The sequence below is a fragment of the Pedobacter sp. GQ55 genome, from assembly GCF_059758925.1.
The window spans coordinates 1-115,343 of record NZ_JCAXEI010000011.1; the positions used below are offsets into that span (position 1 = coordinate 1).

Below are 115,343 nucleotides of genomic sequence, written 5' to 3' on the forward strand. Positions count from 1 at the left end.
GCTCGCTGTTTCTCTTCCTCCGAAGCGGGATGCAAAAGTAGGAAAATTCAACCACCACCCAAACATTTATACACTTTTTATTGCAAAATATCCCTAACTCACTAAACCACAACCAGAAAAATTAACAAGACCTATTTAAAATACTTTAATCCGTACCTAAACATTATATAAACCGGAATACTTAAGGCTATCCATGAAACGATATGCCATACTCCTACTCCCATTATTGCCGATAACAAACCTATGATTGTTATCACTCCCAGTAAGATAGGGATACTCCATACTTTGAAAAACACGTTACTATTATTCTTCATTCTCTTGAACGGTTGATAAAGTGAGCGATTCGGCTTCTCCCATAAGCCTTTTAAGTTGGGCCGACTTCGCCTTGCGCCTGGCAAGCCAAAGGTAGATTCCGGAAATCAATACAATAATAGTAGCGATATCAAAGATCGCCCAAAGTATCTTCATAGGCATGCCTCCGTAATCGCCAAAATGAAATGGCTGGGAGATAAAGATTGTTTTCAGGTACCATGGCAGATCTCTTATGTCTGTCAGCTCCCCTGTTTTAGCATCTATTAGCGCCGGTTTAATAATTCTCGAAGTTAGCGGAGTGGTTCCAATCAAGTACACTGCGTAATGATACTTACTGGAGTAAAGTGTTCCCGGGTAGGCAACAAAAGAAACATCCATTCCAGGAGCTGCTGCTTTAGCTGTTTTAACAGCAGCATCCAGAGAACTTAAAGTTCCCGCTACCTTGGGCTTATCCTTATATCCCGCAACCATTTCGGCAAGTTGACTGGTTTTCCATTTGTCCAGGGCTGGGTCTACCAGCGTGTTAATCACACCTGTAAGCCCAACAACCGACGCCCAGGCAAGCGTTACAATTCCAAGCAGGTTATGCAAATCCAACCATCTTAATCTTGATGATTTTTCTGTTCTGATCATTCCGAAATCAAAGCGTTTCATAATTGGACCATATAATACTATACCCGAAACAATAGCAATAATAAAAAGCAAACCCATCAGACCAAGGAAAAGTTTACCGGGTATGCCTGCCAGCATTTCTACATGCAGGTAGTACATTACCAACATAAAATCCATTTCATTAGGTGGCGTGTCCATTACCTTACCACTATACTCATTCATCCTAAGGTAATGATCTCCTTCAATTGGCGCCTCACTTGAATCGGCCACAACAACAAACATTTCACCAGGATGCTCTTTTACATCCCATGACACATACTTTATTGCCTTTACAGGTACGTGTTTTAGGGCCTCATCCAGTACAACATCTTTCGACAATTCTGGAGTTCCGGGAGCAATAGCAGGCATTTCTACTTCTTTGCCTAGCAGGTGATCAATTTCCTCGTAAAATATAAGAGGCAAACCAGTCAGGCATAGCATGAGCAAAAAAACCGTACAAATAAGACTGGTCCATTTATGAACTTCAAACCATTTTTTTATTGTCTTAGCTTTCATAAGTTAAAATTTATAAGCAAAACTTGCGGCAAAGTTCCTTGTTTTCTGCGGGTTAACAGACCAGTAACCAATATAATAGTCTTCATTGGTCAGGTTGTTCATATTAAAGGTAAATCTGTATTTGTCTGAGTTGTAAAACAAACTTGCATTTAATAAGGTATAGCTTGGCAATTCAAAAACTCCTGTTACGCTATTATCTATTACCTTATATACACCAGCATAGTTCCCGCCTAATCCGAAACCAAAATCTTTCAATTTGCCAGATCCGATTTTATAGGTCGCCCATAAATTGGCCAGATCCTGAGGGCCCTGACCACCTGGTGCTCTTCCTACTTCGTTGTAAAAATCATTTGGTATTCCTGTATTACCTTTAAGCACTTTAATTCTACTGTGGCTAACTCCTGCAATGATATTAAAACCAGGAAAAGGGTTTGCACTTAAATCCAAATCAAAACCCTTGCTTCCGGTCTTTCCACCTTGCACGGAAGAAGTTGGTGTATCATAAACCCTGTTTGCAACTCTGATATCATAGACAGAGAAAGTGGCAAACAACTTATCAGAAAACAGGTTGGCTTTTACCCCAACTTCCCATTGATTAGCTTGTTCTGGCTTAAATGATTTAACGCCCTGACTTACATTATTTTCATCAAATACTTCACGTGGGTTTACATTAAAAAATGCATTCATGTAATTTGCGAAAATAGATACCTTGTCAAGAACCGGCTGATAAACCACCCCGAATTTAGGGGACAGCGCCAACTGGTCGTAATCATCTTCAGGATCTTTAAGATCTCCTTTAGAATCAAAATAATCCATTCTTAAGCTGGCCATCACACTTAGTGAAGGAGTAAAATTAAGCACATTTGACACATAAGCACTGGAGATGCTGTTCTTTTTATTGGTACGGCTACCTATTTGTTCTGCTAATGCATTATCAACCAATGACTTGCTCAAATATATAGGTTCATCAATTGGCTCTAAATCAGGACCTACTTTTATTTCACTCTCTTGAGGTGATATTTTTCTAATTGCTACCCACCCAGATCCATTGTCAATCACATTGCGGCTATAATAGTCCAATCCTATTAAAATACGGTTTCTAACACTACCTATTTTAAAATCGCCATTAAAATTCTGCTGAATATCGGTAGTATTGGTAGTTTGTTGTTCATTGTGGAAATACTGATCAAAGTAGTTGTCTCTAACTCCATCATCCCATATATAAGTATAGTAGCCATCGGATTTTACGTTACCCCTTGAAATAACAGTTTGTGAAGTCCATTGATCAGAAATCTTATAAAGCATCTGACCTTGCAGGTTATATCTTGGATTTTTTATGGTCAGGTCATTGTTCGTGAAAGACAAGCTCCTATTCAAGTTCAGTTCTTTAATATTTTTGAAAATTAGCGGAGCATCCCTGTTGGTATTAAAAAATACTGGTGCTACAGCCCTTTCTTCCTGCAAAATTTCTGTCAATACCTGAAAGGAAAGCTTATCATTTACCTCATAAGCCAAACTAGGAGCTACGTAGAAAGACTTTTTAAATCCAGCATCCTGGAAACTGTTTTCTGTATGATAAGCCGTATTAATACGCATTGCAATCTTTTCAGTTTTGCTTAAGGGCATGTTTACGTCTGCTGTTACCCTGTTCAATCCAAAGCTACCTAGGTTGTAGGCCACCTCACCGCCAAACTCATAATAAGGTTTTTTAGTAATGGTATTGATAATCCCTCCATAGCCATAGAAGCTTGCTCCAAACAATGTGCCTGAAGGTCCTTTCATCACCTGTATCTCTTCAACACTAGCCGGATCTAGATTTCCGCTGGTCAGGCCCGGTAATCCGTTGATCAGACTTGGCTGTGCTTCAAAACCACGGAGCGCAAAATAAGAAGCCCCATCGCCGCCTCTCCCTGTAGATTCCCACGTTCTTGAAATTCCCGGAATGTTCCTCATCGCATCGTCATAGTTGCTAATGGCCTGCTGTTTTAATATTTCAGAAGAAACAGAGCTATATACCTGTGGATTCTCCAGGTTTTTTAAAGGCATCTTGGCAACCGCAGCAGTTACTTTGTTTGTATTTCTGGAAGAAATAATTACCTCCTGTAATTGATCGGAATTTTCACTCAGTACAAAATCAACATATACCGTTTCTCCTGACTTTACTTCTAGAGCCTGTTCTTGTTTTGCCAGACCAATAAATGTTGCAGTCAGAATATATTTGCCTGTTTTAATATTCTTTAGCTGATACGCTCCTTTTTTATCCGTTAAGGCTGTCTTTCCTGTTCCTTTAATGTTTATGGTTACAAGTTCCGCTGGTTTCCCATCGGAGGTCTTTACTGAACCATCAATATTTCCCGTCTGCGCAAATGACAGACTTACAGAAAATAAGAGTAAAATAATACAATTGGTAAAAATTCTAATCATGTTAAAGTTTGTTTGATCGCACAAACCTACTATTTAAAATAATTCTAAACAATATTATTTAAAACTATTCTAAACAATAACCTTAAGCACTACTGTTCACGTATTTAAAGTGTACAGCGATAAGTTTAAGTGATCTTTAAATGAGATGCTATGTGGAGTCATCCAAGTATAGCGGACCGATGCCGTATTAGCTTCTGACTAAATCCTTATTGAAAAAATAGAGACAAAAAAAAGACGACATCTGGAGCAACGTCGCCTTTAATTAAGAAATAAATTTCTTGTACCCTGGAAGGGATTCGAACCCCTGACCCACGGTTTAGAAAACCGTTGCTCTATCCAACTGAGCTACCAAGGCCTTTCCCCTTAAGGAGCGCCAAAGATATAAAAACATGCGAATAAGCGCAAATCTATTTTGATAATTTTCTAAAAAAACCGGATTAAAAAAATATAAGCAAGATTACCAGTCACTTAACAAATAGCCTAAATAGAGGTATTTTACTTTCCATTACTCTACCTCAACCATCACTAGTTCAAAATAAGTTAGCAATCCAGAAACTTCAAATTTTGTAAGCTTTAAAATAAGGCATAGATGTTGTATATCCAAAGTAATACAAACAAGAAAAAGTGCGTTTCATCTAACAACCAAGTCAAAAACCTTCATCTCAAACAAATCCTGTAGCAATACTATTTATTTGCAAGCAGAAAACGGGGAAGTTTTGCTACGATTAGAGGATTGCAAAATAAACCTATACAAATAACCAAATAGTAACAAACTTTAAATCTACTACTACCGACCTATGGATAATGAGGCTCATAATTTGCAATCGCTGGTTGAAGCACTTGATGATGTAATTCTGGAATTAACCGAACAAGCAGTAATTAAGCGGGTTTGGACAAAAGATAAATCTAAATTGTTCATGCCACCCGAATTCTTTATCAACAAGAGTATCCCGGAAGTTTTTGGTGAGTTTGGAGATATCTTTATTGACTGCATAATCAGACTACTTAGTACTGGAGAAAGACAACAATGCATCTATCCTGATTTTGATCCAGCTAAGCCACTATGGTATTGTGCTAAGTTTCAAAAAATTGATTCAATTAATACTGATGTCAGGATAATATGCATCATAGAGGATATTACAGCTAAAAAAGAGATGACTGATCAGCTTGAGAAGAATAGCCTAGAGCTCAAACGAATCAACAACTTGCTAGAAATAGGCCATCAAATTTCAAAAATGGGTGGATGGGAATATGACACGATAAGTAAAGAAGTCTTTTTAACGAATCAGATCTATGAAATTAATGAATCAGATCAGCATATTGTAATCAACAGTATCAATGTCCCACAATCATTTGACAAAGAGAATAAAACAAAATTATTAAGGGCACTGAAAAATTCGCTTAACCAAAATATTGCCTTCGATATAGAACTAGAGCTCATAACAGCTAAAAGGAATAAAAAATGGGTAAGGATCTCAGGTGTCCCAATAATGGAGAACAACAATGTTCGATTATTCAGGGGAATATTGAAGGATATTACGGACATTAAAAACAACCAACTGGAGCTTATTGAGGCCAAAAATCTTGCCGAACAAATTGCCAGAAAAAGGACAGAAACACTTTCCATTATGAGCCATGAGATTCGGACTCCTTTAAATGCAATTATTGGCATAAGCAATCTTCTGGATCAGGCCACATCTTCAGACAAGGATATAAAAGAATATGTTGATCATTTAAGGTACTCTTCTAATCATTTGCTGGGTCTTATAAACGATATATTAGATCTGGAAAAGATTGAAAGTAAAAAGATGCAATTAAATGAAGCTCCGACAAACCTCACTTCACTTATTAACAATGTTTACAAGCAATTTCTACCATTTGCTAAAAGTAAAAGCCTTGCACTAAACTTCCATCATGATTACAAAACACCTGAATCCTTGATGATTGATGGCCTTAGGCTAACAAGGATCTTAAATAACCTATTGGCTAATGCCATTAAATTTACCGAAAAAGGAGAGGTTAGCATCACCCTAAAAACGCTGGTAGATCAAGACGATCATGCGTCTATCCTCTTTAAAATCACCGATACCGGCATTGGAATTCCTGAACATCTGCATAATCTGGTTTTCGACAAGTTTCATCAGGTCCATCAAGATTCCCACAGGCAACAAGAAGGAAGCGGATTAGGACTTAACATTACCAAAGGTTTGGTCCGGCTTTTCAATAGCGAAATTCGGTTAATAAGTAAACCTGCCGTAGGATCAATATTCGAGTTTCAAATTGACTTCAAAAAGGCCTTACCCATACAAACGAAAAACAAATCAAACGCATTCGAATTTGATTCTCTTACCCTCCCCGATTTTAAATTACTGATTGTTGACGATAATGCTACTAATTTACTCGTCGCCACCCGCCAACTAAGTCGTTTTGGGATCAATGCTGATAAAGCTGACAATGGTTATACTGCTATAGAAGTTCTAAAAAAAGAAAAGTTTGATGTTGTTCTTGTAGATTTGCACATGCCAGGCATGGATGGTTATCAGCTATCTAAATACATACAAGAAACCTATCCGGAAATCAAAATAATCATTTTTACTGCTGACGTGCTTGAAGAGGTGAGACTTAGACTTAAAGAAATGGGCATTCTCTATATTCTCTCTAAACCATTTAAACCAAAGGAAATGTTTGAACTCTTTTTAGAAGTTCTTGAGGTAAAATAATTCATAACTTTATGCCCCATGAGAGTACTTCTATTAGGGTTTGCACTGTTTTTATTCAGTGGCCCATCGTTTTCACAAATAAACACCAAAGCCACTGAAGCTGTTGTTACTTATGGGTTCCGAAATAACGGAAAAGAATCAAAAGCTGAACAAAAAATGTTCATTAAAGGCAACCAGATACATCTGGTACCTCAGGGTCATCAAACCGAACAACAGTATCTGCAAATTGCTCAAAAAGCCAGTTATCAGATACAAAACAACAATGCTATAGCATACACACTTAAAAAGCCTTTTTCTGAATATGTAAAAGCAGAATTACTTCCGGGAATAGACACTATATTAGGCATTCCCTGTAAAAAGGCTAAAGTCTTTGTTCGTTCCAACACCATTGAAGTATGGTATACAAACGACCTTAAAATTAAAGGAACGCCAAGTATTTCAATTGCTCCCGGATTAGGTTTGGTTCTTAAAACCATTCGTAATGGCAATTCCGAAACCTTTGCAAAAAATATCGACTACCGTACAGTAACATCCGAAGAGCTTGCCTGGCCAAAGAGCTGGGGTACCATATTAGATGAACCAGCATATCAGCGACAAGTAATCGAAAGCCGCTATACTACGCTCACCATTTTCAATAACGAGCAGATTAGTTTTGGCAATAAAACAGAAAATCCTGCCGGAGAACAATCTAATGTTACTTACCATTTTTCTGGTGGAACAGTTATTCTTAAGAAAGTAAAGTTACCGGCAACAAAAGCTGGTCAACAATTATTTATTGAATTAGCACAACATTCTAACGGAGATGCATATGACCGTACAGGCTCTGTATTTATGATCCCTACCGACAAATCCATTTCTTATCTTAATGCTTTGCAAAGTGGCATTCAGGCACTTCCTGTTTATTCAGCCAGAAACGGAAAGAAATATCAGGGAGTTACAGCTACCGACAACTATTTACCCCCTCTTGAGTTAATGCGTTTTTTCACCTCTTTTGGCGTAAATCATTTTAATGCCCAGGCAAAAATTAAAGGATATAACTGGGCCGATTCAGTTGTCTACAAACAAGATATAACCTCGTTATTATCGCGTTTACAAGGAGAGGTATGGGTAGGCCTATTTATAGGAAACTATGATAAAGGCGGACATAAGGCTAGTCTTTACTTCAAATACTATCCGGGTTATGAAGGCGAAAGCCAAAAAGAGGAAAAGAAATGGTTAATGCCTGCCTTTAACACAACCAATTTAATGGAAATGTCAGGACAAGAATACGGCACAATGTTCGATCAGGATTCTCTTACTGTAACTGTGGATATCCCGCAGGGTGTAAAAAACCTAAAAATGAGATACCTTACAACCGGTCACGGTGGCTGGGGTAGCGGAGATGAATTTGTACCAAAGCAAAACGAAATCTTTGTAGATGGCAAAAGAGTATATCACTTTATTCCATGGCGAGAAGATTGTGCAACATACAGATATTTAAACCCTGCTTCCGGCAACTTTGGGAATGGTTTGTCCTCTTCGGATCTTAGCCGTTCCAACTGGTGTCCGGGAACAATTACCTTACCTGTTGAAATCCCATTGCCGGATCTAAAACCTGGCAAGCACACATTTCAGGTAGCAATACCGCTAGGTAAACCAGAAGGCGGAAGTTTTAGCGCCTGGAATGTATCAGGAACATTAATTGGCGATATAGAATAAAATATTATAAAACTTAAAAAGTACAGCTGTAGCAATAAAAGCTCCAGAATACAAAATCAGATACTATTGGTGGTACTTGAATGCAATTATCAAAACGGTATTAATTGAGCGTGTTGTAGCCAAGACTTTAATGTAAAAGCAAAAAGGCCGAGTAATCATTTTTGAAATGAAATATTCAGCCTTTTTGGAACCTAAATATCTATCACACTATTAATGTTGTGCAACAGCCACAGATAGATGCTTTTTTATTAAAACTAAACCGTTATACTATTCTGCTTCTCTTTTAACATAAGTTTTGTTACCGTTTTTGTTGATGTAATATTTACCCCCACGTGGGCCAGTATAAATTACTTCAGCATTAGGGCCTTTCAACGTTCTATCTACAGTTGGCTTATAATCTTTATTAGCAGCACTGGCAACAGAGGTAGTTGTTTGTTTTTTTACCGTTGTTACTTCTTTTTTAGCTTCCTTCACAGGGGCCTCTGCTTTTTCTTTGGCAGCTGTAGCAGAAAAACGCTTATCTGGTGTACCATCTTTTTTAAGTTTTACATCACTAGCCGGAGCTGCTGCAGTTTTTGCAAAACGTTTATCAGGCGTACCATCTTTTTTTAACCTCGCACCTGCAGTGGTTGCTTCTGCTTTAGCTTTAGTTTTTGCTGTTGTAGTTTCTTTTTTAACCTTTTCTGTTACATCTTTTTTTGTATCGGCTGTTGCTTTGGTTTTAGCGGTTGCTTCTTTTTTAGCATCAGCTTTAGCTTTGGCAGCTTCTTTCTTCGCAGTTGCGGTTGCCTCTTTTTTAGCGTCAGCTTTAGCCTTTGCTGCTTCTTTCTTTGCGGTTGCAGTTGCTTCTTTTTTAGCATCAGCTTTAGCCTTTGCAGCTTCCTTCTTCGCTTCAGCAGCAGTTTCTTTAGCTTTCGAAGTTTCTTTTTTTGCTTTTGCTGCTTTCTTAGCAGTAGCAGTTGAAGCAGTTTGTGCCATACTTAAGCTCACACAGAAACTTAGCATAGCAATTAGTGAAAGTAGTTTTTTCATAACTTTTTAAATAGCTGATTGAATGTCTGTTATTCTGCTATTAGATTAGCCTAATAACTTTATACAATTTACACATATCATACCAAGATTATCAAGAAATCCAAATAAATAATTTCATTAAAAGAAATGAAGCTACCAAAATAGATAATCACTATGCAATGGTAGCGGTAAGTTTAGTTCCACTAACAGCTGTGCTATAAATTTTCAACGTTCTGGTATTTCCGGTCGTACCTTGTGGTCCCTGAAGTACAGAGCCATTGGTAGCGTATTCAGAAAAGTGCAGTTGACATTGTATTTTATTATCTGCCTGTTTCCATACCAAGCTACCTCCTTGATGTGGACAGATAGATTCTGTAGCTATAAATGCTGCTGCAGTATTTCCATCAGCTATTCTAAAAAACAATACACCATTTGCTTTCGCCTGGTCGCCCACAGCCTTTAACTGAGTTGAAAGATCTACGGTGGCAGTATTATTGCCTGGTCCCGGATCGGGTTTGTCGTCTGGTCCATCATTTCCACTTTTTCCACAGCTCGAAAGGCATGTTCCTGCGCAAACCATAGCAAGGCCAAGCCCTAATGATTTGATAAATTCGTCACGTTCCATAGTTTTTGATTTTAGTTTAGTAAATTTTTGATTTCTTGTCCGGATCCTGATTCTTTGACTTAAACAGGGTAAAGTTTCTTGATATAGTAAAGCCAAAACGTACGCCGCCTTTACTCCACGACTTCTTAGTATTTGGAATGAAATTATTTTCAACTATATACTCCGAGTTCATAAAATTTAAAGAGAAAATGTGCCCCCCTGTTTCTATTTCCAAACCAACACCAAATGGATTGTAATAAGTTTCGGTTAAATCTTTAGGTCTCGATAATCCATTTACAACGGTGTAATCGGCAATAAAGGAAAGTCGCTTAGTTATTTTCATTCTTCCGGCAAAACCAAGGGAAAACAGATTTTTTGAATCACCGCTATCCTCAATATTGTTTCGCACTAAAAACCCCGGCATCACCTCTAGTGAGAGGCGCGATGAGAACTTACGTGATATAATAGATTGAAAGAAATAAGAGAACCTATCACTATACTGTCCAAACTCGCCATCATTAAATGGTTCCCTGGCAATCCAGCCAAGCTGGGCAAAGAGGGTCATATTAATTGGCATCGAACTGTTACTGTTCTGCTTTAACAGTTTGTACTTACCGGAAAAATTGAATAGTTCGTCTTGCTTACTTCTTCCTACCGCAACAGTAAAATCGTCGGTAATCCCATAATCCAATCCAATAAACAAATCTGTTGCAACATCCAGACCGTATAAAGTATGCGCACTTCCAAAACGTCCGCCTATATCACCAAAATGGTGACGGATCCTCAGATCCAGATCATGCTTCTTTTGAGTTTCACTTGAGTGAGATAAAACTACATGTGTCGACTTAAAGGCGGCGTCTACTGTTGTAGCAACACCCCCACTGTCCAGGGCTTTTAATAATGAGTCCGCTTCCTGAGCTTGAGCATGCAGTGTAAAAAGCGAAAAGGAAATCAGTAAATATTTAATCTTATTCATGGGTTTGGTTATTTTAATGGATCGAATTTACCTTCAGCTTTTATCGTAATGAACTCCGCAATCTTGGTAAACACCAGCTTTGGTATTTTAATATCATGATCTACACAGGCAACTTTAAACTCTGTGCTGATTTGTACCACTCCATTACTTACGGTTACTTTTCCTGGAATTGTGCGCTTCTTATCTACTCCATGTACAGAAAGGATACCTGTAACTGTTACAGTATAATTACCATCTTTAGTAAAATCAACCGCCTGATCAATCACACCTTTAAATTTTGCATAAGGGTATTTGTCGCTCTCTATGTAATTTTCGTTGAAATGCTCCTGCATAAGCTTTCTGTCAAACTCAAGCGTCTTAACGACCAATTGCACAACTATTTCTCTGGTTTTGGCAACAAGAACAGCATTACCTTTATCGCTTACGGCTCTGATGTCCTCTAGTGGTGTAGATGAGAATAGGCCTATTCTAATATTTTTGCTAACGAAGTTCTGCGCCCCGGCGCTTAAATGCAGCATCAGGAGTGCCAACAACAATCGGGTTATTTTTCTTATCCTATTCATATTTAATTGAGCTACTGCGTTATTTAAGTTTTAATGAACTTATATCTCCTAGTACGGAGTAAGAAACAACAAGGTTGCCTGGGCAGTAAATATTTTCACATCTGTCGTCCTCCCGAGGAGCCGAGGGATCTCTGGGTTATGCTATTATTTTGCCTCCCAGCTACTTCGTGGCCAAGAGATTCTCTCCTGGCGTTGAAATGACGAGCGCATAAAACAAAAAAAGGCCTGCAATCTCTTGCAGGCCTTTCGTATAATTCAAATAATACTATTTAGTATTTTTCTTCTCGGTAACCTCAGTACGGATCTCTTGAGCAAGTCCTTTTAGATCCTGCATTGCTTTACGAACTCTAGTACCGGCTGCGCCATTACCTGAATTATAAAATTTGTCTGCATCTGCTTCGATTCCAGAAATAAGTTGTTTAAGTTTTGAAAATTTTTCCATGTTTTTCTTAAGTTAAGATTTTAAAAATATTTGATATAACGCTCTAAAGGTAATAATTATTGGTTTTGCACCAAATCAATGTTTCATAATCTCCAATCATTTTTTCCACATCCTACCTTCATTGTTAATAAAATCTTCATATTCCACATTTATTGCTGTTTAATATGCCAATAATTAGTTATAATTCGGGTTTTGGGTCATCTGTGGATTCGCCAGTAATTCTTTCTGAGGTATTGGCCATAGGTAATCTCTATTCTCTTTTGCTGATCTCACCTCTACATTTACCGGTTGATTGGTATTCGGATCTATCGCTCCCGTAACAGGGCCATTCATCACCTGCTCAAAAATACCCCATCTTCTAATATCGTAATAGCGAACACCTTCAAAAGCAAGCTCTACCCTACGTTCTCTTCTAACCAGCTCACGCAATTTTTCTTTGGTATTATATTCAGCCACATTTACATTAGGCATGCCTGCTCTGTTTCTGATCTCGTTCAGGTATTTTATCACGTCGGGGTTGCTGAAATCATCAAGCTCAATTAGTGATTCCACGTAATTCAGCAATACCTCAGCATAACGCATAATCATAAAATCCAATGTTCTGGCACCTGTTTTATCCTTTGGATCCAGATACTTGTTGATCCAATATCCGGTCGAAGTTGAATTTTGTTCACCCAACTTATCAAGTCCGGAATTCTCAAAAGGCTTTAAAACTACACCCGTATAAGTTGCCCCTGGCAATATAATCGATGCAGCCATTCTAGGATCTCTGTTATTATGATAATTAGGCTCCTTCACGTAAATAGCTGCAGAGTCAGGCCCCAACTCTTCTAACGTTTTCCCTTGTTTTGTTTCATAGGCATTTACAATAGAGGCTGTTGGAGAAACAACAGTTTTACCTCCCGTACCCTGAGGGGCAAACGTCAACCATTGATTACCTCCCGAAGTTACCTCTCTAAAAAAGATCCTTTCAGAATTGATCTCCCCCACATATAAAAACAGATCTGCGTAGCTGTTCTGTAAATTTGCACTCTTCCGCAAACTATAAGCATCCATATCGATGATCCTTTTTGCTGAACTTTTAGCTAAACCATAATCTTTATAATATAATGCCAGTTTAGAAATCAATCCCAGACAAGATCCGGCCGATATCCTTTTTAGGTCTGCATTTACGGTAAACTTCGGAGGCAGGTTATTTGCACACTCGTTAAGCTCGGCCATAATAAAATCGTATACTTCTTTTTCGGTATTACGTGGTAAATAGCTGTTTTCAGGAGCTACAGACTGCTTCATAATCGCTATTGGGCCAAAGAACATAAACAGTTCCATATGATAGTACGCTCTTAAGGCTCTTGCTTCATAAATATATTGCTTCTTTAGCTCTGGGTCAGGCAAATACGCCTTATCCACATTCTCAAGAAATCTGTTTGATCTTCTTATGTCGCGATAATCATCATCCCAAATGCCGGTTCCAACCGCCCAATTCGAGCCTTGCAAGCCTTTAACATAAGATTCGTAGTCTCCTCGTAAACTTTGTCGGGCAACAGCATTATCACTCATTGCATCAAGGAACATTAGCTGTCGGCCCGAAGAGCCATCAGGCATTCCTGCATAAATAGAGTTCAGTGCCGAGGTCACATTCGCCTCCGTGTTCCACCATATTTCATCATAAACATCCGTTGGATGATCATGTGTTAAAAATTTCTCACAACCTGAAAATGTAAATAAGATTGCGATAAGGACTAAATAATAGATTTTTTTCATCTGAATTAAAATTTAACATTTAAACCAACTGTATACATTTCCACAATTCCATAGGTCCATTGATAACCTCGACTTTCTGGATCTGTAATCTTAACAGAAGTAAAAGTGGCAGGATTTTGTGCATTTACATATAACCTTATACCGTTAACACCTAACTTCCTTGCAAAGGAATTCTGAACATTATATCCTAACTGTATATACTTAACCCTTAAAAAAGCTCCATTTTGAAACCAGAAATCTGACGACAGTTTATTATTTGCCGGAGCTGTTGATAAGCGTGGAAAACGGGCATTTGTATGTTCCGGGGTCCAGTAATTCTTTGAATAATAAGTTGTTGGTATACCGCCGTCCGCACTAAGATCTAAAGGCTGGGCAAACATTCCATATAAAACAGCATTATTATTACCTACGCCCTGAATTAGGGTTTCAATATCAAAGTTCTTATAGGCAACTCTTAAATTAGCAAAATAGTTAAGTCTGGGTACCGGATCTCCTATAACGTCCTGATCTGCTGCCCCAATAACATTATCACCATTTAAATCAAGATATTTAATATCTCCCGGCTTGGCGTTTGGCAGCGTAGGAACTAATGGGTTCCCGCTGCCATCAAAATCGCTGGCCTGTAACAATCCGTTTGTTTTGTACCCATAAATACTGTTAATGCTGCTACCAACCTCAGTAATTACTGTTGGAGAGATAATTGACCCTCCCTGAAGTTTAATTATTTTATTGCGGTTATAGGAAACCCCGGGGTTAAACGAGATACTTAAATCCTGGGCTAGTCTTTCGTTATAATTTAGTGAAATCTCCCAACCTTTATTAGATAGTTCACCGGCATTTACAGGAACGTCTGCCTCAAAACCACCTACAAGTGGCAGGGTCGGAAAAAGAATAATATTCTTAGTCTGTTTATCATAATAATCAAAAGTAATTCCCAGTTTATTATTTTTCAGCAAACTAAGATCCACCCCCAAATCCAGCATATTTACCGATTCCCAGGTGATATTCGGATTACCATAAGTAGATTCAACACCACTGCTTCCGTTAATTAAAGTCTGATATTTATATAACCCTATATTATCATTACCAAGTTTACCATACGATGCCCTTAATTTCAGGTTATTAATGATCTTGGAATCTTTTAGAAAGTCCTCATTATGAAGGTTCCATCCAACTGCTACCGAAGGGAATACTCCAAATTTATTATTAGGTCCGAAACGAGACGAACCATCTGTACGTACTGTTCCTTCCAGCAAATATTTGTCTTTAAAGGAATAGTTCAATTTAGCGTAGGCTGATACCATTGAAAATATGTCCCATGATCCGCTGTTGGTCTCTTCCTGCGAGTAACCCGCCAAGGCAAAAACCCGGTGATCATTAATATTCAAAGTATAATCTGTAGTTACACCAGCATAATAATATGTGGTTCTGGCCATTCCAGTTGCTCTCTGCAATGCCCATGTTCTTAACAAGTTGCCAGTAAAGAAATCGAAATGATCAAAGTTATCCCTTGTATCATGGGTAATGTCACTATTTAACCTGAAACTGAATTGCCCCCTTACATTAAAATCCTTAAATGCTTCCCACTTAGGTTGCAAATTGATGCTGGTTTGTCCGAATTCCGAGGCCCTTACACCCCCAACTTCAGCATAAGCCAAAGGATTTACAATATCTACATGCTGACCATAAAAAACACGTCCGTCTTTAATTGGAAACTTAGGGATAACTGTTGGTGGCACACGATACATATCCTCTAAAAGTCTGTTACCGGTATTCCCTGTAGCACTGGGTCTGTTCGGTTGATTGGTATCTCTCCTTATCGCAAGTAAATCCATGTTTACCTGGAATTTGTCGCTCAAAGAGATCGTAGTGTTTGCCCTGATATTAAACCTTTTCATATCACTAATTGGAATAATACCCTTCTGATAAGTGTAATTACCCGTCAAAGCAAACCTTGCCACGCTACTTCCACCGCTAAGCGACAAGGAATTGCTTGATATCGGAGCAGCATCATCAACAAGCAAATCCAACCAGTTTGTGTTGGCAAATGCCAGATTGGGATTTGCGACAGGATCCATCCCATTCCTTGTATTGTCAATTTGTTCTTGTGTAAAAGGCAGTTTATTGGCCGGATTGGCATTATAGCTCGCTTCATTATACATTCTCATGTAGGTTGGCGCATCAACAGTTTGTGGTAAAGAGGACGCGCGCTGAATACCATAATATCCATCAAAGGCCACAGCCACTTTACCTGCCACGCCTCTTTTTGTAGTTACAACAATAACACCATTTGCACCTCTGGAACCATAACTCGCGGCCGCAGCAGCATCCTTCAAAACTGTCACACTCTCAACAGTTACCGGATCAATGTGGTTCATATCCATCGGTATACCATCTACCAGCACCAATGGATCAGAATTTCCAAGCGTGCTAATACCACGTATTTTTATTGCTGCAGCATCTCCCCCGGGCAAACCAGAGCCTTGTGTAACATTTATCCCCGTTATCCCACCCTGCAAAGATTGGGACAGCGTGGTAATCGGCTTTCCTTCAATATTTGACTTTACATTTAAAGATGCAAGGGAACTGGCAATGTGTTTCTTTTGTTGCTCGTTTAAACCCACAACAACCACTTCATTCAAAGCCGAAACGTTCTCTTTCAGGGAAACATTTAAACTCCTGTCTGTCTTCGAAACAGTGTACTCATAGCTAAGAAATCCCAGCATGGAAAAAACAAGAATATCATTCTTATTTGCCTTGATGTTAAAATATCCATCGGCATCAGTTAATGTTCCGTTCGTAGAACCTTTTACTCTAATGCTTACGCCCGGCAATACTCCCGGTGGCTCGTGGGTATCATACACACGGCCACGCAAAGTGAGTAAAGTATCTTGTTTAGAGTTAGCTGCGCCCTGTAAATTGCCCGATATAATGGCAATCTGTCTACCAGATATTTTGTATACCAAACCGCTGCCTTTTAGTGCTTTGTCCAAAATCTCGGGAACAGTTTTATTGTTAAGCTTTAGATTTAGCTCTTCGTATTTATTTAGTTTAATAAAATCATCTTTATAAATAATCAGATAATCACTTTGCGCTTGAATTTGTTGAAATAACTCCGGAAGGTTTCCTTTAATTATATCAATATTCATCCGAACTTGAGAATAGGTATTAGCATAAGTGGTCATCATTCCCATCCATAATAAAACCATTGTTACTTTCATAGTTCGTATTATTTTGTTTTTGAGCCGTACTAAATGTGCATGAGATTCACATACATGAATATTTTTCATATTTTTGTTAATGAGTTAAATAATAGCTTAATAGGTTATTGTTTAGAGGAGGTGTTAGCGCACCTCCTTTTTTGGGTCCTGTATGGTTAGTTTTTCTTCAGCCGGATCCTCCTTTCTGTACTATCATAAACAAAGGATGTCCCGTCAAACAGTATGTCGTTCAACACATCGCCGGCATTCCGCTGAAACATCAGTTTACCACTAAAAGTCTCACTAAGGTCCAGCCCTTCTGTGTTTATTTCTATGTTATAATATTTGGCAATTCTTTGAATAATTACCTTCAACGATTCACTGTTAACGTCTATGTAACCTTCTTTCCACGACTGGATATCATCTGTTTTCACCTGCGAGATCAATAATTTATTCGCTGCCAGATCATAACTGATCTGCTCACCAGGCACCAATTTTCGCTCTGCCTTGCTTAACCAGCTACCTGTAGAAAAAACAATGCTTCCACGCACCAGAACGGCGTAATTATTATTGCTATTCAAATTTGAGCTTACGTAAAATTCTGTACCCAGCACTTTGATATTCATATTCTTAGCCCTTACATAAAAAGGCCATTCCTTATTGTGGGCTACGTCAAAATAGGCTTCACCTTCCAGGTAAACCTCTCTGCTGTCTTTTGCGAAAGAAGTCGGATAAATTAACTTTGAGCCTGAATTTAGCCACACTTTGGTTCCATCAGGTAAATGAATTACCGAACGTTGATCATTCCCCACGACAAGCGTATTAAAATCATTTGTAGTAATGATATTCTCTTCATCGTTCGAACTTGCAGGTGCGCTATTAATTGGCTTACCTAGGGTATCCCGTTTAGAAATATTTTTCTTGCTTATATTTTGAGCAGCAAAAGTCAACAACTTATTTGTACTCGTATGGCGCTGATAATTCCAAAGTCCGGCACCAAGTATCAATAGCAATACTGCTGCTATTTGAATGAACAATTTCCAGTTGTAGCTTTTTGATTTAGATGTATTACTATTCTGAATCCTCGCCCATAGCTCAGCAGCTTCTAACGAAGATATTTTCTCGTTCCCTGCAGATTTAATAGCTGATTTAATATCCCTGGCAAGGTCTTTTTCACTGTCCGAAATCCTGCCTTCTCCCCCTTTCGGAATTTTACCCGATAGAAAATCCTCTGCCTTATAATTGTTATCTGAATCCATTTGTAGCGTCTAATAGTAACCCAGAGACGCGGAAATGAATTTTATAGACTAAGAAATTGAAATATTTATTTATGCAATTATTTTGTAGACATGTTTCACCACCATTTTCTTGCGCAATTGCTTAATTCCGCGATATACCAGCGTTCTGCAGGTTTCTACAGATATGTTCATAACACTGGCAATTTCCTCGTATTCAAGTTCAGAATTGAACCTTAGGTATAACGCTTCTTTTTGTCTGCTAGGGAGCAGTTCAAGTTGTTTATTAAGTTTTGTAATAAGTTCCGTTTGAACCTCATCATTGGTAACCTGATCATCCAGGCTTGCAAAAATGGTGAAAAGAACCTCAATATTATGATTCTCCTGAGTGGTGAGCTTTTTCAACTCTTTACATATCTTTCTTTTAAGAGAAGTAAAAAGATAAGATTTAACATTTACATCAGCAGATAAATTACTGCGGTATTTATAAAGATCAACAAAAAGATCATGGATGCTGTCTTTAACCAGGTCAACATCGTCAGAGAACCTTAATCCAAAGGCATACAGTACGTCAACAAACTGGGTATAAATCGAATGTAAGGCATCATCGTCTCCATTGACAAATGATGCCCATAAACTGCTGTCTGTATCGTTAACAATCACATTCATTCTTCTACAAAACTATCCTGGTCAGGTAACGATAACAGCACTATGGCGTTAAGATTACATTAACTTTTTAACAAAACCATTTGCCCCGTTCTCACCGATTCATCACAGGCAAATGCAATCCTTAAGCTATTAACTGCATCTTCCGTTGCATCAGTAAGGTCCAGATCTTCCTGAATAGCTTTCAGAAAAAAGCGTTGCTCACGATTACATAGTTCCTGATGATCCGGTTCATCTTTAAGATCAACCCACTCATCGGCCCTGGCAAACTCATCACCTTTATCCAGATCCGCATGATGTACTTTTATTGATTCTGTTTTAGTATGCGAATCAATTGAATCCGATTTTCCTGATTTCGATGCCTCTTTAGCAACTATAGATACCGCGCCCTTGGGGCCAAAGACATCTTTAATAAAAAAGGCAGTTTCACTAACCATCGGGCCCCAGCCTGCTTCGTACCAACCAACTGAACCATCTTCAAAACGAATTTGAAGTTGTCCGTAGTTATAATTCCACTCAGGTATTTCATCGGTAAGTCGGGCACCAATAGCGCTCACCTGAACAGGCCTTGACCTGGTCATCTGGCACATCACATCAATATAATGCACCGCACAATCCACTATAGGACTTAAACTTTTCATTAGGTTACGGTGTACTGTCCATTTCGGACCATGGCTTTGCTGGTTCAGGTTCATCCGCATAACCAGCGGTTTACCCATTTGCTGCGAAAGCTCAATAAACTTCTCCCATGAAGGGTGATAACGCAATATATAACCAACAACCAGCTTTTTACCGGCCTTTCTGGCTGCCTCGGCAACACGCTCCGCACCTTCTACAGAATCCGCCAAAGGCTTCTCTATGAACACATGGCAGCCGCTCTCCAGGGCTTTAACAGCGAAAGCCTCATGAGTATCCGGATAAGTAGAAATACAAACTGCATCAGGCTTTGTAGCCTCAAGTGCCTCATAAAAATCGCTAAACAAAGGATAACCTCCGCCCAGCTTTTCATTTACAACAACCTTACTGTTACCTGTTGATACAATTCCACATATCTCAAAGCCGTCTAAGGTATGGTAAGCCATAGCATGAGATTTACCCATGTTACCGCAGCCAACAACCAGAACGCGCAAATTTACACTCCCAAATTCCATCCTGCACGATAATTACGTTTAACAAATTGGTTCACCTCATCAAAGTTCGTAACCTTAAGATTCGCCTTATCCCAGATCAGTTTAATGTCTCTGCCTGGATAACTGATACCACCATCGGCATTTCTTCTTTGAACATCAGTTCCTCTAATGGCTAGGTTTGCTATTAATAGCGTTTCTGTAAGTGGTCCTGCAATTTCAAAAGGAGAACTTAATTCTATCTTTCCATAACCTGCAATCGCAGCTTCGGCCCATTGTGTATAATGGCCATCTTCACCACCTGGTACTCTAGGGGTTTTCTGTTTAGTATGATCATGTTCATTTTTTGATAAAGGCAACAATCTCGGATTAGATCCATAAACATCACAGATCATTTTCCCTTTGGTACCTTCAAACAATACACCATTATCGCCAAATGCCTCATTAGGCCCTAACTCTACCGGACGCACTGGCTTAATACCACCGTCCATCCAGTGAAGCTGTAAATCACCTTTTGTTCTTTTTGTCCCCTTAAAGGTCATGATCACGTGACTTGACGGCGGACAACTTTCAGGAAAATATCCCCTCTTAAATTCATCCACATACACACTACCCACACTGCATTGAACATCAAGAGGTGTATCAAGACCTAAAATACTAAAAGGAGGTTCTACAAGGTGACAACCCATATCGCCAATTGCACCGGTACCATAATCCCACCAGCCTCTCCAGTTAAACGGAACCATCTTCTCTATATAAGGCTTATAAGGGGCACTGCCCAACCATAAATCCCAATCCAATTCCTTAGGCACAACACCGTTTGTTGCAGGCCATGCAATGCCTTGAGGCCAAACGGGGCGGTCAGTCCAGCAATACACCGTATGTACCTTACCTATTAGACCAGCCTCGCACCAATCTTTCAATTGTCTTACACCATCACCAGAAGCACCCTGATTACCCATCTGCGTAACTACCTGATAGCGTTTTGCAGCTTCAGTTAATACACGGGCCTCATAAATATCATGTGTCAAAGGTTTCTGAACATACACATGTTTACCAAGCTGCATGGCGGCAAGGGCTATCATAGCATGATTATGATCTGGTGTAGAAACTACAACACCATCAATGTTTTTCGATTCCTTATCAAGCATCTGGCGGTAGTCTTTATAATACTTCGCCTTCGGAAACCGCTTAACAGAACCAGCGGCCCTTCTATCATCAACATCACATAAAAATGCAATATCAGATTTACCGCCTTTAAAAATATTCGCTATATCACTTTCACCTTTTCCGCCAACACCAACGCCGGCTACTTGTAAACGGTCGCTCGGCGCTAAAAATCCTTTTCCTCCCAATACATGTCGGGGCACGATCATAAAACCAGCGGCTGCAAGCGCGCTGGTTTTAATAAAGTTTCTTCTAGAATTATCTGTTGATGAGTTTAACTTATCTTCAGTCATGTTTTTTTATTGTTATATATTTTTTTCTACTCGTCTTCCTGAATTTATTTCAGGTTATTTAAAACTGTCGTCGAGATGACGATGTGAGCTATTTCATGCTGTTATTGCCTTTTTTTTTGTTTTCTCCATTGCTTGGCTCTCAGGATAACGATCCATTAAAGCTAAAAATAGAAATCCTACTATTTCTTGGACGCAGCTTTTCTGCCTGCAGGGGTTTTAGCCGACCCTTTTTTACTTAAATCTTTGATCCTTATGTTTCTGAATTCTACAGGAGAACCATGTCCAAGGAAACCAATGTGGCCGCTGTCGCGTAATAAACCCGGATGTTTCTTACCGTCTGCAGCACCATTTTTTCTAGCCTCAGTAATGTCACCATCAAGAATTACAGTACCATTAAGGATCACTTTAATTTTAGGGCCTTTTACCACAACTTCTTCATAATTCCATTCGCCAAGTGGTTTAAGGAAACCTCTTTTTGCTGGTAAAGTACCATATACAGAACCATGGTACTGATACACGTGCAGGTCTTTATATATAGGCGCTTCGTTATCAAGAATTTGCAATTCCATACCTTCATAAGCAGCGTCACCCTCTAAAGGTGCTCTAATACCCAATCCGTTATTAGCGCCCGGGGTTAATTTAAATTCAAAACGGTAAATAAAGTCGCTAAATTCTTCTTTAGTAAATAAGTTACCACCCGAACCTTTTCCTGGTTTAGGACGAATGGCAATATTTCCATCCTCAATAGTATAATCAACTGTGTTACCAGTCCAACTGTGCATATTTGTACCATCAAACAACACTTTATAACCCTCTTTTTTCTCTTGTGTACTTAACTCAAATGGTTTTGCACGAGGGATTTCTCTAATGTAAAGGTCACGGTAAGCAACAGGCGAACCATGGGCTTGTAATTCGATTTGTTCTTCAGCAAAAATCGGAAGGTTTTTATCCCAGTAGTTTTCAAGGATTACATTATCCGTTACCAATACACCGTTTAAGTAAACAGTAACGCGGTCGCCTTTCATCAAAATACGGAAGGTATTCCACTCATCAAGTTTATTATCAGCGACCTTAAGCGGTTTGCTTTCGTTTACCTGATTGTTGTACAAACCGCCAGAACCAACCTGAGCGCCTACTTTTGTACGGGCATTATCCCAGATTTGAACCTGAGGTGTACCACGTAAATAAATACCGGCATCACCCTCTCCTTTTTTATCGTCGATGATCTTCCAGTCAACAAGCATTTCAAAATCACCGTACTTTTTAACTGTAGCAAGGTTATTTCCATGACTCATGAACTGAAGCTCACCATTAACAGGTTTCCAGCTATCAAGCGCTTCGGCATCCGCTTTTTCCTGCTCAGCAGCTAGCGTTTTAGCATCCATTTTAGAACGCTTAATCGGATCTGCCACTAAACCTTTCCAACCGGTAAGGTCAGTTCCATTGTACATAGACACAAAACCCTCTCCTACTTTCATTTCAGAAATGTATTTACGCATTCCTTCTTTCTGGTAGCCACTATCCCCACCTGTTATTACCTCAATGGTTTTGTTTAACAAACCTTTAACTAGGTCACCATTATATGTACCGGCAAGTGTAATGTTCATTACCGCATTTGCAGCAGCTTGCTGTAAAGCAGTATCATCTAAATATTTACCGGCAAAAACAATTGCATTGAAACATTTAGCTTGCTCAACATCTTTTAATATTAGTTGTTTTTGCTGGTTTGTTTGTGCGACAGCCATCGCATTGCGAAGTAATAACAACTTCTGCTCCGCAGGATAAACACCGTCTCTAACCGAACGCAGGTACCCGTTGATAGCAGTATTCAGGAAATCAGCATTTTTAGTCTCACGTGCAATCTTAATTAATTCAGGAGCGGCACTGGCATCAACCCATGCAGACAATGCATCTAAAGCGGCTTTTTGAGTTTGCTCATTACCCGATGCAAAACCATCAGTAACCGCTTTTAACGATTTCTCGCCACCTAAGCTTGCCAGAACTTTGTAGAAAAGTAATTTCTTGTTTTCAGGTGCCGAAGCCATTTGTTGTAATACGGCATCAACCTGTTGTGAGTTGTCGCCGCCACCACTTACTGCAGCAATAATAGCTTCCTGTACAGCAATTTCCTGTGCTCCAGAGCTTTCATTCAATAAAGTAAACAATTGCGGCAAGTTATCTTTCACAACAACGTGACTTAAAGCAGCGTATGCCGCTTGCTGTACTTCAGGTTTTTTACTTTTTAACTGGTCATAAACAGTATTTAGCTGACCGTTTGCAGCACGCGACGCAAGCAAATTGATTAATGCAACCTGTACATTTGGTTTCGCAGATGGAATAGCAGCAGCAATCTTTTCGGTAATTCCTGTTCCTTTCATTCGGTGAATAGCGTTAGAAACAGCAGTAACATTAGCAGTATCACCTTTGCTTGCTAACTTAAGCAAATCGTCAAGAACCTGATCCTGGCCAATATTAACAGCCGCATTTATTGCAGCTAACTTTACAGTCTCATTCTTGCTCTTAAGCAACTTAATTACCGCAGGTAAAGCTTCTTTAGCACCACTTTGGCCAAGCATACTTAAAATACCAGCTTTTGCATCATCATCAACCTTACCTAGTTTCTTAACCCAAAGAGGTGTCGAGGCCGAGGTTACATATGGTACAGCAAATTTCAGAGCAGCGGCACGATATTCAGCATTTTTATCGCCGGCAGCGTCTAAAAGAAGCTCCTGATTATTGTCCTTATTTGCTTCAACCAAGACTTTTAAAGCACCAGTACGCACACCTACCAATTCGTCTGTGCTTGCTTTGCCAGCTATATCTTTAGCAATTTTTTCAGCAAGTTCTTTATTGCCATTTTTCAGCAATTGTTCTGCATAGATCAGGTAAACTGCCGCGGTATTCGTGTTTTCATATTTAAATCCACTTTTATCAGCAGCTGCAGCAAATACAGCTTCAGACGAAGGATCTGCAATATAAGCAAGTGCATACAATGCTACTTTAGCAACATTTGCATCACCATCGGCAGCCAAAGCATTTATAGGTTGAGCAGCTTCTTTAAGACGGCTGTCGCCTAACGATTCTATAATCGAAAGTTTGGCAGCACCGTTCGCTTTTGCCAAGCCAGCCAATAAAGCTGCTTTTGAAACCGGAGTATTGATTTTAACTAACGCTCTTGCCGCAGGATCTGCCAGTTGCTCATCAGTTAAATACCCTTGTACACAAGAAACCGCATCGTCCTTACCAACCAGATCAAACTGACTGATGATAAATGATTTGTTTTGTTTATCAGTTAATTTCTCTAAGGCTTTGCAATAAGCACCAACCGCCATTTTTCTCCAGTCTTCTTTTCCATTCTGAGTGATGTAAGCAGAAAACCCGCCAACAGTATACTCAATTAATGAATTATTGCCTTTACCCGGGGCGCTAAGGCCGCTTATTAAAGTTACATAGCCTTCTTCTCCAAGATTTGCGATGTCGTTTACATTATTTTTAAATAGTTCAGCATCTGCCGCAGGCATCTGAGCAAGTAAATCGGCAATGCGTGTGGTTACGGTTCGTTCGTCTTTTTTTGCCTGTCCGTTTGCCGCATCTTGCAGCATTACAACCGCCAACAGGATAAAGAATATCTTTTTTATCATTATGATATGTGTAAAATGTTAATCTGAATTGTTTAAATGAACTGCTTAATTAAATAGTGAAAGGTGCACGCATTACAGGATTAATCAATCTGTTAGCGCCTTCATCATCTATAAATTCTTGTTTTACCGGATCAAACTTTAACGAACGACCCAATCTTAAAGCAATTAATCCGATGTTAACGATATTACATGACCGGTGCCCATTTTCTTCATTTAAAGCGAATTTCTGTCTGGTTTTAACAGATTCAACAAAGTCAGTCATTTGTGGTGTCGGATCAGGGAAAGCAGCCAGTTTACGCTCTAAATCCGGGATATCCGATTTAAAGCCCGGGTATAATTTACCTTTAGGTCCTTCAATGTAAGGCACGTTAGTATCCTTTCCTTCGCCATCTAAAATGATTTGGCAACCATCGGCGTAAGTATAAGTTATCCTTCTCCATATTCCAACGGCATCAGTGTGTTGTTGCGGAGCATCAATTTCAACAGAAACCGGACTGGTATCGTCTTTACCTAAAAAGTACTGAATCGGGTCAATATAATGTTGTCCCATATCACTTAAGCCACCACCATCATAATCCCAGTACCCACGGAAGGTTTGATGAACTCTATGTGCATTATATGGTTTATAAGGCGCAGGGCCAAGCCATCTGTCGTAATCCAATTCAGGAGGTACCGGCTGAGGCTCAAGATGATCCTTACCTACCCAGTAAAACTTCCAATCGTAACCTGTATGTTTACCTACAGTAACCTTTAAAGGCCAACCCAATAACCCACTGTCAACCAATTTCTTAATCGGTTTAACAGTTGTACCCATTCCATAAAAAGTATCTTTAAAACGGAACCAGGTATTTAAACGGAACATTCTACCATGTTTTTGAACAGCTTCCATTACACGTTTACCTTCTCCAATAGTATGAGTCATTGGTTTTTCACACCAAACATCTTTACCTGCATTTGCAGCATCAACTGCCATAATACCATGCCAGTGAGGTGGTGTAGCAATGTGTACAATATCAACTTCAGGAAGTTTAATCAGTTCGCGATAATCGCTAAATGTTTTAACGCCTTTATCCAACATAGATGTTGCCAGATCAAGGTGCCTTTTATCAACATCACAAACAGCAACTACCTGAGTGCCATCATATGTAAAATGACCGCGTCCCATTGAGCCAACGCCTATTACAGCCTTGGTAAGCTTATCACTTGGTGCAATAAATCCTGTTCCTCCAAGTACATATCTTGGTACAATAGTAAATGCGGCAAGTCCTACAGCCGATTTCTTAATAAAATCTCTTCTCGAATTTTGGTTTTCTGGTTCTTTAGGTTGTTTAGGCTTCATATTTTCATTTATGTGTGAATTATATATTCAATTGTATTGTTTTATATATCAGAGCTACACTAAATAACATATCACTGCGTAGTTAGAAATAACTCGCAGTAAGTTCATCGGGCTCATATTTGGTACAGAGTCAAATACCGGTTAAATATTGACTGTTGGATTCATTTTTTTTTGTGGTTCTTAAGGGTTCATATGTACGGTTGTATGGGTATTCAATTTTTAATACCTCCGAGGGCACTGCTAAATCGAATACTTGCATTGTTAATATTAGCGAGAAATTGTCAAAAACACAAAACATTATTAATTTATTTACGTATTAAAAATACTTTTATAATTTTTTAACATAAGTTATCTATATTTAACGAAATAGAGTAATTAAAGCCATGGATCTTCGTCTATTAAATAACATAACAAAACCAACACGCGATAAGCAGCTGATCTATAAATATCAGCTCGTGAAACATCTTTTTAATTTAGGGCCAAGTTCAGTTTCCACATTATGTGATACCATGAATATGAGTACACCGAGTATTTTAAAACTCATTACTAATTTAATGGACGAAGAGTGGATAGAAAAGAAAGGTTATGGAATATCTATGGGTGGCAGAAAGCCCGATTTGTACGGTTTAAGGGATAAAAAAATCCTGATCCTCTGTATTGATATAGAATTGTTCCATACCAAAATTGCCGTTATGGATAACAACTATAACTATATAGTTGATGCCAAAACCATCGCTTTGCCCATCTCAAAAAGCAGCAGATCCGATTTTTTTAGTATTTTAAGTACTCATGTAGCGGATATTCTAAAAGCTCAAAACATTGCCAACGATCAGTTAATTGGTTGCAGTGTTGGCATGCCTGGTTTAATTGATTCCGAAAAAGGCAAAAGTTATAGTTATTTTCTTAGTGATCAGGAAAACACGTCTTTGACCGCCGCATTTGAAACCACACTAAAATTACCTGTTATTATACAGAATGACGTAAATGGGTCATCAATGGCAGAATTTGCGCATGGAATGGCAAAAGGCAAACAAAATGCTTTGATACTGTTAATGGATTGGGGTGTTGGGTTAGGAATTATAATGGATGGGAAATTAAGAAAAGGTGCCAGTGGTTTTTCGGGAGAGTTAGGGCATATCCCTTTTGTAGAGAATGGCGCATTGTGCTATTGTGGCAAACACGGTTGTCTGGAAACCATTGCTTCGGGCAATGCTTTATCTGAAATGGCAAAAGAGGGTATCTTATCAGGCAAAAACTCAATGCTCAACAAGCTCTCTAATGAAGAACTGCAAAGGATTGAGCCTGATGTAATTATAGAAGCAGCAAATAAAGGCGATCAATATGCCATCCAACTGCTATCTAATATTGGCACTTATATGGGAAAAGGTATCGCAGTGCTCATTCAGCTGTTTAATCCGGAACTGATTATTTTAAGCGGGAAAATTGCCGAAGCAAAACAATACATCACCTTGCCGATGCAACAGGCAATTAATACATATTGCATGACGCAAATCAGAGAGAGAACAACAATTGTATCATCTGAACTTGGCGAAAACTCAAGGCTTTTGGGTTATGCTACAACAGGTATTGATCATTTTTTGGAGGCCTGCATTAAGAAAGCCGGAAAGTCAAAGTCCCGGCTTTCTGTTTAGAGATGAGGTTTTTTCTAAAGCGGTTGTGATTAGGGGGCTCTCCATCACTGGGACATTCTCCAATTACAACCACTCTACTTTTAATACCCCTTATTCTGAATCAACTTAGGGTTCAAAGAAATTTCCCCATCCGGAATTGGCAGCAACTGATTTCTAATCAGATCATACCCATTAGCAAATTTGGTATCTATCAACTCCCCATTTGCTCCTTTTACCTGCTGAGGATAAATCTTAGGGCCAATTTCCCATCTCCTTACATCGTCCCAATACAAACCTTCCAATGCAAGCTCAATCCGGCGTTCTTTATGTAATTTCTCTCTCGCTTCCTCCAAACCTAATCCAGTCGACAAAGCAGGCAGCTTAACATCTGTTCTTCCGTTTCTGATCTTGTTAATCAGTGCAATAGCTTCAGGAATATTCTTGTTCTGGCCCTCGATCAAAGCTTCCGCTTTGGACAATAACACATCAGCATACCTTAAAACAATGAAATTCAAAGGCGATTCAGACGCAATTACCTCCATGTTTTCTATCGTATACTTCCTTATTCCGAAGCCAACCTTTTGCCCTGTATGGTTCTTTATTTCAACCGGATACAGCTGCCCCTGGAAATAAGCCCCAGGTCTTAAAATCGTAAAATCCAATCTCGGATCCCTATTCTTGTACGGTTCTGCAGCATTAACCGGCGAACCATTCAATGTTTCATAAGCATCAACCAGATTTTGAACCGGCGCTACTGAATTCGATCCAATAATACCATACTTCAAATTTTGAGGCTGCCAGTACCTGTCAAATATACTCCCCTGCGAAAAGGGGCCGCTCATAAACTGAACATCAAACAACACTTCCTGGTTATTTTCATTTGCCACCTGAAACAAGCCATAATAGCTCGGAAACAGATTATAAATGCCCAAAGCAGTTATTTTATCAGCATACTCTACTACTTTATCCCATTTTTTCTGATACAAATAAGCGCGCATCTTCATTCCATATACAGCCCCTTTAGTAGCCCTGCCTTTTATCGGCGCTTCAACATCCAATCTTTCAATAGCAGCGTCATAATCAGCATGCACCTGAGCCCACGATGTTTCCAGATCTGCGCGCTCAAGATTTCTTGATTCCTCAACAGAAATCGTTTTGGTAAAAATCGGTACACCACCATAAGTGTTTACCAGCAACGAGTAAAATACACCCCTTAAAAAATAAGCCTCGCCTTTCATTACCTCTTTGGTAGCATCAGGCATCGGAACTTTATCTACATTATCTAAAAAATAATTTGCTCTGTTAATTCCTTTATAGCAATCTCTCCAGCGCTCAACTACAATTCCCGCATCACCGGGCTGTATGGTCCCATTTCCCACCTGCATCTCCATTCCTTCCCAATGTGCCCATTGATAAGCATTTGGAGAAGCAGCATCCAGGCCGCCACCATAGCCATAAACATGCCTACTCTGCAAAGTATTGTATACTCCATAAAGTGCCAGGTAAGTATCCCCCTCACTTTTCCAAAAATTATCCTCTGTAATTCTATCTTCTGGTGTAACATCCAAAAAGTCTTTAGTGCAAGAAGAGAAGAACACAAGAATAACCGACAATAAACTAATTATACGTTTCATAATTTCTCTTATTAAAATTGTAAATTGACACCTAACGTACTGATAAACGGTATTGGGTAAAGGCCGCCCCCATCTTCAAACGTATTTCTCTCCGGGTCAAACCCTTCATAATCACCCGAAACAAATGCGGGCAAATTCTGGAAATTAGCATATACACTTATCCCACCCATTTTTAAACTGTTAATCAGTTTTTTTGGCAATTGATAGCTCAGCTGTATATTTTTAATTTTAAAATAAGAAAGATTTGATACCCAGAACGATGACTCATACCTGTTCCATGTATCATTTACTTTAATATGAGGCAATGTATTGCTCCTGTTTTCAGGCGTCCATGCATCCCTCCAACGCTCGGTAATTACACCGCCCGATATCCCCAAAGGCTCGGCCCATCTGCTTTTCGTAAAAGCATTAACACCGGCAGCCCCTGTAGTTACCACATCTAAATTCCAGCTTTTATAACTAAAACCAAGGTTTAAACCAAAGGTGAATTTAGGAATTGTATTGCCTAACGATTGCTTATCCTGATAATCCAAACGACCATCGCCATTTACGTCCTCATATTTTAAATCTCCAGCAGTAGGTGTATAGGCATTTTTCGACATATGTTGCTTTGCCTCTTCATTTGTCTGATATACACCCTGGAATTTAAAGCCATAAAGCGATTGAAATGAATAGCCCTCACGGATAAGGTACAATTGATCAGGAGATTTCCCGCCTCTAAATTTAGTTACTTCATTGGTTACATAGGTCAGGTTTCCGCCAACCCTGTAATTAAACGCATCATCTCCGTTTCTGGATTGGTATGAAATCGATGTTTCAAAACCCTTATTCATCATCCGGCCAACATTTTCTACCGGTGCACTAACTCCACCTAAAATCTGAGGAATGGGCAACCTCACTAAAATATCTGATGTTTTTTTGGTGAAATAATCCATTTCTACATTTAGTTTCCCGCTAAACATCGTAAAATCCACCCCTAAGTTTGAACTCTCAGTGGTTTCCCACGAAATACTGCGGTCTACCAGGGCAGTAATAGCAGCGCCCGGCACAAGCGCACCGCCAAGGTTATAACTAGAACCATAATTCTGAGTAAGGGATAACAGATATGGATAATCTCCCGCAATTTCATTAATGTTCTGATTACCCAAACGACCCCACGAAGCCCTTATTTTTAAATTCTGTATCGCTTTAAAATTCCTTAAAAAATTCTCTTCGCTTAATCTCCAACCGGCAGAAAAAGCAGGGAAAAAGCCCCACCTGTTACCAGCACTGAACCTCGATGATGCATCAGCTCTTAAATTGGCCTCAAACAAATACTTCTCATTAAAATTATAGTTGATCCTGCCGAAATAAGACTGCATGCGCCATTCGGTTGTGTTCCCATTGGCAATTGGGTTGAAAGTTCCTGCATCTACCTCAGACAAGCCTTCTTTAGGAGGCCCAGATCTCTGGCTCAACATTTTCTTCAGCTGATTCTCTTCTACCTGCATACCCACAACAGCAGTTACGTTATGCACCTCATTAAATGTTTTATTAAAATCAAGCGTATTAAAAAAGGCCCAGTAAAATTGTTCATCATTCGCTCTTGAGTTATTGATGGTGGAAGGATAATCCAGAACACTTGTTTTAATACCACTATCAGTATAGGCATAGTTTAACTGATTAAATCTGTCTTTCCTGTTGTTATTAAACTGACCGGAATAAAGCGACTTAAACGTAAGTTCAGGAGTAAACTTAATGGCCGCATTTAAACTCCCTTTTATAAAGTTGTTTGCATATTGTGTGCGCCCGTTATACATATCAGGCAACGGGTTCCTGGTATCAACTATTGGCTGGCCCTTATTCGGCCCACTTAAATAAAGCGCCTGTGTTGCACCAAATTTACCGTCGCGGGTATATGGAGCAGTAAACGGATAGCCCCCATTCTGCATCAGATACATCACCCGGCTAATTTCATCGTAAGGTCTTTCTGTTATTTTTCTGGTTGCCTGTACCGTCCCTCCTATCTCCATCCACTTATTCACCTTGCTGTTCATGTTCAGGTTTAACCCAAATCGTTTAGAATCGGTTTCTTTGATGATACCATCCTGATCCATGTAATTAAACGACAAGTAATAATTCTGACGCTCAGAACCACCTTTTACAGAAACATTATGCTCCTGAATTGGGGCAGTAGTAAAAACTTCATCAAAGAAATTGGTGTTGGGATATAGAAAAGGATCACTCCCATTCTCAAAAGCGCTAATCACTTCCTGTGGGAAAAGCGGATCGCCACCATTATTGGCAACAGCCTTATTCCAGATTCCCATAAACTCCGCGCTATTGTCTATAATATCAAAACGACGGCCCAGTTTCTGAACCCCATAATATCCATTGTAAGATAATTGCGAAGGTGAATCATAACTGCCTTTTTTGGTAGTTACCAGCACTACCCCATTTGCTGCCCTTGACCCATAAATGGCAGATGATGCAGCATCTTTAAGCACCGTCATAGAGGCAATATCACTGGGGTTCAGCTCATTTAAGCTTCCTTCCACTCCATCAATTAAAATTAAAGGGTTTGTGTTATTTAACGTTCCAAATCCACGAACCCTTAACGTTGCGCCGTCACTGCCCGGAGATCCCGAATTCTGACTTACCCATACGCCGGTTACCTTGCCCGACAATGCCTGCGAGGCATTTGTAATAGGCCGGTTATCCATTTCCTTAGTAAAGTCAACAGAAGAAACAGCCCCCGTCAAATTCACTTTCTTTTGGGTACCATATCCTACCACCACCACTTCCTGCAGTGCAGATGTATCTTCTAGAAGCATAACATCAATGGTTTTACTTGTGGATACGGGGATTTCCTGAGTGATATATCCAACAAAACTAAACACCAGAATCCCATTATCTTCAGGGACGGAGATGCTGTATTTTCCGTCGTTTCCAGTAACAGCTCCGGCAGTTCCACCTTTTACTTTTACACTTACTCCCGGCAAAGGCAAGCCTTTTGAATCTTTTACAATTCCAGATATCACCACCTGTTTAAGGCTTTCCTGCACAATAGCAGCAGTCTTTTTAGCGGGTCTTTTTTTTACAACAACCGTATTTTTGGCAATCACATAGGTAAGCGGCTGGTCTTTAAAAACAGCATCAAGTGTTTCCTTAAGGGTTGCATTGGTTAATTTCACATTTACCGGATTTACATCTTTCAGCATGTCCGAATTAAAGGCGAAATCGTAATTAGATTGTTTACTTATCTTTTTCAATACTACTTCCAGTGAGGCATTTTCTTCAGCAAGGGTGATTCTTTGGGCATATGCTGAAGCGGTGATCTGGGCAGTTAATAATATCAGTAATAAACATAATATTTTCATTAACCTTCTAAATAACGTAGAAGGCGGTTTATAGGTTAGATCAATTTTCATGAATGTTTTGGTTTAAGGTTAATAGGGTATAATTTAGATCGTACTTATTTGCTGATTACCACCTCCCTTCCTTTAATGTTATACGTCATAGATTCTGTTAATTGAAATAGTTCAAGCACTTCAGAAATGGTGCTTTTGCGAGATATTTTTGCACTAAAATTTAATCCGGACATATCGCCTTTATAGACCACAGTTACGTCGTACCAGCGCGAAAGCTTTAGCATAATGAGCTGAATGTTCTGTTTATTGAAAACAAAATCACCATTTTTCCAGGCTATGGCTTCATCCAGATCCGCAGGCAGATTCTCTAGATTCTCTTTCTTTTTATTCCATTTAGCCAACCTACCTGGCACCAAGCGTGTTCTATCGGTCCCTTTGATCACATCAAGTGAACCCTCAAATAAGGTTGTGGAAATGTCTTTATCTTCTTTGTAAGCAGAAACATTGAAGTGGGTACCCAGAACCTCTACTTTCATGTTGTCGACAAAGACCCTGAAAGGTCTCTTCTTATCCTTTGCCACTTCAAAATAGACCTCACCACTAATGTCAACGCGCCTTTCTTTACCTGCGAAAAGCACGGGATAGGTAATGGATGATTCGGCATTTAACAATGCGTTAGTTCCGTCGGGCAGCGTTACCTGATACTGACCGCTGCGAGGTGTGGTAATCACATTTTTGCCTACTTCATTATTCCCACTTGCACTGCCATTTGTCTGGCTGTAAACAACTTTACCATCTTCTGTTTTTGTTATTTTTAGACCAGATTCCTCTGCCAATACCCCATTTCCGGCTTTGTCTAAAACAATGACGCTTCCGTTAGCAAGTTTTAAAGTTGCTTTGTTCCCACCCGGGGCAACGTCATCCATCGGCTTATTTGCTATTTCGTTGCTTTCCTTAAGAGGTTTATTATTATAGGAAAGAAAGTAGTAAGCACCGCCACACACGAGTGCACACAGTAAAATCACTGCAGCAATCCGTAAAATGTAGGAAATAGTATACTTTGGGTTTTGTAAAGACTTATCCGCGATATCCGTTTGCAAGCGCGTCCATACGCTTGCCAGATCATGCTCGGCCAGTTGCTCATCTAAATCAAAACCACTGGCATTGATATTTTCATACCAACGCTCTACCAGCAGTTTTTCTTCATCTGTGCAAATACCTTCCTTATATTTTTTTATCAATGCTTTAGCATCGAATTCTGAGCCAGCCATAGTTTTTAGTGCTTCTTACAACTATAGTCGGCCGAGTAAGGTCCAGGGGGGTAATAAAAATTGAAATATTTTTAGGTTATACCAATTTGCTTCGCAGCTACTGCCAAACCAATAGCCAATCCTCCAAGATTAATAATGTAAAACCCTTATTTTTCCAAAGGTTCCTCCAGGCAATTTTGAAACTAAGCTTATCCATCTTATGCAATACACCAAGGCAATGCCAAATTCAAACAAGCTCATTTAAAGAACAGTAAAGCAAGTTACAGATTCCAGAATGTACGGCAGCAAACAGCAGGTGTTCAATACTGAACGTGACTAACCGACAAATTATTTATTAAACAAAAACAGCAACAACGGCAAATACGTACTTAGCCTCACCCTTAATATGCGCAACGCATTTTTAACATGGCTCCTTACACTTTGCTCAGATATCTTTAACCTTTCGGCAATTTCCGCGTGAGTCAAATTTTCTTTTCTGCTCAGCTCAAACACCTCGCGCATCCTTGTCGGCAAATTGGCAATCTCTTTGTCAATTATCGATATCAGGATTCTTTCTCTTACCCTGTGATCTGTTTGCGATGGATAAGTCTCAATAAACGACTGAAAATGACTAATGTACTGTTCAGCTGTAGAGCTTCTGTCAATGGTATCTATAATCTTGTACCTAACCGCCTTAAATAAGTACGAGGATAGCTCCCCTTTTATATCCAAAGTGGTCTTTTTCTCCCACAAACTCAGAAAAATCTCGTGAATAATGTCTTTTACCTGCTCTCTATCCTTAAGTTTTCGATAAGCATGCACATACAGCAATCCTTTATATTTATTGTACAAGGTTTCAAAGGCCTGCTGATTCCCGAATTTCATTTCTAGTAAAAGGCTAGCATCATTGTTATGCTCTACAATCATTTTAACAGTAAAGTTTAATGTTTAGATAGCGGTTACACCATAGAAGTATATCCAGAGAGGTATTCGACAAATAAAATTCTAAAGTAATTAATATATTCACAACTATATTTAATATTTATCAAAAACTAAAACAAAATCGGCAATTAATAACTTAAGATAAATGACAAACTAGTAAATTATGGCATTTATAGATTACTACAAAACCCTGGGACTCGACAAAAGTGCTACGCAGGATGATATTAAAAAAGCCTATAGAAAATTGGCCAGAAAATATCACCCCGATCTAAACCCTAATGATAAAAATGCCAATAGGTTGTTTCAGCAAATAAATGAGGCTAATGAAGCACTGAACGATCCAGAAAAGCGTAAGAAATACGATGAATATGGGGAACATTGGAAAAATGCGGATCAGTTTGAACAGGCAAAACAATCGCAACAGCAAAACCAGAATGCATACTCAGGTGCCGGTTACCAGGGTGGTGGTTTTAGCGGTGCTGATTTTGGGGGTGAAGGATTTAGCGGTGGCGGAGATTTCTCTGATTTCTTTGAATCCTTATTTGGCAATGCAAGGGCGCAATCAAAACGCGGAAGCCGCAAATTCAAAGGGCAGGATTACCAGGCAGAGATTAGTATATCGCTTCGCGATGCCTACAATACACACAAGCAAACGCTGGCTGTAAACGGCAAAAACCTAAGGATAACCATTCCGGCGGGAATAGCGAATGGCCAAGTAATCAAATTAGCAGGTCAGGGTACGCCGGGTGCAAATGGCGGTCCTAACGGCGATTTGTACATCACCTTTAATATTGGCGATGATCCACATTTTAAAAGACTTAGCAACGATTTGTATACGAGCACAGAAATAGACCTTTATACTGCCGTTCTGGGAGGCGATGTAACGGTTACCACATTTGATAGTAAAGTAAAGCTTAAAGTGGCCCCTGGAACTCAAAACGGCACTAAAGTAAGACTAAAAGGCAAAGGTTTTCCGGCATACAAAAAAGAAGAAGAGTTTGGAAACCTCTTTGTAACGTATGCGGTTAAGGTACCAACGGAGCTTACAGAGAAACAGAAAGAACTTTTTAATAAACTAAAAAACCTGGGGTAAGGCATTTAAATTAAGTAATCATGGAAACAGAATTAATAACCATAACAGAGTATTGCTTTAAGTATGATATTGAACCAGAGTTTATTATATCCCTTGAAGACTCAGGAATTATTTCATTAACGATGGTTGAATCAGAAAAATACATACATATCAGGCAATTTGGTGAACTGGATAAGTACATCCATCTGCATTACGATTTGCAAATCAATATTGAAGGTATAGATGCGATCAGACATTTGTTAGAAAAAGTAGATGTTCTGCAACAGGAAATTCAGGAGCTTAAAAACCAGTTGCATATACACCAGTAAGGAGATTTGTCATTCGGCTGGTAGAACACCTAATTCTCAAACACCACCGTCTTATTCTTATAAACAAATACCCTATCACTCAACACCAACCTCATGGCCTTTGCCAGAACCGCAGTTTCAATCTCTTTTCCAGACCTTACCATATCCTTAGCGGTAAACGAATGATTTACCGGAATAATCTGCTGGGCAATTATTGGTCCTTCATCCAAATCATTTGTTACAAAATGTGCTGTAGCACCAATCAGCTTCACTCCTCTTTCAAAAGCTTGTTTATACGGATTTGCCCCAGCAAAAGCAGGCAAAAAAGAATGGTGTATGTTAATTATCCTATCGACAAAACTAGCCACAAAGCGTGGCGATAGAATTCGCATAAACTTAGCCAGAATCACATAATCGGGACTATACGCATTTATCTGATCAATCATTTCCTGCTCCGGATCATTCACTCCATTAGCATAAGAAATCAAAGAAAAAGGAACATCAAAGCGCTCACAAATCTTTTGCAGTATGTCATGATTTCCAATAACCCCAACAACAGTGGCACCCAATGTACCAAAGTTATTGCGTACCAAAATATCGGCCAGGCAATGATATTCTTTAGTAACCATCACCACAATTCTTTTTTCGGCAACAGGATTAACATGAATAAGCGCGCCGGCAGGTAAAATCTTGCGCATGGTTTCTGTAAGTAAGGCCTCATCAGAATACCCATCAACCTCCAAACGCATAAAAAACATACTTTCGGCCTTATCAACGTGTTCCCTCATGGAAACAATATTCAGTTTTGCTGCAGATAATATCTGCGAAATATCGGCAACCAGCCCTATCTGATCTTTACACTGTATTATTATTATCATCGATTGTTAAAATAGGAAAGCAAGATAATAATATTTCTTACAAGCGAGAACCTACTCTGCCGATCTAAAGTCTTTTGAATCTGCAAGGTATTTCAATATAGAATCAGGATCCTTATCCTTTACCCCGCTAACGGTAAACTTCTGCAAATGCCCCAGTTCCAATAAAAAACCGCAGCCAGCTTCAATAAACGAATCCTTCAATTGCTCATTCTTTTCGATATGATAAGAATTAAAGGTCGAAAGTTTACCTTGCTAGAGGTACATTTTATCCACTTTTTTGCATTTCTGCCAGCTTTTCCAGCTTAATCCCTTCAAGAGTCCCGTTGTTGGTCAAAAATAAAACATATAACAATGAGTTATAAATGGTAATTTTTAATGTAAACCATTGTTAAATAGCACTTAAACTTCACAATGCGTTAACATTGCAATGATATTTTTGTTAAAAGCAAAAGTACTATGAACTCTGTATTCAATTTTTTTAGTCCTAAAGACAAAACATTTCAACCCATGTTTGAGCAGGCAGGCAACAATCTTGTGCAAATTGCCAAAACGCTTGTTCTTGCAGTAAACACTCCTGATCAGGAAGACAGAAAAGTACACATCAAGGAAATTGCAAGACTGGAACAGGTAGGTGACGATGTTACGCATCACATCCTTTTGGGGTTAAGTAAAATATTTATCACCCCGTTTGACCGGGAAGATATACATGCTCTGGCGAGTTCTTTGGATGATATTGCCGATTATATTTATGCAGCAGCCATGAACATGGACTTATACAACCTAAAAAACATAAGCAAGCCAATGATAGAACTGGCCGAACTGCTTTTAGAGATGTGCAAGGATTTAAATATCGCCATAGCTGAACTTAGGAGCTTTAAAAACACCAGACTAATTGCAGAGATATGTATTAAGATTAATAAAGGCGAAAGCACTGCAGATCATATTTGCAATACCGCAGTAGGCAGTTTATTTGACAACCAAGCCGATGCTATTGAGTTGATTAAACAGAAAGAGGTACTGCAAAGTATGGAAATCGCTTCTGATAAATGTGATGACCTTGCGAATGTTTTGGAAACTATTCTTATAAAGAATGCTTAGTTAAAATGCATAATTAATATGTTCGTTCTGAACGTAATCTTGAACATCGTGAGATCCCAGGATTGGCATAACCAAGGGATCTCACGATGTTCAAGGTGACGAACGCTTTAAACGAACGCTATATATTTTATTTACTAAACTTGTAAATAGAAGTTGTTTTATACTGTTGCCCCGGATTTAAAACCGTAGTTGGAAACGCTGGCTGATTTGGAGAATCAGGGAAATGCTGAGTTTCCAAAGCAAGTGCAGTTCTGAAATCATCCTTTGCACCACCTTTAAATACATTTTTACCTTGCATAAAGTTACCGCTGTAAAACTGCAATCCTGGCTCCTGAGTATAGATATCCATGATCACACCAGATTTATCGCCTTTTACAGTAGCAGCATGAGTCATGCCTAATCCTTTAGTACCATTTAATACATAGTTATGATCATAACCTTTACCAGCTTTTAACTGGTCGTTAGCTTCTTCAATGCGTTTACCAATAGTTGTAGCAGTTGTAAAATCAAACGGCGTACCTTTTACAGTTACATTTTTACCCAGAGGGATTAAAGTAGTATCAACCGGAGTATAAAGATCAGCAAAGATTTGAAGGTCGTGGTTTAAAATCTCTCCACTGCCCTCTCCGTTCAAGTTAAAGAAAGCATGGTTGGTAAGGTTAACCACAGTTTTCTTATCCGTAGCAGCCTCATAATCCATTTTCAATTCGTTATCATCGTTAAGGCTGTAAGTAACTTTTACTTTCAGGTTTCCAGGGTAACCTTCCTCCATGTCTTTAGACAAGTAAGTAAGTACTAAAGTTTGCGAATCGGGCATTGCGGCATCCCAAACTACCGCCTGGAATCCTTTTTTACCGCCATGTAAAGTATTTTGTCCGTTGTTAAGCGCCAAAGTATATTGCTTACCGTCTAAGCTAAATTTACCTTTAGCAATCCTGTTGCCATAGCGGCCGATTGTAGCACCAAAATAAGGCTCAGTAGAATTCACAAATCCATCAACACTATCAAATCCTACTACAACATCAACCAGCTTACCATCTTTATCTGGCACTAGCAAACTCACCAGTCTGCCACCATAATTGGTAAAGGCCGCCTGTACATTGTTTTTGTTTTTAAGCACGTACAGATTGGTTTTTTTACCATCTATTTCTTTTTGGAATTTTGTACTATCCAACTGAACGGTTGCAGCGGTACTATCGGCCTGCGCTACAGTCGAATCAGCTTTTTTTGGTTCATTACATGCTGTAATTGCAAGTAAAAAAATTGCAGCTAAGCCTGGTTTTAATGTTTGCTTCATTTATTATTTGGTTTTAGTTAAAATATGTTGTGTTAATTTCAATAAGCCTAAATTAATGTATTATTTCAAAAGCGCCCTCATAAGTGGAGTATTTTTCAATTAATTCTACCTTTATAGGCGCATCATTAATAATTTTTTGCTATTGGAAGGGTAAAGCTGACGTCATCTCGAAGGAGAGATTTCCTTTTGCCGGAAAAACTAGTATCAGGCCTTAGATATCCTTCGGTCCAGGTAGTCTAATAACAGGCCCCACACAGGTGTATCACTTGTGTACCCACCTAAACAAACCTGATTTTACTATGGTGTTATTCGGGTGTTTGGCCAGTTCATAATAAACTGTGCCCAAAGCTTATTGAAATCAGCAGTATCTACGGATGTTAAAATCATCCAATTAATCACCAAAAAGTTTAATGATTTGGGTTCGAATTCAGGTTCGGAAAGAACGCTGACTGCGCCCTATAAAATAGTAGTTTTCAGGTGCACTCTAAAACTACTCTTGTTCGGCCAGAACCGAACGAACCAGGGTAGTAGTTGGGTAAAATGACCAGGACTATCCAACTTTTCTATTAGCGATCCTTTCACTTATCCTCTTGTCGCATTTGAAATTTACAAGCTTCTAGAGCAAGATTCTTAAGCGCAAAATGCTTCAAATATTTTGAAGATTTCGCAAAATTTTAATTCATCAGGTTAGATATCTTCAGAGGGATGAAACGATATACTCACATATAAAACACGTTAAATTTATGCCCGTCCGGATCGGCGAACACAAGTCCATAATAGCCCTTTCCAAATTCCTTGGCTTTTGAAACGATGGTTCCGCCCGCATTTGGGATTTCTTTCTCCCATTGGTCCACCTCATCTTTGCTTTCTGCAGAAAGGGTAAATATCACTTCGTTAGCCACGTGTGCGTCGGAAATTTCAATCTCCACATTTGCTTTCAGCTTGTCTGTTAAAAAGAAGTGCATTATAAAATTATTTCCCCCGGCAAAAAAGCTGGTCAGGTCTTCAGACCTGCCGTTGGGTTTAAACCCCAGTGAGGTATAGAATTTTGTTGTTCGGTCCAAATCACTTACCGTTAAATTTGACCATATCATTTTTGGATTCATATCTATGTTTTTTTTAGTTAGAAACTCTTTCACTAAGTTATAGTGTCATGGCGAATCACTTGGGGTGTAGAAGTGACATTTAAACAGGTAGTTTGCGACAATAATGCTTAAAGAGTACCTATTTAATAGTATGCCTAATAAATCTCCTCAGTACTTAGCCAGCGATAGACCAGCACCCTGCCTCCAGTGATAATAGCTAGCGCCGGGGCAGCAACGCTTTGGGCAGTAGTAATGTCGTTGCCTGTCCGCACTTTCACTATATTACTCCCGATCCATTTTAGCAGTACTATCCTTACCTGTATCATTAAGGGCACACTCCGTAAGTTTAAAAATAAGAATAGTTAAAACCAAGGTAGCTCCATGATAATTAGCCCATCAATTGTGAAACTTAAATCAACATAAACAATTGGTTTACAGCATACATAGCTAAATCCATTCTATTTCCTCATAAGTTAAAAAAAGTTAAACTTGGTTGTAAAGTTTAGCAGCAAATTCTTAATTCTGTAAATTACATCTATGATAAGAACTAAGCACTCTTTTTTTGCCACCATACTGTTATTCAGCTCATTAACACAGGCACAAAACAAATTTAACGGCAACTTTGAAGTACTAGACACCAAAGGAAATCCACAGGGTTGGAATTTAAAATCGAAAAACCAAAGCCCATACATCGTAAAGCTAGACAGTGCAATTAAGCTACAGGGAGAATATGCAGTTTCCATTACCGACAATGCAGGAGCAGATTTCGGCGCAATTACTTTTAAAATAAATAAAAAGTTTCAGGGGAAACATCTGACACTAGTTGGTAACCTAAAAACCAAAAACGTAACTGGCGGTTTTGCAGGAATCTGGATGCGCACAGATGATATCAATGGAAAGCGCATCGCCTCTGAAAATTCAGAGAATTCGGCTTTTACCGGCACAAACGACTGGAAAGAGTTCATGATTCAGCTACCTTATGATGGCAGCGAAACGGCAACGATTAATGTCGGTGCGGTGCTGGTTGGCAAAGGAACAGTCTGGGTTGATAGCTTGCGGCTGTATCTTGACGAAAAGCCAATAGACGAAGCCCTGGAGTTACAGACAGATGTATACCAAGCTCTAAAAGACACGCTACTAAATAAAAGCTCAGGAATAGATACCATTGCTTTAACCCCCTCCACTCAAAAAAGCTTAGCCTTACTGGGCGAATTATGGGGCTTTCTAAAATACCATCATCCGGCAATAGCCAATGGAGATTATAACTGGGATGCGGAGCTATTTCGTGTATTGCCCGAGATTCTTAACTGTAGAACCGACATCCAGGTATCGCAAGTGATGGAAAAATGGGTTGATAAATTAGGCGAAGTTCCGCCTTGCGCAGATTGCAAAACACAACCTAGCCTTGCTAACATTGCCGTTAGACCTGATTACGGAAGCCTATTCAGGAATAAAACCTTTAGCAAAACGCTTTCGGCCAAACTGGACTACATTTTAAAGAATACAAACAATACCTCAAATTACTATATCGGTGAAATTGATCTCATGAATGCATCTCACAGTTCTTTTCCACATGAAAACAAATATGCCGACAAAATGTATCCCGATGTAGGTTTACGCTTACTGGCACTTTACCGTTACTGGAATGTCATTCAATATTTTTGTCCAAACAGAGCGTTGATTAGTGAAAACTGGAACACCGTCTTACCTGCTTTTATTCCTCGGGTAATTAAGGCCAATAATGAACAGACCTATATAAAGGCAATAGTTAAACTAATTGCAAGCATCCACGATTCGCATGCATTTATTGAAAGTGAGGTTCGTGAACAAGATCTGGGAAGGTATAGATTGCCATTTGATGCGGAGTTTGTAGGAGATCGGTTGGTAGTTACAGGCTCGCTAAAAGAAGGAGCTGACATAAACAAAAATTTAAACAGAGGCGACATCATAGTTGCTATTAACGGAGAGAAAGTAGAGTCGCTAATAAATAAATACCTGCCCATTACTCCTGCCTCAAACCACACCACGGCATTGAGGGATATGAGTAGCGTTTACCTAAGAAGAGGTATTGACAGCACTTTTAAACTACAAATTATTAGAGGCAATGCACCCATGACTGTGGTTCAGCAAGGCTTAGAAATAAGCAAAGTGACTGATGCTTATCTGCAATCTAATAAACCCGCGTACCAATTGATCAACACCAATATTGGTTATATCTATTGTGGTGGCTACAAGAACACCATGCTAGACAGCATAAAGACAAAATTCAAGAATACAAAAGGGATAATTGTTGACATGCGTGGCTATCCAATTGATGTAATGACCACTACCTTGGCCGCCTATTTCAAATCTGAATCCAGTGCTTTTGCAAAGTTAACAGAACGGTCCATCAACTATCCGGGTATGTTTACGTTTCAATCTCCTAATAATACCGGAACAACGGCCACGGATTATTATAAGAGAAAAGTGGTAGTACTTGTTAATGAAAATACCCAGAGCCAGGCAGAATTTATTACAATGGCCCTGCAAAGTGCTCCAAACACGATTGTTATAGGCAGCTCTTCTGCTGGTGCTAATGGCAACGTTACTCCTATTTCTTTGCCCGGTGCCATTACAACCTGGTATTCTGGTTTAGGTGTATATTATCCCGACGGCACAAATGCCCAGCGTGTTGGAGTGAAAATTGACAAGGTAGTAAAACCAACTATTAATGGCATACAAACCGGTAAAGACGAGGTTTTGGAAGAGGCAAAAAAACTGATTTTGATGAATAAGTAATCCTTTGCGATTTAGCCCGCCTCATTAACTTAAAATGCTAATGCAACTCCACTATTCAAACCTTCATCATATTTTTCCTTATTGAATTTATAAAGTATTACGCTTACCCTTGATCCTGTAGATGATGACCATGTTAAGGGCAGCTTATTGGGTATGTTTGATGCGAAAGGTGTTCGGGTAAAAGAAACTAACTAAATGACTTGATTTTTAAGATTCTGTTAAGGGAGTAATTTAAAATTACTCCCTATGAATTACTTATCCATTCTTTTCTTATACACTCCTGGATTCATTCCCGTGATTTTTTTAAATGTCCGTGAAAAATGGGAAAGGCTTTCAAATCCGGTCATCTCAGCTACTTCGGTATATTTGGATGTGCTTGTCATGATTAAATACTGCGCCCGCTCGATACGCTTTTCAGTAATATAAGCAAGGGGACGCGAGCCTGTATATTGCTGAAAAAGCCTGGAGAAATACTCTGGATTTTGATGCACCCTCTCAGCAAGTGATTTAACCGAAAGCGGCAAATGTAAACTGACCACAATATGACTTATAGTATCCAGAATCTTTATCGGAATGTGTTGCCTTTCTTTTTGGGCAATGATTTCTGGTTGTGCAAATCGGGAAATCAACTGGAGCAATATACCCTGAGTTTCTAAAAATTGAGCAGCAGTTTGCTGGTTGTTGAGTTGCTGATATTCCTTATAATAAACATCCTTTTCATATATCCTGGGGTTATCCGACCGGTTGATCCCGCGTCCGGGATTGATATGGACGAGCCGCTCAAAGTTGACAAGGTCAATATCCCTAGCCGGAACCTTAAATATAGACCTGTTGTCAGCAAAAAGCGATATCCCATCAGAGGAGTCCTCAAAGAATTGCACGAAATACTGATCCAGAAAATTATGGCAGGTCAAATTGCATAAGGTAAAACTGGGAATGATGTATAGGTATCCTGCTTCCAGCCTCAGTTTTTTTTCGAAATGAGAAATTCCTCCCTCTCCTCCAGTTATATAATATATCCGATGATAAGGACTGATCACGTTTGTGTAATTCCAGCGTGAGTCAAGCTTAACATGATCGATGTTTAGCAAGGAGAAATTGTGAGTCAGTATGCGTTTGATCATATTAGCTAATGTAATAAAATTTAACAAGTCTGTTATGGTAAAAATTTAGTCTGATTTTGTCTACTATAATCAAGTATAAGCCTTGTATTTTTGGTTTACCTCTGATTTACAAATGGAGGTAACCAATATAAACGTTAATCAGCTAACATCACACTATGAAACGGAGAACACTGATCAAGGGAGGTATTGCGGGACTGGCATCATTATATGCTTCCCGTTTGTACGGATATTCTTATCTAAATGGCGCATCATCAACTGGCAGGATTGGCCCATTCCAGCCCAATTGGGATTCACTGGCACAATACCAGGTTCCTGATTGGTATAGGGATGCCAAGTTTGGAATATGGGCACACTGGGGTCCTCAGTGTCAGCCAGAACGAGGTGACTGGTATGCACGGGGAATGTATCAGGAAGGCACCGATCAGTATAAATACCATTGTGAAAAATATGGACATCCTTCTAAGTTTGGATTCAAGGATGTGATAAATGAGTGGAAGGCCGAAAAATGGGATCCGGATGCACTTTTGGCCTTGTATAAAAAAGCGGGAGCGAAATATTTTATGGCGCTTGCAAACCATCACGACAATTTTGATCTGTTCGACAGTAAGCATCAGCGCTGGAATGCTACCAAACTGGGTCCAAAAAAGGACCTAATGGCTGGCTGGGCAAAGGCAGCTAAAAAACAAGGTTTACCGCTGGGTGTAAGTGTGCATGCGGCTCACGCCTGGAGTTGGTACGAAACTGCGCAAAGAGCAGATAAGTCAGGCCCTATGGCAGGAATACCTTACGACGGGAAACTTGCTGCTGCCGATGGAACGGACAAATGGTGGCAAGGTTATGATCCACAGGAATTGTATGCGCAAAACCATCCTCTTAGCGAAAACAGCCAAAACGACGGAGCCATTCATGGGCAGTGGAACTGGGGTAATGGGGTATCCCAGCCAAGCAAGGCTTATTGTGAGAACTTTTACAACCGTACAATAGACCTGATAGACAAATATGAACCGGAACTGGTTTATTTCGATGACACGGTACTCCCATTGTGGCCGGTAAATGATGCCGGACTGCGCATTGCAGCACATTTATACAATAAGAGTATCAAAAAGCATGGAAAGTTAAAAGCTGTAATTAATGGCAAGATACTGGACGAGCAACAGCGCAAGTGTATGGTGTGGGACATTGAACGAGGTCAAAGTAATACCATAGAGCCGCTTCCGTGGCAAACCGACACCTGTATTGGCGCCTGGCACTATGACCGCAGGATTTATGATAACAATCATTATAAATCATCTAAGACAGTTATTCATACCTTGATAGATGTGGTTAGCAAGAATGGGAATCTTCTACTCAACGTTCCGCTAAGGGGTGACGGCTCTATAGATGAAAAAGAACGCATTGTTGTTGAAGAGATTGCCGCCTGGATGCAGATTAATAGCGAGAGCATTTACGGCACCCGGCCATGGAAGGTATTTGGCGAAGGACCGGCAATGGAATCTGCAGCCCCGCTAAGTGCGCAGGGCTTTAATGAAGGCAAAGGCAAACCCTTCGGGGCTTCGGACATCAGGTTTGTAACCAAAGGAAATATCCTTTATGCAACTTTACTAGGATGGCCTGCAGATCAGAAGGCAATTATCAAAACTTTATCCCAAGACATTGGAAAAGTAGAAAGAGTGAGTTTGATGGGGCAACACAAAACACTTTCCTTTCAGCAGACAACCGAAGGATTAAAAATAGACCTCCCGCAACAAGCACCGGGAAGCAGTGCATTTGTGCTTAAAATAGAAGGAAATATTGTTTAAATTATATGCTATAAACGCAACATAACCCTGAATTCATCAATCATGCGCCACTCTAAAGTTTTTTGGAGTGGCGCTGCTTAATTTAGGCACCTGTTTATTTAAACATATTTATGTCTTTTTATTGATTTAATTTGTTTACAAAATATACCTTTTAGTATATTTACGCCATAATTATAAATGAAATGCTTACAAAGGCAGAAAAAACAAAACAATTCATACTCGAAACAGCAGCCCCTCTGTATAATGAGAAAGGCATTTCGGGAGTGAGTATAGATGATGTACTTGCGGCCACCAAGCTTACAAAGGGATGCCTTTACGGTCATTTTGAGAACAAAGAAGATCTTTCTGAGCAAGTTATTGACTTGTCACTTAAGATGATTTCAGACAAAGTGAGAACCGAAGTATCAAAAGGTAAGACGGTAAAGGGCAAAGTATTTGCGTTTATGGATTTCTATAAAAACCCTATCCAGACTTACATTTCTGGAGGATGCCCTATATTTAATACCGCTGTCGAGACTGATGACAATTATCCTGGTATAAAGCAAAAAGTAGCCAAGGTGTTTAGAACCGGTCAGGAAGAAATTACGGCCTTACTTCAGGAGGGAATCAATAATGGCGAATTTTCAAATAATCTTGATCCTGCTGTCTTTGCTTTTAAAATGGTAGCTGCAATTGAAGGTGGCTGTGTAATGTGCAGGGTTATGGACACAACTAAACCCATGCATGGACTGATCAAAAGCCTGAAGGCTGAGTTAGAGCAATACGCTTTGTAATTTTTTTTACATCAAAATAGACTAAAAAGTATATTAAAAAATAGACCAAAAAGTATAATTCAATATTATTAAACATGAAAACAACAGGAAATACCGTATTTATTAGTGGCGGAAGCGCTGGTATAGGATTAGCTATTGCTAAAAAATTAAGTGTAGCAGGCAATAAAATAATCATCAATGGACGCAATGAAGAACGTTTACAAAATGCGTTAAAACAATTAGACAATGCCGTTGCCATACAAGGCGATTTATCATTAGAGGCGGATAGAATCCGTATCTCGACGGAACTAAAGGAGAATTACCCGGAGGTGAACATCATTATTAATAACGCAGGTGCTGCCTTTAGCTATCTTCTGAATGAAACTTTAAATGCGCACGAAAAGGCCGTTATAGAAATGAATACAAATTACTTTAGTATAATTCACTTTACAGAACTGTTACTACCACACCTGGTGCGAAAAACAGCAGCCGCTGTTGTAAACGTCTCATCAATTGCAGTTTTTAGAAGCCACAAATTTCTACCGACATATGGTGCTACCAAAGCTGCACTGCACAGTTACACTACAGCTTTGAGAGACACGTATGAAGAACAGAAAAATGTTCAGATATATGAAGTATACCCTCCCCTGGTAAACACAGAATTTTCGGCGGAAATTGGTGGCGCAAACGGCATTCCTCCTGAAGAAGTTGCTGACGAACTGTTTCTGGCACTAGAAAAAGATCAACTTGATGTTCCCGTGGGCGATTCGAAACATTTTTTTAAACAAGCTTGATCATCTATCTGAATTATCATGAATATACAAGGTAAAACGATATTAATTACTGGAGGTGGTTCTGGCATCGGATTAGCATCGGCCAGACAGTTTTTAGCCGAAGGAGCTAATGTAATTATCACGGGCAGAAACGAAGCTAAATTAGATGCAGCAAAAAGTATGCTCCCATCATTAACAGCTATAAAAAGCGATATTGAGAGCGACGAGGACGTTTTATCACTTTTTAATAAGGTTGCTTCTTTGGGTGGGATAGATATTTTATACAACAACGCTGGCGTTGGAAGCCCGGCTCTTAATCTTGGGGTTGCAAATGATCAAATTCTGAAGAATGCAATTTATGAAATGAATGTGAATTACTTTGGAGTGATCAGACTAAATAATCTTTTTATTGATATGCTGAAATCAAGAAAGGAAGGTGCTATCATCAACACAACATCGATTTTGAGTTTGGTTCCGGCATTAGAAGAGCCGACCTATTCTGCCACTAAGGTGGCTTTAAGCTTTTACACTCAATTACTTAGAAAGAACCTGGAGATACTAAACAGCAACGTAAAAGTATTTGAGCTGCTACCCCCCGTTGTGGCAACAGACATGACAGCTAAAAGGAATGACAAGAAAATCTCTTCGGAGCAGTTGGTAAAAGAACTTATTTCCGCAATCAAAAAGGATCAGTTTACCATCCGTGTGGGGGATACAAAATTATTATCTGTTGTAAGTAGATTTTTCCCTAAACTAGCTTTCAATTTAGTAAACCCTAAAAAGATATATCCAGGTCTTGTGCAGTAAATAAAACGCTAAAACATATAATATGAAAGCATTCGTAATTAATAAATACAGTAAGAATGTGGGTTTACAGCTTATTGATGTACCTGCACCCGTAGTACAAGACAACGATGTTCTGGTGGAAATTCACGCAGCAGGATTAAATCTTTTAGACGCCAAAATAAAGGCGGGAGAGTTTAAACTAATTTTACCGTATAAACTTCCGTTAATTTTGGGGCATGATGTTGCAGGTATAGTTACCGATGTTGGGAAAAAAGTAAAAAAATTCAAAGTCGGAGATGAAGTATACGCCAGGCCCTCCGACTACCGTATCGGTACTTTTGCAGAATTCATTGCTATAGATGAAAAAGATGTAGCGCTTAAGCCCAGGAACCTTTCTATGGAAGAAGCGGCATCCATCCCTCTGGTGGCTCTTACGGCGTGGCAGGCTCTTGTTGAAGGTACACAAGTTACAGCGGGGCAAAAAGTGTTTATCCAGGCTGGTTCTGGAGGGGTCGGCACCGTTGCAATTCAGCTTGCAAAGCATTTGGGAGCCACAGTTGCGACTACTGCAAGCGGCAAAAGTTTCGATTTGCTTAAAGAACTAGGCGCCGATGTGATTATTGATTACAAGACTGAAGATTTTGAAAACCGTTTGAGCAATTACGATGTGGTATTGAACAGCCAGGATAAACAGACACTTGAAAAATCATTACGAATACTAAAATCCGGCGGAAAACTTATTTCTATTTCCGGGCCGCCAACTCCTGATTTTGCCAGAAAAATAGATGCGCCTTGGTTTATAAAAATAGTTGTATCGTTAACAAGTGCAGGTGTACGCAAAAAGGCCAGGAAAAATGATGTTGACTATTCCTTTTTATTTATGAGAGCTCAGGGCGAACAATTAAGTAAAATCACAGCGCTTATTGAATCTGGAATAATCAGACCTGTTGTGGACAAAATCTTTACTTTCGAAAAAACAAATGAGGCATTGTCCTATGTAGAAAGCGGACGTGCCAAAGGAAAAGTAGTTATCAAAATAAAACTTGCGCATTAAAACAGTCATCATGCTGAGATGATCTCAGCATGATGACTGTTTTAGATAAACTTATTGTGTCTTTTCAATTGATTATTAAAACAGTTTTTCTTGTGGTGGTTTAACGCCTGCCAGTCGAAGGTATACAGTTGTTTGCCCTCTGTGGTGCGCCTGATGTTCAAAAACTTTAGCCAGAGCCAATCTTTTAGTCATATCGAATTTTCCAAACAATTTGATGGATTCATCGAGTTGTGCGTCGGTCATCTTTTTTATGTTATCGATCACAAAATCATAACTGTTCAACACCAAATTGGTTACATTAGCTTTGGATTTATCACCAGTTTTTTCCAAATCGCCCTGCCCAACCGGACTTTTAGCACCTGTAACAGCCGAAACGAAACCATAGTTGGCATCTCCCAGGTGTAATAGCTGCTCGGCAAAAGATCGCATTTCTGGAGTAGGCTTTAAAGTATAACCGCTTTCTGGCATTGCATCCAGATATTCCTTAGTATAAGCTTTTGATCTTTCCCATTCCTTTACCAGATCGGTTACTGTTACTTGTGCCTTTGCCATTTGGCTGCTGATGATTAAACATAGTACCACGGCTAAACTTTTAAGTTTCATGTTTTTTGGATTTTAATTGAGTATTTAGACTTTTGCTTCTTATAAATTTACTGTTTTTCAAATAATTAAGCTAGATTAAGTTGCAAACCTTGACCTGTTGTGATGAGGCTGTATACTTTCTGATCAGGCACCACTTCTACTATCTTTTGTTTTGAGTAATAAAATTCTTTATAGCGGGAAGCGAATTCATCGTTAATTTCTTCTGTATTTGGTCTACCAATGGAGGTAGTGAAATCGGATACTTTCATAGTTATTTAACTAATCTTTAATAAGTAATCAAATTTACAGGCAATTACGCTGCTTGACATAGGCCAAAATAGACATTCTAACGGGTCGATTTGGACGTGTAAACTTAATCAATCAATGCTTGCTTTTCAGGATCATTTAAATACGCAAACATTAAGTCAATTTGTACCGCCAGTACCCTGTCTTCTGAAAGCTCGGGTAAATCACCTTGTTTGAAAAAGCCTACATCTAAAATATCAAATGCCTGGTTATATTCTCCGCTTGTAATTTCACACTGAATAAAGATCTTGTATACATAATCTAACTGCGGGGGATGCGGGTGGCAGCGTTTATCCAATACAGCTAATAATTTTATTGGTTTAACATTAAAACCAGTTTCTTCTAAAGCTTCTTTTACTGCGGCTTCTGTTGGAGATTGTCCAATGTCTGCCCATCCGCCTGGCAAAGACCATTTGCCATCTGCTTTCTCTTTGACCAACAAAATTTCATTTTTGTCGTTAAAAATAACTGCCCGTATATCGACCTTAGGGGTGATGTATTCCTTTGCTGTACTAAAATAGCCAGCTAACTGATCTGATGACAACCCGGTTGACATGTTCATCATTTCCAAACTGATCTGCTCCAACTCCCGATACCGCTCGGTATCATATTCATTGTTAGCATAAGTTAAACCCAAATGGGCGATAGACCTTAGGCGCTTAGCATAAGCTAAAATCGTTGATGACATAATATTAAAGGAGTTTTATCCCGGCTTTCCGGTAAGGTTGTAACAATAAATCTTCGGGGTCCAGATTGGTGACCATCAGGTCGATAGCCTCAGTCTTGCATATTTCGATGGTCGATACTGCATTCAGCTTTTCTGTGGTAGGCACAACGATCAACTGGTCGCCCATTTCACTAATCCGTGTTTTAACGTCCGCTTCTTCCAATACGGGATCCGTTACGCCGTGATCGATATGCAGACTGTGTACGCCGAGTACGCTGAGATCTGCATGAAGGGTATTGTACTTTTTAAGCACATCTAAGCCCGTAGAAACTTTCGACTTCTTGGAAGCCTTCCCTCCGGCAAAAATGAGTTCAATGTTGGGAAAATCAAAGGTTAAGTTGGCGATGGGATAGCTATGTGTAATAAGTGTTAATTTGATGTTCCGTGGTAAATAGCTTGCGATTAGAAAAGGTGTTGTACCCCCATCGAAAACGACAACTTGCCCATCTTTAAACAGACGTACTGCTTTTTGGGCTACAATCCGCTTTTCGCCATTTGCATACAGTTCTCTTTCCTGATAAGTAACGGGTAATATGGCTCTTGGCTGTGCTCCACCTTTTACCCTGGTTATTAAGCCGGCGTCGGCCATCTCGCGAATATCACGCCTTATGGTATCTTCTGAAGTTTGCAGTTTTGCTGCCAATTCCTGATAGCTCACCTGATCATTCAGGCGCAACTGATCTAAGATATGTTGTTGACGTTTTGATTTTGTCATTGCAAATTATTTGCACCTAAAATACAAATAAATACAATATATTTGCACAATATTTACAAAAAACAGCATATAACTGCATAATTAATACTAACTCAAAAACAATGACAAATTTCAAAGCAATTATTTTTGATCTGGACGGAACCATTGCAGATACGTTACCACTATGTATTGCTGCCTTTAAAAAGAGCATAGAACCGTTGTTAGGTAAGCAAATAAGCGATGAAGAAATTGTGGCAACCTTTGGCCCGTCTGAAGAAGGCACCATAAGAAAACTGATTCCACTCCATGAGGATGCAGGTGTCAAATCTTACCTGACGAATTATGAAGAACTGCACTACACCTGCCCGGCCCCTTTTCCGGGGATTAAAGAGTTGCTCGAAAGCTTACAAAATAAAGGCGTACAACTGGCCATGGTTACTGGAAAGGGTAAGCACAGTACGAAAATTTCGTTTGAACAATTTGGCCTGGCACAATACTTTGATGTATTGGAAACCGGTTCGCCAGATGGCCCTAATAAAGTGAACGGCATCAGATCTGTGTTAAAGCATTTTCAAGCTGAGGCTAAAGAATGCCTCTATGTTGGTGATGCACCGAGCGACGTGTTTTATTGCAAGGAAATTGGCATCCCCATTGCAGCAGCAGCTTGGGCAAGTACTGCTGATATTACTGCACTGCGGACACTAAACCCCGAATGGTTATTCAAATCAGTGAAGGAATTTCAAAGCTGGGTTTTAGATTAGACTCCTCGTCGTACTAAGGGTCTAGCCTTGGAAAGGCATTCCATTTATGACCGTCCGTATCTGATTAACTGCTTTTACCCTCAACCATATTTCACGGTTGCCAATTTTCACTAAAATTGATTCAGTGGTTTGAACCGGAGCTAATCAAGCATCCGGTATTTCAGGTTCTACCAATTTAATCAGTTTTTCAATCGATTCCTGCCAACCCAGATAACACATTTCGGCGGGTATTACAGTAGGAATCCCTTCTTGCAATACTTTTAGCTCTGTACCTACTGATGTTTTTTGAAACCAAACAGAAGTGGTCATTACTCCTGGCAGATTTGGATCGTCAAATTTATCTGTATATTTCAAAAACGCACTTGGTTTGACCTCTATATATTCCCCACCAAATGAATGGCCATTACCAGTTGTGAAATTTTGAAACGACATTCTAAATGTGCCCCCAACCTTAACATCCATACTGTGTACGGTACAAAGGAAACCATAAGGTGGTAACCATGAAGCGATAGCCAAGGCTTCGGTGAAGGCACGATATACCTTTTCAGGTGATGCCTTAATAACTCTGTGCAATGAAACTTTGTTGTCTGACATAAGAGTAGTTTTTAGTATTGATTTATGTTTATGTTAATTTGCTTTAACAAATATGCAAGTAAAAACAGCTATTGATCAGGGGTATATACGACAATTTCACGACCAATTTGCGACATATTAAGCATTATCACCTTAAGTTCAACATTCTCATTTTGACTACAAAAATCCTCAATTAGCCTACAAGCGGGCAATTCTATCTATTGACCTTTGATGTATCATTTATTTAAAATATAAAATCATGATACATCAAAAAGATAATGCAAATACAAACAAGGTTTGGTTCATCACGGGTGCTTCCAGGGGTTTTGGACGCGTTTGGGCTGATGCAGCACTAAAACGTGGCGACAAGGTTGCAGCTACTGCACGCAGTTTGGAAAGTATAACAGACCTGAAGGAAAAGTATGGTGAAAATGTACTGACTTTAGAACTCGACGTAACAAATTCCGAGCAAGTAAAAACGGCGGTGGAGCAAGCCCATGATCATTTCAGCCGACTAGACATTGTGTTGAACAATGCCGGCTATTCATTGGTCGGGACTATTGAAGAAGCCAGCGCAGACGACATTCGCGCGCTTTATGAAACCAATGTTCTTGGCCCGGTTGCTGTTATACAAGCCGCTTTACCATTACTTCGGGAACAAGGATTTGGTCACATACTGGGAACATCAAGTAACCTGGGGCATGTAACCCTACCGGTTATTGGCTACTATAGTTCATCAAAATGGGCGTTTGAAGCCATACATGAAAGCCTTGCCGAAGAAGTTAAAGCCTTTGGCATCAAAGTAACGATTATAGAGCCAGGCGCTTATGCTACTGAGTTTGGTAGTAAGGATTCATTGAAATTTGCACAAGGAATGGAAATTTACACAGAATTTAAGGCAACTTTTTTTGAAAGCCTAAGCACTATGAAAAGAGGCGATCCGAATGCGACACCAGAGGCACTGTTTAAAATTGTAGATGCAGAAAACCCTCCACTACGGCTCTTCCTCGGCAGCCAGTGCCTACCATTGGTGCGTAATACGTACAATGAGCGTTTAGCTGTCTGGGAAGATTGGGAAGAAGTATCTAACTCCGCACAGGGATCCTCAAAATAATGCAATCTAAAATAAGATAACTTGTTAAAACAGGAATGATAATCGATATTTAACCAACCATTGGTTATCATTTCAATTGGCGATGAAAAAGAAAGAAAACATTCCGCAGAAAATTGCTTCCTTAATAGATGCCCATCATGCTTTTGGGTTACCTAAGCCGAAACATCCTTTAGTGAGTTTGCTCAATGGCCCGCATTCACAGATGGAAGTAGTTAGACCTCTTCAAAACCATGTAATCGGTTTCTATAAAATATCATACAAACCTAGGCTTGGCGGAAGGCTAAAGTATGGACAGGGTTATTATGATTTTGATGAGGGAGGTTTATTGTTTGTTTCGCCTGGCCAGGTTATTGGCAGCGAAGATGATGACGACACTATATGTTCTGCATATACTTTACTGATCCATCCGGATTTCTTTTTAGGTTATCCACTGTCTAAAAACGTAAAGCAATATGGCTTTTTTTCTTATTCAACAAACGAAACCTTGCATCTTTCAGAAGAGGAAAAAGCAACGGTCATAGAGATTTTCAAAATGATTGAAAATGAACTGAACAGCCGGATCGACGATTTTAGTCAGGATGTGGTGATTTCTCAGATTGAGTTATTGCTAAACTATGCCAATCGTTTTTATAAGCGCCAATTCATTACCAGAAAAGCAGTAAACAGTAACTTGCTACAACAATTGGAAAGGATATTAGACATTTATTTCGCGGATGAAAGATCTTTAAGCGAGGGTATTCCGACTGTTCAATTTCTTGCAGAAACACTAAATCTGTCGCCCAGTTATTTAAGCGACATGCTGCGGTCCCTTACCGGACAAAACGCACAACAGCACATCCATCAAAAACTCATAGAGAAGGCGAAGGAAAAACTATCTACCACCAGTTTATCAGTAAGTGAAGTTGCTTATGCGCTAGGTTTTGAGCATCCACAATCGTTCAGTAAGTTATTTAAAACAAAAACCAACCTCTCGCCATTAGAATTTAGAAAGTCATTTACATTATGAACATTCAGCTAACATCAAAAAATGCACTGGTTGGTGCAAGTACTCAGGGTATTGGACGTGCTATAGCAGTGGAACTGGCAAAATGTGGCACCAATGTAACCTTAATTGCCCGTAATGAGGCCAAACTAAAAGAAGTCACTTCCCTTTTGCCCCTGGTACACGAACAACAGGTGCATCAATATGTTGTCGCTGACTTTTCAGATTTTGAAAAATATCAAATAATCATTTCTGATTTTTTCAAGAGCCATACGGTCGACATTTTGGTGAACAACACCAACGGTCCGAAAGCGGGAACGGCATTAAACAGGGACACAAACTCCTATCAGCAGGCCTTCGACCTTATATTCAAAACAGTTTGTGAAACAACATCGCTGGCGTTACCGCACATGATTAAACAAAAACATGGACGTATTATAAATGTATCATCCATTTCTGTAATAGAACCCATCGATAATCTGGTGCTTTCAAATGCTATTCGATCTGCAACTGCAGCCTGGGCCAAAACACTATCGAATGAAGTGGCGCAATACAATATTACTGTCAACAACATTCTAACAGGCTATTTCGATACCGAAAGGATAAGTGATCTTATTGATAAGCAGGCAGCCTTAAGCGGGCGAACGGTTTCTGAAATCAGGAAAGAAAGAAAAAATGAAGTTCCAATGAAAAGGTTAGGTAAACCCGACGAATATGGATATTTAGTGGCTTTTTTGGCATCAGAATATGCTTCATATCTCACAGGAGCAAACATCCCTCTGGATGGTGGCCTTGCTAAGTCATACTAATAACCTTAATAAAAATAACTTTGAGAATTAATAACAGATAAAATGGATAATACAAGAGTATATAAAATGTCTTTTGCGAGCGTTTATCCGCATTACATTCAAAAAGCGGAGAAAAAAGGACGCACAAAAGAGGAATTAGATGAGATCATATTTTGGCTGACAGGATATGACAAACAATCATTGCAACAACTCATGGACAACAAAACCAATTTTGAAACCTTTTTTGCTCAGGCACCACAAATAAATCCAAATGTTTCAAAAATTACGGGTGTAATTTGCGGTTATCGTGTGGAAGAAATCGAAGACCAGCTCATGCAAAAGGTACGTTATTTGGATAAATTGGTTGATGAATTGGCAAAAGGAAAGGCTATGGAGAAGATTTTAAGGAAGTAAATCAATTCAGATTTCGATATTCATTTGGCGTATACCCTACTTGCTGCTTAAATGAACGGCTAAAATGCTGTGGGTATTTGAAGCCCAACTCATAAGCAATCTGACTTACCGACTTAGAGACATCAAAAATCATCTCTTTTGCAAGATCCATTGTTTTCAATTGAATGTATTCCTGCGCAGATTTGCCAGTTTCCTTCTTTATTAGGTCACCGAAATAATTAGCCGAAAGATTTAGTCTCTCGGCACAATAGCTAACAGTTGGTAAACCGATCTCTTTCGGTTTATCCGAACTGAAATAATCATTCAGCAATTCCTCAAATTTTTGAAGGACTCCTTTATTGACATTCTCTCGTGTAATGAACTGACGATCGTAAAAACGAATACAATAATTAAGTAGCAACTCAATATTACTCAAGATCAGGGTTTTGCTGTGTTTGTCTATACCTCGCTCCAGCTCATACCTGATTTTAGCGTAACAGTCGTAAATGAGTTTCCGCTCACTCTCAGATAAGTGAAGGGCTTCGTGTACTTCATAAGAAAAGAAATTATAATCAGCTATTTGACGACCTAGTGGAGTACCTCTTAGCAGATCAGGATGGAAGACTAAAGCCTGTCCCTTTGGTTGGTATAGTTCACCATTGTTTTCTATCCCGATCACCTGTCCTGGCCCAACAAATACCAGCGTTCCTTCCTCGTAATCATAATAGTTGCAACCGTAATGCAAATCACCACATTTGATCTCTTTCAAAAACACAGCATAAAAACCGTAATTCGACTTTCTGCTCAATCTTTTATCAGCCTTCGAAAGGTCAACAATGTTTACCAACGGATGAAAGGTCTCATTGTTATTTAACGCGCTGTATTGCCCAACCGAATTGATCATTAATACATTTTCCATTTCATTTACCTTTATCTTCTTCAAAGATACTATATCCGGAATAGTTTGTATTGCCGGCATAACCTAATCAGTAATAATGGTATACATTCCAGTAATAGATATAACAACTGGCTACGAAATAGACCTGACCTTGGTATTAATCAAGTAAATAAAAAACAGCATTAACATGAAATATAGAAAATTAGGCACTAGTGGATTAGAAGTTTCCGCGATGGGTTTAGGCTGTATGGGCATGAGTTTTGGATACGGTCCTGCACGTGATAAAAAAGAAATAATTGCCTTATTATATGCTGCAGTTGAAAAAGGACTTACCTTTTTTGATACTGCAGAAGCTTATGGACCATTTATCAACGAAGAATTATTGAGAGAAGCTTTAGCGCCATTTCGTAATCAAGTGGTAATTGCCACTAAGTTTGGGTTCCCGAAAGGTGATACCAATCTGGGTCTAGACAGCCGTCCGGAAAATATCAGATCAGTTGCTGAAGCCTCGCTAAAAAGGTTGAAAGTTGATACTATCGATTTATTTTATCAACATCGGGTTGCTCTACAGATGAAAATGTCGTACAAACAAGCCTGGGATTTGGTGCAGCATATAAATGGACATTTCGATGAACCTCTGATGGTTCTATCCAGAGATGGAACAGGTGATGGAAAGGCTATTGTTACAGAAAAAGGACTTCATATGATTGATGAATTCAAAAAAATTGCAAGAAAATTCTATAAAAACTTAACAGCGAATTGACATCCCTATATAAACAAACGCATATTCATCCTATATTTATCGTTATACTTTTAAAAACACAACGATAAACAGAACTTTCAAACGTATATCAATAAATATGAGTGATTTTTACAAACTTTTAGCTTGCGTTATTGGATCATTCCTTTTGCTGCTCATCATTTTTGCACACAATCCCTCTCCTTATCAGTTCACTTATCCTATTAATTTCGGTAATCGCATTACTATTCCTTCAGATAATCTAACTACCATAGAAGGTGTGTTCTTAGGACGTAAACTATTTTATGAAACAAGACTTTCCGGAAGCAGGCAAAAATTACTTTGTAAATTTAGTATTCAATAACCTTTAATATGAAATCCTATAAAATAATATTCCTTACTTCCCTATTTATTGCCTCGCTGGGGTCAAACAAGTTATTTGCTCAAACTGATGCAAAGCAGGCCTCGGCAGTCATCGAAGGTGAGGTCAAAACCAAACTGGTATTAACTCCCGCTGATGTGGATAAACTACCTAAAACCACTATTGTCCAGAAAGACCAGACAGAAAAAGAACATACCTATACGGGTGTTGAACTTGGCTTGGTACTTAAAAATGCCGGGGTAACTTTAGCCGAGGAATTAAAAGGTGAAAACCTGACCAAATATCTACTAATAGAAGCCAGCGATGGTTACCAGGTACTTTTTTCATTACCTGAAGTTGATCCTGCATTCTTTTCGCGTAAAATTATTCTGGCCAACAGAAAGGACGGTGCCTTATTATCAGCCGATGAGGGCCCGTTCCATATCATCATTGAGGGCGAAAAAAGGAAACCGAGAAACGCGAGACAGGTTGTTTCAATAAAGGTTAAATTCGCTAATTAATGAAAAAGCGATTCCTATTTCTGCTGTTAGTGTTGTCGTTGGCAACTCATGCACAACCGCTAAGGGTGGCTGTTGCTGCTAACGCACAATTTGTAATAAAAGCCCTGCAGGCGGATTTTAAAAGGAGAACAGGGATTGAAATAGAGATTATTACAGGTTCTTCTGGAAAGCTAACTGCTCAAATAAAGAACGGAGCGCCTTACGATGTTTTTCTTTCTGCTGATATGGATTTTCCAAATGCACTTTATCAGGAAGGTTTCGGGATTAAGCCGCCAGAAGTATATGCATTGGGCAGTTTAATTGTATGCAGCACTTCTGATCTTGAATTGAAAAACTGGCGGAGCTTACTAATTACCACCAAAATAAACAAGATAGCCGTTGCCAATCCGGTACTAGCACCTTACGGAAAAGCGGCAGAACAGGCTTTGCGTCATTATGGATTATGGAACAAAATCAGTTCTAAAATGGTATTGGGCGAAAGTATCTCGCAGGTGAACACCTACATTTCTACAGGAGTGGCTAGTTTAGGTTTTACAACGGAAGCATTGATATACGAAAGTCCCGATGCTGCAAAACTCAAATGGGTGAAGGTTGATCATAAAGTTTATGATGAAATAAAACAAGGAATGCTCATTCTGACTTACGCTAAAAAGCGCAATTACGATAAAGCCTTGAAGTTTTTCAATTATCTTCAATCGCATGCAGCTAAACAGCTTTTTAAGAAGAATGGGTATAGAATTCCGTAAGTTTAAAAAGAATGGATTTAACACCTATATTTCTTAGCCTGAAACTTGCCTGTGTGACAACGTTAATCCTTTTTGTGATTGGCTTGCCCATAGCCTATTGGCTATCTGGCCGTAGTTCCATCCCTAAGCTAATCATTGAGGCAATAATTACCATGCCATTGGTATTGCCACCTTCGGTGCTGGGATTTTATTTGTTATTGGCTTTTAGCCCTAAAAATGCTTTAGGAAAATGGCTTCAGGAACACTTTGATATACACCTGGTATTTTCATTTGAGGGCTTAATCCTGGCTTCAGTTATTTACAGCCTGCCCTTTATGGTAAGTCCGGTAAAATCGGCTTTTATTCATCTACCAACCTCCATAAAAGAGGCATCCTATACGATGGGTAAGTCAAAATTTGAAACCCTATGGTATATATTATTACCCAATATCAAATCTTCTTTATTAACCGCCGCCGTACTTACTTTTGCACATACCTTAGGAGAATTTGGTGTTGTTTTGATGATTGGTGGAAATATACCAGGTGTAACCAAGGTTGCCTCAATTGCCATTTATGATTCGGTAGAAAGTATGGATTATGCCAATGCCAATTATTACTCATTGATTTTGTTTTCAATCACCTTTGTGATAGTTCTGGCTGTCTTCATTTTTAATAGAAAATCTGCAAAAAGCCCCCTTGAATGATCGAAATTAATATAAAAAAACGAGTCAGGACTTACAATGGCACTAATCTTATTGAGATAAAGGCTTCGTTTCATCTTCAGCATATTACCCAGATTATTGGTCCTTCGGGTTCGGGTAAAACAACGCTCTTAAAAATTATTGCCGGCTTGATTAAACCGGAAGAAGGCAAGATAACGGTGAACGAGAATGTGTGGTTTGATACCAAAGCCAACACTAATTTGGAGCCTCAGAAACGTGATGTAGGCTTTGTATTTCAGGATTATGCCTTGTTTCCAAATATGACCGTTATAGAACACCTTCATTATGGTTCAAACGATCCTCAATATATTGATCGGTTAATAGCTATAGGTAGGCTTGATGCTTTTAGAACACATAAGCCCAAACATCTTTCAGGGGGGCAGCAGCAGCGTCTGGCTATTTTAAGAGCTTTATCTACAAAACCAAGTCTACTACTAATGGATGAGCCTTTTTCAGGGTTAGATAATGTACTTAAAAAGGATGTAATTATCGATCTGAAGACATTATTTGATGAACTAACAATTACCTGTCTGGTTGTAACCCACCATCCGCTGGAAACGGAGGGTTTTGCCGAATATTCCTTTGAGCTTGTTTAACCAATAACTTGCACTATGCACTTTTTTTGGAGTTTGCGGGACCAAAATATAGTTTCCAAGCCGAGAAAAAGCCTGTATCCTAAGATAACAGGCTTTTCATTTTAATTGTCTGGGTATAACTTTTCCTTACTTTTCGCCACCCCAGCATGGCACCTGTAATGGAAAGTAAGCCAGGTAATAAACCTATGATCACGTATAATATTTTGATGGCGATACCACCAAAATTCGCCACGTGAAGAGGAAAAAAGTGGCTTCTACCCTTTCCCAAAAACCGTATTCAGCTAATAGTTCAATAGAAATCACTTTTCATGTTGCAGGATCGATAGCAATCGAATTTCCATTATAGAAGAATGCGGATTGGCCTTTTACTGTACTCCTTGCCTCGAAATTCTTTCCGGGCTGGGTGGGTAAGTAAACTTTTTTAAGGACTAAGCCGGGCATATTTTTCTTTGCATTACCAAGCATTTTATCTTGTTTTGTGAAAACAAGGTATTTATCGGAGTTGGAACAGTTTGTTTTTTCCAGTATGCGAAATCTAATAAAAAGAGAATGCCAGTTTGGTTATTGATTTTGATCTGTTCACCGGATTTGATAGCTTCTCATAAATAGTGGCGATTTTAAAAACACCACCATTCAGGCCAGTCTTACTTATCGTTTTTAAGCATCTACCCAAAAAATCACAATTAAGTCCCTTTTGCGTTTAGCTACGGGATTTTTTGCAAAGAGGATCTCTATTTTGATTCCAGTTCATCCTCTTGCAGTTCGCTTATTCTATCTTTGATCACCTCTGCATGTTCCATTCCCCATTGATCTATTTTGGAAAGAATGGGCAATAAGGTTTCTCCCAGAATAGTAAGCTTGTATTCAGTCCTTTTAGGATAAACATCTTCCGCGCATTTTTCAACCATACCGTAAAAAAGCAGTTCTGCCAATTGCATCTCGATAACACGTGTGGATGCTTCAGTGATATATCTGGCAATTTCACTGGGTCGCGAAATGCCTCTGCTGATTGCATCCAGGATGCAACACTTCCATTTCCCTCCCAATACTCTCATCGCTAAATAGATACCACAATCTGGATCTTCTTGTATTTTTCTTGTATACATACTTTTATTATTGCTGGTTAAAATTACTGAATCCATCCCGAACCTCACAGTAACCCTATACCGAATCTTTTATCGGTTATTGCTCACCAAATATCTTTCGGGGAACTTTGTGTTATCGTTTATTGTAATTAATAAAATCAAATAAAGAATCGGAAATGCAAAAAGAACTGAATGTAAAGGGCCAATTTAAACTTAACTGGACAGACATACTACCGTTATTAATATGGATAACTGTTTTTCTTATGACCTGGTTATTCATGCATGGAGCAGATCATTACCTGCAAATGACGCCAGAAGCATTAGGCAGATACTTCCCGCAACGATGGTTCCTCATAGCTCATATAACAGCTGGTGGTGGAGCATTGATTTCTGGCATTATTCAATTCTGGCCTAAACTACGCACCTATAGCTGGAAAATACACCGTGCAATTGGTTATTTGTATCTGCTGTCGATCCTGGTAAGCAGTATCAGTGCCCTAGTGCTTGCTTCAACAACAGCACATGCCGTGAATTGGGCTTACGCATTTACACTGCAGATCTGGGCCAGTGTTTGGATCAGTACGACTTTTATTGCATTCTATACTGCTATGAAGAAACAATTCAAGCTTCACAAAGAATGGATGATCAGAAGTTACCTTGTTACTGTAGCCTTCCTGATCTCAGGTTTTATCTACAAGATTCCATTCGTACAGCAATTAGGCAGTTTTGAAGAAGTCACTGTCCCGCTATTCTGGATGGGTTGGGCAGTGCCGCTTTATACTTATGAGGTAATCCGCAGCACTTATTCCAGTAAGAAACTTAAACATTGAACTGTCGTAACTGACGTGTCTGAAAGCGTCCTCGTTAGAAATATATTTTTGGTTATAGTTTCCTTATTTATATTGGTTGTTTTAATGATACATTTAATTTAAAGACTTATATTGAATATCCAAATCACTTGACAAAATAAACATAAGCCTTTAATTCACTGTCTACGGCCAAGATGACTTAAATATATTCACATGAAAAGTAAAAATTCTGTTTTTATTCTCTGTTTATTTTTAGTTGTTGTCTGTGTTAACTGCACTCAAAAACCAAGCAGTTCATCAAAAACAAGCACCTCAGATGTTAATAAAGGAGTAATAGTATTTATAAAATCCAATAAATCTGACTCCGGACAGATTCAGGTTCTTAACCGATATGACAATACAGAGCTTTTAGAGTTTGGGGAAAATGATACTATACGAATTAATTCAACTGAACCGATCAATGTTACCCACCTAATCAAAACGAATGCCATCTGCTTTAGATTTTATCCAAATGACACAATTCAGGTAACTAGAGAGAAAAATTCAAATATTCCTTTATATCTATCCGGTGATTCTTTAAGAGACATGGAACTTTTGTATTTAGCTCATCATAGTTATGTTTCCATCCGGACACCAAAGGATAATATTAAAAGGATAAATGCAGCACTACAGGAAATTAATAATACTACAATCAATGAGATTAACTATTTAAAAAACCATGCCAATGAAGTTGGTATGACAAAATCATTTATAAATGAAGAATTAGAAAATATTAAATACCGAAAAACGGCTAAACAGATTGGTCTTTTATTATTGAAACCGGATGTAAGTCAATTAGATTTGGCGTCTTATAAGGCAGTGCTTAATGATAGTTTTTTTACCTATATGCTTTCTTTTCATCAATTGTGTCACTACTATTTGCAGGCAGTAAATCGTTCTTTCAAAAATGACCCTAATGCCAGCTTCAACTGGATCAATAGTAACATTAATGGCAAAGCAAAAGATATATTGTTATTTCAACTGATAAAATCACCCGATGTAATTCAAGATCGTACTATTGTTAATCAACTAATAATCCGGTATGATACAATAGCTAAGGATAGTGGATACAAAAATTATCTTTCAAAAAACAATGTGCTTTCGGATGTTAAATTTATGGATAAGAATAAGGATCTTTTAATAGATAATACAAACCAAACCAAGACTATCAAATCTTTATTTGCCGGATTGAGAAACAAAGTAATTTTCATAGACTTATGGGCAAGTTGGTGCATTCCATGTAGAGCTGAAATGCCTTTTTCCAAAAAGCTTAAAAATGAGTTGATAAATCATAAAGATATTGCTTTCTTATACATTTCCCTTGACAAGGATAAAGCAATGTGGGAATTTGCAGAAAAGGATCTGGAACTTAACCCGAAAGAAAGCTATCTGTCTGTAAATAACTTTAATGCCGAGTTCATAAAAAACTTAAATGTTAAAACTATCCCCAGATATATTATTATTGACAAAAGTGGAGGTATCAGAGACCCTGATGCCCCCAGACCAAGAGATAAAAAGCTAAAAAACACTTTACTGCAACTGCTAGATTAAATTGTTGACTAGCGCTCCGAGCACCTAATTACAAACCTAAGCCAAAGTCATTTTCTTGTTATTCCTGCTCCACTCGCTCCAGCTCCCAACATACAACTTCGGGATTTCTAAACCGGCATAATCTATTGCTAAAAGCGTATGACAAGCTGTTACGCCAGAACCACAATGCACAATTACATTTTCAGTTTTATAATCAGTTAAAGCTTTTGAATATTTTTCTTTTAGTATTTCAGGGGCTAAAAAAGCTCCGTTAGCATCCAGATTCTCAGTAAAAGGAATATTTATTGCGCCAGGAATATGGCCGGCAATTAAATCAATTGGTTCGGTTAGTCCTGCATAACGATTAGCATCGCGAACATCAATAACTACATAACTATCACTGTTGCCAGCAACTTCCACCTCATCTATTTCTGCTAATGGCAACTGCCATTCGGTGATCTGATAGGGCTCTGCTGCTTTTGGAGTTGGAATCTCAGAACTAACAGCAAATCCCGCTTTAATAGCAGCATCATAACCGCCATTTAAAACCTGAACCTTTTGATGCCCTATTGATTTTAGCATCCACCAGAATCTGGCAGCAGCATTAGAGCCATGCTTATCGTCGTAAACAATTACATGGCTATCCTTTGTAACTCCATACTTTGTTAAAACTTCAGAAAAATGCTCAAACGTAGGTAAAGGGTGCCTGCCCCCAACCGCGAAATCCTTAATATCGGCCAGATCTGTATTTAAATCAAGATAAAAGGCACCATCTAAGTGCTGTTCATCATACCTGGCTTTCGATCCGGCACTAACATCAAATAAAATAAAATCGCTTTTACCTGGTAAAAGCAATTCCTGTGGTTGTATTATAGAAGATAATTTCATGGTATTTAAAAACCATGAATATATGAAAACTATCCCAACATTATCCGCGGAAAAGTAATGGTAAAGGTTGAGCCCTGCTTAACTGTGGATGCCACCTTAATATCAATACTATGATATACTGCAATACTTTTAACTATTGAAAGGCCGAGCCCATAACCCACATTTTCAGATAAATTGGCTTTTCTGAACCGATCGAAAATAAAGTCGATATCTTCACTGGCAATGCCAATACCCGTATCTTTAATAAAAATCTGATAGTCGCCCTGCTTGTTAAAAGCATCAGTAACTGTTACGCTCCCACCTTCAACATTGTATTTAATTGCATTATTTATCAGGTTATAGAACAACTGAAAAAGCAGATCATGATTCACATTTTTTAGGATAACCTTATCTTTAATATTTATGGCAAAAGTAAGGTCTTTATCTTCTAACCTGTGACTAATCTCTTCTTTTATGTCTTCCAGTAAATCAGCCAGTTTTACCGATGCCAATTTTACAAACTGATCGTTCTCAATTCTTGAAATGAACAGCAGTGAGGAAGAGATTTTCTTTAACCGATCCAGCGTTTTCATCATTCCCACAATACGCATTGCCACATCTTCGGTGATCTGGTCATCAGCAAGCAGATTTTCCATCTTGTTTTGGAGGATGCTTATCGGTGTCATCAGCTCATGCGAAGCGTTGGCTGTAAACTCTCGCTCCTTTTCAAAGTCGATATTGATCTGATCCATCAAACTGATGAGCGACTCATCTAAATATTTAAAGTCCTGCGTGGTGGTTTTTACAGGTTCACTTTGATCTTTAAAAGGAAATTTTCGGTTTAGCAGTTTACTTTCTATGATTTTGCCAAGCGGTCTTATCAAGACCCGGGTAAAAATAAGGTCTATTACAATAGTTAGAGCAATTAACCCCATCAAAACATATAAGGCTATGCGCTGCAGTGGCTTATTATATTGATTGATGCTACCTACTGTTTTTCCGATCTCCAGCAGGTAGTTTTTGTCTTTAATTTTAAAGGTATGACTAAGCACGCGGTAGTTCAATGTATCCTGTTCTACAATACGTTCTACTGTTTTTATAGTATCAATAAGTAGCCCAGGAGCAGCAGGTTCAAGGGCAATATATTCTTCTTTAAGCATAGTATAACTACCAAAACTATCATCGCCCTGCAGGTAATAATCAATGCCGTTTTTGTGTACATTATCTATAGCCTTCTTCTGCTGATCTCTTAAGGAATAATTGGTATATTCTGATGCAATACTTGCTACCAAAAAGGGCATAGAAAGTATAAACAACAGCACTACTGCAAGTTTAGATCCGGTAATGAAGTAAATGAGCTTGGCAGATAGTTTCACGTTTATTTCTTTATTCTATAGCCCACACCACGTACTGTCTCGAGCCACTCGGTAGGCGCCCGTAAATTTAATTTTTTTCTGATGTTTTTTATGTGTGCATCAATGTAATTCGAATCATAGTCATCGTCAGCAAAAGTGCCCCAAATGTGCTCACTTAACTGCATTCTTGTTAAAACACGGTTTTTATGCAGAAACAGATAGCTTAACAAATCGTATTCCTTACGCGACAGTTCAATTTGTTCTTCTTTGTATTGAACAAGGCGCTTTTGAAGATCAATGCTAAATTCCCCAAGTGGGACCGCTTCTTCCTTTACATTAAACTTACGGCGGGCAATTGCCTGCATTCTTGACTGAAGTTCTAGCAACGAAAAAGGTTTGGCAAGGTAATCATCAGCCCCAAGATCTAATCCTGTTATCCTGTCCTCCAGATTGCCTCGGGCAGTTAAAATAATATATGCAGCTTCTGGATTGTACTTTTTTGCTTTTGGTAGCAGTGATAGTCCATCGCCATCTGGCAAACCAAGATCAAGCAGAATAAAGTCGTAGCTGTTTATTTCAATTTTTTCTAATCCTTGTGCTACGGTATGTGCCAGGTCGCACAAATAAAATGCCTTTTTTAAAAAGGTTTCCATTTCGTAGGCAAGTGTTTTTTCATCTTCAACTATGAGTACTTTCATTTATGCAATTAAAATTGATAATAAAAACCAAGGCCAATAAACGATTGCTGCCTTTTAGCTTCGGTAATGGCATTTGCACCTAAAACAGAAAACTGATAGCTAATCTCAGCCATGTAACTAGCTCTGCTATAACTTAATGGTATTTTAAAATTGTATGACAAAAGCTCGAAATTTGTTGCCGGCAAAGTAGTGGTTATTGTACTATTGCCATTTCCGTTGCCATTTCCCTTTCCGTTGCCATTATTCTTATTCTTCTGTTCGGTATAGGTTTTTAGAAAGTGCTGTGTACCCGCCACTATTTCTATGGAAGGCTCTATGGATAGCAGATCCTCCTTAAACAGTGTGCCTAATTCTATAAGCTTTGAATTTGTTAAACCTGCAAACACGTCACTTTCCTGTCCAAAAGCATAATCAACAGACAAAGAACTCTTAAACCATGGCCAATGATAGTCGGCTGATACATTCAGATTATTCTCATTAGATGCTTGCAGTAGCGGGGAACCCTTTGGGTAGAATGATCTGCTATAACTTATTCCGAAAGCAAATCTTTCGTTAAAATCATGGTCATAACCAACCCCTAAATCTGTTTCGGAAATACCTGATCCAACATTTAAAAGTTTATATGCACCTACGGAAAAGTATAGTCCAACAGGCAATCTTACCGTTGCATTGGCCAATACATAAGGCAGCTTTTCGGCTGTTGTTTGTCCGTAATAACTGACATTATTGCTATATAAAGCGGCTAAAGTTACTGTAGTTTTCTTTGTTTCGGTAGAGTCTATGTCTTTTTGAGCCTTAACTTTTATACTTAGCAAGCAAATCATTACACTAAGGGATAGTAATCTCATACCAGCTAGTGTTTTTTAATTTTGGGGCGATTTACTTTGATGGGTTTAACATCTGGCCTCCCCTTGGGCTTAACAACCTCAGGTTTTGGTTGTCTTCTTGATTTTGGCACTTCCTTAACCTCTTGCTTTTGTCTGTCTTCTTTGGAACGATCGGCTTGTTCAGATTTACCTTTCTTTTTCTGATAAAAAGATTTCAGAGATGAGGTTCCCAAAGTATTTGAGACTGCAGGCGAAACAAGTAAACAGATGGCTATTGTTACAGTTAATAAGTGTCTGACCATTGTTTGTAAATATATTGAAATGCTCATCATGTAAATATAAAGAAAGTTTACCTCTTTCGAGGCAAACTTTCAACCCCTCCTAAAACATATTCATGTTCATCTGCGCCACTCAATATCTATAACAAAGGTTGTTTGCTAACATGAAATTCAGATGAAATTTGAAAAGAAAAAAATTATTTTTTTAATTTCATGTTGTTTTCATGTTCAGAATTGAGCTTTGAGTTATTAATTGAAGAATTTAAAACTCTACTACTATGAAAAACAAAACAATTTACGCAACCCTGATGGTATTGGTTATTGCAATAGCATCATTTATAGGTTGTAAAAAAGACAGCCAGGCTTCGGGTACTACTAAGGTAGAGATCAGGATGACTGATGCTCCGGGAGATTTTGACGCCATCAATTTAAATGTAAAGCAGGTAATTCTGCTTTCGGATGGTAAACCTTACACCTTTGAGGTTGATCATGGAATATTCAACATCCTTGATTTCCGTATCGGAACCAGTAACCCAGATATTTTAATTGCCTCTGGTGATATGCCATCAGGTGAGATCACTGAGATCAGACTTGTACTTTATGATAATAACACCATCGTTGTTGATGGTCAGGTACAGGATTTAAAAACACCTAGTGCACAAAGCTCTGGATGGAAAGTAAAACTTACAGAAAACCCTGAATTGGTACCAGGGGTTACGTATTCTCTGCTTCTTGATTTTGATGCTGCTAAATCTATTGTTGCAACGGGAAATGGAAAATATATACTTAAACCTGTTGTTAGAGGTGTTACCGTTGCAACATCTGGTTTAATTTCTGGTGTAGTGTTACCATTAACAAGTCACCCGGAAGTTTTGGTTATTGCCGGAACTGATACCGTTGGAACTGTAACAGATGCTACAGGTATGTTTACTGTTGGAGGGTTAGCCACAGGAAACTACACTGTAAAAATATTACCTGTTGAGGGTTTTGCAGAAACTACTATTCCTAATGTTGCTGTAACGGCCGGTCAGAATACCAGTATAGGTACCGTTACTTTACAGTAAACATAATTACCATTTTTTAACACACACTTTAAACATATGGTTATGAAAAAGTTAATATTTTTAACATTACTTGGGGCGATTGGGTTTTTGCCTAACAAGTCAAAGGCTCAGGTTAGCCTTAGCGTAAACATTGGTTCTCAGCCTGCCTGGGGGCCATCAGGCTATGATCATGCTGATTATTATTATATGCCTGATATTGAGAGTTACTATTATGTTCCTACCAGACAGTTTATTTACCTAAGCAATGGGAACTGGACTTTCTCTGCGGGCTTACCTCCAAGATATAGAGACTATGATTTATATCATGGATATAAGGTAGTTATTAATTCACCTGAGCCATATCGTCATTATAGAGACCATAGGGTAAGATATTCGAGATACAGATCATACCGTTCTCAACCAGTTCGTTACAGCCGTCAGGTACGCTATGTAGATAGAGGTTATGACAGACACGATTCTTACAAGTATAAAAAATACAAAGGGAATGACAAAGGCTGGAAAGGTGATCGTGGAAGAGGACATGGAAACGGACATGGCAATGGTCATGGACACGGAAAACATTAGAGTTCCATTTTTTAGTTAAAAGGCTTTGAACCGGATGGTTCAGAGCCTTTTTTGTTTCAACATGCTAATTCGGTTGATTATTGTGCTAAGCACAGAGAGTAAAAAACCCTCAATTATTGCTCAATTGCATGTGTACTATTAACAATAAGCACCAGCAATATTAAAAAATGAGCAGCAACAAAAACATACTAAACGCATTCTATCTTATTCTGATAAGCTCTTGTCTGTTTATCTACCCGATTATTATTTCTTTTAAAAATGACCATGCTTTTTGGAAGTCGAAATTTCTTACCATAAACAAGGATGGCAGCATTGCTTATATCCCCGATGAAAAAGGAAATACCATCCCCGATTTCAGTAATGTGGGTTATCATCATGGATTAGCAGAAATACCCAATATAAGAGTAATTAAAACGCTTAATCCTGCACTAGGCGATGCAGGCAAAGCAATTCAGCAGGCTATTGATGAAGTTGCTGCTTTAGCGCCTGATAAAGATGGCTACAGAGGGGCTATCCTACTTAAGAAAGGAAGCTATCCAATTGCCGGAAGCATTTCTATTCAAACAAGTGGTATTATTTTACGCGGAGAGGGAGATGCTACAAAGCTCATTGCGACCGGAAAAGGGCAAAGATCTTTAATTAAAGTAAGTGGAAAGGGAAAAGTTGCTGAAGTAAAAAACAGCAGGGTAAAAATTGTTGATGGCTATGTACCTACAGGTGCAAAGTCCTTCGATATAGCATCATCAGAAGGCTTAAAAAAGGGCGATCGTATCATAGTTTTCAGACCGGGAACCGAAGCATGGATTCATGACTTAAAGATGGATCAGATTATTGCCAGAGATGGCACCAAACAATGGACAGCACAAGAATACAACCTTAGTTATGAGCGACAAATAACAGCCATTGATGGAGATAAGATTTCTATAGACAACCCGATTGTGATGTCTATGGATAAAAAATACGGCGGTGGTGAGGTATTCAAATATCAATACGCTGGTAGATTAGCTGAAAATGGTGTAGAAAACATACGTTTTGAATCGGAATATGTTGGTGATACTGATGAAGACCATGCCTGGGTTGCAGTTGAATTTGATCATATTGAAAATGGATGGGTAAGGAATGTGAGTTCATATTATTTTGGCAACTCTTGCGTAAGTCTGAGAGCCGGCGCAAAAAATATAACTGTAACCAATTCTAAGTGCTTTGATGCAAAATCTATCATTACAGGTGGCAGAAGGTATTCCTTTAATAATGAAGGTCAGCAAAACCTTTTCCAGAATCTGGAGACTACTGAAGGACGCCATGATTATGTTACCGGAGCTCGTGTTAACGGACCGAATGTTTTTTACAACTGCAAATCCAGAAAAACACATGCTGATATTGGACCGCACCACAGGTGGGCTTCAGGAACATTATACGACAACATAGATACCGATGGAGAAATTAATGTGCAGGATCGTGGCAATTGGGGCAGCGGACATGGCTGGTCAGGTGTAACTCAGGTATTATGGAACTGCAAGGCATCGGGCGCGGCGGTACAAAACCCATGGGTTTCAGGAAAGAATTATGCAATAGGTTTACGAGGTAAAAAGCTAAAAGGTCGCTTGGATGGTAAAGAAAGTGGAGAATGGGAAGGCTCAAATCAGTCGGGTTTAGAGCCTTCTTCTTTGTTTAAAGCACAGTTAAAAGCAAGAAGCATGAAATAAAACCGATGGGTTAATGCCTTGTACCATACTAGTACACCTGTTTTCCTAAAAAACACCTTCTTAGAGGAGACCCAGTAACTTTTGCCTTTTTTAGCGAAGCGGGCAAAAGTTACTGGGTCTGAAAAGAACGGTTATTTTTGCCTTTATTCGATTTTAAATACCTTGGTCATTCCTTTTTTCCAAGATGGGCCAATAGCTTCTGTTTTCCAGAAAGGTTCATGCGCTAATTCATCAGGTTTTAAGTACAATCCATTTTGATCCTTTTTTAGCTTAGTGTTTTTAACAGTAAAGCCTCTTGGAAGCTCGCCAAAAACACCAGTACCAACAATCAGATTGTCTTTAAACTCAATTTCTACCTTATCATCGTTCCATTTTAGCGGTTCATGATCTGCTACAATTACATTTTTTGAGAAGATGGTGTTTAGTGGTGGCAAATACCTTCCTGGATTATAACCAGCGCTTATCGAAAATGGTTCAGTAGCGTTAATGATCAGGTTGTTGATGATACTTGCGTTTTTAACCTGCCAGTGGCTTTTAAGCTCCGGATTCGGTAATCCGGCCATAATAGAAATAGCTGCGCTAACACTTTTACCGGTAATGCCTTGCAGGTAATTATCGTGTACATTGTGTCCTTCAGCAATTATCCTTATTCCGCCTGTGCCTGGTTTATTGTTGCCTATAAAGTAGTTCCCATATACTTCTGAGTTATTGCCATGGCGCAAAGTAAGAGTTGCTTTGCACTCATAAAACAGGTTGTTGCGGATAATATTTTTGCACGATTTAATAGATACAGCTTCCAATTCTCCGTCACAATGTTCAAATATGTTGTTTTCAATGGTAGTTTTTGAATCATGAAGCGACCAGGTGCTGTTACCTATCCTTAAAGTCTCCCCGCCATTGCCTCCCAATTCCGGTCTTTCCCCAAAATAGTTATGGTCTATTCTGTGGTAATTAGGCTTGTCTGACAGCCATATCGTAAGGGTAACACCCTGATGGCTTTTACCTTTGATAAAGCAATGATCTACCCTGTTGTTAAAACCATTCATAGATATCCATCGATAATCGGCTGTTTTATCGGGGTTGTTATACTCAACAATAGCAGTCTTTGTTAGCCTGCACCAGGTTGATTTGGTTGAGAATAGTACTACATCACCTTTGTCAATATATCCATTGGCAAAGGAAAGACCATCGACAACCAGCCATGTACCATCAATTTTAAGTGTAGAACTTCCACTTAGTGTAATGCCGCCTGGTATTGCGGTGATAAGTGTAATAGGCTTGTTTTTTGTGCCCGTTCCTTTAAATACCAGTTGCTGATCTTTCCATTCCCCGGCTTGCATAATTACCTTATCGCCTGGTTTTAAATTCAACGCTGCCAGATCTTTGGCCGATTGTATTTTGTATTCTTTTGCGATTAAAGAGGAGTTCATCCCCAAAAAAAGAATCAGTCCTAAAATTATGATTTTCTTCATTGCAATTAATCTAGTGCTCCTGTTTTCATTGCCTCTTTAGGTTTCGCCTGCATCTGGTTTCCAATCGGGCCTTCAAACTCTATCTTTATTATGCTTGCAATTGCATCTGGTGCTGTTGAAGGTAATGTTATGGTTAAAACACCATTTTCGGTGGCGGTTTTTAGCTTATTTTTTGCAGCCAATAATGTAGCTGAAAGCACTTTATTTTTAAGATTAGGAATAACCAATTTACCATCTGATGGCCAGTTAAATACAGAGAAATAAAGTGTGGTACCTTTGGCTGTTTCTTTTCTGGTGCAACGTCCCCATTCTACCGGCGGTATCGGACTGGCTTTAGTTGAATAAATCGCTTCACTATTTACTTTCATCCAATCGCCAATGGCTTTTAATCTTTCTATACTTTCCTCAGGAAACGTCCCATCTGGTTTAGGCCCTATATTTAGCAGGTAATTACCCCCTTTAGATGCAATATCAGCAAGGTTTCTGATCAAAGTTTCTGTCGACTTCCATTTGTTATCCGAAGTTCTAAAACCCCAGGTCCCGTTCATGGTCATACAGGTTTCCCAGTCCATTCCATCCAACTCTGCCTGGTTGGGTATTTTTTGCTCAGGGGTTTTAGTATCTCCTGGAAAATTAGGACGTTTTAAACGGTCGTTGGTAATAATCTGAGGTTGTGTTTTTAAGGCATTCTGCAATTTCAATGCTGCTTCATCTGTCATGTTTGTTGGTGTATCCCACCAAAGCACCGCTACATCACCATAGTTGGTCATCAGTTCTTTAACCTGAGGTACCGATACCTCATCAATATACTGAGTAAAGGATTTGGTTTCCTGTGCAGGATCCCAATGTCCATGATGGGCTTCAGTATAGGCATCAACCTTTGCTGAGTCCGGATTTAGCCAGCCTTCCGTCATTACTTTTCTTGCTGCAGATCCTCCTGGGTTATTCCAGTCCTGAGCCTGCGAGTAATAAAAACCAAGCTTCATTCCTTGCCTTTTACACGCTTCAGCTAGAGGTTTTAAGAGATCTTTACCATATGGCGTAGCATCAGTTATGTCCCACTTGCTGGCTTTTGAGTTAAACAATGCAAATCCATCATGATGTTTAGCGGTAATGATGATATATTTCATACCTGCATCTTTGGCCATCTTTACCCAGGCATCCGGATCGTATTTTACCGGATTAAAGCTTTTGGCCATTTCCTGATATTCAGCTACCGGGATTTTAGAGCGATTCATGATCCATTCGGCCCCACCCCTGCGCTGCTCATGACCTTTATAAACCCCTGCAAACTGCGCATAAACACCCCAGTGAATGAACATTCCAAACTTAGCCTCTCGCCACCATTTCATGCGTTCATCTTTAGACAATTGTTTTTGACCGTAGCCGGCCTGAACCAGAAAGAGAAGCGCTAATGATATTGAAAATAGTATTTTACGCATGTTGTGTTTCTTGATAAATGTAATTGAGTGATACCTAAATTAGACAGTAATAACTGGTTAATGCTCTTTGTTTTTGGCTTATCACTCAGCCTAATTGGCCTAGTTATTTAATGCCTTATATCTTAAAAGTGCTTCCAGATAATAATAATCTGCATAGGAAATCGGCACATCAACTTCACTGTTTGATGGCTTTGAACCTGTGCTATGCAATAAAATAAAACCCTTATTCTTTCCTTTCGGTGAAATATACTTTGTGCTTAAACTCTGCAGCATCAGGTCGGCCTTACTTTTATACAGGTCCTTGTTGCTGCTGTATTCGGTTAATTGATAAAGACCAGACGCAATTACTGCTGCAGCAGATGCATCTCGAGGCTCATTAGGAATACCAGGCGCATCAAAATCCCAATAAGGCACCAGGTCTTTTGGCATGTTTTTGTGATTAAGAATAAAGGCTGCAACATGCTCGGCCTGATTTAAATATGCGGGATCTTTGGTATAGCGATAACACATAGTATAACCATAAAGCGCCCATGCCTGCCCCCTTGCCCAAGCTGATTCATGACTAAAACCCTGATGTGTATTCTTTTTTAAAACTGCCCCGGTATTTGGGTCATAATCGATTACGTGATAAGAACTATAATCTGCACGGAAATGATTTTTCATAGTAGTATTGGCATGGCTTACCGCAATTTTATAGAACGATGAATCGCCTGTAAGCTTAGTTGCTTCAAAAAGCAATTCCAAATTCATCATATTGTCTATTATTACCGGATTTACCCACTTATCAGTACTGTGATCCCATGATCGGATTACTCCTGTTTTAGGGTTAAATCTTTTGCTCAATGTTTGGGCAGATTCGATGATCACTTCTTTATAGTGTGGGTCTTTGGTAAGCCTGTAACCCGTTCCAATACTGCAGTATACTTTAAAACCCATATCATGAGTTACGCCATTTAGCTTTTCCTTTTCTATGTCTGCAGAGAATTTCTTTGCCTGTATTAGCCAGTTTTCTTTACCGGTGTATTCGTATAAAAACCACAACTCTCCCGGAAAAAAGCCACTTGTCCAGTCTTTGGAGGCTACCAGTTTTAAATTACCGTGGTCTAAAGTTCTTGGCGAAACCAATTCTGATTTACCGGAAGCCGCCTTTGCCTGATCCACCTCTTTAAGCATCAGCGCTGTTTGTTGTGATACCTGCTCAAATGCCTTTTTTACATTGATCTTTTGCGCAAAGGATGATAATTGAAAAACAGATAATATAAGTGCTGTAGAAAGATATTTATTCATATTTGGTTAATGCTTTATAGGTTTTATGGAATAGGAATTAGCTGCACTTCTAACAGTTTCATTAGTTCAGCTCCTTTAATTTGTGTTGGTTTAATGGTAAGCAGTTGTATACCTGCAGGTGTCGAAATAACGCCTGTCTCCTGGGTAGTTACCATTCCATCTGCCGGAGGAACTACTGATGCGTTAATTTTAGCGCTTCCCAATTGGATTTCATAAGCAGCTCCCGAAATTGAGCCTGCAATATATTTGACCACTACTTTATATTTTGCTGCTTGAAGTGATTTTAATGTCCACGATAAGTATTGATCCTTTAGTTTCCATCCATCTACATAGTATCGGTCTGTTTTTCCATCGCCAAAAGTAAATTTCTTACCATGCAGCCGGGCATCAAAAGCAAGCAGTCTGTTGGTAGTGTTATTAGCTAAGCGCCTTACCGTATCGGCAAGTATATTGCCCTTTACTTCCAGTACAATAACAGCATCAGTAACACCTGGTGTTTTTTGAGGTAAAGTAACTGTGGCATCCTCGGGTGTTAAGCGTTTGGTTGTCAATTTCTTTTTTGAATTATCTGCTAAAAGATAAGCACTCGTTACAGTGCTCTTTAAGCCACCAACAAGCAGGTTACCATCTGCCGGCCAGTTAAAAACATGCAGATAAAGCAGGTTGGCCTTTTGGGTTATCACACCCCATGCCGGGATAGGCAAGACCGAACGTTTTGTACCTATAATACTGGCTGAATTGGTTTTCATCCAGGCTCCTATTTCATCCAGTATTCTGGTGTCCTTTTCATCAAAACTACCATCGCCTTTTGGACCGATATTCATTAAAAGGTTACCACCCCTTGAAGCGCTGTTTGCCAGAAGTTGTATAAAGAATTTGGGTGATTTATGACTGTTATCGTGTTTTGAATAACCATACGACTCATTAGTTGTAGGAATTGCTTCTGAGTCGCCCTCTACCGTGCGCAATTCAGCCGGCCTGTCGCCAGTGTTTAGGTAATCACCAAAGCTGCCGTAGTTACTTCTGGCAAGTCTGCCGTTGACAACGATATTTGGGTCTGTTTCACGGATAGCTTCCAATATCCTCAGGTTTTCTGAAAGCGGTAGCTTATGTGGGGTATCAAACCAAAGTATATCAGGGTGATACTTGTTAATTAACTCTTTTATTTGAGGAATGGCCTTTTGATTTACATATTTCACAGCTTTAGGAAGCCATTCCGGGTGACCATCGAACCAGTTTGCACCCCCCAATAGTTTATCCCCTCCGGGATTTTGGTATTCCCAATCGTTTCCAGGTGCATCGGGATGTTCCCAGTCAAAAGCATGAGAATAGTAAAATCCAAACTTCATGTTGTGCTTTTTCGCTGCTGCTGCCAGTTCTGCCATAGGATCTCTCTTAAAAGGGGATTGCTGCACGATGTTGAAATTGGATACTTTACTATCGTACATTGCAAATCCATCATGATGTTTAGCGGTAATGATAAAATACCCCATACCAGCATTCTTTGCTTTCAAAATCCATTCTTCTGCATTGAATTTTAAAGGGTTAAATTCATGAGCCAGATCAAGATATGCAGCCCTTGTAATCTTTTCCTTCCGCATTAAATGTTCCGAATACCCGTTTACCTTTTTACCTTTCCACTCTCCGGCAGGGTTTGAGTAAAGCCCCCAATGGATGAACATTCCAAAGCGGGCCTCGCGCCACCATGCGATACGTTGATCGTGCGTTTTCATAGATTTGCGCCACCATCCTGCCATTGCCGCATCTATGGCTTTCTGATCTCTTTGCAGCGCCTGATTAAACATATTTACATCTTCATCTCCCGAAACCTGACTCTGTGCGGTGCTGCACAGTAGCAGAAATAAGAGAAATAAAGAAATGTTTTTATAGTTTAGTTTAGCCATATCAAAGGGTTTCTTACGGGTAGGTTTCTGATTACTTCTTCTACTTTTGGGTCATGCTCCAGCTTTAACCAGGTGTTTAACCATTCTGTTTTATGAAATGCCTGCGCCCCAAATATCAAAGCTGGTTGTGCAACGGGCCAGTTTCCCCAATACATTACATCAGGTTTTAAAGTCCACTTACTTTTATCAGCCAGATAAGGATAAAGATAACTAATCCCCTGCTCAATAGATTTGCCATCGGCCGTCTCATACTCCCATAAATTATCAGTTTTAGTAGAAAGTATCTGGCAAAGCGTAGTCATGGCATCTAAATTAAAAATGGAATAACCATAAGGTTTTGTTCTCGACAGCTCTCTTGGAAAGCTTCCATCTACTCCCATTTGATCTGGCAACAACACCGTTTTATACCTTTCTCTGCAAAAGTTAAGCAATTTTTCATCTCCGGTTAGTTTAGCAAAGGATGCGATCTGCATGGTAAAGCAGGTTCCATGATTGTTCTGGGCATTCATTTCTGCTTTGCCATAAGGATGGCTCATTAACCAGCCAAGGTATTCTGTAAACCATTTTCTGGCTCCAGACAAAACCTTTGGATCTAATGCCTGTTGCATCACAATAATTCCCTGTGCCACCTCTAATAGCTGTATGGTATCTATAATTCCTATTCCTCTGCCCGTAAACCTGCCTTTAATTGCCTGTGCATATTGCAGGTTTGCATTCATTAAAGTAGCAGAATTTATAAACCAGGCTTCTAAATGAACCATTGCCTGCTTTACATATTTCTCATCTCCTGATATTTTATAAGCAGATGCAAGTGCTCCAATGATTTTACTAAACCTGATCATCGCCAACCTATGGGCAACAAAATTATCCGGATTGGTCATCCCATCTTTCTGAATATAAGGCGCATTTGCATCTTTAGGATCAGGCCACCAGTAGTCGCCCTCCGAATAGAAGTCGTGCTTACCGCCCGCACTTCTTGAAGAAGTTTCGGCTGTAACAGTAACTGGTTCCTGCTGCATAGCCCAGTTTGCCTGCTCCATCACCTGCTTTTTTAACGCATTAACAGGCGCCTTTTTTATGGAAGAGCAGGATTGCTGTGCCATCATTACTACGATGGCCAGAAAAAAAGTAAATATGTATCTTCTAATCATCACTGTTAATTGGTCATTGCTTTAAATGTAACCTTATCGATTGTATTTGGCTTTCCATTTTCAGCTTTAGATATACTTGTTTTCAGTTTACCTCCTGCTGTTTTAGAGATGTTAATCTCTCTAAAGCTATAGGCTCCTTTTTCATAGTTAAAGGTCTCGCCGTCATCATCATAAAGCTGATATTTTGCAGGCTTGCTACCATAATACCTGATTTCTAGATTTACTTTTTCATTAGGCTTAGGTGCATGCAGTAAGGCAGGCCCCATTGGGATAATACCACCATCTTTTACGTAAACAGGTATTTTATCCAGTCCTGGTGTCACAGTGATCACCTCTCCATCACCCGCATATTTACCGGTATAGAAATCGAACCATTTGCCTTTAGGAAGTATTACTGTGCGCGTTTGCTTTCCGGTAAACATAGGAGCAACTAACAGATATTCGCCCGCCATGTACTGATCTTTAACTTCTTTATTCACTGCTTCTACATAAGGATTATCTTCAAGATTGGTGCTTTTTACTTCTTTTTTAACATCAGATTGATAGCCTTCCTCCAGGTTCATTGCCCTAAAGGGAGGGATACCCTGAAAGTGGTATTTCGCAAATTCGCTGTACCAGTAAGGCATCATTTGCATACGCAAAATTGCCATGTCTTTCACTTGCTGTTCTACTTCCGGGTACGACCAGGGTTTTGTACCGCTAGACCACGCATTGATCATCGCCATTGGCGAGAAAACTACCGACTGCATACGGCGCAACCATTCCTCTCCGGTTTTAGATGCCCTCGCTTCAGGAGTCCACAACACCCCTGCAAAACTGCTGTTTATTAAGGCGGTAATAAAATCTTCATGGTTATAGTAGTCGTTGTAAATTACGTAAGGTAATGAACTACCTCCACCGTTAGAAGCCCTTACCAATCCGTAAGTACGCTGGTTACGCTCATGATATAAGGCAGCGCTGTAACGCTGAACAAGCAGGCCATAAGTTTGGCGCAATTGCTCTGCACTTTTACCCGATGGGAATATCGTCACATCGGGCCATAAATAATGGTCATAGCCATCTACCTCATCAAATTTATATCCGCTTATGCCAATATCTACCTGGCTCTTTTTAAGCTGTCCGAAGAAAATATCGCGTGCCTCGGGCATGGTTAGATCAGGAACTGCACCTACCCAAACCGTATGATCGGCAGTGTAGGGCTTAATTTTCTTATAAATCGATGCTTCCGGCGATACATAAGGGTTAGTCCACAGGTTGAGTCTGATGCCCTTGCCAAGCATCTCTTTTACAAAAGCAGCAGGTTCTGGATAGCGCTTGGTATCCCACTCAAATGTGCATGGATAAGCTCTGCTTTGCCATCCAGGCTCCAGTCCGATAAAATCTAACGGGAAACCTTTATCATGAAATGCTTTAGCTTCGTCTTCTACATCCTTAGAAGTAAACAAGGTTTTAACACGCTGTGTAAAGCCTAAACCCCAACGCGGAGGCAACACTCCACCTCCATTAAGCAGGTTATACCTGCGAACGGCATCTAATGGTTTTGGGCCTGCAAAAACATAAAACTCTACACCTTCTGCAGGAACAAGTATCTCTACACCATCAGAATAAGGGCGGGCCGACCAGCTTTTATCGGTATTACGGTCTTTGGCTTCCGGCACATTGGCTCCATCTCTTTTAACAGAGGACCCTGCAAATATTTTTAAATAACGTGCTGAATTTACAAAAACGCCATATCCATTAGATGAAACGTAAAATGGCGTTGGTGCATGGGTGCGCCCGTTGTCTTTACCTCCATAATGATCTACATGGAGTTCAAGGATTTTTCCGCGCTGGTGTACCGTTTGGAAGTTTAACCCAAAGCCATACAGCTGCTCTTTTTTATCTAATGGAAAACGCAGATAGGTTTTACCATCTGATAGTTTTCCGGTGATTTCACTTTTTTCAAATGGGAATGGCGCATCACCCATATTTTTTAGTCCATCGGCGGATGGTGTAGCACCAGAAGCGGTTAACAGATTATAAGCTTCTGGTTTCCCAACACTACCTTTCCATACACCTGGAGCCACTATTTCCCATTTAATATCCTGTGCGGCTAAATCAGTAGTTAAAAGTAAGAGCAACAGATATATTGGGTATTTAAACACTTTGTTCATGAAGGCAATTTTATAGGGTAGTTATTTTATAGGTTTTTCCTTTTTCTGTTTTAAAATCTACTACATAGCCTTGCTGTACCGGAACGGATTGCAAAGCAGATTTAGCATTGTTTTTATATTGCGGTTTGTACGGTAATTGTGTAAGTAGATTTGGGTTTGATCCGTTTACAGGCCTTGCATCTGCCTCCACCACCTTTACTTTTTGCAGGGTTCTTAGCCTGCAGTTACCACCAATTTCCGATTTTATAAATGCCTGTGCAAGCCTTCCGTTCTTCCAGTCCAGGTTTACCACAAAATTGCCCCTGGCTTTAATTCCTTTTATGCTCCCCTCTTTCCAGGCATCTGGTAAGGCTGGCAATAAGCTTAACACCCCATCCTGACTTTGCAAAAGCATTTCGGTCATGCCTGCCGTTGCACCAAAGTTTCCATCAATCTGAAATGGAGGATGTGCATCGAATAGATTTGGATAAGTTCCACCTCCGCTCATCTGTTCCTTTTCTTTTGTAGGGTCGATATAGGCAAAAGCATCTTCCAGTATCTTATAAGCATGATTACCATCTTGTAGCCTGGCCCACCAGTTTATTTTCCAGGCCATAGACCATCCTGTACTTACATCACCTCTGTATATCATAGACTGTTTTGCGGCGCTCGCCAGTTCAGGTGTTTCAAATACAGAGATCTGATTTCCGGGGTATAGACTGAATAAATGGGAGATGTGACGGTGGGTATCTTTTGGATCATCCCAATCCTGAAACCATTCCTGTAACTGACCATATTGACCAATATGAAATGGATATAGCTTCTCGCGTGCAGCGATCAGCTCTGTTCTAAAATCTGCATCTTCATTTAAGGCTTCCGAGGAGGCAATAATATCGGTAAAAAGTTGTCGCAGAATAGACATATCCATGGTTGAGGCCATAGAGAGCTGATATTCTTTACCTTTAATTTTAACTGTATTTTCTGGAGAGGTAGATGGGTTTGTGATTAAATAATTGCTGCTAGGGTCTTTAATGAGCCATTGCAGCATAAACTCGGCAGCTCCTTTCATTAATGGATAAGCCGTGTTTTTTAAGAAAAATTTATCGCCGGTAAACTGGTAATGCTCATATAAATGAGTGCTAAACCAGGCTCCACTCATTGGCCATGCAGACCATCTTGGCATCCCCTTAGGGTCTGAATCGTAACCGCCTGGCGGGGAGCTCTTAGCCCAAAGATCAGAGTTGTGGTGTACCACCCAGCCCTTGTTTATATTATAATTTACCTTGGCTGTTTTAGCGCCATTTACCGCCAGCTCCTTCATAAAATTAAACAACGGTTCATGGCATTCAGAAAGGTTTGTGTTTTCTGCGAGCCAGTAATTCATCTCCGTATTGATGTTTGTGGTATAATTACTGCCCCATGGTGGTTGTACCATATCATTCCAGATTCCCTGTAAATTGGAAGGTCGTGAACCTGGTCTGGATGCTGCTATCATTAAATACCTGCCAAACTGATAATACAGTGTTTGCAATCCCTGATCGTTTTTGTTCTTTGCATATTGCAGCAAACGCTCATCTGTGGGTTGCTGTTCTGCCGCAGGGTTGGCTTTTAGCTGAAACCCAACTCTCTTAAACAGCTGCTGATAATCTGCGACATGCTTAGCTTTTAAATCATGATATGCTTTTGCGTAAACCTTGTCCAAATTTGCTTTAGCTTCAACGGAAGGATTCTTACCGTTTAAACCAGGAGATTTATCAAAGCCGTTAAAACTGGTGGCCTCTGATAAGTATATCGTTACCGCATTTGCATTGGCTACCTCTACCTGCTGGTTATTGATTTTTACAGTACCTCCTTCATTTTTTACTTTAATACGAATCTCAAAGTTCATTCCCTCTCCCGATCGCTCATCGTATTCTATTTGTTTCGGATCATAATCTCTGTTTGCTACATATTTTGGTGCCTTACCTGTAAGAATAAGCGCGTTCTGATCTGAGCCACTAACATTAAACCGCAGCTTACTTGCCAATCCGGCTTTAAAATTTAAAGCACCCGGCTTGTTGGAGGTTATCCTAACCAGCAATGCTTTATCCGGATAGCTGGTAAAAACTTCTCTTTTGTAAGTTACCCCCTCTATGGTATAGTTCACAACAGAAATGGCGGTATTGATATCCAGTTCTCTTTGGTATGATGTGGTTACACTATCCCTGCGGTTATCCAGAATATAAAGCTCACCTAATGGCAGGTACCTTGCAGAATATGGGCCCTGCATCTTTTTCCAAAGTGCGGCAGCCTGATTGTAATCGCCTTCAAAAATTGCTTTACGAACCTGAGGCAAAACCTGCGGACCGTTAGCATTGTTACCATCATCTGGAAAACCAGACCAAAGTGTATTGTCGTTTAACTGAATCCGCTCACGGTTTACACGACCGTAAACCATTGCGCCGGTTTTACCATTGCCCAAAGGCAATGCCTCTTCCCAGGCCTTTGCCGGTTTATTGTACCACAGTTTAAGGTTATTTGTTTGTGCCTCTGCACCAATACCTATTAGGATAGCGCCTGATAATAAAGCCTGCTTTAATTTCATCGTACTCATTTAAAGTTCTATAAATGCAGAAGGTATTCCAGTGGCCTTAACACTGGCTATGCTTTTTCCGCCATTTAGTTTTACACTAATAATTGCATGCCCATTACTTAGCTGCACTTTTCTTGATCCGCTGGAAGTTCCCTGATCGTCTACCAGACTTCCATCTCCCGTTAAGCCAAATGCGATGTAATTTGCTGCATCCAGACACAATATACCTTTATCATCAGTCAATTTTACCTGAATTGTTGCAACTCCTTCTTTTTCTGAAACTTTTTCTAATACCATTTTAGCCGGTTTAGTCCATTTTGCAGTTTGGTATTGCTGACTGATTTCATCTGTTATAGTCTTACCATCTTTAGTAGCCACTACTTTAAAGTTATTGGTTCCCTCGTTTAATTTCACCATCCACCTTAAACCCAGCGCAGGGAAACTTTTAATGTTTCGTTTTTTCTTGCCCGCGCTCTTACCATTCACAAAAAGCTCGGCTTCATCGCAATTAGAATATACTTTAACCATTTTTTCCTCTCCTGCATCTCCCCATCTTACCGGCCATGAATGTCCATAGATATGTACCATCGGCGTTTTTGTCCAATACGCCTGAAAAACATAGTAAGATTCCTTTTTGGTAAAGTCTCTCTCTACAACCCCTTTTTGATTTACATAAGGAACCGGATTATCCGGACGAATTGGTGTCGAAAAATCTTTAAATGGCCAGTACGCCGTACCAGTTAACCAAGGCATAGATTCCTGCTCTTTTAAATGCCAGTCTATCAGGTTCACAATATAGCTTTCACTCCAATCGCCATCCTTAGATACCCTTGCACTTCCTCCATATAATGAAGCATCGCCTTCTCTTTCATCTGCCCCTACGCCTGTTTTAACTAAACTTAACGCTTTGTCCGGACTCTCAGAATGACGGCCGGCATGACTATCGCCACCCCATTCAACATGCAGAAACCGATCCACACTTTCAAATTCCTTTTTAGAGGCTTCCTTATACTCAGTATAAATACCACGGTACCAGCCTGCCCATATAGAAGGCGAATAAACATCTACAATATCTTTACAGAAATCGCATCGCCTGATGGCCGTTTTCCTTGATGGATCCAGCTTATGCGAAAGGTCGTTTAACTCTTTCATAAAAGCTCTGATCTTGTCTTTATCAAATTCAGTAAAATCGCCTGGCCAGTCATTTTCATTGCCAAGCCCCCAGATAATTACTGAGGCATGATTGTAATGCTGCTCAATCATATTGGTCAACATTCTGCGTGCCTGATCTTTATAAGTATCGCCACCCAAACCACCGCGGCACCATGGAATTTCCTCCCATACCAATATTCCTAAGCTGTCGCATAGATTAAGTACCATTCTTGATTGCTGATAATGCCCCAGGCGGATAAAGTTTACACCCATATCTTTCATCATCACCATTTCCTGCTTTATCATGTCCGCGGTCATTGCCTGTGCTACTCCAGCGTGATCCTCGTGCCTGTGTGTTCCTCTTAACAGCAATCTTTTGCCGTTGAGCATAAAGGGCCCTTTTTTTACGAACTCGAAATTTCTGAAGCCGATCTTTTCCTGATGAACACTTGTTTGGTTCTTAGTGCTCACTGTAGTTTCAACGGTGTAAAGATTGGGTTGATCGGTAGACCAGAGCTTTGGGTTTTTAACCACGGTATCCCAAAGCTTCTTATCGCCTGTAAAAGCCTTGATCTCATTTTTCCAGCTAGATATTACATTACCCTGCGGATCTTTAAGATCAATCTTTACAGAAATCGTATCAATCCCGTCCGGATTTAACAACCTGGCCGCTACAGCTAACTTACCTGAGCTACCTTTTGCATCAACACTTGCATTGGCAAATACTTTATCTATAGATACCTGTGGGGTATAAACCAAATTTACATAGCGATACAAACCACCATATACATTAAAATCGGATAGACTGGAAGGGATCATTTCCAGATCCCTTGAATTGTCGCAGCGTATTTCTACAGGAATTCTGCCTTTAAATTCCTTTTGAAAGACTTCATTTTTTTTGAATGCCTCCACCTGGTCAGTTATATCAATAGTGAATTCATCGTAACCACCAACATGTTCACCTATCTTTTTGTTGTAAATGTAAATCTGTGTTTTTTGTCCGGCCCCCTCAAAGTGAAGCAGGGTTCTCCCGTTTTGGTACGGGTTCACAATGGTTAACTGCGTACGATACCAGCCTGGCCCCTGATAGTAATTCACATCAGGATCTACCGCATCAGTAGCATTAAAGCAATGTGGCAGTGTAACCTTTTGCCAAAATGGAACACTTTCCGGATTGCCTTCCTTAACAGGCCTTACTGCCTCCCAAACGCCTCCCAAATCGCCTTTTAAATATTCCCAGTTTCCGGTTAAACGTTGTTTTTGTTGTGCAAATAAGTATTGGTTGCAAATCAGCAATCCTAAAAAAAGTATCAGTCTGTATTTTTTCACTTTTATCAATATAATTTATAGGTATAATCGGTTTCTAAGGACTATTCAGGAATACTTGTGGTTAATACTCCCCCAATTACATGTACGGAACCATTTGTAGCTTGTATACTACTGGTTCTAACATTTAACACCTCATTCAATACAATTGGATAATCTGAGGTATTGGATGGCGATGAATTAAGTACTTTAATCGTCATAACTGAATTAGGGTTGGGCACAAAAACGCTGGTTGAAGTAATACCAGTTGGTAACTGATTCCAGTAACCTTTAGGTGTCAGTGTATTACCTTCTATTGTTTGGAGTGCCGGAATGGTAAAATGATCATGCTGCCCCTCAACTATAAGGTACAAAAGGTAATTTTTAACAAACTCTTTTGGATAATCGTCCCATTTTGTGGCAACCTTACCATTTATTTTATAAGTACCCCAAAAGTTTGCACCAGTAACAGCTCCGTTATTTAGTAGTATAAATGTTCGGTTAGGTTTTTTGTATTCGTTTGTATCTATTTCAGAATACTCAATAGCTTCCATCATCCTTTCAAATATCCTTGCCTCGCTATTAGTCCCTCTGGATCTGTCCTTAAGGTACTGCCATGTGCTTTTATAAATCTTTGGGTCTACAGTATGGGGAACCCTATCGTAATTTTCCTGCAAGTCCAGACCCGCAAGAGAACATCCGGAAATTAAAGCAGCAATAGTGGCTACCGTTAATATATTTCTAAATAAATTCTTCATTTTCCTGATCATTAATTGTAAGTTGGATTTTGAACTAATTCTCTGTTATCTTCCAGAACAAAGCGGTTTATCGGCCACAACAGTTTTTCTTTTAGCGGCCCGAAACCACCGGTAGCAGGTACTCCGCCTTGCAGCCTGGTTAGTCTTCGGTTAATTACAGGATCCATTATTTTGTTCACATGGTTTGTACGAACCAGGTCAAACCATCTTTTACCTTCTCCAAAAAGTTCATATCTCCTTTCCTGAAGGATGGTATCTTCCATCGCAGTTTCATTTGCAACCGAAGGATCATCAGCAGCTAGCGCGGCCAGACCTGCACGCACCCTAATAAAATTCAGGTATTTTAGGGCTCCGACACGGTCGCCGGTTTTATTTAGCGCTTCAGCATAAGAAAGATAAACATCACCTAAACGGTACATCACCAGGTAAACATTGTACTCTTTGGCAGGCTTACCACCTCCTGGGAAACCAGAGCCAGGAACATCATAGTATTTAAGCAACCTGTCGAAATGGGCCAGCGTTTTCAAAGTATCAAGTGTTTTGGTTACCCTGGTATCAGCTTTATTCAACTTCCAATCGTTATGAATTACAGAATCCAGTCGGATGGTAGTGTTAGACTCTCCAATTGACACCGGAATACAGGCACAACCGTTGTTTAAATTATCCCAGTAAATGCTCCAGATCGCCTCTTTAGAACCTGTAGGATCAAGAAACAATTTCGGCTTCCAATCTGCCTGGCTCTCAAGATCAGTGATCTCGTTACCACCATATACCTTGCCCGAAGGTGCTTTAGCCGCAAAAACCCTCTTGATCCAAATTTTTGCATTCTCATAATCCTGAGGCTGGTTATTTGCACCCGCGTTCCACATGTAAGCATCTGCTGCAATTGCAGCTATACCTGCTTCTCCAATTAACCATACATTAGGCGTTTGAAGTTTCTGTGTTAACGAATATGCCTTTTCCAGATCAGCGAGAATGATTTCTTTCATGATCTTATCTTTAGATTCCCTTGGCCTTTCATCTTCATCACGGAAATCGTCATACGGTTCAGTCCATATTGGCGCATCGCCCCAAAGTCTGATGATGTAGAAATAGCACATTGCTCTCATTGCATAACATTCTGCTAAATTCTTATCCCTTATCGCCGGGGTAATCTGATTATCCAAAGAAGCCGCTTGAGGGATGTATTTAATTGCGGTATTTGCTCTTCCAATAGTTCTGTACAACTCGGCCCACGAAGATTGTGCATTTCCCGAGGTAAGGTTGTTTAATGAAAGCTCCTGCATGGTGATGTTGTTATAACCAGGGTGCAAATCAAAGTTATCTGAGCGGGCCTCTCCCCAATAATGGTACTTACCACTAAAATTTGCCCCTGTACCTGTCATTACCTGCTGAAAAGATCCGTAAACACCAGCCATAGCAGCATTTACATCTTTTAACGACTTAAAATAATTCTTAGTAAGTACTTGCGTTAACGGCTGTTCGGTAAGGAATTTTTTGCAACTACCTAAGAAAAGAACAGCACTAAAAACTGCGATTATATATAATATTTTCTTCATGATTTCTGATTTTAAAATGTAAGGTTAACGCCCAAACCAAATTCTCTTATTTTAGGGTAGCGACCAGAATCATTACCCGGTTGTAATTGATTTGAGGTGCTGAACTCCGGATCAAACAGACTGTAATTGGTCCAGGTTAAGAGGTTCTGTCCAAAAACATAAACTGTTGCCGATTTCATTTTAGCCTTTGCTGCTATTTTAGGATCAAGCGTAAAAGCCAATCTGGCACTGCTTAACCTGATAAACGCACCATCTTCCAGATAAAGGCTGTTTTGTTCATAACGCATGTTTCCTCTTGTATCCTTGCGTGATGCCATTGGATATTTAGTTACATCGCCTTGTCTATACCATGAGGTTAATGCAGCATCCGATGTAGGTGGAGAATAAGTAGAGTTAAATCTGTTCTGATCAGCAGCAACTCTGTTATAGATTTTATTGCCAAACTGACCATTAAATAAAAAGCTCAATGAAAATCTTTTGTATCTAAAGGTATTGCTTAGTCCAAAATAATAAGTCGGCAAGCCATTTCCGGCAATGATCTTATCATTATCATCAATATTTCCATCATTATTAGCATCAAGCCATTCAGTATCACCACCCTGCAGTTTTACATTGTTATAGTATTTGCTTTTAACGGTCCCGGTGTATGGTTGCCCATCTAATGTATATCCCCCAAAACTAGTTACTGTATTTCCATCTTCACTAACCACTACGTTTATAGGAGTAAGCCTCTTACCCTCTGGCGTATAGGCATTTGATACATCGTATTGGTAAACGCCAAGGTTTTTAAAAATAAAGAAGTCACCAATTTTACCACCTTCCTGTATCAGCCATTTATTGCCCGATAAAAATGCTGTGCCATCGGCCAATTTCTTTACTCTTGCTTTTGGAAAAGTGATGTTTGCATTTACATCCCAGCCAAATTTCTCTGTTTTAATTGGCGTACCCACAACAGTAAACTCTAACCCGGTATTTTCAATGGTACCTAAATTTACGGCTACCTGAGTTTTTCCTGTCTCTTTGGCCAACTCGCTTTGGTAAAGCAAATCTTTAGTGGTTTTATTATAATACTCTGCTGTAAAAGTCAATCTTCCCTTGATCATGGTAAGGTCTATCCCGTAATTGGCAGATGTAGCCGTTTCCCATTGGATAAGTGAGTTCCCTAAAACCACATTCTCTGCTGCGCCGCTTAATCCATTATAATAGTTGTCACCAAAGTTTATAGTAGTATACGATTGGTAATCGCCAATAGCGTCATTTCCTGCTGAGCCATAGCTATATCTTAACTTTGCATCATCAAGAAAGCTTTTGCTCCAATCCATAAATTTCTCATCAGAGAATCGCCATGCGGCCGACATAGATATGAAATTCCCCCACTTGTTGTTTACTCCAAATCTCGAAGATCCATCTCTGCGGACAGTTCCCTGAACAATATATCGTCCTTTGTAGCTGTATGAACCCCTTGCCAGCAAGGATACGTTTGAATTTGCAGTAGCAAATGTTCCGGTATTTGTTGGGTCAATTATCCCCACATTCGAGGTAAAGATATCGTCGCTTAACAACTCCTCTACCCTGATTCTGTACTCATCCCTGCGTCTTCTATCGGCAGTAAAACCAGCTACACCTGTTACTGTATGATCTTTCCCAAAGGTTTTGTTATAGTTCATATAGGTCTGACTTTCCCAATAAACCTTTCTTTCTGTTGATCCTGTTCCTGTAGAAAATGCAGCATTGTTTATAATAGCCGGAGTTACATTTCGACTGTTTTGGTTATCTAGTTGGGCATTAAACATCGTAGTAATGCTCAAATCTTTATAAATCTTATACTTGGCCTGGGTATTAAACTGGGCCAGATAGTCGTTGTCGATATTCTTGTCTAACAAGGCAAAGGCTACCGGATTTCTTTTTGATTCTGTAAAACCTGCAAGCGTTCCATCAGGCCGGTAAAGACTTGTCCATGGATTACGTTCAAAGATCTGTCTTGCTGTATTCTGAATGTTCAGGATATTTCCCGTCTGATAAGCAAAAGCAAGGTTGTTGCTGATTGTGAGCTTATCTGATATGGCATATTCTACGTTTAATTTCGACTGTATTCTTTTAACCCAGCTGTTTAATGCGATGGCCTGATTGTCTACATAGTTTAAGCCTCCGTAATAAGTTATTCCTTTTGAACCTCCACTTAAACTCAGGTTAACAGTGTGTTTCTCTGATGTTCTGAATAACAATTCCTGATAATCATTATCGGCATTCAGATAAGGGTTAATAGAATCCACATTTCCGCCAATTCCGGCACCACCACCTCTAATCATTCTGTAAAACCTAAGTTCATCAGCAGAGATCGTTCTTATTTTATTTGCCAGTTCACCTCTGTTATAAGTATACTGAACGCCAATAAGCGGCTTACCTTCCTTACCTCTTTTAGTGGTTATGATGATCACACCGTTTGCACCTCTTGCGCCATAAATGGCTGCAGATGCCACATCCTTAAGGATTTCAAATGATTCAATGTCTGATGGGTTTATATAATTCCCGTTTTCACTAATGATTCCATCGATTACATACAAAGGACCGGTACCCGATGCATTTATTGAAGAAGCCCCACGGATCTGGATGGTTCCCTGTCCGGCCGGATCACCATTATCATTGGTAACCAATACCCCGGAGGCTTGTCCCTGTAATGCATCAAATAAAGTAAGCGGCTGGCGCTCTGCAATGTCTTTTGCCGTTACAGATGATATTGAACCGGTAAGGTCACGTTTTTTAACTTTTTCACCATATCCGGTTACGACAACTTCGTCCAATGCAGATTCATCTTCTTTCAGGGTAATATCAATTACCTTTTTACTGCCCACAACTGCTTCCTGCGAAACAAGGCCTATATAAGAAAACACAAGTGTTGCATTGGCATTAGGAACTGTAATGCTGTATTTGCCATTTGCATCAGTCTGTGTGGATACTTTGGCATTTTTTACTTTAATGCCTACACCGGGTATGGCTCCCCCTCCACTATCCTTTACTGTTCCAGTAATATTAATGGTTTGCCCAAAGGCTGCTGAACCGGTAAGTAAAAACCCGATTATCACCATCCTTAAGGATAGGAAACTGAATAATTTACATACAGAATAGCCATAACATGAAACTGTTTGAGTATCATTTTTCTTCATAGCGTTTAAAATATTTGGTTGGTTAATTCACGGATTGCTCAGACCCGTAGTTTGTTAGGTTAATGGTTGGTTAGTTTAATTGGTTTTATATAAAATATTTAGTTGAAATTGGTAACGAACTCTTTTTGATAACATAGCGGACTTTTTCCTGTGATCTTTTTAAAGCATTTGTAAAAACTCGCGAAGTTATTAAAGCCGCAATCATAGCATACCTGTTTCAGGTTAAGGCTGTGTTCAATTAACAGTTCACAGGCCCTGCCTACTTTAATCTCTATTAAAAACTGCGAATAGGTTTTTCTGGTACGCGATTTAAAGTACCTGCAAAAAGAATTAGGGCTGATCTTAGCTACATCAGCTATTTCTTCTAAAGTGATCTTGTTTTTAAAATTAGCGTAAGAATAATCGTAGATATCGTTAATGCGATCCTTTTCATGAGGCTCCATTTCATGCTGAAAACCAATTGATGAAAACGTTTCCAATTTTTCACACTTAGAGATTTCAGCCAGTACTTGCATTAAAATGATTATCCTGTCTATGCCTTCTGCATTGGGCATTTCAGAAATCAAATCAGCAATATGCTGTTTGTTTTTACCCTTAATCTTTAACCCTCTTCTCGACTTTTCCAGAACAGATTTTAACAGCTTATTCTCGGGTAAATTCAGAAAAGAATCACCCCACATATTTTCAGAAAAATGAACCACTCTTACGTCAGGGTTAGCGGCAGGATTATTGTTTCTAAAGTAAACATCATCAAACCGCCAGTAGTGTGGCAACTGAGGACCAACAAGAACAATATCACCCTGGTTAAATCTGCTAATATTGTCGCCGATAAATTGGGTACCTTTTCCTTTACTGAAATAAACTAATTCAAATTCTGGGTGATAATGCCATTTGTTATTAACAGATGGAACCACATCCTGCCTAACGCTAAATGATTGAGCAGGCGACATTGAAACTTTTAGTAGTTGTGCTTTCATAGTTTAATTTATCTAAGTTAAAACCATAAGATGCGGGCGCACAAGAGTAACACTACTTGAGATACCTCGTTCATACATTGGTATTTTTACATATTTGGTTTAGCTAATGTAAGTGCCAATAAAATGCAAGAGGGGCTAAAATCTTAAAGAAAGAGGGTGATTTTTTTAAATTCAGGTAACAGGTTACTTTAAACTGTATTCTGAGGGGGTCTGTCCGAATTGCTTTGCAAATTCTTTACTAAAATATTTACTGTCGCTAAAGCCCACCATATAGGCAACCTCATAAACGGTATAAACATCCTGTTTTAGTAACTGAGCAGCCCGCTTTAGACGAACAGATTTGATGAAGTTATTTACCGTAAGATCCGTAAGCGCCTTAATTTTCTTGTATAAAATTGGTGTGCTCATCCCTACCTCCGCAGCAAGTGTATTTACACTAAAATCTTCATTGTTAAAATTGGCTTCGATATGTCCCATTATTTTATTCAGGAATTCCTCGTCGGCCGATTCTATTAAAATATTGGTAGGCTGAAGTGTTATCTGCTGACTAAATTTTCTACGCATATTGGCCTGCAAGGTTAGCAGGTTGTATATATTAAGTTGCAAACTGTTAATGCTAAAAGGTTTTGTGATATAGGCCTCAGCCCCTGTTTTAAGCCCGTTTACCTCATGGATATTACCAGAGCGCGCGGTCAGCAATATAATAGGAATATGGCTAGTACGCAGATCCGTTTTAAGTGTACGGCAAAGTTCTAATCCATCCATAACAGGCATCATCACATCACTTACAATGATATCAGGAATCTTCTCTATTGCCATTTTCACACCTTCTTCGCCATTGTTGGCCTCTAGTACCTGATACGATTGCTTTAAAGATTGTGCAATAAAGCTCCTTACCTCCACATTATCTTCTACTATTAAAACAGTAATCCCATCTTCTGTTTTCTCTGCCGGCTCATAATTCATTACCGGTTCAATTTCTGATACCTGCTGATAGAAAATAGGGTTTTCGCTGCTAAGGTACTGCTCAATAAGCTCATCCTTTTTAAAATGTTCTTTCCCTAGCTTAAGTCTCAGGCTAAAACAAGTATGAACATCTCGGTCTTTAAGTTCATCATTATTTATCAATGATAAACGCCCATGATGCAAGCTGCTGATCTTTTCGGCCAAGGCCAGGCCGATTCCCGTGCCCGTAGTTCCTGAGCGATGATCCCTAACCTGATAAAAATTGGTAAATATCTTATTCCTGCTTTCTTCAGGAATACCCTTTCCATTATCGGCTACCCTTATTTCAACATGGTTGTCGTTAGTCTTAATAATATCCAGGCAAATAATTCCATGATCAGGTGTAAATTTAAACGCATTAGAGAGCAGGTTAAACAATACTTTCTCCAATTGTTCGCTATCAAAATAGACCTCTATGATGTCCTCATCACAATTAAAGCGGTAATCAATATGATTTTTAAGGGCTACATACGTAAATGAAATATAAATCTCCTTTGCAAAGCTTACAATATTGCCGGGTGCTACATTGAGCTCCATATTACCCGATTCAGCCTTTCTAAAATCCATCAGCTCGTTCACCAACCTGGTCAGCCTGCCAGCATTTTTCTTTACCGTAAGCAATCTTCTGTTTAAAGCAGGCGATTCCTTTGTTTCATTCACCAAATGCTCCAACGGACCCACAATAAGGGTGAGCGGTGTTCTGATCTCATGAGACACATTGGTAAAGAAATCGAGTTTCATCTGATAGATCTCATGCTCTTTTCTTAGCAATGTTCTGATCCATAAAAATCTTAAAATAAGGAATATCAACCCAGAAAGGAAAAGTATATAGATAAGATATGCCCACCATGTTTTCCAATAAGGCGGATTTACATTAATGATCATCTCCTCGGGCTTGCTGGTCCAAACCCCATCATTATTTGCTCCTTTAATTAAAAGAACATACCTGCCCGCAGGTAAATTGGTAAACGCGGCCTGCGGGTTGGTTACATAGTTCCACTCTTTTTCGAAGCCCTTAAGTTGGTAAGCGTACCTGTTTTTTTCGGACTTTATATAGTTTAGAATGGCGAAATCAATGGTAAAGATATTCTGATGATAAGAAAAGGTTAATTCCTTGGTTAAGCCTATATTTTGAGTGAGCAAACCTGTTTTATCGCTAATATTTACCGGCTTATTAAACAACCTTAACCTGGTAAATATAGCTTTAGGTACCTTTTTATTATCTCTGATCTGATCTGGGAAGAAACTTACCATCCCGTTATAGCCACCAAAGAACATCTCATTTTTGCTGTCTTTAAAAAAGGAATTATAGTTAAAAACATTCCCCGGCAGGCCATCATCAACGGTATAGTTTTTAAATACCTTTCCATCAAACTTAGATAGACCGTTAGAAGTACTTATCCATAAATCCCCCTTGCTATCTTCAAGAAAACCGACTGCATTATTACTTGGCAGACCATCTTCTACCGTATAAAACCTGCTGGTCTCTTTGTTTTTATCGTATTTAATTAACCCCGATTCGTAACTGCCTATCCAGATCACTCCTTTCGAATCTTCCTTAATAAAATTGATGTCATCAAATTTGAAATCAGTGTTCTTACTCTTGAACTCTTTAATCTGATTAGAACCTGCCGAAACGATATAAATACCTGAATATGTAGCAATCCATATGTTTTTGGCAGCATCTTCAAAGAAAGTCCTTACAAACTTTAAATCCTTATTATAAACAGGGTTGCTGAGTACTGTGAAATTATCCTTCGTTTCATTGTAAAGAAAAACACCCTGTCCGCGCGCGCCCACCCAAAACCGCCCCCTACTATCATGTAACAAACAAACAACCCTATTAGAATTTAAGGCATGCGGGTCTGAACTATTGGGTTTATAGTGCTTAAACGTACCTGAAGGGGGTAAATACACATCCAGGTTCCCCTCATACGTTGCCACCCACACCCTTCCCTTCTTATCAATTGAAATGGCCTTTACAAGGTTTGAACTCAATGAATTAGGATTGCCTATTTCATTTTTTATGGTCTTAAATACCCCTGTTGTTCTGTTATAATAATTTAGGCCTTCTGCCTCCGTCCCAATCCACAGGTTATGGCTTTCATCTTCAACAATAGCACTAACTACATTGCTGCTGATACCATTACCTCCCAGATTGGTTTTATATTCCCTGAACGGAGTAGAATTTGCATGATATACATTAACCCCACCATAGTAGGTGCCTACCCACATGGAACCTGCGGCATCCTTCAGAATATCGTAAGTAGAGTTCTGATTAAGGCTTAAAGGATCATTTGGGATATGGTTAAGAACCGTAAACTTTCCTGTTTTAACATCAAATATATCTATCCCGTTTAAGGTAGATATCCATAATTTGCCATCTTTATCTGTTTTGATTTTGCGGATAACATTACTACTAAGCCCATTGCTTTGCCCACTTTTTGCCGAATAATGCTTAAACGTGCCGGTAGCCCGATCCATTAATTCGAGTCCGTTATTGTGCGTACCTATCCATAAATTATGATAAGAATCTTCAAAAACAGCACTTAAATCGTTATTAATTAAACTGGCAGGATTGTTCGGCTCATGAAAATAAGACTGAAAAGCGTACTTTCCATTTTCCTCTTTCATACTGGTAAGCCCCTGTAAAGTAGCTATCCAGAGTACATTATTATGATCCTGATGAATGGCTTTTATTAGCGGGTGAGCTAAGCCTTGCCCCTTGACATTACTGCTATAAAAACGTTGAAATTTATCGGGTCCAATCAATTTGTTCAATCCGTTATCCGTCCCAACCCAGATATTTCCCTTTTTATCCTCATAAAGGTTCCTTATAATATTATGGCTGATGCTATATTTATTCTGCGGATCATGAAGAAATCTTTTAAACGAATTGCTTTTAGGCAAATACAAGTTCAAACCATTCTGTGTAGCCACCCATAAATTACCCTTTCGGTCTGTAAGCAGATAATTAATATTCTGGCTGCTACTTATTGAGGTATTGTTATTTTTATCGTGTTTAAATACTTCGAAGCTTTGCGTATTGAACTTGTTAAGTCCATCTTTAGTTCCAAACCACATAAACCCCATACTATCCTGAGCGATAGACAGTACACTGCTTTGTGAAAGCCCATCCTCTACTGTGAGGTGGTTAAAACCTATATTATTCTTTTGAGCACTGGCATCTACACCGCAAAGAAGCGACACTAACAATAATACACTGTTAATTAAGCGATACAATAATTTACTACGGCTCATATTTGGAGTTAACCCTATCCTTTATTTTAACGAAAGGTAAAACAAATAGATTTGCTGTAAAAGTACAATTTGCGCAACAAATTCTGCATTGTTGCGCAACAAAAATTGGTTTATACTGTAAATAAACCAGTTGAATTTATTAATTCAGCCTTAATCTCTGTTTTTGCTTTAGCAGCTGAGCTTCCAGTTTTCCGTAAGCAACCTGCTGAACATCTACCTGATCATCTATGGCTATTACTGCTGCAGTTGCTGCCGATTCACCAAGGATCATAAAAACCGGCTCCATCCTTACAGAACCGTAGGCAATATGTGAGCTGGAAACACAAACCGGCACCAGCAAATTGCCACACTCTCCTTTTTTAGGAACTATTGATCCGTAGGATATGCTATAAGGTTTTGGGGCATGCACACCTATATCACCCTCGTTTTGCACAAATCCCTTAGTGGTTACATATCGTTGAGTATTATGCGAATCTAAAGCGTAAGAGCCCATCCCGATAGGCTGAGGCACTTCTTTTCGTCCTAAAGTTTCGTTTTCTGTAAGGACATGATCACTTACCATCCTTCTGGCTTCCCTTACGTAGATTTGGTGAGGCCAGTTTCCATTATCTTTAAATTCATCTTTAGATAAACCCCATGTTTGCAGTCTTTTTTGCAGATCTGCCGGAACGCGTGAGTCTGTGATCATGAAATACATTAATCCTTTCTGATAATCTTCATGTTGTTTAATGATCTGCTTGCGCTTTTCGTATGAAGCCTCGGGATAATCGTAGTTCATGCCAATATAATCGGTACTGAAGGGGCCATGATTGTTGGTATCCGTTTTATGATTGGGTATGTCATCAAACTTATCAAACAACTCTTTCCATCCACTTTGAAATATCCTTGCCAGCAATTCGTAATTTGCTGGGTTGTAATTATCAGGTTTTGGAAATGCAAGTCTGTTATCAGCCTTATTGGTGAGACACATTCTAAAGCAATATGCCTGCAACTTCTTATCGCCCTCTCCTTTTATCCCCGGATCCTCGTCGGATATGCCCGCCAATAGGCCGCTGCTTTTATCGCCGGGAACGTTATATGGATCTATTTTTGTTTTAAAATGATGGCCATGCTGGAACACTTCTGTTTGCACGCCATTCCAGGTTTCTCCGTATACACTGTTTGCTTCGCGGCCTACATGGTAGCTAACCTTTGCCGCAGCCATCAGATCCCCCTCATAAGTAGCATCAATAAACATTTTACCACTAAACTGCTTACCACTCAATGTAGTGATTGATGTAATTTTACCATCCCTCATCTCTACACCCTCTTTGCGGTTCAACCATTCATTACGGTAAACGCTAATATTGCTTTCTTTGATAAAATCTTCCATGATTTTTTCGGCAACGTGTGGCTCAAATATCCACATCGTGCGGTCTTTACCATCAATAGCGGGTGTGCCTTGACCCTTGTTCCCATATTCTTCCTTTTTTTGCCACTTCCAGGCAGTATCTTGCTGATAATGGAGATAAACCCGATGATAAAAATCCCGGGATAGGCCTCCTATTACTTCTTTATTTCCGGTATCTGTAAAGCCCAATCCACTGGATGACAAACCTCCGAGATGAACATCTGGAGAAACGACAATAACAGTTTTACCAAGTTTCATAGCAGTTACTGCAGCTGTTACCGCTGCTGAAGTTCCACCATAAATTATAAGATCGGCCTGGTATGGCTTTACATCTGCCGCTTGCAGACTAACAATGGGAAGTAGAAATATCAAAACAGAAGTAACTATTGTTTTATACATACTATCATCAATTTGGTTCGAGAAGCAAAGTATATTTTTTACATCAATAAAAGAAATAAGATTCTATTCACCCGGACATAATCCGGATATAGCCTGGATATCACTCGGAGGAAATCCCGGTAATATCCAGGTTAAAACTGCGTTGCCACCTTAATAATTAAAACCTTACACCAAGACTCGCAGAGCAGGTAAGCATTCGGGTATCCAGGTTATCACCTTGATCTGATACAGCGCGATTAAAAACCGGCAACAGGGTGTAACTAAGCCTAAAGTCGCCATAAAGGTTTATTTTAAATGGTTTGTTGTCGCCAACCTTAATACCTGCAAGTAAGCTGTTGTTAAAATGATTTACATATTTTAGTGGCAATGTTTCATTTCGTTCTCTGCCACCATCGCCATCTACCCCATCTTCATATCTTAATTTTGTTTTCGAATTAACAGCAATGCCCGGTGCCATGCCGGCATAAGCCGATAAGAAGAGCCTGTATGCACTTGGCTTAAAATTGTAACTGATCAGGATTGGGAATTCTACATAATCAATATTGAAATTATAGTTATTATAGGCCTGCTGCTCCTGTCCATCGTCGTCAACAATAATTACATAGTCGTTCTTTTCCCTGTAAACCATCCCTCTGGAATTAAAGAGCAACTCGGCACCAAGTGTAATTCGTTCTGTTAATCGCCCATCGGCAGTTAATCCAACAAGTGCAGATGCCCGGAAATAGCGGTTAAAATAACTGAGGTCAGTTCTTCTTGCATTGGCTGTAGGCGTTACGTTGCGAGTAAAAAGAGAGCCGTTAATGCCTGTTTTAATACCAAACCTTACCTTTTTCTCAAAATCAGGCTGTTCCTGGGCCTGAACATACAGCCCATAGAAGAGCAGTATGAAAAAACATAAATTAGATTTCATAGCGTGTTTTATTTGTGTGTACTCTAATTTATGAAATATAATCCGTTACTATCGTAACATTTTGAGCGAGAAAGCTTTACTATTCCATCTCCTGAAGTTCCTCAGGACGGATTTTGCGTTCCGGACGGTAGCCAATCAAAGCAAGGTTGATTTCGTCCTGTTTGTTGGGATTAATTAAACGCGAACAGTATGAATCGCCGTTTTCATAGCAGAAACTGATTACTACACGTTCCTTAGGGTAATCAATCTCTGGTAATGTTCCTAATACCTCGTATAGGTTGTTAAGTGCATTGCTAACATCATCCGTTTCAGGTAAAACAAATAAAATCTCATCTCTTTTAGTATCAAAATAGCTAATTGAGCGCCAGTTACGGCCAAGATAATGTGCTTTTAGGTTTACTAAAAGTTCTGATTTGTAAGGATGGTCCATTTAATAGTTTGCTTGCTTCCGCTAATATAGCATTTTCTAAATATATAAATTATACATTAATTCTACTAAATTAGTAGACTATTTAATAAAATAGTTATACCTTTAGCCCAAATCATACACAATTTCTTATCGAAATTTGTTAGCTCGTCTGAGTTTTGTTTAAAATTTAAAGCCAGGTCGGATGACCTGGCTTTTTAAATTATAATCGGTTTAAGTGTGTTTTTATTTTACAAGGATCACATCATCGAAGTAGAAACTTTCATCTTGTTTTTCAGGGCCTTCTATCCAGAAGCCTATTTGTTTCATCGGACCTTTTTTCCAAAGTTCAAGTGTTGTCATCGGGATTTTAAAGTAAGTCCATACATTAGCAGGCACTATTATTGGAACGCTTCTATCTGAATTCCCATACCCTCCTGCCCTTGCATCGCCTGTTACATACAGCGTATAATCGGCCGAAGCTCCCTTAACCCAGAACGACAAGTAATTATACTCTGGCATACTGGCTACGCCATTCCAGTTTGCAAAGCCATCTGCACTCCAGTTTCCTTTGTTATACCCTGCTTTAAAGGATTTGGTTCCACTTTTGGCAAAATCGGCTGATATTGAAGCCGGACCCCACGATCCGTTTTCGAAACCATTACCATAATCATCTGTAAAGATCTTATAGGCTTTATCCAGATTTACAAATACCTGACTTGTGGTCATTGGCCCGGTAGAGTTGGTAAGTATTAGTTTTGCACTGTTTACCGTAGTTGCGGGCATTTTAATTACCAGTTCTTTTTTGGATTGAGATACAATACTGGCCTCGGCCGCTGCGCCATCCAGACTTATACTGGTTACGTCCTCCAGGTTGTTTCCAACCAGGGTAATTTCTGTGCCTTCAATAAAGTTATAGTTAGAGGCTGTATTTACCAAAGGCAAAGCAACAACATTAAATGGCACTTTTAGCTGAACTCCAAGTCTGTTCGTTAAAATGATGTTTTGGGCACCACCATTTGCAGTATCAGGCACTCTAAATATCAATGCATTATCTGTATTTAGCGTCGGGTTAAATGAAGCAGGTACGTTCCCTTTTTCAAAAACAATACTGGTCATATCGCCTAGGCCGCTTCCGGTTAAGGTGAGCACAGTATTTCCGCTTGCCCTTTCCGGATCAAGCTTATTGGCCACCGGACTATTCGATGCTTTGCTGTTCGACTGCTCTTCTTTTGTGCAGCCTGCTATGGTTAATGCTCCTGCCATACATGCCAGCAGGAATATCTTTAGATTTTTAATAGTTTTCATATCTATTTATAATAAGCTACTGCAGGTTCAAGCAGTAAAGGATTAATAACTGTTTCTGGTTGTGGTACCGGAAGGTACAACTGCTTTGCCGAAGTAAGTGTGGCTTTAAAGCTGGTTAACTGGCCGTTACCACCTAACGTACCACGTTCCTGTGCGGCTATCATCTGTTGTGCTTTAGCAAATCCTTGCCTTTGGATGTCAAACCAGTAGTCGCCTTCAAATGCGAACTCTACTTTGCGCTCATGCAGAATATCATCAAGTGTGATGTTGGTTAAACTTACCAGACCAGCACGGTTATGTACTTCGTTAAAGGCACTTAAAGCGGTAGCATCGCTGGTAGACCCTCCTCCGGCCATTACGGCCTCGGCATAGATCAACAGTACATCAGCATAGCGGAGAATATAAGTAGAAATGCTGTTATGACTGTCGGAAGTGACGACTTCGGAGCTTCTGTTTGGTCCTACAACATATTTCTGAATATTGGAGCGCGTGCCTGTTTGAATTTTAAAATCGCTGGTTATGCCTGTAGTATCATAAGTGAATCCGTTAGGGAAATTGTCATTGATCCAATCGGCTTTATGAAAGCCCTGCTGCATTACCGACCATCCTTTTCTACGGTCGCCGGTAGCATAACCTGTTGAAGCATTCAGCATGTCGAATGACGGAACCACTGCCGAATAACCGTTTCCTCCTGTTGGTTTAGGTTTTAACAAGGGTTGCGGGCCCACATAAAGCATGTACCTGTTTCCTCCGTTCCATCCCATGGCAGCTAACCATCTTAATGAAAACAACATTTCCTTATTGTTTTTGTTGGCGATGTCTGATGAGGTAAACATGCCCTGAAAATCAGGATTCAGCCCTATTCTTTTGGTTGAGGTTGCATAGTCTATAACCTCTTTGGCTTTTAACCTGGCGTTTTCATAATCTTTTAAGTAAAGGTAGATCTTGGCCATCATCCCTTTGGCTGAATATTTATTAACCCGACCATCCTGAGTAGCTATTTCGGGCAGGTTTTCTTCTGCAAATTTAAGATCCTCAAGTGCAAACTTTAATACATCTTTTTGCAGGTATCTTGGTGTTGCAGGTGCCCCGGCTTTGGTTAGATCTACCGGATTTTCTACTATGGGCGCATCGCCAAAAGTGCGGCCGATATAGAAATACGCAAACCCGCGGATAAACTTGGCTTCGGCTATACCTACATCCAGGTAGGAAGGATCGGCCACCTGAGTTTTTTTATTCATGAAAGTATGAATCAGTACAGATGCCTGTCCGGCTGCCTTATAGCAGGACTTCCAGGTGTCCATTACTAAACCATCTGTACTTTGGATATTAAAATTATAAAATGAGTTGTATTGTGCGTTGCCCTGCACACCGGTTACAGTACCGCCCAATACATCACCTACGGATATAAAGGCTTTGTCAGACCAGTCGTTCCATACAGAATTGTACAAAAGTCCTGTGGCACCATTTACTTCGGCTGCTGTGGTATAATAATTTTCGGTAGTTGGTCCCGTTTCTGAGGGATTATCCAGGAAACTCTTTTTACAGGAAACTCCAATTAAAGCTACTGCAAAAAATATGATGATGAGATTTGTTTTCATTACTTTAATTTTTAGAGGTTAGAATTCAATATTGGTACCCAGGGTAAATGTTCTTGGAACCGGATAATGACCATTGTCGATATTCATGAACCTGATGTTGTTATTAAGCGCTCCCAGTTCCGGGTCGTAACCCGAATAATTGGTAAATGTGTACAGGTTTTGCACAGAAACGTAGAATCTGGCATTGCTCACTTTTATTTTACTAATTAAAGATTTTGGCAGGTTATAGCCTAGCGCTACATTCTGTATCCTTAGGTAAGATCCATCCTCAATGTATCGGTCAGAAATTCTGTTGTTATTGTTGTGCCATTGATTATATCTTGGCAAATCGCCATTGGGATTGTTTGCAGAGTATCTGTTCAATACAGTAGTAAGCTGATTGTTGTAAGGAGAGCTTAATGCTTCGGTTTGGCGACGGCTGTAGTTGAAAATATCACCTCCCTGGCTACCATAAATGAATATTGAAAGGTCAATTCCTTTATAGCTAAAGGTATTTGTAAAGCCATAGGTGAAATCTGGATTAGGATCGCCGATAACGGTAACATCCTTATCATCAACCACCTTATCGCCGTTTAGATCTTTAAACCTTACATCACCCAGCCATAAGCTACCCGGAGCTACTGAAAGTCCATAATCTATCCCATTGTTCAGCTCTGCCTGAGATCTGAATAATCCATCGGTAACATAGCCATAGAATGCACCAAGCGGGCGGCCCTGTTGAGATAAGGTAACCAACGATTTGGTACCATATTCATCAAAAGTACCCGGTAAAGTAGCATTAGGCTCGTTCATCCTGTTAAGGATATTTTTATATCTACTGAATATGATATTGGTTTTCCAGGTGAAGTTGTTATTCTGCATGTTATAAGATGTCAGTCCGATATCAAAACCGGTATTGGTCATGCGGCCATCGTTTGTTGTTGGCGTTTTGATATCGTTCCATGCGGTTCCTAAACCAGAATAAGCACCAAGCTGGGTAGCCAGTAACATATCTGAGGTTACCTTTTTGTAGGCATCAAAGCTGAATTCTAATCTTTTATTCCAGGTGGTAAGGTCTAAACCTGCATTGTAGGTATTGGTAGACTGCCAGGTAATTAACAGGTTATCTACGTTATCAGGCAATCCGCCCGGACCAAATGGTGCAATAGGAAATAGTCTGATATTTGCAGAGTATAGGTTACCTGAGCCGGCATCCTGCCCTCCAACCTCTCCATATCCGAATCTTAGTTTCAGGTAATTAACATATTTGTTGTCTTTTAAGAAAGATTCGTTACTTGCTGTCCACGATGCCGAAACAGCCGGGAATGTACCCCATTTGTGGCCCGGACCAAAGTTAGATGACCCGTCTCTTCTTATTGTTCCGCTGATGGCGTACCTGTTGTCGTAGTTATAGTTTAAACGTGCAAATACCGACTCCATACTCCAGATGGCTGCCCCTGCTCCTATACCTTGCGTATCGCCTGCATCACCGGCATTTAAATTTGGAATATTAAGAACCAGGTTATCTCTATTGGCATTGATAAAATCGTATTTTGATCTTTGTGCCTCATGGCCTACTGTAGCAGCGATATTATGCTTACCAAAGGTTTTGTTATAATTAGCATAGTTTTTAATTGCCCAGTAAAGACTGTTGTTTCTTTGCTCTCTAAGTCTTGCGGGAGAAAGGATGACGGCTTTGGTATCGGCATTTTGCACATATGGCTGAAACGCCCTATCGCTGCTTAGATTAAAATCAAAGTTACCCTCTGATCTGATGGTAAGACCATCTAAAATGTTCAGATCTGCATATACGGTTCCGAAAGCTTTGGAAGATTCATTACTTACATCGCGCAACATTGCTAAGGCAACCGGATTATTTGGGTTTCCAAATGTACTGCCTCCTATTACATTGGTAGAGATATAATTACCAAAAACATCTTTAACAGGAGTTACAGGACTATTATAAAGCACCGTACTGGTAACGGCATCGAAACCATCTGAAAGACCGATCTGCTGGTTGGTTCTGGACAGGTTTGCAGTGATACCTGTTTTTAACCATCTAGTAGCCTGATGGTCTATATTAGCTCTTAGGGTTATTCTTTTAAACCCTGTTTTGATTAGTGTTCCTTCCTGATTAAGATAGCCTCCAGAGAAATAGAATTGTGTTTTTTCTGTTCCTCCTGAAAAACCAAGTTGATGGCTTTGGGTAAATCCTCTTCGGTAGATCTCGTCCTGCCAGTCGGTACCCACACCTAATAGGGACGGGTTTTTAAATTCCGCTATACTGTCCATTCCACTTCCCGGGACCCCTCTTACTTCTAAAACCAGAGAGTTCATGTATTCTGCATTTTGGCGCAGGTTCATTACAGAAAGCTTTTTTGGGACTTCTGAAATACCAACATAAGAATCGTAGGTAATTTTACTTTGATTGGCCCTGCCTCTTTTGGTATTGATGAGCACTACTCCATTTGCACCCCTGGCGCCATAAATGGCCTGTGCTGATGCATCTTTCAGGATATCGATGGTTTCAATATCGGCAGAGTTTAAGGTTGCCAGCACACTTTGTCCGGTTTGCCCGGAACCGCCCCCTAAAAAGTTTTGTTCAAGGGAACTGCTTTTTGAGTTCATAGGAACTCCATCTATTACATATAAAGGTTCGTTATTTTCGCCTGTTGAGGTAAGTCCTCTGATCCTTACGGAAACACCACCTCCTGGCTGACCGCCATTGTTATTTATGGTAACACCTGCTACCTTCCCTTGCAGGGCCTGATCTACGCCTGCAACAGGTAAATTTTTAATGTCCTTTTGGGAAACAGAAGAAATTGCTGAGGTTACTTCTGATTTACGCAATGTACCGTAACCGATAACTACAACATCTGATAAGGTTGAAGTAGAGGATTCAAGATTAGCGTTAATTACTGAGCCTGAACCTACGGTAACTTCTTTTGTGGTCATCCCTACATAGGAAAATACAAGTACACTTGCATTTGAGGTAACCATGATGGAATACTTACCCTCGTTATTGGTTAAAGCTGTGGTTTTGGTTCCCTTTACCACTACAGATGCACCGGGCAAAGTTGTACCGCTTTCATCGGCAACAACCCCCGTAACTATTCTATTTGCAGTACTTTGGGAGTAACCGGATTTGGTGATTCCGGTAAGTGTAAAGATCATGAACAGGATAAAAATCCATTCATTACAACTCGTTCTTGTCGTTTTCATGTTTGGTCGTCATATTTGGTTTAGTTAAGATTCCCACGGGATGGGTTTCTATTTGTTAAAACTAGATACAACTGAATCCTGTATTGCTAAAAAAGGGGTACGCAAATGTTAACCTTTAACAAAAAAGGCTACAAAGCAGTGAGATCCTTGTTTTCGGCATATTTTGAAGGGAGCACATCAAATTCTTCTTTAAAAGATTTGACAAAGTTCTTGGTGGTTTTAAAACCTACCTTATAGCAGACCTGCGAAACGGTTAATTTTCCCTGTTCAAGCAACTGTGCTGCCCGTTTTAAACGATAAGACTTGATAAACTCCAGCGGGGTTTTGCCAGTAAGTGCAACAATTCTTTTGTATAAGGTTACGCGGCTTACCAACATCAGGCTGCTAAGTATATCAACAGAGAAATTACTATTGCCTATATTCTTTTCTATTTCCTGGAGAATCTGCTGCAGGAACTGTTCATCAGGGCTTTCCATTTCTATGGTTGCCGGTTGTACTTCTACCTGCTTTTGATAAAGCTTCCTAAAGGATTCCTGCTGAATCAGTATGTTGCGAATTTTAGAGTTCAGAATTTCAAAACTAAACGGTTTGGTCATGTAATCATTGGCCCCGGTTTCCAAACCTGTTAGCTCCTGCTCTTCGCCAGTTAAAGCGGTTAATAGCACCACCGGTATCTGGGTTGTTCGCGAATCGCCTTTGATCTTTTTGCAAAGTTCTATACCAGTCATTTCGGGCATAGAAATATCACTGACAATGATATTTGGATGGAAGAATAACGCCTTTTGCCAGCCCTCTTTTCCATTGCCGGCTTCTATTACGTTAAAGTCTTCCTTTAAATTATCTTTAAGATAAAAGCGCAAATCGGCATCATCCTCAACAAGTAACACAGTTGCTTTTTTAGAAGAGATCGTAACGCTTGCATGCTGATTATTTAGTACATCCTCATCAGCAATTAGATTATCTACAAAGTTATCCGCCGGCTTGCTTTGATGTCTAAGTTCTTCGAACGGCAGTAAAATGGTAAAGCAGCTGCCAATGTTTTCATCGCTCTCTAAAAAGATCTCGCCACCGTGAAGTTTTACAAACTCTTTGGTTATTGCCAAACCTATTCCGCTACCCTGATTAATGATAGACTCTGGAATATCATTCTGAAAAAAGCTTTCAAATATCTTCTCCTGTTTCTCTTTTGGTATACCTATTCCGGTATCGCGAACTTTAATCTCAACCATGTACTGGTCAATCATAATACAATCTACAGACACATTTACCTTCCCGTTATCCAATGTAAATTTAAAGCTGTTAGAAAGCAGGTTAAATAGAATCCGTTCTATTTTATCATGGTCAAAATTTACATCAAGCTTCTCGTAAGTCGCATTAAAGGTTAGCTGGATGTTTTTCTGTTCGGCAAGGTCCTTAAAAGAATAAGTAATGTCACTGATGAATGAAATGATGTCGCCAGGTCTTTTTTGAAGTTTGATTTCTTTAAGCTCCATCTTTCTGAAATCGAGCAGCTGGTTTACCAGATTGAGCAAACGCTTTGCATTTTTCTGTATCAGGGAGACCTGTTCTTTAATTAGATTATCTGATGATCCTTTCAGAATTTTATCTATTGGCGCCAGAATTAAAGATAATGGCGTTCTAAATTCATGACTTACATTGGTTAGGAATTTGATTTTCATGGCATCCAGCTCTCTGTACCTCATTGCTTCTAAACGTTCATTATCAAGCAAGCGCTGTGATTCTACTTTCTCCTGTTCAATTAGTCTTTGAACTTTCTGTTTTTCCTGCTCGGCAGCAAATTGCTGTTTTAGTTGCTGGATACCGCGGTATCTGAAATAGTACAATGCACCCCCTATAGCCAGAAAATAAAGAATGTAGGCCAATGTAGAGGTATACCATGGGTTCAGTATCCTGATCTTTAAGGTTACCGGTTTAGCATCAGAAATGTTTTCGGTGCTTGATGCCCGTACCTTAAAAACATAATCGCCCGGATCAAGGTTTGTATAGGTGGCCTTGCGTAACGTATTATCTGCAGAAATCCATGTTTTATCGAATCCCTCCAGCATATATTGATGCTTCACTTTGTGGGGGCCAATGTAATTTAATGATGCGAACTCAATGGTAAAAACATTTTGATCGTGGTTCAAGGTAAGCTCTTTAGTATCAAAAATTGATTTTTTAAGTATTACCCGGCCATCAATTGCAGTGTTTGCTGTTACACTTTTATTGAACAGCTGAAAGTCGGTTATAAAGAGTTTAAAGGTTTGATTATAAGATTTAATTAAAAAAGGTTGAAAAATATTGATCCCATCCGGACCTCCAAATGCAAGCTCTCCGGTTTTTAGTTTTACCGAGGCTATCCGGTTAAATTCTTTGCCCTGCAGGCCATCATTCTCATCAAAGTTCTTGAAAATGAGGTTAAGTTTATTGTTATATGTAACCGATATCTTTGATAAGCCGTTTGATGTACTTACCCAGAAATCACCTTGATTATCTTCCTGAATGTCCATGATGTTGTTATCAGGCAATCCATTTTCGATGGTGTAATTGTAAAAGGTTTTGGTTTTGGGATTATAAATACTCAAGCCATCTCTTGTTCCTATCCAGAGGTAGCCCTTGCTGTCTTCAATAAAGCTGTTAATGTTGTCGTTGATCAGGCTGTTGTCGTTTTTTGGATCGTTTACTATCTTGATAAACTTTGTGCCTCCTTTTGGCAATACATTCATCCCATAGGATGTGCCGGCCCAAATGTTTTGATGTGAATCTTCCAATACCTTAAATACATAATCGGAACTAATGAGACTCAGGTTCTGCGTATATCTTTTAAATTTCTTTGTGGTTCTGTTGAAGAGGTTAATTCCACCTCCCATAGTGCTTATCCAAAACCGATTTGATGAATCTTCGAGAAAATCAGAAACCTTATTATCGCTTAAACTTTCAGGATCTGAAGCGTTGTATTTGTAATGGGTAAACTTGCCATTATCCAGGTAATCGAAACCACCGGTATAGGTTCCAATCCATAATTTTTCAAAACGATCTATATAAATGGCAACAATAGCATCGTGAGAGAGGCTATTGTTGTTTGAAGGATCGTGTCTGTAGGAAGTGAATTTATGGGTATTCCTGTTGTAATAAACCAACCCTTTGCCATTGGTACCAATCCAGATATTTCCCACTTTATCTTCGGCCATCCTGTTAATATCACTATGTATTAAGCTGTTGGGATCAGAAGAGTGCTTAATGAGGTTAAACTTAATGATATCGGGATGGTAAAAATTGATCCCTTTTCTGAAAGTACCTATCCAGACCATTCCCAGGTTATCGTAATAAATACTGGAAATGCTGTTTTGGCTTAAGCTTTTGCTGTCATTTTCGTTATTGAGGATATACCGGATGCTGAAGTTTTTCTTATCGATAAGGTTAATGCCCCCATGATCGGTACCAATCCATATGTTGTCGCTATTGTCCTGAATAATACCCGTCACAATATCAGAGTTCAGTTTAAGTACCGGTGAGTTCTTACTGATCTTATTCAGCACATTCTTTACAGGATCAAAGTAGTAAATACCTGTGGAGGTAGATATGTCGTAGATCCATATTAATCCTTGTTTATCTATAAAGATTTTATAGGTATCGCTTTCTTTGTTAGAGAACCTGCTCGAGAGGTCTATTCTTTGCACAACAATATCCGTGTTCTTTTTCAGCATCTCCAGTTTTCCGTCGGAATGAATAAGCCATGCATTTCCGCTTTTATCCTCTGCAATATCAATAATTGGGCTTGCCGAAAGGCTGCTCTCTCTTCTTATTTTATGGGCTATATAGTTTGTTTTCTTTGTTACCGGATCGTATTTATATAATCCGGATGCTGGAGAAATAAACCAGAACGCGCCTGAACTACCCTTTTTTAGCGCTCTGATGGTGGTTCCGGGAACTCCGTATTTTGAAAGCTCCGGTTGTATATTGTGATCAAATAATTCGGTTACCGGATCATAAACATCCATTCCTGCTCTTGTTTCTATCCACAACTTATGATCAGGACCTTGCGTTATAGAACGAACATCACTATCGCTTATGGTAGATTTGTTTTTTATCCTGTGCCGGTATACTTTAAAGCTGTATCCATCAAACCGGGCAAGGCCAGCAAGTGTTCCCAGCCAGATAAATCCTTTATTGTCCTTGTAAAAGCAATTTACGTCGTTATGCGGTAAACCATTATTAATATCCAGATGAGAAAACTGATACAGGCTATACTGTGCAGAAGAATGTATGCTGGTAAACAGCAGGCTTACCCCTACTAAAAGCAGTATTTTCAATTTGTGTCCCATTCGTTCTATTCGGCCGCTATCGCTATTTTAAAGCTGATTGTCAATATACAAATACTTATTTATAAATGTCTTTAAGCTCCTTTTCAAAAAGGGTATAGGGATCATCATAGAATTTCCGAAAATCAGAATTGTTTGGGTGGCCAGGGTAAGGTGCATAAAAATGAGTAGCGCTTTTGGTATCGTTACGCCATACCAAAACATAGCTCATTCTTATTTTATTGCTTTTCATTACCTTAAGGAGCACATCGTTCCACCAATGTGAATTGGTAAGCGATTCCAATCCGGTTTCGGTAAATGCAGCAAGCTTACCGTTCTTTTGAGCGTATGCCGAAACGATGCGAAGTTTCATTATGGCAGCATCCAGATTGTATTTACCATCGCGTCCCATATCGCCATAATTATCCATTCCAAGCATATCTACCCATTCATTGCCGGGGAAACGCTCCAAATATTGCTGTTCGGAATTGAATAGATTATCAGGAGAAAATGCGTAAATAAAATTGTGTACACCTGCAGTATCGCGTAAATATGAGACTGTAAATTTCCATAGGGATTTAAATTCATCAACTGTACAATGTGATTTACCCCACCAGAACCAGTCGCCATCGAACTCATGATAAGGCCTGAAAATTACGGGTACAAGTTTACCATCCGGAGCTTTAAGGCTTTTTGCCCAATCGGCAACATCGTTGAGGATTTTGATATACTTATCGTGCGCTTTGCCCCCGGGGATAATATACTTCACAGCCGGTAAAGAAACCGAGTCTTTCCAGTAAAAGCCCCCTTCTGAAACAGGATTAGAGAAATGCCAGGCTACAGTGGTAACTCCGCCTCTGTTGTAGGTATCTATAACGTTCTTTCTTAGGTGTTCTTTTGTTTTTTCAATCTGAACCTGCGATTGACCGGTTAATTCAGACAGATCAATTCCAATAACGGCTGGATGAGATCCAACAACTGATTTAACATCCGAACGATCAGTATCGCCAGACCAGCCATGGCCGTATTCAGTAGCATGCTGATGCCCGAATAAGGTATGCTTTTCAGATAATTCGTATAGGTTATTGAAAAGAGCCCTGGTCTCCTTTGTTGCCAAAGGATCAATTAGGTTACGTTGCTGGGCTGTTGCCAGGTTTACAAGCAACATCGGGAGGATGATTAAGAAATACTTCGGGTTCATAAAACTGTGATTTACAATAGCCTGCTATTTACTATGAATTCGTAAAAGTATCGTACTGAATATTCCTTAATGCTAAAAAATGGGGTTCCAAATGTTAAACCTCGGAATAAAGAATCTCTGTTTTAAGAGAAAGCTCCTGCATTTGTGCAGGTTTATGTTTCCATCTTCGATGGCTCCATAGCCAATAAGCAGGTTCACTTTTAATAATCTCTTCAAGAAACTGAGTGTGCAATCTGGTGATCTCAAATTCTTCGGTATCTCTTGGATTTAAACAGAGTGGAACACAATCAACCTCATAATACCCCCGCTTTAGCACCTTAACTTTTAAATAAAAAATAGGGCGGTTTGTTTTTATTGCAATTTTCTCTATTCCCAGTTGGATGTATGCCGGTTGGTTTAAGAATATTCTGCAATAATGCAATTCACTTATTGACGGTGATTGATCGTTTCCAAAACTAAAAATACTTGGTGTATTTTTGCTGGCTTGAATAGCCCTTAAGGTTTGCCGCATTGGAATGAGTTTGTTCCCAAACTTGCAGCGGATTTCGCGAAACCATTTATCAAATATGGAATTATTTAAGGGTTTATAAATTGGATAATGATCAGCAGAAAAGTTTAGTCCTATCCCTAAAGTTCCCCATTCCCAATTACCGTAATGTGCTGAACAAACAAGTACACTTTCTCCTTTATTTAGATATTCATTTATCAGTTCTTTGTTTTTAAAGACAAATCGCTTTTTTATTTGCCCTTTGGAGATGGTAATCATCTTAATCACTTCAAAGATAAGGCTAGCCAGATATCTGTAGTACTTCTTTTCTATTACGATAATTTCTTTCAGTTCTTTTTCAGGAAAGGCATTACACAGATTTTCTCTTACTACCTGCCTGCGATAGCCAAAAACATAATAGAGCAAGAAGTAAGCTGCGTCTGCCCAAATGTAAAGAAACGATAATGGCAGCAGGGATAATACAGCTAAAAAAAACGTCCCTAAATGAGAAAGGCTCTTTTTAAACATACTACAATGATTTTCCACAAAATTAAAAGCTTAGCCAAAAGGTTTTGCCATAAAAATGTTAGATTACTATTTTTTTTAAAAGACGCTATTACTGATGCAATCCACCATTTTTGAATAAGTCGTAAGCAGTTTGGTAATTTGCTATTGCCTGATCTATTACGGTTTTAGACAATTTATCAGGGATTTGCTCATTACTTGATTTACGATATAAAAAGGTTTGTGTAACCTTCTGTGGGCCTAGTATCACCAAACTATCCTTCTTTAAATAAGCAAGTTTTTGATAAGTACCTAAAACTGCGCGTGGCTGATAGGTAGGACTCAAAACATTCTGACCATATAGGTTGCTTTCATAGTTCCATCCTAAAAGACTAAACAATGTTGGATAAAGATCAATTTGTGAACATAGCTTATCTATTACCATTTTGCCCTTTACAGGTAAATTTAAAACGATACAGGGAATGTGGTATTTGTCGATATCAATTTCATTCTTTCCGGCGCTGGCAGCACAGTGGTCAGCCACTATAATTACAATTGTATTTTTATACCATGCTTTCTTTTCAACCTTTTTCAGGAATGCTGAAATGGCATAATCAGTATAGCGAACGGCACCTTCCCTATTGCCTTGTTTCCTATCTATTTTCCCAACAGGAAAAGTAAAAGGCCTATGATTTGAGGTTGTCATTACAAAGCTGTAAAATGGTTTTCCTGCTTTATCATCTGCATCTGATCCTCTTATCACTGCATCAAAAAGATCTCCGTCCGAAACTCCCCATGCATTTTCAAAATGAACCTGATCATCCTGAATGATAGTTCTTTTTGTTAAGTAATTATCTCCTATTTTAATGTTTCTTCCCCTGTCTGTAATATTAAAGCCATTGCTACCAAAATATTCGTTCATATTGTCGAAATAGCCATCTCCGCCATAATAAAATGTTCTGGTATACCCCTCTTTTTCAAAGACATGACCCACAGTCGCCAGGTTTTCATTTCCTTGTCTTCTTACAATACTGCTACCGGGGGTTGGGGGTATGGACAAGGTTAAGGCTTCCATTCCTCTTACTGTTCGGGTACCTGTTGCATACATATTGGTAAACATCAGATTCTTATCGGCAAGAGAATCAAGTACTGGTGTTATTTTCTGTGTATTGCCAAAATGCGCAAGAAAACTGGCACTTAAACTTTCAACGGTAATCATGATTACGTTTGGTTTATGAACCTGACCACCGTTTTGGATGTTCCTTTTAATTGAGTTTCCATTATCTACGAAAGTGCTCTGCTGATCCTTTAGTTCATTTCTCATTAGCGCAAACGCCTTATTTATGGGGAGCAAAGTATAGAAATGGTTAAAGTTTAACTCATTGTTTTTAAACGCGGCAAAAATAGAATATATGCCTGCCTTTGACAATTCATTTTCGTAACGGCTGGTACTTGATTCGGCAAAAGAATTAGTCAGAAAAAATGCATACAATGAAGTTATGACAAGCAGGATCCCCGTTATAACTGCTCTGCCCTTAAATGTAATAGTAGATTGGAAAACATTTTTAAAGATCCTTCTCTTTACAAAAAGCCACATCACCAGCAATACCATTACCAATACCCCACCAATTAAAAGTGGCAGCGGATAAGATTCATTTATGTTATTGATAACTTCATAAGTATAAATGAGGTAATCAACAGCAATGAAATTGAACCTGCTTTCAAACTCCTGCCAGAATGTAAGTTCAGCGAAAAATGAAAAGAAAGAGATAAGAAGGATTATAAAAAGAGCTACATAGGTAATGATCTTATTCACAATCGAGCCAGACCACCTATCTGGAAGTATAAGTAAATATAAACTGTATAAAGTGGTTAAAAACAGGCCAACTCCAACATCATAAACAAAACCAAGCAGGTAAATTCTTAATACACCTAAGAATGAAAAGTCCGTTTTACCAATCGAATCGACAAACAAAACGGTACGGATTAACAAGGATATAAAAACAAAAATCGCTAAAAAAGAAAATAAGACGCTGTACCTGCCCTTAAATAGTTTACTAATCATATAAAATTTTATATAAAAAGCAAAGGTAGACTGGAATTCTGTTTGAATTCTGAACTTAACTTGTGTACGCCAGTTCGCCTCTTTGTGTCATCATGACCATAACACTTTCTATGCTATAGTTCAATTTATGAAAAATAAGGTTTTCTCCGCTCTCCTCGTGGGTAA

Annotated in this window: 92 protein-coding genes and 1 tRNA gene (1 of these 93 running past the window's edge); 28 read left to right on the forward strand and 65 right to left on the reverse strand. The window is 39.3% G+C overall.

The features are described from left to right. Window positions 1-131: 131 nt before the first annotated feature. From AC6CH7_RS22010 to AC6CH7_RS22025, 4 genes are all read right to left on the reverse strand, one after another. Window positions 132-314 (reverse strand): hypothetical protein, encoded by a 183-nt coding sequence (locus AC6CH7_RS22010; RefSeq protein ID WP_498264744.1) that lies wholly within the window; start codon window positions 312-314, stop codon window positions 132-134. After that, window positions 304-1,479, reverse strand: coding sequence for a PepSY-associated TM helix domain-containing protein (locus AC6CH7_RS22015; RefSeq protein WP_498264745.1), 1,176 nt, complete (start codon window positions 1,477-1,479; stop codon window positions 304-306). The genes AC6CH7_RS22010 and AC6CH7_RS22015 overlap by 11 nt, the downstream gene beginning before the upstream one ends. Before the next feature lie 3 nt (window positions 1,480-1,482). Beyond that, window positions 1,483-3,903 carry a TonB-dependent receptor domain-containing protein gene (locus tag AC6CH7_RS22020; RefSeq protein WP_498264746.1) on the reverse strand — a complete coding sequence of 807 codons (2,421 nt, stop codon included), beginning with the start codon at window positions 3,901-3,903 and terminating at the stop codon, window positions 1,483-1,485. Between the two features lie 281 nt (window positions 3,904-4,184). Further along, window positions 4,185-4,258: transfer RNA gene (locus AC6CH7_RS22025), tRNA-Arg, on the reverse strand. A 442-nt stretch (window positions 4,259-4,700) separates the two neighbouring features. Between AC6CH7_RS22025 and AC6CH7_RS22030 the strand changes: the two genes are divergently transcribed. Both AC6CH7_RS22030 and AC6CH7_RS22035 read left to right on the forward strand, forming a co-directional pair. After that, the gene (locus AC6CH7_RS22030; protein WP_498264747.1) at window positions 4,701-6,623 is read left to right on the forward strand and encodes a response regulator; all 1,923 of its coding nucleotides are present in this window, start codon (window positions 4,701-4,703) and stop codon (window positions 6,621-6,623) included. A gap of 18 nt (window positions 6,624-6,641) precedes the next feature. Then, on the forward strand, window positions 6,642-8,321 hold the full coding sequence (locus AC6CH7_RS22035; RefSeq protein WP_498264748.1) for a PNGase F N-terminal domain-containing protein: 1,680 nt from the start codon (window positions 6,642-6,644) through the stop codon (window positions 8,319-8,321). Between the two features lie 267 nt (window positions 8,322-8,588). Here AC6CH7_RS22035 and AC6CH7_RS22040 read toward each other — a convergent pair whose 3' ends face one another. From AC6CH7_RS22040 to AC6CH7_RS22100, 13 genes are all read right to left on the reverse strand, one after another. Then, entirely contained in the window at window positions 8,589-9,353 is a 765-nt protein-coding gene (locus tag AC6CH7_RS22040) for a hypothetical protein (protein ID WP_498264749.1), read from the reverse strand. A gap of 151 nt (window positions 9,354-9,504) precedes the next feature. Continuing rightward, the gene (locus tag AC6CH7_RS22045) at window positions 9,505-9,957 is read right to left on the reverse strand and encodes a QcrA and Rieske domain-containing protein (RefSeq protein ID WP_498264750.1); all 453 of its coding nucleotides are present in this window, start codon (window positions 9,955-9,957) and stop codon (window positions 9,505-9,507) included. Window positions 9,958-9,973: 16 nt separating this feature from the next. Next, window positions 9,974-10,912 carry a DUF5777 family beta-barrel protein gene (locus tag AC6CH7_RS22050; protein ID WP_498264751.1) on the reverse strand — a complete coding sequence of 313 codons (939 nt, stop codon included), beginning with the start codon at window positions 10,910-10,912 and terminating at the stop codon, window positions 9,974-9,976. 8 nt (window positions 10,913-10,920) lie between these two features. Next, entirely contained in the window at window positions 10,921-11,475 is a 555-nt protein-coding gene (locus AC6CH7_RS22055; RefSeq protein ID WP_498264752.1) for a YceI family protein, read from the reverse strand. Window positions 11,476-11,740: 265 nt separating this feature from the next. After that, the gene (locus AC6CH7_RS22060; RefSeq protein ID WP_498264753.1) at window positions 11,741-11,917 is read right to left on the reverse strand and encodes a BF3379 family histone-like protein; all 177 of its coding nucleotides are present in this window, start codon (window positions 11,915-11,917) and stop codon (window positions 11,741-11,743) included. A gap of 174 nt (window positions 11,918-12,091) precedes the next feature. Beyond that, window positions 12,092-13,681 carry a RagB/SusD family nutrient uptake outer membrane protein gene (locus AC6CH7_RS22065; protein ID WP_498264754.1) on the reverse strand — a complete coding sequence of 530 codons (1,590 nt, stop codon included), beginning with the start codon at window positions 13,679-13,681 and terminating at the stop codon, window positions 12,092-12,094. A gap of 5 nt (window positions 13,682-13,686) precedes the next feature. Beyond that, window positions 13,687-16,902: a TonB-dependent receptor gene (locus AC6CH7_RS22070; protein ID WP_498264755.1), complete on the reverse strand. Its 3,216-nt coding sequence runs from the start codon at window positions 16,900-16,902 to the stop codon at window positions 13,687-13,689. A 155-nt stretch (window positions 16,903-17,057) separates the two neighbouring features. Beyond that, window positions 17,058-18,140, reverse strand: a complete 1,083-nt coding sequence (locus tag AC6CH7_RS22075) for a FecR family protein (RefSeq protein ID WP_498264756.1) — start codon at window positions 18,138-18,140, stop codon at window positions 17,058-17,060. Window positions 18,141-18,209: 69 nt separating this feature from the next. Then, entirely contained in the window at window positions 18,210-18,785 is a 576-nt protein-coding gene (locus AC6CH7_RS22080) for an RNA polymerase sigma factor (RefSeq protein WP_498264757.1), read from the reverse strand. Between the two features lie 59 nt (window positions 18,786-18,844). Beyond that, on the reverse strand, window positions 18,845-19,933 hold the full coding sequence (locus AC6CH7_RS22085) for a Gfo/Idh/MocA family protein (RefSeq protein ID WP_498264758.1): 1,089 nt from the start codon (window positions 19,931-19,933) through the stop codon (window positions 18,845-18,847). After that, a complete protein-coding gene (locus AC6CH7_RS22090; protein WP_498264759.1) occupies window positions 19,915-21,369 on the reverse strand; it encodes a Gfo/Idh/MocA family protein in 1,455 nt (484 codons plus the stop codon). The genes AC6CH7_RS22085 and AC6CH7_RS22090 overlap by 19 nt, the downstream gene beginning before the upstream one ends. 179 nt (window positions 21,370-21,548) lie before the next feature. Next, window positions 21,549-25,010: a DUF1080 domain-containing protein gene (locus AC6CH7_RS22095; protein ID WP_498264760.1), complete on the reverse strand. Its 3,462-nt coding sequence runs from the start codon at window positions 25,008-25,010 to the stop codon at window positions 21,549-21,551. A gap of 49 nt (window positions 25,011-25,059) precedes the next feature. Next, on the reverse strand, window positions 25,060-26,349 hold the full coding sequence (locus AC6CH7_RS22100; protein ID WP_172660278.1) for a Gfo/Idh/MocA family oxidoreductase: 1,290 nt from the start codon (window positions 26,347-26,349) through the stop codon (window positions 25,060-25,062). Between the two features lie 383 nt (window positions 26,350-26,732). Between AC6CH7_RS22100 and AC6CH7_RS22105 the strand changes: the two genes are divergently transcribed. Further along, on the forward strand, window positions 26,733-28,001 hold the full coding sequence (locus AC6CH7_RS22105; RefSeq protein WP_498264761.1) for an ROK family protein: 1,269 nt from the start codon (window positions 26,733-26,735) through the stop codon (window positions 27,999-28,001). Between the two features lie 80 nt (window positions 28,002-28,081). Here the strand turns inward: AC6CH7_RS22105 and AC6CH7_RS22110 are convergent, their stop codons facing one another. From AC6CH7_RS22110 to AC6CH7_RS22125, 4 genes are all read right to left on the reverse strand, one after another. Then, window positions 28,082-29,614: a RagB/SusD family nutrient uptake outer membrane protein gene (locus tag AC6CH7_RS22110; protein ID WP_498264762.1), complete on the reverse strand. Its 1,533-nt coding sequence runs from the start codon at window positions 29,612-29,614 to the stop codon at window positions 28,082-28,084. A gap of 11 nt (window positions 29,615-29,625) precedes the next feature. Then, a complete protein-coding gene (locus tag AC6CH7_RS22115) occupies window positions 29,626-33,024 on the reverse strand; it encodes a TonB-dependent receptor (RefSeq protein WP_498264763.1) in 3,399 nt (1,132 codons plus the stop codon). 44 nt (window positions 33,025-33,068) lie between these two features. Then, window positions 33,069-34,235 carry a FecR domain-containing protein gene (locus AC6CH7_RS22120; RefSeq protein WP_498264764.1) on the reverse strand — a complete coding sequence of 389 codons (1,167 nt, stop codon included), beginning with the start codon at window positions 34,233-34,235 and terminating at the stop codon, window positions 33,069-33,071. A 327-nt stretch (window positions 34,236-34,562) separates the two neighbouring features. Further along, window positions 34,563-35,141 carry an RNA polymerase sigma factor gene (locus tag AC6CH7_RS22125; RefSeq protein ID WP_498264765.1) on the reverse strand — a complete coding sequence of 193 codons (579 nt, stop codon included), beginning with the start codon at window positions 35,139-35,141 and terminating at the stop codon, window positions 34,563-34,565. Between the two features lie 178 nt (window positions 35,142-35,319). Here AC6CH7_RS22125 and AC6CH7_RS22130 point away from each other — a divergent pair, with 178 nt between their 5' ends. Then, window positions 35,320-36,249 (forward strand): DnaJ C-terminal domain-containing protein, encoded by a 930-nt coding sequence (locus AC6CH7_RS22130; RefSeq protein WP_498264766.1) that lies wholly within the window; start codon window positions 35,320-35,322, stop codon window positions 36,247-36,249. A 20-nt stretch (window positions 36,250-36,269) separates the two neighbouring features. Beyond that, entirely contained in the window at window positions 36,270-36,557 is a 288-nt protein-coding gene (locus AC6CH7_RS22135; protein ID WP_498264767.1) for a chaperone modulator CbpM, read from the forward strand. Window positions 36,558-36,586: 29 nt separating this feature from the next. On the opposite strand, the gene purU is transcribed toward AC6CH7_RS22135, so the two are convergent. Beyond that, a complete protein-coding gene (purU, locus tag AC6CH7_RS22140) occupies window positions 36,587-37,414 on the reverse strand; it encodes a formyltetrahydrofolate deformylase (RefSeq protein WP_498264768.1) in 828 nt (275 codons plus the stop codon). 51 nt (window positions 37,415-37,465) lie between these two features. After that, a complete protein-coding gene (locus tag AC6CH7_RS22145; protein ID WP_498264769.1) occupies window positions 37,466-37,615 on the reverse strand; it encodes a hypothetical protein in 150 nt (49 codons plus the stop codon). A gap of 255 nt (window positions 37,616-37,870) precedes the next feature. Here AC6CH7_RS22145 and AC6CH7_RS22150 point away from each other — a divergent pair, with 255 nt between their 5' ends. Beyond that, entirely contained in the window at window positions 37,871-38,512 is a 642-nt protein-coding gene (locus AC6CH7_RS22150) for a DUF47 domain-containing protein (protein WP_498264770.1), read from the forward strand. A gap of 127 nt (window positions 38,513-38,639) precedes the next feature. On the opposite strand, the gene AC6CH7_RS22155 is transcribed toward AC6CH7_RS22150, so the two are convergent. From AC6CH7_RS22155 to AC6CH7_RS22165, 3 genes are all read right to left on the reverse strand, one after another. Beyond that, a complete protein-coding gene (locus AC6CH7_RS22155) occupies window positions 38,640-39,809 on the reverse strand; it encodes an aldose epimerase family protein (protein WP_498264771.1) in 1,170 nt (389 codons plus the stop codon). A 719-nt stretch (window positions 39,810-40,528) separates the two neighbouring features. Beyond that, window positions 40,529-40,915, reverse strand: a complete 387-nt coding sequence (locus AC6CH7_RS22160; RefSeq protein WP_498264772.1) for a VOC family protein — start codon at window positions 40,913-40,915, stop codon at window positions 40,529-40,531. Between the two features lie 134 nt (window positions 40,916-41,049). After that, window positions 41,050-41,229 carry a hypothetical protein gene (locus tag AC6CH7_RS22165; protein ID WP_498264773.1) on the reverse strand — a complete coding sequence of 60 codons (180 nt, stop codon included), beginning with the start codon at window positions 41,227-41,229 and terminating at the stop codon, window positions 41,050-41,052. 202 nt (window positions 41,230-41,431) lie between these two features. Between AC6CH7_RS22165 and AC6CH7_RS22170 the strand changes: the two genes are divergently transcribed. Next, window positions 41,432-43,672 carry a S41 family peptidase gene (locus AC6CH7_RS22170; protein WP_498264774.1) on the forward strand — a complete coding sequence of 747 codons (2,241 nt, stop codon included), beginning with the start codon at window positions 41,432-41,434 and terminating at the stop codon, window positions 43,670-43,672. A 251-nt stretch (window positions 43,673-43,923) separates the two neighbouring features. Here the strand turns inward: AC6CH7_RS22170 and AC6CH7_RS22175 are convergent, their stop codons facing one another. Beyond that, a complete protein-coding gene (locus AC6CH7_RS22175) occupies window positions 43,924-44,796 on the reverse strand; it encodes a helix-turn-helix transcriptional regulator (RefSeq protein WP_498264775.1) in 873 nt (290 codons plus the stop codon). Between the two features lie 155 nt (window positions 44,797-44,951). Between AC6CH7_RS22175 and AC6CH7_RS22180 the strand changes: the two genes are divergently transcribed. The 5 genes from AC6CH7_RS22180 (at window position 44,952) to AC6CH7_RS22200 (ending at window position 49,960) form a co-directional block, all read left to right on the forward strand. Then, complete coding sequence (locus AC6CH7_RS22180; RefSeq protein WP_498264776.1) at window positions 44,952-46,595, forward strand: alpha-L-fucosidase; 1,644 nt, start codon at window positions 44,952-44,954, stop codon at window positions 46,593-46,595. A gap of 182 nt (window positions 46,596-46,777) precedes the next feature. Next, window positions 46,778-47,368 carry a TetR/AcrR family transcriptional regulator gene (locus tag AC6CH7_RS22185; RefSeq protein ID WP_498264777.1) on the forward strand — a complete coding sequence of 197 codons (591 nt, stop codon included), beginning with the start codon at window positions 46,778-46,780 and terminating at the stop codon, window positions 47,366-47,368. 74 nt (window positions 47,369-47,442) lie between these two features. Continuing rightward, window positions 47,443-48,141, forward strand: coding sequence for an SDR family oxidoreductase (locus AC6CH7_RS22190; RefSeq protein WP_498264778.1), 699 nt, complete (start codon window positions 47,443-47,445; stop codon window positions 48,139-48,141). 18 nt (window positions 48,142-48,159) lie between these two features. Next, window positions 48,160-48,927 (forward strand): SDR family oxidoreductase, encoded by a 768-nt coding sequence (locus AC6CH7_RS22195; protein ID WP_498264779.1) that lies wholly within the window; start codon window positions 48,160-48,162, stop codon window positions 48,925-48,927. 22 nt (window positions 48,928-48,949) lie between these two features. Then, on the forward strand, window positions 48,950-49,960 hold the full coding sequence (locus tag AC6CH7_RS22200) for an NADP-dependent oxidoreductase (protein WP_498264780.1): 1,011 nt from the start codon (window positions 48,950-48,952) through the stop codon (window positions 49,958-49,960). Window positions 49,961-50,035: 75 nt separating this feature from the next. Here AC6CH7_RS22200 and AC6CH7_RS22205 read toward each other — a convergent pair whose 3' ends face one another. The 4 genes from AC6CH7_RS22205 to AC6CH7_RS22220 form a co-directional block, all read right to left on the reverse strand. Next, window positions 50,036-50,563 carry a DinB family protein gene (locus tag AC6CH7_RS22205; RefSeq protein WP_498264781.1) on the reverse strand — a complete coding sequence of 176 codons (528 nt, stop codon included), beginning with the start codon at window positions 50,561-50,563 and terminating at the stop codon, window positions 50,036-50,038. A gap of 65 nt (window positions 50,564-50,628) precedes the next feature. Continuing rightward, complete coding sequence (locus AC6CH7_RS22210; protein ID WP_498264782.1) at window positions 50,629-50,811, reverse strand: hypothetical protein; 183 nt, start codon at window positions 50,809-50,811, stop codon at window positions 50,629-50,631. A gap of 104 nt (window positions 50,812-50,915) precedes the next feature. Next, on the reverse strand, window positions 50,916-51,536 hold the full coding sequence (locus AC6CH7_RS22215) for an NUDIX hydrolase N-terminal domain-containing protein (RefSeq protein ID WP_498264783.1): 621 nt from the start codon (window positions 51,534-51,536) through the stop codon (window positions 50,916-50,918). A 4-nt stretch (window positions 51,537-51,540) separates the two neighbouring features. After that, on the reverse strand, window positions 51,541-52,290 hold the full coding sequence (locus AC6CH7_RS22220; RefSeq protein WP_498264784.1) for a DeoR/GlpR family DNA-binding transcription regulator: 750 nt from the start codon (window positions 52,288-52,290) through the stop codon (window positions 51,541-51,543). Window positions 52,291-52,391: 101 nt separating this feature from the next. Between AC6CH7_RS22220 and AC6CH7_RS22225 the strand changes: the two genes are divergently transcribed. After that, on the forward strand, window positions 52,392-53,030 hold the full coding sequence (locus tag AC6CH7_RS22225; protein ID WP_498264785.1) for an HAD family hydrolase: 639 nt from the start codon (window positions 52,392-52,394) through the stop codon (window positions 53,028-53,030). A gap of 144 nt (window positions 53,031-53,174) precedes the next feature. Here AC6CH7_RS22225 and AC6CH7_RS22230 read toward each other — a convergent pair whose 3' ends face one another. Next, on the reverse strand, window positions 53,175-53,624 hold the full coding sequence (locus tag AC6CH7_RS22230) for an SRPBCC family protein (RefSeq protein ID WP_498264786.1): 450 nt from the start codon (window positions 53,622-53,624) through the stop codon (window positions 53,175-53,177). Between the two features lie 238 nt (window positions 53,625-53,862). On the opposite strand from AC6CH7_RS22230, the gene AC6CH7_RS22235 reads away from it, so the two are divergent. The 4 genes from AC6CH7_RS22235 to AC6CH7_RS22250 all read left to right on the forward strand — a co-directional run bounded on the left by AC6CH7_RS22235 (window position 53,863) and on the right by AC6CH7_RS22250 (window position 56,901). After that, on the forward strand, window positions 53,863-54,717 hold the full coding sequence (locus tag AC6CH7_RS22235; protein WP_498264787.1) for an SDR family NAD(P)-dependent oxidoreductase: 855 nt from the start codon (window positions 53,863-53,865) through the stop codon (window positions 54,715-54,717). 82 nt (window positions 54,718-54,799) lie between these two features. Next, the gene (locus AC6CH7_RS22240) at window positions 54,800-55,723 is read left to right on the forward strand and encodes a helix-turn-helix domain-containing protein (RefSeq protein WP_498264788.1); all 924 of its coding nucleotides are present in this window, start codon (window positions 54,800-54,802) and stop codon (window positions 55,721-55,723) included. Then, the gene (locus AC6CH7_RS22245) at window positions 55,720-56,508 is read left to right on the forward strand and encodes an SDR family oxidoreductase (RefSeq protein WP_498264789.1); all 789 of its coding nucleotides are present in this window, start codon (window positions 55,720-55,722) and stop codon (window positions 56,506-56,508) included. The genes AC6CH7_RS22240 and AC6CH7_RS22245 overlap by 4 nt, the downstream gene beginning before the upstream one ends. Before the next feature lie 42 nt (window positions 56,509-56,550). Further along, window positions 56,551-56,901, forward strand: a complete 351-nt coding sequence (locus AC6CH7_RS22250; protein WP_498264790.1) for a DUF2200 domain-containing protein — start codon at window positions 56,551-56,553, stop codon at window positions 56,899-56,901. A 1-nt stretch (window position 56,902) separates the two neighbouring features. Here the strand turns inward: AC6CH7_RS22250 and AC6CH7_RS22255 are convergent, their stop codons facing one another. Further along, entirely contained in the window at window positions 56,903-57,859 is a 957-nt protein-coding gene (locus AC6CH7_RS22255) for a helix-turn-helix domain-containing protein (protein ID WP_498264791.1), read from the reverse strand. A gap of 106 nt (window positions 57,860-57,965) precedes the next feature. Between AC6CH7_RS22255 and AC6CH7_RS22260 the strand changes: the two genes are divergently transcribed. The 6 genes from AC6CH7_RS22260 to AC6CH7_RS22285 all read left to right on the forward strand — a co-directional run bounded on the left by AC6CH7_RS22260 (window position 57,966) and on the right by AC6CH7_RS22285 (window position 61,442). Then, on the forward strand, window positions 57,966-58,541 hold the full coding sequence (locus tag AC6CH7_RS22260) for an aldo/keto reductase (RefSeq protein WP_498264792.1): 576 nt from the start codon (window positions 57,966-57,968) through the stop codon (window positions 58,539-58,541). A 97-nt stretch (window positions 58,542-58,638) separates the two neighbouring features. Further along, window positions 58,639-58,881, forward strand: a complete 243-nt coding sequence (locus AC6CH7_RS22265) for a hypothetical protein (RefSeq protein ID WP_498264793.1) — start codon at window positions 58,639-58,641, stop codon at window positions 58,879-58,881. Window positions 58,882-58,889: 8 nt separating this feature from the next. Continuing rightward, on the forward strand, window positions 58,890-59,399 hold the full coding sequence (locus AC6CH7_RS22270) for a molybdopterin-binding protein (protein ID WP_498264794.1): 510 nt from the start codon (window positions 58,890-58,892) through the stop codon (window positions 59,397-59,399). Further along, complete coding sequence (gene modA / locus AC6CH7_RS22275) at window positions 59,399-60,145, forward strand: molybdate ABC transporter substrate-binding protein (protein ID WP_498264795.1); 747 nt, start codon at window positions 59,399-59,401, stop codon at window positions 60,143-60,145. The genes AC6CH7_RS22270 and modA overlap by 1 nt, the downstream gene beginning before the upstream one ends. A gap of 11 nt (window positions 60,146-60,156) precedes the next feature. After that, window positions 60,157-60,828: a molybdate ABC transporter permease subunit gene (gene modB / locus AC6CH7_RS22280; RefSeq protein ID WP_498264796.1), complete on the forward strand. Its 672-nt coding sequence runs from the start codon at window positions 60,157-60,159 to the stop codon at window positions 60,826-60,828. Further along, entirely contained in the window at window positions 60,825-61,442 is a 618-nt protein-coding gene (locus tag AC6CH7_RS22285; RefSeq protein WP_498264797.1) for an ABC transporter ATP-binding protein, read from the forward strand. The genes modB and AC6CH7_RS22285 overlap by 4 nt, the downstream gene beginning before the upstream one ends. Before the next feature lie 79 nt (window positions 61,443-61,521). Here the strand turns inward: AC6CH7_RS22285 and AC6CH7_RS22290 are convergent, their stop codons facing one another. From AC6CH7_RS22290 to AC6CH7_RS22300, 3 genes are all read right to left on the reverse strand, one after another. After that, window positions 61,522-61,674 carry a hypothetical protein gene (locus AC6CH7_RS22290; protein WP_498264883.1) on the reverse strand — a complete coding sequence of 51 codons (153 nt, stop codon included), beginning with the start codon at window positions 61,672-61,674 and terminating at the stop codon, window positions 61,522-61,524. 74 nt (window positions 61,675-61,748) lie between these two features. Continuing rightward, window positions 61,749-61,907 (reverse strand): hypothetical protein, encoded by a 159-nt coding sequence (locus tag AC6CH7_RS22295; protein WP_498264798.1) that lies wholly within the window; start codon window positions 61,905-61,907, stop codon window positions 61,749-61,751. A gap of 266 nt (window positions 61,908-62,173) precedes the next feature. Beyond that, window positions 62,174-62,548, reverse strand: coding sequence for a winged helix-turn-helix transcriptional regulator (locus AC6CH7_RS22300; RefSeq protein WP_498264799.1), 375 nt, complete (start codon window positions 62,546-62,548; stop codon window positions 62,174-62,176). A 155-nt stretch (window positions 62,549-62,703) separates the two neighbouring features. Between AC6CH7_RS22300 and AC6CH7_RS22305 the strand changes: the two genes are divergently transcribed. Both AC6CH7_RS22305 and AC6CH7_RS22310 read left to right on the forward strand, forming a co-directional pair. Then, entirely contained in the window at window positions 62,704-63,357 is a 654-nt protein-coding gene (locus AC6CH7_RS22305) for a DUF2306 domain-containing protein (protein WP_498264800.1), read from the forward strand. Between the two features lie 192 nt (window positions 63,358-63,549). Further along, window positions 63,550-64,926 (forward strand): TlpA family protein disulfide reductase, encoded by a 1,377-nt coding sequence (locus AC6CH7_RS22310; RefSeq protein WP_498264801.1) that lies wholly within the window; start codon window positions 63,550-63,552, stop codon window positions 64,924-64,926. 36 nt (window positions 64,927-64,962) lie between these two features. Here AC6CH7_RS22310 and AC6CH7_RS22315 read toward each other — a convergent pair whose 3' ends face one another. Genes AC6CH7_RS22315 through AC6CH7_RS22335 form a run of 5 tightly spaced genes read right to left on the reverse strand, consistent with a single transcriptional unit; the run spans window position 64,963 to window position 68,954 of the window. Next, window positions 64,963-65,793: a sulfurtransferase gene (locus AC6CH7_RS22315; RefSeq protein ID WP_498264802.1), complete on the reverse strand. Its 831-nt coding sequence runs from the start codon at window positions 65,791-65,793 to the stop codon at window positions 64,963-64,965. A 29-nt stretch (window positions 65,794-65,822) separates the two neighbouring features. Further along, window positions 65,823-67,148 (reverse strand): sensor histidine kinase, encoded by a 1,326-nt coding sequence (locus AC6CH7_RS22320; RefSeq protein ID WP_498264803.1) that lies wholly within the window; start codon window positions 67,146-67,148, stop codon window positions 65,823-65,825. 2 nt (window positions 67,149-67,150) lie between these two features. After that, window positions 67,151-67,825 carry a response regulator transcription factor gene (locus tag AC6CH7_RS22325; protein WP_498264804.1) on the reverse strand — a complete coding sequence of 225 codons (675 nt, stop codon included), beginning with the start codon at window positions 67,823-67,825 and terminating at the stop codon, window positions 67,151-67,153. 8 nt (window positions 67,826-67,833) lie between these two features. Next, window positions 67,834-68,673 carry a hypothetical protein gene (locus tag AC6CH7_RS22330; RefSeq protein ID WP_498264805.1) on the reverse strand — a complete coding sequence of 280 codons (840 nt, stop codon included), beginning with the start codon at window positions 68,671-68,673 and terminating at the stop codon, window positions 67,834-67,836. 5 nt (window positions 68,674-68,678) lie between these two features. Continuing rightward, complete coding sequence (locus AC6CH7_RS22335) at window positions 68,679-68,954, reverse strand: hypothetical protein (RefSeq protein WP_498264806.1); 276 nt, start codon at window positions 68,952-68,954, stop codon at window positions 68,679-68,681. A 254-nt stretch (window positions 68,955-69,208) separates the two neighbouring features. Between AC6CH7_RS22335 and AC6CH7_RS22340 the strand changes: the two genes are divergently transcribed. From AC6CH7_RS22340 to AC6CH7_RS22350, 3 genes are all read left to right on the forward strand, one after another. After that, window positions 69,209-69,994, forward strand: a complete 786-nt coding sequence (locus tag AC6CH7_RS22340; RefSeq protein ID WP_498264807.1) for a DUF4382 domain-containing protein — start codon at window positions 69,209-69,211, stop codon at window positions 69,992-69,994. A gap of 42 nt (window positions 69,995-70,036) precedes the next feature. Then, the gene (locus AC6CH7_RS22345; RefSeq protein ID WP_498264808.1) at window positions 70,037-70,558 is read left to right on the forward strand and encodes a hypothetical protein; all 522 of its coding nucleotides are present in this window, start codon (window positions 70,037-70,039) and stop codon (window positions 70,556-70,558) included. A gap of 167 nt (window positions 70,559-70,725) precedes the next feature. Beyond that, window positions 70,726-72,264 carry a hypothetical protein gene (locus AC6CH7_RS22350; protein ID WP_498264809.1) on the forward strand — a complete coding sequence of 513 codons (1,539 nt, stop codon included), beginning with the start codon at window positions 70,726-70,728 and terminating at the stop codon, window positions 72,262-72,264. A 143-nt stretch (window positions 72,265-72,407) separates the two neighbouring features. Here the strand turns inward: AC6CH7_RS22350 and AC6CH7_RS22355 are convergent, their stop codons facing one another. From AC6CH7_RS22355 to AC6CH7_RS22470, 24 genes are all read right to left on the reverse strand, one after another. Then, window positions 72,408-73,736, reverse strand: a complete 1,329-nt coding sequence (locus tag AC6CH7_RS22355) for a polysaccharide lyase 6 family protein (protein ID WP_498264810.1) — start codon at window positions 73,734-73,736, stop codon at window positions 72,408-72,410. 5 nt (window positions 73,737-73,741) lie between these two features. Next, complete coding sequence (locus AC6CH7_RS22360) at window positions 73,742-75,178, reverse strand: alpha-L-fucosidase (protein ID WP_498264811.1); 1,437 nt, start codon at window positions 75,176-75,178, stop codon at window positions 73,742-73,744. A 99-nt stretch (window positions 75,179-75,277) separates the two neighbouring features. Continuing rightward, window positions 75,278-76,465, reverse strand: coding sequence for a glycoside hydrolase family 88 protein (locus AC6CH7_RS22365; RefSeq protein WP_498264812.1), 1,188 nt, complete (start codon window positions 76,463-76,465; stop codon window positions 75,278-75,280). Between the two features lie 23 nt (window positions 76,466-76,488). Next, a complete protein-coding gene (locus AC6CH7_RS22370; RefSeq protein ID WP_498264813.1) occupies window positions 76,489-78,369 on the reverse strand; it encodes an alpha-L-fucosidase in 1,881 nt (626 codons plus the stop codon). Beyond that, window positions 78,357-79,520, reverse strand: coding sequence for an alginate lyase family protein (locus AC6CH7_RS22375; RefSeq protein WP_498264814.1), 1,164 nt, complete (start codon window positions 79,518-79,520; stop codon window positions 78,357-78,359). Before AC6CH7_RS22375 ends, AC6CH7_RS22370 begins: the two co-directional genes overlap by 13 nt. A gap of 5 nt (window positions 79,521-79,525) precedes the next feature. Then, the gene (locus tag AC6CH7_RS22380; protein WP_498264815.1) at window positions 79,526-81,673 is read right to left on the reverse strand and encodes a glycoside hydrolase family 31 protein; all 2,148 of its coding nucleotides are present in this window, start codon (window positions 81,671-81,673) and stop codon (window positions 79,526-79,528) included. Window positions 81,674-81,683: 10 nt separating this feature from the next. Continuing rightward, window positions 81,684-84,236 carry a glycoside hydrolase family 95 protein gene (locus AC6CH7_RS22385; RefSeq protein WP_498264816.1) on the reverse strand — a complete coding sequence of 851 codons (2,553 nt, stop codon included), beginning with the start codon at window positions 84,234-84,236 and terminating at the stop codon, window positions 81,684-81,686. A 9-nt stretch (window positions 84,237-84,245) separates the two neighbouring features. Continuing rightward, complete coding sequence (locus AC6CH7_RS22390) at window positions 84,246-86,705, reverse strand: glycoside hydrolase family 2 TIM barrel-domain containing protein (protein WP_498264817.1); 2,460 nt, start codon at window positions 86,703-86,705, stop codon at window positions 84,246-84,248. A 41-nt stretch (window positions 86,706-86,746) separates the two neighbouring features. Then, window positions 86,747-87,439 carry a hypothetical protein gene (locus AC6CH7_RS22395; RefSeq protein WP_498264818.1) on the reverse strand — a complete coding sequence of 231 codons (693 nt, stop codon included), beginning with the start codon at window positions 87,437-87,439 and terminating at the stop codon, window positions 86,747-86,749. A gap of 11 nt (window positions 87,440-87,450) precedes the next feature. Next, on the reverse strand, window positions 87,451-88,998 hold the full coding sequence (locus AC6CH7_RS22400; RefSeq protein ID WP_498264819.1) for a RagB/SusD family nutrient uptake outer membrane protein: 1,548 nt from the start codon (window positions 88,996-88,998) through the stop codon (window positions 87,451-87,453). An 11-nt stretch (window positions 88,999-89,009) separates the two neighbouring features. Next, complete coding sequence (locus tag AC6CH7_RS22405; RefSeq protein WP_498264820.1) at window positions 89,010-92,162, reverse strand: SusC/RagA family TonB-linked outer membrane protein; 3,153 nt, start codon at window positions 92,160-92,162, stop codon at window positions 89,010-89,012. A gap of 98 nt (window positions 92,163-92,260) precedes the next feature. Beyond that, window positions 92,261-93,139 carry an AraC family transcriptional regulator gene (locus AC6CH7_RS22410; RefSeq protein WP_498264821.1) on the reverse strand — a complete coding sequence of 293 codons (879 nt, stop codon included), beginning with the start codon at window positions 93,137-93,139 and terminating at the stop codon, window positions 92,261-92,263. A gap of 183 nt (window positions 93,140-93,322) precedes the next feature. Next, the gene (locus AC6CH7_RS22415; protein ID WP_498264822.1) at window positions 93,323-97,405 is read right to left on the reverse strand and encodes a hybrid sensor histidine kinase/response regulator transcription factor; all 4,083 of its coding nucleotides are present in this window, start codon (window positions 97,403-97,405) and stop codon (window positions 93,323-93,325) included. Window positions 97,406-97,544: 139 nt separating this feature from the next. Next, window positions 97,545-99,194 (reverse strand): FAD-dependent oxidoreductase, encoded by a 1,650-nt coding sequence (locus AC6CH7_RS22420; protein ID WP_498264823.1) that lies wholly within the window; start codon window positions 99,192-99,194, stop codon window positions 97,545-97,547. A 157-nt stretch (window positions 99,195-99,351) separates the two neighbouring features. Beyond that, the gene (locus AC6CH7_RS22425; RefSeq protein WP_498264824.1) at window positions 99,352-100,104 is read right to left on the reverse strand and encodes a porin family protein; all 753 of its coding nucleotides are present in this window, start codon (window positions 100,102-100,104) and stop codon (window positions 99,352-99,354) included. Window positions 100,105-100,183: 79 nt separating this feature from the next. Further along, window positions 100,184-100,534, reverse strand: coding sequence for a hypothetical protein (locus tag AC6CH7_RS22430; RefSeq protein WP_498264825.1), 351 nt, complete (start codon window positions 100,532-100,534; stop codon window positions 100,184-100,186). Window positions 100,535-100,756: 222 nt separating this feature from the next. Then, window positions 100,757-101,818, reverse strand: a complete 1,062-nt coding sequence (locus AC6CH7_RS22435; RefSeq protein ID WP_498264826.1) for an IPT/TIG domain-containing protein — start codon at window positions 101,816-101,818, stop codon at window positions 100,757-100,759. 2 nt (window positions 101,819-101,820) lie between these two features. Beyond that, window positions 101,821-103,419 (reverse strand): RagB/SusD family nutrient uptake outer membrane protein, encoded by a 1,599-nt coding sequence (locus tag AC6CH7_RS22440; protein ID WP_498264827.1) that lies wholly within the window; start codon window positions 103,417-103,419, stop codon window positions 101,821-101,823. An 18-nt stretch (window positions 103,420-103,437) separates the two neighbouring features. Beyond that, window positions 103,438-106,620: a SusC/RagA family TonB-linked outer membrane protein gene (locus AC6CH7_RS22445; protein WP_498264828.1), complete on the reverse strand. Its 3,183-nt coding sequence runs from the start codon at window positions 106,618-106,620 to the stop codon at window positions 103,438-103,440. A gap of 128 nt (window positions 106,621-106,748) precedes the next feature. Further along, entirely contained in the window at window positions 106,749-110,945 is a 4,197-nt protein-coding gene (locus AC6CH7_RS22450; RefSeq protein ID WP_498264829.1) for a hybrid sensor histidine kinase/response regulator transcription factor, read from the reverse strand. A gap of 55 nt (window positions 110,946-111,000) precedes the next feature. Then, on the reverse strand, window positions 111,001-112,122 hold the full coding sequence (locus AC6CH7_RS22455; protein ID WP_498264830.1) for a glycoside hydrolase family 26 protein: 1,122 nt from the start codon (window positions 112,120-112,122) through the stop codon (window positions 111,001-111,003). Between the two features lie 94 nt (window positions 112,123-112,216). After that, window positions 112,217-113,137, reverse strand: a complete 921-nt coding sequence (locus tag AC6CH7_RS22460; protein ID WP_498264831.1) for a lysophospholipid acyltransferase family protein — start codon at window positions 113,135-113,137, stop codon at window positions 112,217-112,219. Window positions 113,138-113,225: 88 nt separating this feature from the next. After that, on the reverse strand, window positions 113,226-115,178 hold the full coding sequence (locus AC6CH7_RS22465) for an LTA synthase family protein (protein WP_498264832.1): 1,953 nt from the start codon (window positions 115,176-115,178) through the stop codon (window positions 113,226-113,228). 55 nt (window positions 115,179-115,233) lie between these two features. Then, window positions 115,234-115,343: the 3' end of a hypothetical protein gene (locus tag AC6CH7_RS22470; protein WP_498264833.1), read on the reverse strand. It continues 193 nt past the right edge of the window; only the last 110 of its 303 coding nucleotides appear in the window; its start codon lies off the right edge, out of view — the gene reads right to left on this strand; its stop codon occupies window positions 115,234-115,236.

Coding starts and splice junctions, on each gene's coding strand:
- AC6CH7_RS22195 (WP_498264779.1), top strand. CDS start 48,160: ATGAATATACAAGGTAAAACGATATTAATTACTGGAGGTGGTTCTGGC.
- AC6CH7_RS22030 (WP_498264747.1), top strand. CDS start 4,701: ATGGATAATGAGGCTCATAATTTGCAATCGCTGGTTGAAGCACTTGAT.
- AC6CH7_RS22035 (WP_498264748.1), top strand. CDS start 6,642: ATGAGAGTACTTCTATTAGGGTTTGCACTGTTTTTATTCAGTGGCCCA.
- AC6CH7_RS22050 (WP_498264751.1), bottom strand. CDS start 10,912: ATGAATAAGATTAAATATTTACTGATTTCCTTTTCGCTTTTTACACTG.
- AC6CH7_RS22445 (WP_498264828.1), bottom strand. CDS start 106,620: ATGAAAACGACAAGAACGAGTTGTAATGAATGGATTTTTATCCTGTTC.
- AC6CH7_RS22180 (WP_498264776.1), top strand. CDS start 44,952: ATGAAACGGAGAACACTGATCAAGGGAGGTATTGCGGGACTGGCATCA.
- AC6CH7_RS22125 (WP_498264765.1), bottom strand. CDS start 35,141: ATGATTGTAGAGCATAACAATGATGCTAGCCTTTTACTAGAAATGAAA.
- AC6CH7_RS22045 (WP_498264750.1), bottom strand. CDS start 9,957: ATGGAACGTGACGAATTTATCAAATCATTAGGGCTTGGCCTTGCTATG.
- AC6CH7_RS22415 (WP_498264822.1), bottom strand. CDS start 97,405: ATGAGCCGTAGTAAATTATTGTATCGCTTAATTAACAGTGTATTATTG.
- AC6CH7_RS22040 (WP_498264749.1), bottom strand. CDS start 9,353: ATGAAAAAACTACTTTCACTAATTGCTATGCTAAGTTTCTGTGTGAGC.
- AC6CH7_RS22310 (WP_498264801.1), top strand. CDS start 63,550: ATGAAAAGTAAAAATTCTGTTTTTATTCTCTGTTTATTTTTAGTTGTT.
- AC6CH7_RS22395 (WP_498264818.1), bottom strand. CDS start 87,439: ATGAAGAATTTATTTAGAAATATATTAACGGTAGCCACTATTGCTGCT.
- AC6CH7_RS22220 (WP_498264784.1), bottom strand. CDS start 52,290: ATGACAAAATCAAAACGTCAACAACATATCTTAGATCAGTTGCGCCTG.
- AC6CH7_RS22130 (WP_498264766.1), top strand. CDS start 35,320: ATGGCATTTATAGATTACTACAAAACCCTGGGACTCGACAAAAGTGCT.
- AC6CH7_RS22460 (WP_498264831.1), bottom strand. CDS start 113,137: ATGTTTAAAAAGAGCCTTTCTCATTTAGGGACGTTTTTTTTAGCTGTA.
- modA (WP_498264795.1), top strand. CDS start 59,399: ATGAAAAAGCGATTCCTATTTCTGCTGTTAGTGTTGTCGTTGGCAACT.
- AC6CH7_RS22245 (WP_498264789.1), top strand. CDS start 55,720: ATGAACATTCAGCTAACATCAAAAAATGCACTGGTTGGTGCAAGTACT.
- AC6CH7_RS22065 (WP_498264754.1), bottom strand. CDS start 13,681: ATGAAAAAAATCTATTATTTAGTCCTTATCGCAATCTTATTTACATTT.
- AC6CH7_RS22230 (WP_498264786.1), bottom strand. CDS start 53,624: ATGTCAGACAACAAAGTTTCATTGCACAGAGTTATTAAGGCATCACCT.
- AC6CH7_RS22110 (WP_498264762.1), bottom strand. CDS start 29,614: ATGAAACGTATAATTAGTTTATTGTCGGTTATTCTTGTGTTCTTCTCT.
- AC6CH7_RS22440 (WP_498264827.1), bottom strand. CDS start 103,419: ATGAAAACAAATCTCATCATCATATTTTTTGCAGTAGCTTTAATTGGA.
- AC6CH7_RS22355 (WP_498264810.1), bottom strand. CDS start 73,736: ATGAAGAAAATCATAATTTTAGGACTGATTCTTTTTTTGGGGATGAAC.
- AC6CH7_RS22055 (WP_498264752.1), bottom strand. CDS start 11,475: ATGAATAGGATAAGAAAAATAACCCGATTGTTGTTGGCACTCCTGATG.
- AC6CH7_RS22300 (WP_498264799.1), bottom strand. CDS start 62,548: ATGTATACAAGAAAAATACAAGAAGATCCAGATTGTGGTATCTATTTA.
- AC6CH7_RS22345 (WP_498264808.1), top strand. CDS start 70,037: ATGAAAAAGTTAATATTTTTAACATTACTTGGGGCGATTGGGTTTTTG.
- AC6CH7_RS22370 (WP_498264813.1), bottom strand. CDS start 78,369: ATGGCTAAACTAAACTATAAAAACATTTCTTTATTTCTCTTATTTCTG.
- AC6CH7_RS22325 (WP_498264804.1), bottom strand. CDS start 67,825: ATGAAAGTACTCATAGTTGAAGATGAAAAAACACTTGCCTACGAAATG.
- AC6CH7_RS22425 (WP_498264824.1), bottom strand. CDS start 100,104: ATGAAATCTAATTTATGTTTTTTCATACTGCTCTTCTATGGGCTGTAT.
- AC6CH7_RS22380 (WP_498264815.1), bottom strand. CDS start 81,673: ATGAACAAAGTGTTTAAATACCCAATATATCTGTTGCTCTTACTTTTA.
- AC6CH7_RS22360 (WP_498264811.1), bottom strand. CDS start 75,178: ATGCGTAAAATACTATTTTCAATATCATTAGCGCTTCTCTTTCTGGTT.
- AC6CH7_RS22240 (WP_498264788.1), top strand. CDS start 54,800: ATGAAAAAGAAAGAAAACATTCCGCAGAAAATTGCTTCCTTAATAGAT.
- AC6CH7_RS22340 (WP_498264807.1), top strand. CDS start 69,209: ATGAAAAACAAAACAATTTACGCAACCCTGATGGTATTGGTTATTGCA.
- AC6CH7_RS22365 (WP_498264812.1), bottom strand. CDS start 76,465: ATGAATAAATATCTTTCTACAGCACTTATATTATCTGTTTTTCAATTA.
- AC6CH7_RS22160 (WP_498264772.1), bottom strand. CDS start 40,915: ATGAATCCAAAAATGATATGGTCAAATTTAACGGTAAGTGATTTGGAC.
- AC6CH7_RS22085 (WP_498264758.1), bottom strand. CDS start 19,933: ATGGAATTTGGGAGTGTAAATTTGCGCGTTCTGGTTGTTGGCTGCGGT.
- AC6CH7_RS22235 (WP_498264787.1), top strand. CDS start 53,863: ATGATACATCAAAAAGATAATGCAAATACAAACAAGGTTTGGTTCATC.
- AC6CH7_RS22100 (WP_172660278.1), bottom strand. CDS start 26,349: ATGAAGCCTAAACAACCTAAAGAACCAGAAAACCAAAATTCGAGAAGA.
- AC6CH7_RS22170 (WP_498264774.1), top strand. CDS start 41,432: ATGATAAGAACTAAGCACTCTTTTTTTGCCACCATACTGTTATTCAGC.
- AC6CH7_RS22400 (WP_498264819.1), bottom strand. CDS start 88,998: ATGAAGAAAATATTATATATAATCGCAGTTTTTAGTGCTGTTCTTTTC.
- AC6CH7_RS22175 (WP_498264775.1), bottom strand. CDS start 44,796: ATGATCAAACGCATACTGACTCACAATTTCTCCTTGCTAAACATCGAT.
- AC6CH7_RS22015 (WP_498264745.1), bottom strand. CDS start 1,479: ATGAAAGCTAAGACAATAAAAAAATGGTTTGAAGTTCATAAATGGACC.
- modB (WP_498264796.1), top strand. CDS start 60,157: ATGGATTTAACACCTATATTTCTTAGCCTGAAACTTGCCTGTGTGACA.
- AC6CH7_RS22350 (WP_498264809.1), top strand. CDS start 70,726: ATGAGCAGCAACAAAAACATACTAAACGCATTCTATCTTATTCTGATA.
- AC6CH7_RS22335 (WP_498264806.1), bottom strand. CDS start 68,954: ATGGTCAGACACTTATTAACTGTAACAATAGCCATCTGTTTACTTGTT.
- AC6CH7_RS22070 (WP_498264755.1), bottom strand. CDS start 16,902: ATGAAAGTAACAATGGTTTTATTATGGATGGGAATGATGACCACTTAT.
- AC6CH7_RS22450 (WP_498264829.1), bottom strand. CDS start 110,945: ATGGGACACAAATTGAAAATACTGCTTTTAGTAGGGGTAAGCCTGCTG.
- AC6CH7_RS22305 (WP_498264800.1), top strand. CDS start 62,704: ATGCAAAAAGAACTGAATGTAAAGGGCCAATTTAAACTTAACTGGACA.
- AC6CH7_RS22420 (WP_498264823.1), bottom strand. CDS start 99,194: ATGTATAAAACAATAGTTACTTCTGTTTTGATATTTCTACTTCCCATT.
- purU (WP_498264768.1), bottom strand. CDS start 37,414: ATGATAATAATAATACAGTGTAAAGATCAGATAGGGCTGGTTGCCGAT.
- AC6CH7_RS22375 (WP_498264814.1), bottom strand. CDS start 79,520: ATGATTAGAAGATACATATTTACTTTTTTTCTGGCCATCGTAGTAATG.
- AC6CH7_RS22020 (WP_498264746.1), bottom strand. CDS start 3,903: ATGATTAGAATTTTTACCAATTGTATTATTTTACTCTTATTTTCTGTA.
- AC6CH7_RS22270 (WP_498264794.1), top strand. CDS start 58,890: ATGAAATCCTATAAAATAATATTCCTTACTTCCCTATTTATTGCCTCG.
- AC6CH7_RS22155 (WP_498264771.1), bottom strand. CDS start 39,809: ATGAAGCAAACATTAAAACCAGGCTTAGCTGCAATTTTTTTACTTGCA.
- AC6CH7_RS22255 (WP_498264791.1), bottom strand. CDS start 57,859: ATGCCGGCAATACAAACTATTCCGGATATAGTATCTTTGAAGAAGATA.
- AC6CH7_RS22060 (WP_498264753.1), bottom strand. CDS start 11,917: ATGGAAAAATTTTCAAAACTTAAACAACTTATTTCTGGAATCGAAGCA.
- AC6CH7_RS22190 (WP_498264778.1), top strand. CDS start 47,443: ATGAAAACAACAGGAAATACCGTATTTATTAGTGGCGGAAGCGCTGGT.
- AC6CH7_RS22115 (WP_498264763.1), bottom strand. CDS start 33,024: ATGAAAATTGATCTAACCTATAAACCGCCTTCTACGTTATTTAGAAGG.
- AC6CH7_RS22120 (WP_498264764.1), bottom strand. CDS start 34,235: ATGGCTGGCTCAGAATTCGATGCTAAAGCATTGATAAAAAAATATAAG.
- AC6CH7_RS22455 (WP_498264830.1), bottom strand. CDS start 112,122: ATGAACCCGAAGTATTTCTTAATCATCCTCCCGATGTTGCTTGTAAAC.
- AC6CH7_RS22075 (WP_498264756.1), bottom strand. CDS start 18,140: ATGGATTCAGATAACAATTATAAGGCAGAGGATTTTCTATCGGGTAAA.
- AC6CH7_RS22185 (WP_498264777.1), top strand. CDS start 46,778: ATGCTTACAAAGGCAGAAAAAACAAAACAATTCATACTCGAAACAGCA.
- AC6CH7_RS22405 (WP_498264820.1), bottom strand. CDS start 92,162: ATGAAGAAAAATGATACTCAAACAGTTTCATGTTATGGCTATTCTGTA.
- AC6CH7_RS22265 (WP_498264793.1), top strand. CDS start 58,639: ATGAGTGATTTTTACAAACTTTTAGCTTGCGTTATTGGATCATTCCTT.
- AC6CH7_RS22410 (WP_498264821.1), bottom strand. CDS start 93,139: ATGAAAGCACAACTACTAAAAGTTTCAATGTCGCCTGCTCAATCATTT.
- AC6CH7_RS22080 (WP_498264757.1), bottom strand. CDS start 18,785: ATGAATGTGATTGTTAACGATACAGACAGCAGTTTATGGGCATCATTT.
- AC6CH7_RS22285 (WP_498264797.1), top strand. CDS start 60,825: ATGATCGAAATTAATATAAAAAAACGAGTCAGGACTTACAATGGCACT.
- AC6CH7_RS22250 (WP_498264790.1), top strand. CDS start 56,551: ATGGATAATACAAGAGTATATAAAATGTCTTTTGCGAGCGTTTATCCG.
- AC6CH7_RS22225 (WP_498264785.1), top strand. CDS start 52,392: ATGACAAATTTCAAAGCAATTATTTTTGATCTGGACGGAACCATTGCA.
- AC6CH7_RS22210 (WP_498264782.1), bottom strand. CDS start 50,811: ATGAAAGTATCCGATTTCACTACCTCCATTGGTAGACCAAATACAGAA.
- AC6CH7_RS22105 (WP_498264761.1), top strand. CDS start 26,733: ATGGATCTTCGTCTATTAAATAACATAACAAAACCAACACGCGATAAG.
- AC6CH7_RS22150 (WP_498264770.1), top strand. CDS start 37,871: ATGAACTCTGTATTCAATTTTTTTAGTCCTAAAGACAAAACATTTCAA.
- AC6CH7_RS22385 (WP_498264816.1), bottom strand. CDS start 84,236: ATGAAATTAAAGCAGGCTTTATTATCAGGCGCTATCCTAATAGGTATT.
- AC6CH7_RS22135 (WP_498264767.1), top strand. CDS start 36,270: ATGGAAACAGAATTAATAACCATAACAGAGTATTGCTTTAAGTATGAT.
- AC6CH7_RS22330 (WP_498264805.1), bottom strand. CDS start 68,673: ATGAGATTACTATCCCTTAGTGTAATGATTTGCTTGCTAAGTATAAAA.
- AC6CH7_RS22215 (WP_498264783.1), bottom strand. CDS start 51,536: ATGTCATCAACGATTTTAGCTTATGCTAAGCGCCTAAGGTCTATCGCC.
- AC6CH7_RS22010 (WP_498264744.1), bottom strand. CDS start 314: ATGAAGAATAATAGTAACGTGTTTTTCAAAGTATGGAGTATCCCTATC.
- AC6CH7_RS22260 (WP_498264792.1), top strand. CDS start 57,966: ATGAAATATAGAAAATTAGGCACTAGTGGATTAGAAGTTTCCGCGATG.
- AC6CH7_RS22315 (WP_498264802.1), bottom strand. CDS start 65,793: ATGAAATTATCTTCTATAATACAACCACAGGAATTGCTTTTACCAGGT.
- AC6CH7_RS22465 (WP_498264832.1), bottom strand. CDS start 115,178: ATGATTAGTAAACTATTTAAGGGCAGGTACAGCGTCTTATTTTCTTTT.
- AC6CH7_RS22205 (WP_498264781.1), bottom strand. CDS start 50,563: ATGAAACTTAAAAGTTTAGCCGTGGTACTATGTTTAATCATCAGCAGC.
- AC6CH7_RS22435 (WP_498264826.1), bottom strand. CDS start 101,818: ATGAAAACTATTAAAAATCTAAAGATATTCCTGCTGGCATGTATGGCA.
- AC6CH7_RS22295 (WP_498264798.1), bottom strand. CDS start 61,907: ATGCTTGGTAATGCAAAGAAAAATATGCCCGGCTTAGTCCTTAAAAAA.
- AC6CH7_RS22200 (WP_498264780.1), top strand. CDS start 48,950: ATGAAAGCATTCGTAATTAATAAATACAGTAAGAATGTGGGTTTACAG.
- AC6CH7_RS22430 (WP_498264825.1), bottom strand. CDS start 100,534: ATGGACCATCCTTACAAATCAGAACTTTTAGTAAACCTAAAAGCACAT.
- AC6CH7_RS22090 (WP_498264759.1), bottom strand. CDS start 21,369: ATGACTGAAGATAAGTTAAACTCATCAACAGATAATTCTAGAAGAAAC.
- AC6CH7_RS22095 (WP_498264760.1), bottom strand. CDS start 25,010: ATGATAAAAAAGATATTCTTTATCCTGTTGGCGGTTGTAATGCTGCAA.